The sequence below is a fragment of the Mycobacterium sp. OTB74 genome, assembly GCF_029892685.1.
In the GTDB taxonomy this organism is placed as follows: domain Bacteria; phylum Actinomycetota; class Actinomycetes; order Mycobacteriales; family Mycobacteriaceae; genus Mycobacterium.
The window spans coordinates 1-115,343 of the sequence record NZ_JARXVD010000006.1; the positions used below are offsets into that span (position 1 = coordinate 1).

Sequence of the window (115,343 nt, forward strand, 5' to 3'; positions counted from 1 at the left end):
GACTGTGGCGAAAAGTGCTGATATAAAACAACTTTCGTGGTCAGCGGCATAACCCGATCATAGCACTGGGCAGATTCGAATCCTGCCGGGGGCACCACCTGAACAGCGGCTTTAACGCAACCAGTGCCCGCGTGCAGAATTCGTGCAGAAACGGTGCAAGTCTTCCCAGCTGACGGTGTACGGATCGACTGGAAAGTCAACTAGTACGAGGTCCTGTCACGCCCCGGCAGACAGGCACGCTGAGCCACCCCGGCATGTCCGAAGACTTGCTGTTCTGAGAGCTTCCTAGGCTGCTGGGCTCGGCGTTGAGCGTACTAGGCGACGGTGTTCGCTGCTCGATGCATGACATCGCGTAGGACGGCGGCAAATTCGTCGGGCGTGTCCATGAAGGAGACGTGATGCCCGGGAAATGTTATGAGGTCACAGTCCAGCCGCCTGGCCAGGATCTGTGCGACTTGGGCGTACCAGGCGTTTCTGGTTAGCCCATATTCGCTGACGCCAACAAATGCTGTGGCGTCGCCGCGCTTTAGACCGTCGAAGTCCGGGAGGTAGTTAGTGACGGGCAGCAGTTCGAGCTTGATCAGAACGTCGGTGGCCTGCCTCTCACTTACATAGGGCTCTGTGCTTTTCGTGCGATGTCGGTTCACGTTTTTGGTGGCTTTGATCATTTGCCGGACGGGGAGCTCAACACCGAACATGAACCGAAGTGCCGCCAGCGAAGTCCCGAATCGAAACCCCGTCGCGTACACGTTGGCAAAGAACCGCTGCCACTTGCGGGCCTGCGGGTGCAGCCGCGCCAGTGGAGCTTCATGGGCCACGACCGCTTGCACCGCTCGGCGTTGGGTCCTGGCCATGTCAAGCGCGATCACAGCGCCGCTGCTGTTGCCAAATACCACCGCGGATTGCTCGCCAGCGGCGCGCAGCACCGCCGCGGCGTCACGGCTTTGCTGACTGATCTCGAAATTCTGAGGGTCGTTTATCGTGCTGCGCGCATTGGCGCGCCGGTCGAAGGTGATGACCTTGTATTCGTTGGCGAGAATCTCGGCGACATGGGCGTAGGACCATCCGTCTCCACCGGCGGGCGGAATCATCAACAGTGGGCTGCCCTGGCCCCGTACTTCGTAGTAGAGGTCGTCGCCTTCTGTGGTCACCCTGCCCGCGCGCACGCCCATCGATGTCGTCATTTCGGGTCGATCAACTCCCTTGCACCTGGTGAGTCCGAAGACTTTCTTCTGTCAGGCTCAGCCGGCAGCTGGTCTGTGCTGTTGAGCGTAATGGCCTGGCGCCGAATTGCCCCTGAGTCATACCCTTCTCAGGTACAGCTGGTTAGACGGGCGTCAGTCGCTCCCGGTTCCTTCGAGTTCGTCCAGTACATCAGCCAGCTGAGCGAACACTGCGGAGAATCCCCGGGCGCCAGCAATGACCTCCATAAAGGCCACAAAGGTCGCAGATCGGCCCGTGACCAGCACTCCCGGTGGCGGGCCGATCACTGTGTCGCTCAGCGCCACGACAGACGGTTTCTGAGTGGTTGCTGCCAATCCCGGGAACTGGCGGGCTCTTCAAATTGTGGGCCGGTAAGTTTCGGTCAACAATAACCGTCCTGGGGATCAACAACATGTTCAAGATCGGCGGTGCGGCTACCGCACCCGCAGCGGTCAGCGTAAACACGATCGTCAAAGCAGCAGCCACTGCCGGCACCAGAAAGGCCACGCCGTGACAGCCATACTCGTCAGCAAGACATAGGCGCCCTTAAGGCACCCGCCATGACTCTCTTCGGCACGAAAACCGACGTTATAGCCCCGAATCTCGACGACCCGACCACCGTGCCTGCTGATTTTATGAACTTCGGGTTCCCCGCCCTCGAGCGCTGCGGCGGCCAGTGACGCTGAGTCGTCCGGGAATCCATCTCCTGGCAAGAGATTTCGTCAAGAATGGCCTTCTGGCAAACGGTCTAATACCGAGCCGGATTCGGGTCATTATCCTTCGACTCACCGGTGCGGAGATCGGACGACGGGCAACCATCGCGCCGATGTGCTTCATCGGGAGCGGACCGTTTGCGCTGGGAGACGGGTCCTACATCAATTATCAGTGCTTTCTCGATACAACAGCCGGTATACACATCGCCACGAACACACGGCTGGGGCCCCGTGTGTCGATAATCACCGCCTCGCACCTGATCGGCGAGACTGAGTCGACACGAACAGAGCGCACCCCGGCGACGCAGCTTAATCTGCCCGTCGTCATCGGAGACAACGTCTGGATCGGCACCGGAGCGATCATCCTTCCCGGTGTGACGGTCGGAAATGGTGTGGTGATCGGTGCCGGCACCGTGGTGTGCGCCGACTGCGAACCCAACACCCTTTACGCCGGAGTCCCCGCCCGGGTGGTCCGGAAACTTCACCCATGAACAGGCGCGAACCCGCCTGACCTTTGCGCGGCATGCCCCTGACGAAGTGCCACGAAATCCTCATGCGTTATCCGCGGGTTCCTGCCACACCCGACGCAATAGAACTCGTCGTAGGCTGATCCCCCGCCCAAGAGCGATACCGCGTCAGCGGGGCGGTAGGACGTGTAGTTAGTCAGCGAATCGAAGTCATCTGGTCCCGGTCCGACCATCGCTTGATGTAGCGGATAGGGGCGGTGCGCTCCCCTGTCCGTGCACAGGAATTGGACCTCGATCCAGTCAGCCCGACTCTGGGGGTGATTCGGCTCTTCAGTCACTGGGCTTCTTCAGCGAGCTGCGATAACGCCTCGGCAACCGCGGCATCACGCCCTGAGACGATCTGCTGGGAATCCCTGTGGCTGCCGAAACGGCGGGCTCAGAGGTGTCGTTAGCGCGGATCTCGGGCACACCGACACCGCTACCGTGTCGATCGCGGTGACCCCGGTCAACGACTCCCCGGCAGCCTACGACGACGCCTCCGCCGGTCGGGACGGATACCCGCACCGGCGGAGGCGTCGTTCTACTGACGCTCGTGACATTCCCGCATTCTCGGCCCGTCAAACTGCGCGTCAACTAGGAGCGATCCGGGCTAGGGAATGCCAAGGCCGTTCAGCCGTGCCATACGAGTTATTGGAAGCTTCTAAGAAGTTGCTGCAACCATCTGCGGCTATGGACTCACCGCGTTCGGGATTCCGCCGGACCGCCGCGACGTCGTGGGCGTTGGCGGGCCTTGGCATCGTCGGGGTCGCTGGCGCGTCCGCGCTCGCCTACGCCGACACGGTCAAGCCGGCGCCCAGCGCGGCGCCTACCGACGTAGTCGAACAGGCACCGGCAGGCGCTGAACCCAGTCCAACTGCTCCGGCGACATCCGCCGTCACGACAACAAACGCCCCGCCACCACCACCGATGACCGCTGCGCCTTCCCCTGCGCCGGAGACAACGGTCGATCAGGCGCCCGTGCGCACTTATACGCCCCAGCGGACTTACGCCCCCCATATACCAGTCCAGCAAGCGCCGGTGACGCATCCGAGCGCGTCGCCGACGGCAACTGCCCCCCGGACCACTCAGCGACGCGCACTCACCCCGACGACGGTGAATTCTCCGAACTTCTCCCCCCACGTCTCGCGGTCGCGCGGGTCATGACCATCGCCGAGCAGATCGGGACGACCGAAACCGCGGCCATGGAGTGGCAGCGGTGGAGCATGAGCATGCAGATCGTCGTCACCGATCCTGATTGCCTTGGTCTGGCCCGGAGTGAAGTCGATGCCGAACTCGACGCCATTGACGTCGCCGCATCGCGATTCCGTTCGGATTCCGAAATCAATGCGCTGGCAATGTCGGCCGGCGAGCCCACCGAGGTCAGTGCTGTGCTTGCCGACCTGCTAGACGCAGCGCTGACAGCGGCATACCTCACCGATGGCGATGTCGATCCCACAGTTGGCGCCGCCTCGATCGCGCTTGGCTACGACGGCGACTACGCCGGCGTTCGTCGGGCCCTCCCCCTGGCAGCGTCGATGACTATTCCGGCGGTGTGGTCGATGGTCAGGTTGGACGGCCGGGTGGCCACCGTGCCGCACGGGATTGTGCTCGACCTCGGAGCGACAGCCAAGGCGGTCGCCGCGGACCGTTGCGCTCAACGCGTTCAAATTGCCAGCGGCAGTGGGGTGCTGATCAATCTGGGGGGCGACATCGCGACGGCTGGAACGGCACCCGCGGGTGGCTGGCAGATCCTGGTCCACGACGACGACGGGGACCCCGCATCGTCGATTGGGCTGCCGGCCGGAGCCGCGTTGGCCACATCGAGCACGGTGCGTCGGCGATGGCGTCGCGGTGCGGATGTGTTCCATCACATTCTCAACCCGCGGACAGGCAGGTCGGCGGATCCGGTGTGGCGAACCGTCAGCGTCGCAGCGCAAACGTGTTTTGCCGCCAACACGGTCAGCACCGCGGCGATCGTCCGCGGGTGGCCGGCGCTGGAATGGATTATGGCCCTGGGCATGCCCGCCCGACTGGTGGACGGCGGTTTGATGGTGCACTCGGTCGGCGGCTGGCCTGCCTCAGAACCGGCAGGCCGGCCATGACCGACGAGGCATTGTGGGCCATTGGCCGCGGCTGTGGAATCACCGCGCTCGCTTTCCTCACCATCTCGGTGTCGTTGGGCGTCGTTTCGCGTTCCGGTCGTTCCCTGTTGGGCTTGCCGAGGTTCGGCGTTGCCGATATTCACCGTTTCGCCGCGCTGGCTGGATCACTGCTTGTCGTGCTGCACATGACACTGCTGTTCTTGGACCCGTACGCCCAACTGCGAGTGGTCAACTTCGTTGTGCCGTTCCTCGGTGCATACCGGCCGCTGTGGCAGGGTTTGGGAACACTTACGTTTGACCTGCTGGTGGTTATCGTCCTCACCAGTCTGTTGCGGCATCGCCTCGGGTTGCGCGCATTTCGGGTCATCCACTGGATCACCTACGTGTTGTGGCCGATCGCGCTGGCTCACGCCGTCGGCAATGGAACCGACGCCCACCACGTGTGGTTTCTTGCGTTCGCCGGGTGCTGTGCGCTGGCGGTGTACAGCGCTGTGGTGTGGCGGTTTCAGGCCAACTTCACCGAATACGCCGGCGCCCGAGCATCCGGACGCACACGATGACGACCCAGCGGCTCCCCCCGCAGCCGAAGCAGGTGCCACGTCTGTTGGCCGCCGGCGGAGCGGCATTAACCGCACACCATCAGCAGTTCGGCGCATTGCCCGAAGTCACTGGCCCCGAGCTGATTTCGTCACTCGATGCCGCCGGACTCTCGGGGCGCGGCGGCGCGGGCTTTCCGGCAGGTCGCAAGATCGCCTCCGTCACAGGCTCCAAGCCCGTGGTGATCGCGAATGGCGCCGAAGGAGAACCGTTGAGCCGCAAGGACGCCATCCTCCTCACCGAAGCACCGCACCTGGTTCTCGACGGACTCGAACTAGCAGCCAAAGCGGTTGGGGCCGAGGATGTTTTCCTGTATCTGTCCACGCATGTCGCGGCCGCGGTGACTCACGCGCTCGATGAGCGACGCGCAGCCGGGATCGACCGGTACAAGCCGAGGGTTATCAAAGCGCCTGATACGTTCGTCGCCGGCGAGGAATCTGCGTTGGTGAGGCGTGTCGAGGGCGGCCCGGCGCTGCCGCGTGACCGTACCGTCGTCACAGCGACATCCGGCGTGCGAGGGCGGCCGACGTTGGTCAACAACGTTGAAACACTGGCCCATATCGCGTTGATCGCGCGATTCGGACCGCAGTGGTTTCGCTCCGTGGGCAGCCGGGATAACCCCGGCAGCATGCTCGTGACATTGTCCGGCGCCGTGACGAAGCGCGGTGTCGTCGAGGTGCCGACGGGTGTTCTGGTGGCCGACCTCATCGGACGCGATGGCGCCACCGATCTCAAGACCGTGCGCGCGGTCCTCGTCGGCGGCTACCACGGCCGGTGGATAGAGGCCAGCGCGTTCGACTCCACACCGCTGTCGGGTGTGGGCATCGTCCACGCGGTGGGAACGCACGAGTGTGGACTCGCTCGCACTGCGGCGATTGCCGACTTCCTGGCCAACGAAAGCGCGCGCCAGTGTGGCCCTTGCCGCACTGGACTGCCCCAATTGGCACATCTGCTCGACGAACTCGCCCATGACCGGGTGGACAACACCTGCGTCAGGGAGATCCGCCGGTTGGTCAGCCTCGTCGACGGCCGCGGAGCCTGCCGGCATCCCGACGGAACCGCGCGCATGGTCCGCAGTGCACTCGACACTTTCGCCGACGACATCGAGCACCACCGGCACCGACGCTGCGCTGCTGACAATGATCACCTCGCCACCCAACCGGGGGCAACGTGAACGCCGCCGGGGAGTCGCAGTCGCGATTGCACATCGACTGGACGCGGTGCGACGGACGTGGCCTGTGCACTGAACTTCTCCCTGGGATACTCCGCCGTGACACTTGGGGCTACCCGCTTGCCCGCGACGGGGAGCGCGAGCCTGCTATACCCGCGGAAGTACTGCGTGATGCCCGGGCTGCGGTCGGTCGATGCCCGCGACTCGCGCTGTCCGTCGTCACGTCCACACCGAAAACCATTGAACGGCAGGTAAAACCAACCGGCCGCCATGCGCGTTGAGAAATATTGGCGACCCTGGTAGCTCGTCGGGTGAGATCGCGCCTTAAATGCCGCAGTCACACTGTGGGGGCGCATTGCGGCTTTGTCGGCGGTGGGTGGCATCGCCGTGGCACTCTCGCTACGTGACGTCCGCAAACCCGTCCACACTCCTGGTGGTGGAGGACGACCGCACGCTGAGCGCGATGCTGACCGAACTGTTCACCAATCAGGGATACCGGGTGGACGTGGCCTATGACGGCCAACAGGGCATGCACCGCGGTCTACTCGGCACCTACGACGCTTTGATTGTCGACCGCGGGTTACCCGTGATGGACGGCGCGCAGCTGGTGGCCATTTTGCGGTCTCGCGGGGTCACGACACCGGCGTTGATTCTCACCGCCCGCGGCGCGGTCGAGGATCGCGTCGACGGGCTTGATGCCGGCGCGCAGGATTACCTGGTCAAACCGTTCGAAATCCCCGAACTGCTGGCTCGAATCCGAGCTCTGCTGCGCCGGAATGACACCGCGGCCGCCGTTGTGCAAGCCGGTGGCCTGCGGCTCGACCGGGTCACCCGCCGGGTGACGAGCATGACCGACAGCGGCGTCGACGTCGAGCTCTCCGAGCGCGAGGCATCACTGCTGTGCACCCTGATGGCAGCACCCAAGCGGGTGTTCACCAGAGCTCAGCTTCTCGAGTCGGTGTTCGGCGGGGCCGAGTCCACCGGCGCGGTCGATCTTTACGTGCACTATCTGCGTCGCAAGCTCGGCAAGCAGGCGGTGCGTACCGCGCACCGAACCGGATATCAATTCGGATTGGAGTGAGTGATGCGTTTTCGTCACGGGCGTGCGAATTCGTCAGCCACGAACAGCGACCTGAGCGTCATCAAGGGGGCTGGGCGGATCGCCGCGGTGCAGGCCTCGCTCGCTCTCGCTGTGGTCTTGCTGATAGTCGGCGGCGCGGTCTTCGCCGTGTACGCCCGCGTACAGAGTCGCCAAATTGATGCTGAACTTCGGACGGTGGCCACGACGGCCGATGACGCGAACGATCCGCCGCCGGATATGGAATTGGCGATGCGCACCAACGCCGGCCAGACCACTACGAGCGACGGCGGTCAGCCGGGTGTGGCTCTCCTCAACGGTCCGGCGGGGTACACCGACATCCGTGCCGACGGGCGCCGGTACCGCGCACTGGTTGTGAACCGTCCGGACGCCAGAGTGGCGGCGATGATAGACATGGCCCCACACCAGGCCGGCCGCGATCGGTTGCTGATAGCACTTGGCGTTGCGGAACTGGCCGGAATCGCCGCGTCGATCGCTGTCGTCGTGCTGTTCACCCGTCGCTCGGTAGGTCCGCTGGCTATGGCGCTCGCGCTGCAGCGCCGGTTTGTGGCCGACGCCTCCCATGAGCTGCGGGCACCACTGACGGTGTTACATACCCGAGCGCAGATGTTGGCCCACAAGGCCAGCATCGCTGATCGGGAGGAAGTGCAAAATGACGCCGACGCACTGGTCGCCGATGCGCGAGTGCTGAACGACATCGTCGACGACTTGCTCGCCTCTGCGACGATCACACGAGGCAAGCCTGCCGGACAACGGGTCGACCTGTCTGCAGTAGCCAAAGCAGTGCGCGACAGCATGACGCCCTACGCAAGTTCGCTCGGTGTAACGGTGCGATATCACGAAAACACCGATAGTTCAGGGGGATTCGCGGTCATCGGATCCGAGGCCGCGCTACGCCGGGCGCTGACCTCGCTAATCGACAACGCTCTTGGGCATGAACACCAAGGGGGGACAATCGAATTGCGTGTGCGCCGCGACGGGTCGCAAGTCATCGTCGCGGTCACCGATGACGGCACAGGCATCGATCCGCAGACGATGGCGACGTTGTTCACGCGGTTCTCGCATGGCCGCGAGCACACAATGCGGCAGGGTCAAAAGCCGTACGGCATTGGCCTGGCGCTGGTGCGCGAGATCGCGCAAGCTCATGGCGGAGACATCACGGCAGAATCGGTGCAGAGCAAGGGCGCAACGTTCACGATGACTCTGCCGGCAGCGACATGAGACACTCGTGCCATCCGCTTAACAGATCACGGTGTCTGGTGTCAGCTTCCGTCAATCACGGGAGCGACCATCACAGCAGGTAGCGAAGGATTCTCCGCATGTGAGAGCCATGTAGACAACCAGGAGGGCGGCTAATTCGAATCCTGCCCGGGGCACCTTGCACGATTCATGCAGGTCGCCGCGGCGTCAGGCGCGCCCGCTCGACAGAAACTCACACCGTTACACCCTCGTCGTACGACCATGGGGCAATCGCTCAATGATGTCCGCCGGGGAGTCCACTGCTATTGAACCCTGGTTGGGCCAGCTCCCCTGGGGTGAGCTGGTAGGGAGGCGGTGCGATGACTTCAGGGGAGTACTTATTGCCCCCTGTTGGAGATTGCTCGTTGCCCGCTGGTGGAGCTTCCTCGGTAGATGGTTCGTTGACGATCTGGGTGGACCCGCCTGAGGTGTTCCCGGTGGACTGGTCTGCGGTGTCTGGGGGGCCACCAGGTACGCCACCTTCGGGGGCGCCGGGCACCCAAACCAGAAGGTCCTGAACACCGTCGCTGTAGACGACGCTGTTCGGCGGGTCACCGACGACGTCGAAGTAAATCCTGCCGGTCGTGGTCCCACCAGGCGGCGCTGGGGGCACGTCTCCGCCGATGATCCGGTAGTTCGCCCCGCTCTCAGCTCGGGCGTTGAAGAACGGGGTGAATGGGTTGGCCCAGCCTCCGAGCCCTTCAACTTTCACATTCGCTGCGTACAGCTGGCCGTTGTGGGGCACAGGGTCCGAACTCGGAGCGAGGCCCTTGACCGTGTAGCCGATGCCGTTCAGCGCCTCCTGCTGACCGAACGGCTTGATGTTGTTGGCCGCCGAGGCGGGACTCGCCGTAGCGGCAGCGATGCCGACCACGCTCACGGCGATGCCAACGGGCGCCACAAGCTTGTTGATCTTCACCGGTACTCCCCTTCCTATGGCCAGGCTGTGTACAACGCGGAGGTTACCTCGCCGCACCACTATTCAAATGCAACTTGCCGCAACACGAGTGCGGGATTTCCTCTCAGTGGTTTCTCACATTGATTAGCTAATCTCGATGAAGTGCTGACCGGCCCTTTGACGCAGGTGCGCGAACCGGTCGCCCGGCTCGTCCACGCTAACCCTCCCACCTCCTCGCGCCCGCGACAGTCGTCGCTGACCGGCCTTCGTGGCCTGGCCGCGCTATTGGTGATCGGCACCCATGCCGCGTTCGCCACCGGCAAGCTGACGCCCGATTACCTCGGGGCGCTGTATGGGCGACTTGAGATCGGCGTTCCGATCTTCTTCGCCCTGTCGGGCTTTCTCCTGTTCGAACCATGGGTCAAAGCCGCCGCAACCGACTCGGCCCCGCCATCGGTACGTCGCTACACCTGGCAGCGCGTCCGGCGCATCATGCCGGCCTACGTGATCACCGTGCTGCTTGTCTACGCGCTGTACACCGTGTTCCAGCCGGGTCCCAATCCCGGCCAGACCTGGGCCGGGCTGGTCCGTCACCTCACTTTGACCCAGATCTACACCGACAACTTTCTGCTGACCTATCTGCATCCGGGCTTGTCACAGATGTGGAGCCTGGCCGTGGAGGCCTCGTTCTACGCCGTACTACCGCTACTGGCCCATGTCCTGCTGACCGTTATCGGCGGCCGCCGGTGGCGGCCCGGCGTGGTGTTGCTCGGCCTGGCTGCGCTGGCCGCCATCGGCCCACTGTGGGTGATGGTGGTACGCGACACCCACTGGCTGCCGAATTCGGCCGGTATGTGGTTGCCGGCGCAGATCGGCGCATTCGCCGGCGGCATGGCACTTGCGGTGTTGGCACGCAACAGGTTTCGGCTGCGTCCGACCGCACCACTGATGGTGGCTGTTGTGGCCTATCTCGCGGCCGCTTCGTCCGTGGGCGATGACGCGCCGACCAGAACGGTGTTGTACGCGGTCATCGCCGTGTCGGTGCTGGCACCGTTGACGCTGGGTGACCGCGGATGGTGGTCGCAACTGTTGAGCAGCCGACCGATGGTGTGGATCGGCGGCATCTCCTTTGAGATCTTCCTGGTGCATGTGGCCGTCATGGCCGTCTCAATGAACGTAGTACTGCGATGGCCGCTGTTCACCGGCTCGCTGATCGGGCTCGGTGCGGTCACCCTGGCGGCGACGGTGCCACTGGCCCGGCTGCTGCACCGGGTCACCGCAGCGAGCACCGGGCCACAGCGGGTGCCGGTCATGTCGGCCGGTGCCGCCATGGTGTCGAATCTGCGCTGACCAACCGGCCGTCGCCCCGGCGGCGGCCGGCATTTTCGTGTGGACCCCGGTCCCCGAACCCAGTCCGACCTTCCTTATCCACCGGGTGACAACCGCCTTCCAACTCTATAGAATATTTTCCATAGAGTTTGAGGAAGGAACCCGCAGTGATCACCTTGTCCGCCGAAGAGCAGGCCATCGTCAAAACCGTCCACGACTTCGTCGACAAGCAGGTCCGACCCGTGGTCCGCGAACTCGAGCACGCGAACACCTACCCCGAAGATCTCATCGAGGCCATGAAGGAGATGGGCATCTTCGGCCTCGCGATCCCGGAACCGTATGGCTTCGCGGCAGTTTCGATGCCGTGCTATGCCCAGGTCACCGAGGAGCTCGCCCGCGGCTGGATGAGCCTGGCCGGCGCGATGGGCGGACACACCGTGGTATCCAAACTGCTGCTGCAGTTCGGCACCGAGGAACAGAAGCAGAAGTACCTGCCCCGCATGGCCACCGGTGAGCTGCGCGCCACCATGGCCCTCACCGAACCCGGCGGCGGCTCCGACCTGCAGGCGATGCGCACCGTCGCGAGCAAAGACGAATCCGGCTATGTGATCAACGGGTCGAAGACCTGGATCAGCAACGCCCGCAAAGCCGGCCTCGTTGCGCTGCTGTGCAAGACCGACCCCAGTGCCTCCCCCGCACACAAGGGTGTGTCAATTCTGTTGGTGGAGAAGGTTCCCGGCTTCACGGTGTCCAAAGACCTGCCGAAGCTCGGCTACAAGGGCGTCGAGAGCTGCGAGATCAATTTTGTTGACTGCCGGGTGGATTCGGATGCGGTACTAGGTGGCGTCGAAGGACGCGGATTCGCTCAGATGATGAAGGGGCTCGAGGTCGGCCGAATCCAGGTCGCCGCAAGGGCAACCGGCGTGGCCCGCGCCGCCTTCGATGACGCGCTGCAGTACGCGCAGGACCGCGAGAGCTTCGGGGTGCCGATCTGGCAGCACCAGTCCGTCGGAAACATGTTGGCCGACATGGGTACCAAGCTCTACGCGGCGCGCAGCCTGCTGCTCGATGCGGCGGAGCGGATCGACGCCGGCGGCCGCTGCGACATGGAGGCCGGCATGGCCAAGCTGTTCGCCTCCGAGACCGCGATGGAGATTGCCCTCAATGCGGTGCGCATCCACGGCGGCTACGGCTACTCCACCGAGTACGACGTCGAGCGCTACTTCCGGGACGCTCCGCTGATGATCGTCGGTGAGGGCACCAACGAAATCCAGCGGGGCGTGATCGCCAAGCAGTTGGTTAAGCGCGGCGGCCTCGATATCTGACGCCGCCTGGCATATGACTGCCAGATCGGCAGCAGCACAAGGCACAGCACTGGCCGCCGACTGCAGATCCGTTCATGACACGATCGAACAACTGCTGCAGGCCGGCGCCTGCAGATATTCCTGACCGCCGCCTCCATCGACAGGACACCCGCATGAGCGACACCCAATTGACCGACCACATTGCGGGCTGGGAACCCTCGCCCACAACAGAATTCGATGCACTTGACCCGGCCCAGGCCAACCGCCTGGCAGCAACGTTGGACCTCGATGCCCACGACCGGTCAGACGGTGCCGTCCTGCCCCTGCCGTGGCACTGGGTCTATTTCCCGGCGTGGCCCGCCACTTCCCACCTAGGGCCCGACGGCCACCCCGAGCACGGCCACTTCCTGCCACCGATACCGCACCGCAGGCGGATGTTCGCCGGATCGAAGATGCGGGTGCATAACCCACTGCTTCTCGGTGTTCCCACCGAGAAGCGGTCCGAGGTGGCGGGCATGGAGATCAAACACGGCCGTACCGGCGAGATGCTGTTCGTCACGGTCCGCAGCACTTACACCCAGCGCGACGCGACGGCACTGGTCGAGGACCAAGTGCTCGTGTACCGCAGCGATCAGAGCACTGCCCGCCCGTTCGACCGTGCCGGCACCGAACTAGCGCCCAGCAATGCCACGTGGTCATCGGAGCCCGCGCCAAATCCCATGTCGCTGTTCCGGTTCTCCGCGCTGACCTCGAACGCACACCGTATTCACTACGACCGCCCTTATGCCGCGCAGATCGAGGGATATCCCGACCTGGTTGTCCACGGGCCGTTGCTGGCGGTCTACATGGCCGCGCTGGCCGAGGATGCAACGCAGAAGGCCCTGTGCAACTTTGAATTTCGCTTGCAGCGCCCAGTCTTTCTCGGTGACCGGTTCCGTGTTGAAGCCGATCCTGCCGACGGAGATGCCGTGACCATGCGGGTCATTTCCGGCCGCGACACTACGCACGCTACAGCCACCGGCGTGTTCCGCTGATCGCCCGCCACACGCTGCGCGCCGCAAGGACATTCAGGTCTTCTACGACGAAAAGCGCTAAGACATGCGAAGGCCTGCACCTCCGATAGCTCAATACAAAATAGAATATGTTCCCAATATGACCGGGGCCTCGAAACGACGTACGCCGATGCGATTGTCAGACGTCGCCTCGGCCCACGTCCGCGAGCTCATCGTGTCCGGGCAACTGCATGCCGGCGAGTTCATTCGACCCGAGACGGTGGCCGAGGATCTCGGAATCAGTGCCACACCGGCACGCGAGGGCCTGCTGCAACTGCAGACCGAGGGTTTTCTGTCCGTCGAACCGCGGCGTGGCTTCATGGTGACCGGCCTGTCCAGCGACGACATCCGCGATATCTACGATGCCCAGGCGCTGTTGGGTGGCGAGTTGACCGCCCGCACCGCCGCGTCGATCACCCCCGCGTCGGTGGCCGAACTCGAGCGGATCCAAGAGGCGCTCGAACGGGCCGCTGCCGCAAACGATTTCGATGAAGAGGAACGCCTCAACCATCAGTTCCACGCATTGATCTACCGACTCAGCGGGTCACGGAAGATTCGGTGGCTGATCAAGACGACGCTGGCATACGCGCCCCGCAAGTTCTTCGCGGCGGTGGAGGGCTGGCCGGAGGCTTCAGCACAGGATCACCACGCCATCATCGAGCACCTGCGCGCCAACGACCCGGACCAGGCCCGCGCCGCGATGGCCCAGCACATTCGCAATGCCGGCGCACTGCTTGCCGAACATCTATCGCAGGACGGTCAGGCCACCTGACCCGTCGCCCGGTGGGTCCGATGCATTGTCGCCGTGTACACGGCACCGCCGGGAACGTTGTCACCCGTCACATTGCCCCGCGCCGGGGCCGCCGAGAAGAATTGTCGCCACGTGATGCACATCACAGGTGACCGCATGATGCCCGCTGATGCTGCCACGCACCAATAACCGGCAGGTGGCAGACGACGGGAATGCGCAATGTCCATTGATCCGATCCTGATGCCGACGGCCGCCTCACCACTGCGGGAAAAAGTGGTGACAGCGCAGGAAGCAGTCCGGCTGATCCGCAACGAGGACTACCTCGTCGTCGAGGGATTCGCCGGACAGGGATACGCAGAGGACCTGGTGCTGGCCCTAGAGGAACGATTCCTGACCAGTGGCGCCCCGCACGACCTATCGCTCATTTTCACTGTGGCGCAAGGCAATCGGGGTGACCGAGGTCTGCTGCACCTGTGTCACGAGGGCCTGCTCAAGCGGTCGATGGGCGGCCACTACGGCATGGCCCCGGCACTGCAGAAGCTTGCCGTCGAAGGCGCGATCGAGGCGTACAACCTCCCGCAGGGCGTCATCGCGCAACTGCTCCGCGACACCGGGGCCGGCAAGCCGGGACTGCTCACGCACGTCGGCCTCGGCACCTTCGCCGACCCTCGGCAAGGCGGCGGCAAGGTCAACGACCACACCACCGCCGATCGAGTCCGGGTCATGGAGATCGAAGGCCGCGAGTACCTGTTCTACAAGGCGTTCGAGCGTCTCGACGTGGCATTCCTGCGCGGCACCACCGCGGATCCCGGCGGCAACGTGAGCATGGAGAAGGAGGCGCTCACGCTCGAAGCCCTCGAAACGGCCATCGCCGTACACAACTCCGGCGGCCTGGTGGTCGTGCAGGTTGAACGCCTTGCCGAACGTGGATCGTTGCACCCCAAGGACGTCAAGATCCCGGGCGTTCTGGTCGACTGCGTGGTGGTGGCGACCTCGCCCGAGCGGCACACCCAGTCGTGGGGTTCGCAGTACAACCCGGCCATGAGCGGCGAGTTGCGCCAGCCGATGAGCTGGATCGCCCCGATGAAGCTCGACCCGCGCAAGGTCATCGCGCGTCGGGCCGCACTGGAGCTGCGGCCCAACGCAGTGGTCAACCTCGGGATCGGCGTACCCGAGGGCGTCGCGGCAGTGGCCGCTGAGGAAAGCATCCTGGAGTACCTCACGCTCACCGCCGAGCCCGGTGTTATCGGCGGAATGCCTGCGGGTGGACTGGATTTCGGGTCCGCGGTCAACCCCGACGCGATCCTCGCGCAGCCGTCGCAATTCGACTTCTACGACGGGGGCGGCCTGGATGCCGCTTTCCTCGGCATGGCCCAGGCCGACGGCAACGGCAATGTCAACGTCAGCCGGTTCGGGCCGCGGCTCGCGGGTGCGGGTGGCTTCATCAACATCAGCCAGAACTCCAAGGCGGTGTATTTCCTCGGCACGTTCCTGGCGCCGGCTCGCACCCAGGTCACTGACGGCGTAATCGTCACGTCCGATGGTCCCGCCGCCGCCAAGTTCCTGGCCGAGGTGGACCAGCGCACCTTCTCCGGCGAGTACGCGCTGCGGACCGGCCAACCCGTCATGTACATCACCGAACGCTGTGTATTCGTGCTGACTGAGCGCGGGATGAAGCTGACCGAGATCGCGCCCGGCGTCAATCTGCAGCGCGACATCCTGGACTTCATCGGCTTCGAACCGATCATGGACCAACCCCCGACCACGATGGATCCGCGGATCTTTCGGGATGAACCGATGGGTTTGCGCGACGACCTGTTGGCGGTGCCGCTCGAAGCCCGGTTCAGCTACGACGAGGGCCGGAATCTGTTCTTCCTCAACCTCGAAGGTGTGGCGGTGCGCACCGAGGCCGAAGCCGGACAGGTTGTCTCAGAAATCGAGCGGCGACTGGTTGCGATCGGGCGTGTGGTGAACATGGTGATCAACTACGACAATTTTGTGCTGCCGCCCGAGCTCGCAGATTACTTTGCGACGGCGGTACGCAGCCTGAGCCGCCACTACGAATCGGTGACCAGATACACGACGTCGGCCTTCCTGCGGCTGAAGTTGGCAGACCACCTCGCCGACCGCGGGCTCGCCCCACATCTCTACGAAAGCCGCAGTGAGGCAATGGCATCCGCGGCGGTCAAGAAAGTAGTCCAGGAACCCGGAAAGGCCTCCCGATGACCGACCGCACGACCGCCGCCCTGTCCGACGGCATCGCCCATTCGCGCGAGACCGACTACCTGCACATGGAAGCGCTTCTCACGGCCGATGAGGCCGCGCTGCTCCACAAGGTCAGGGACTTCGGCGAAAGCGAGCTGCTGCCGATCGTCAACGACTACTGGGAACGGGCCGAATTCCCCTTCGAGGTCCTGCCAAAGCTCCGTGACCTGAAAATCGTCGGCGACACTATGGAGGGGTATGGCATCACCCCGATGACCGCCATGGGCCAGGGCCTGGTGTCCTACGAACTCAGCCGGATCGACGGCAGTATCGGCACCTTCATGGGTGTGCACGTAGGGCTTGCGATGCAGTCCATCTATATCCTCGGCTCCGAGGAACAGCGCCAGCGCTGGCTCCCTGCGATGGCCGAGCTCGAACGGATCGGCGCATTCGCGCTCACCGAGCCCGACCACGGATCTGATGCTGTCGCACTGGAATCCACTGCCACCCGCGATGGCGACCACTGGATCATCAACGGCGCCAAGCGATGGCCCGGGAACGCCGTCTGGTGCGACATCATTGTCGTCTTCGCCCGCGACACCGCCGACGGCAAGGTCAAGGCCTTCGTCGTGGAGAAGGACGACCCCGGCTACAGCGCCACCAAGATCACCGGCAAGGTGTCCCTGCGGATGGTGCAGAACGCCGACATCGTCCTGGACAATGTTCGCATTCCCGACGACCGCCGCCTGGTCAACTGCAACGGGTTCCCCGACGTGTCCAAGGTGCTGATGGGCACCCGCAACATGGTCGCCTGGGCCTCGACCGGACATGCCGTCGCGGCCTACGAAATCGCACTCACTTACGCCCAGAAGCGAATTCAGTTCAAGATGCCGATCGCCGCCACGCAGATAATCCAGTCCCGGCTGGTGGAGATGCTCGGTGAGGTGACCGCCATGCAGCTCTACTGTGTCCGGATGGCACAGCTCCTGGACGCCGGCGAGATCACCGACACCATGGCGGCCCTGGCCAAATATTTCTGCAGCGTCAAGGCCCGGCACGTCTGTCGGCTCGCGCGAGATGTGCTGGGCGGCAACGGCATCACGCTGGACTTCCATGTGATGCGGCACCTGTGCGACATGGAGGCGCTGGTCACCTACGAGGGAACGGCCGAGATCCAGTCCCTGATTGTCGGGCGCGAGATCACCGGGAACAGCGCGTTCACCTAATCCGGTTCTCGCCCAGCACAGTTCGCCCTACAACCAGGCCAGCGCAGCCACCACCAGCGCCTCGGTACCGGTGTCCAATGTCGGCTGGATAACCGGGGCAAAGGTCGGTGAGTGATTCACCGGGATGTCCTGGCTGATCCGGCCGGCTTCAGCCGCCCGCGTGAAGGTGTCGGGGTCGATACCGCCGAACATCCAGTAGGTGTACGGCACCCCGAGCGCCTTCGGGATGTCACCGAAGTCCTCACTGGCCGCCGCCGGCGGGATGCTCAGCACCCGGTCGCCGAAGTGCTCGACGAACGCCGCGTGCGCCTTATCGGTGACCGATTCATCGTTGACCGTCAGCGGAAACTGGTCGTAGAACTCGAATTCCGGCTCCTTCGGCGAATCGGAGGCCTGGCATTCGGCGATCACGATGCGCTTGATGGCGGCGATCACCGCGGTGCGCACGGCGTCGTCGTCAGTGCGGATGTTCAGTTCCAGCACCGCGTGGTCACCGATCACGTTGCTCTTGGTGCCCGAGTTGATGCTGCCCACGGTCACGACGGTGGTCTCGTTGGGCGCGACCTCGCGCGACACGATGGTCTGCAGGCGGATGACGATCATCGCGGCCAGCACGATCGGGTCGACGGTCGCGTTCGGCATCGAGCCGTGACCGCCGCGGCCATACACGGTGACGCGGATGCTGTCGGCGGCGGCGAGAATGGGGCCACTGCAGGTGCCGACGAAGCCGGCCGGACCGGGCCCGACATGCTGGGCCAATGCCACGTCGACCTTGCCCACGATGTCTGCCAGTCCGCCCTTGACCATCGCGGCGGCACCATTGCCGAATTCCTCGGCCGGCTGGAACAGCGCAATGGCGGTCCCACTCCAGTGCTCGGTACTGCCGGCCAGCAGCGCGGCCGCCCCCATCAGGCAGGTCACATGGGTGTCGTGTCCGCAGGCATGCATGACAGGCACATCCTTGCCTGCGGCATCGGCTCCACGGACAGTGCTCGCGTAGGGCAGCCCGGTGGCCTCGGCCACCGGCAGTGCGTCCATGTCGGCGCGCATCAGCACCGACGCGCCATTACCGTTGCGCAGGATGCCCACCACACCGGTGCCGCCGACGCCTTCGGTCACTTGAAACCCGAGTTCTTGCAGCTTGTCGGCCACCAGCTTTGCGGTGCGGTGCTCCTGAAACGACAACTCCGGGTGCCGATGCAGATCCCGGTAGAGGTCCTCCTGCCAATTCCGCACGCCGGGCAATCCGGCCAGCACCGCCGTATCGCGACTCATGACGCGGACTCCCCGGTGAAATCCCTTACCACATCAGCCACCCTTCTGAGTTGATCGATATCGGAACTGGTCGGAATGAGGTGCACTTCGTCGGTCCCAATGTCATCGAATTTCTGTAGTACGTCCAGCAATTCGTCCTCGGTGCCGGCCCAGCCGGTAGTCGGGGCCATGGCATCGACCAACTCGGCGGGTAGCCAGTTCATGTAGCGACGCAGGTGCCGATGCACCTGGTCCCGAGGCTCGTCGCCGTCGCCGAGTGCGAACCAGAACGACGTGGCCAAGTGCGGCTTGGGCCTTCCGGCATCAGCCCATGCCTTGCGGGCCACGTCGAACAGCTCACTTTCCCGCTGGACATTGAGATCTAGAGTGATGCCGGCCAGTCCGTCCGCCCAATTCGCCGCGCTGCGAATGGTTTTGGGGCCAACCGTGCCGACCAGTAGCTGCGGCCCACCGGCCTGCACGGGCTCGGGGCCAACCGGTAGCACGGACTCGGTGAGCTTCTCCCCCGCCCACACCCGCTTCATCAAAGCCACCCGCTCAGCCATGCCGCGCATGGTCTGGGTCTTGGAGTCGACACCGACCGCGTGATAGTCCTCGTGACGGCCGCCGACCCCGATGCCGACGGTCAACCGTCCGCCGCTGAGCACGTCTCCAGTGGCCAGAGCTTTGGCGAGCATGACGGGATCGTGAAGTTGCGGCACGATCACCGTGGTGACCAGACGCACCCGGTCAGTCCAGGCCGCCAACGCACCGAGCAGGGTCAACGAGTCCGGGTTGTCGAACGCGATGCGCTCACCCCAGCACAATGACGAGAACGGCCCGCCATCGATGACCCGGGCCCACGCGGTGAGCGTGGCCCGGTCGAGGTTGGATTCCATGACCGGCATCGTCATCCCAATCTGCACAAGGGCGATTCTGGCACGCGCACCAAACGAAATCCGCAGTACGGGAAGGCGACGAAGTAGCGGCCATCGTCGCGCATCGGAGCTAAGCCCCGGTGAACGGTCCGACGTGCAGGGTGGAATACGCCTCGCTGGCACACGCGGTGTCCGCATGTCCGATGATCATCGAATCCGGCTGATTGGGCAGGTTGACCTGCAATCCGCTGACCGGGACGGCATCGCAGTCGGCCGGGAAGTTGCCTGCGTTGACGATGCCCAGGTTCGCCGACGTGGCCTGACCCGGGTCGATCACCACGGTACCGACCGTCTCAGGATCCTGCCGTGCGGCAACACCCACCGGATGGTTGTCCGACCCCGCGATGAACGACACTGCCGGATACCCCGCCATGCTACAGGCGGCGCTACCGGCATTCTGCATGATCACCGGGTAGAAGGTGGTCCCAGCGGCGCCTTCGGGTGGTCCCAGGCTGGGCGTCAGTTGTGCTGCCGCGCATGTTGGCACCGGGTCTGCGTGGGCGACACCCATCGGCACCGGGCTGGCAACCAAAACCGTTGCTACCCAAACATATCGCCGCATACCGCCTCCTTCGAAGTTGGTCGCCTCACACCAGCGCCGCGATGATGTCGACAGCCGAGCCGGATCGAATCTCTCGAAAACCCTTGCCCGCCCACACATTTGTACCGTCGGGATCGCCGGCCCGCACTGCGGCGGCGCGCACCGGACCGGTCAAGTAGTGCACTTCCGGGTAGCCCAGCGGCGCCTGCGATTCGTGCTCGTTGACGAACCGGTTACGCAGGCCGCGCGCGTAGCGCCCGGAAAAGGCTTTGGTGACCACGGTTTCGGTGAATCGTGGATCGGTCAGGGCGGCCCGGTGAACCGGACTGCTGCCGGCTTCGTCGGCAAGCAGGAACGCGGTGCCCAATTGCGCGGCAACGGCGCCGGCGTCGAGGATTTGCGCGACGTCGTCGGCCGTGACCAGCCCGCCCGCGGCGGCCACCGGAACATGCACTGCGGCAAGCACATCAGCCAGCAGTTCTGCCAACGGTTGGGTGGCCGGGTTTGCCGTCGGATCGTAGGTGCCGCGGTGCCCGCCGGCCTCGGGCCCCTGTACGGCCAGACCGTCGACCCCTGCCGCAACGGCCAGGTTCGCCTCGGCGAGGGTGGTGACCGTCGCGATGGTGGTGATCCCGCCCTCGCGCAGTCGCGCGCATTCATCGGCGTGTGGGGCACCGAAGGTGAACGACACCACCTCAGGTTTCAGTTCCGCCACCACGTCGAGTTTGGCGGCCCACTGATCGTCGTTGAAGCGCGGTTCGCCGAGCGTCGCGCCATACCGGGTCGCCTCCTCGGCAAGCTCGTGCGCATAGCGTTCGACCTCGTCGGTCAGCGCGGTACTCGGCTGTGGCGCAAAGAGATTCACCCCGAGCGGGCCCGTGGTCAAGGCACGTGCCGCGGAAATGCGGTCGGCGAGCGCTTCAGCGGTCAGATAGCCCGCGGCCAGGAATCCCAGACCGCCGGCGTTCGATCCGGCGGCCGCCAGCTCGGGTGTCGTCGGGCCCCCGGCCATGGGAGCAACGATCACCGGTATCGCCAGCTCACGAAGATCAAATCCGGCCATGTGCCCAATCATGTCAGGCACAGGCGCGCCTGGCAGGTGGCGACGCGGGCGGGTACAAAAAAGGTATGGCGATCACGTTCAACCACACCATCGTCTATTCCGCCGACCGTGATGCTGCGGCCGCATTCTTCACCGAGTTGTTCGGCCTGCCACCTGCCAAGGATTTCGGACGGTTCCGGGCCGTCGAACTCAACCACGGTGTCAGCCTGGACTTCGGCCAGGCGGCCGACGTCGAGCAGATCTCCCCGCAGCACTATGCATTTCTGGTGTCCGAAGACGAATTCACTGCGATCTACGGGCGAATCCGCGAACGGGGACTCCCGCACTGGGCCGATCCGCAGCGCCAGCGCCCCGACGAAATCAACCACCACGACGGCGGGCGCGGCGTCTATTTCGCCGACCCCAGTGGGCACTACCTGGAGATCATCACCCGGCCGTACGGCTCAGGCGGTTGAGCAGGCAGCTCAGGTGGCGTGGCCGCGACGAGCTTCCTGGGCCATGTAGTCACCGGCCAGGGCCGCGACGTGCTTGGGCAGCTTTCCTGCCGCCACGTCGGCCAGGCTGGTCTCCTCCAGTACTGAACGCATGCTGGCGCGCAGCGCGCGCCACACGTCGGTCAGCGCCGCGGTCGGGCCCGAGTACGGCAGATCGCCCAGACCCATGTCGCGCACGCTGGCCAACGGACCATCGATGCAACGCAGAACGTCGGCGATGCTGATGTCCGCAGCCGGGCGGGCCAGCGCATATCCGCCATCGCGGCCGCGGTGGCTACGAACCAGCCGGTCGGTCCGCAGATTGGTCAGGATGTCGACCAGGAACTGGGCGGGGATGCCCTGAGCGTGGGCCAGGTCCTCGGTTTTCACCAGTTCACCGGCCTCCACTGTGGCCAGTTCGACCATGGCCCGGACGGCATACTCCGCCTTGGCCGACATCCGCATAGCGCGAATTGTGCCAGGTTGGTTCGCTATTGCTTGGCTTGACGCGGGTCGGCGGCCCGCTGCGCCAAGATCGCGCCGCCCAACCAGCGGGTGAGGAATGCCCGCAACTCGTCGGCGGAGCGGTGGTCGGCATTGGGCGCCACGAAGTAGGACAGCATGACTCGCAGGGTGAATTCGACCAGGTCGCGTAGCGCGGCCTCGTCGTATCCGTAGCTGTCCCAGTTCACGTCAAACCGGGTGATCATCCGCATGCCGATGTCCTGGGCCGCCTCGGAAGCGATGTCGCCGGAGTGCTCGGTGGAGTAGGGGGAGGAGATCAAGATGCCCAGGTGCGGGGTTCTGGCCACCGCATCCAAGCTGTACAGCATCCCTTCGGTCATCGCATCAGCCGGATCGTGGATACCGCGCACCGCTTCGGTCAGCTGATCGAGGAAGTCGTCGACCGACGCAATGGCCGCGGCCCGCATCAACTCGTCGGCGGTCGGGAAGTACCGGTAGACCGTCTGCCGGATGACGCCCAGCGATTCCGCGACATCGGCGATGCTGATCGCCTTCCCGGTGCTGGACAACAGTTCCACGGCAGTCGCGACGATGCGCTCAGCCGCCTCGGCGTCGGATGCGGGCGGCTCACCGCCCCAGCCGCGACGTTTACGTGCCATCCGCCGGACGGTACACGCCCATCCGAATATGCCCCCGTAAGTCGCGGCATTGACGGATTTCCACCTACGCTGTAATCATACATTGCGTCGAGTTTTTGTATGATTACCAACGAGGTGCCCAGTGACCGATCTCCAGGTCCGCAAGATGCGGTTCGCCTTCGCCGACTACCCGGTACCGTTCGTCTGGAACGAGACCAACGCGGCGTTCTCCGCAATGGCAAATGCGGTGTCCTTCTTGGCAATTGCGTTCGAGAAGATGATTGTCAGCACCATGGCAGAGGCCAAGCCCCTGCTGACCGATCCGGTGATCGCCGAGGAGGCCGACGCTTTCGTACGGCAGGAGGGTCAGCATTCGATGGCCCACCGCGCGCATGCGCGTGGGCTGATCAAGGCCTACCCCGCACTCAAGGAAACGCTCGATGAGGTGATCGCCTCGTTCGACGACCTGGTCGTCAACAAGCCACTCAAATACCGACTGGCCTACACCGCCGACCTTGAGGCGACCTTCACGCCGGTGTTCAAGCTGATGCTCGACCACGACGACACGCTGTTCGCCCCGGGCGACGACCGCGTCGCCTCACTGTTCCTGTGGCACTTCGTCGAAGAGGTCGAGCACCGCAGTTCGGCCCTGATCATCTACGAAGGGCTGGTCAACGACCCCTGGTACCGAATGCGCGTGGCGCCGTCAATTTTCAGACACGTGCTGAAGGCGGTGCGAATGGCGTGTAACGGCTTCAACAAACATCTCTCACTGGAGGTCCGCAAGGTCGACGCGCTGTCGGCGTTCGCGCTGGAACGCCGGAAGAACGAGATCCTGAAACGCCTCGGTCGGATTCCCGATTACGGCCCGTTCGAGAACGCGTTCACCGGCCTGCCGGTCGGCGAGTCACTGACCGCCCTGTCAGGCATCGTGCGCAGCCAGATCCCCGGGCACAATCCCGCCCACGAAAAGCTGCCGGCGCTGGCCGCCGAATGGTTTGATCGCTACGACGCCGGTTACGACGTCACCCACTGGTACACCGCGGGAAAGCAGAGCACCAATGTCTGACCTATGTACGTCCACGTTCGCTGATCTTGCTGGGCGCCTTGGGTTTTCCTGCGACACCGCGGGCGGCCTGATCAAGGTGCGCAATCCGCTGCAGCTGGAGAACTGGACGCTGCCGGTACTGGAACTGACGGTGGTCATCGGAGCGATCCTGGCCTTGGTGTACGCCATCAATCGACTGCGCCGCCACGGCGACGCCACCAACATCGCCGTGTGGTTCGGTGCGGTCGCCTACCTGTTGATCATCGAACCGCCGCTGTACTTCCCCGGCGCCTTCGGCATTGCCGATCACGTCGACACCATGTTCGCGCACAACGTGTTCACCGTCGATTTCCTCTGGGGCAGGCTGCCGCTGTACATCGTCGCGATCTATCCGATGATGGCCACCGTCGCCTTTGAAATCGTCCGTAGCCTAGGGGTTTTCCGACGCTACGGCACCGTGGTCGGCGCGGTCTGCGTCGGATTCGTACACCACGCGTTCTACGAGATCTTCGACCACCTCGGGCCTCAGCTGCGGTGGTGGGAATGGTCGGTGCACAACCCGATGAACCAACCGATGTTCGACTCGGTGCCACTGCCCAGCGTGGTGGTCTTCGCGGCGCTGTGGCCGATGTCGCTGGCATTGTGCGTGCAGTTCTTCGTCGGTCGGCACGCCGATCGCGGACAACGGTTCAACGCGGGCCAGATCGTCTGGCGCACCGTGGTCGCCGGCGTACTGGCATCGCTGGGCACCGCGATCCTGCCGCTACCGGCGACGGTGATCGGTGGACTGACCGGCAGTTCAACCGCGGGCGGCGTGGCCTACGCGCTTGAGCTGATCATCATCTTCGCCGTCGCCGCGCCGGTACTTTTCCAGCAATGGCGACGCCTGCGCACCACTCCGCCCAGCCCGACCGAGCCGCGATACGTCACCGCACCGCTGCTGATCGGTTACAGCGCAGCCTATTTGGCGGTCATGGCGGTGCTGTGGGTGACTGCGCTGCCGGCATACCTCGGGGCCGTCAACGGCGTCACCGCGCACGGCGACCCAACCGGCAGCCTGTGGTACGCGCTGGTCTGCTTCGTCATCGCCGGTGCGTGCATCGCCGCGGTGCGTACCTCGGCACCGGCCAAAACTCCTGCGCCACAACCGGTGGCGGCCGCCAACTGAGCTATCGAGAAAGCCGAAATGGCTGTCGGAACTTCCGTTCCCACAGCCATTTCGTATGTTTCGGCCGTTACGACGCGGAGGTGATCGCCAGGACCCGCTCGGCCAACTCCGGCCGGCACACCACCAGGTCCGGCAGCTTGGGGTCCTTGTGGTTGTAGGTCAACGGCGAGCCGTCGATGCGCGAGGTGTGCAGACCCGCAGCGCGGGCCACCGCGACAGGCGCCGCGGAGTCCCATTCGTACTGCCCTCCGGCATGCACGTAGACATCGGCGCGTCCCTGGACCACAGCCGCGACTTTGGCTCCCGCCGAGCCCATTTCGACCAGGACACCGTCCAGTGCGTCGCGTACCGCCAAGGCGACCGCAGGTGGACGGGTCCGGGACACCACGATCCGCGGCGGCCCGTCGACCGCGCGGGGCGCAGCAACGTCAGGGGTATACAGCGTGGTGTTCTGCGCCGGCAACGCGACAGCACCGGCCACCAGCTCACCTGATTCCCACAACGCCACGTGCACGGCCCAGTCGTCACGATCGAGTTCGGAGAACTCGCGAGTGCCGTCGAGCGGGTCGATGATCCACACCCGAGCGGACGTCAGCCGGGCGTTGTTGGCCTTCTCCTCCTCGGTCGCCTCCTCTGACAGCACCGCGTCGTCCGGCCGCAGCCGGGCCAACTCGGTCATCAGGAATTCGTGGGATCGCTTGTCCCCCGCGTCTTTCCGCTCCTGGGCGGTGGCGGTGGCGAACTCGGCCCGCACGTCGAGCAGCAGCTCACCGGCGCGGGTAGCCAGGCGCTCGGCGACCTCGTGATCGATCATCGCTCGGCCACCAACATGTCGACCACGCGCTGGGCCTGCGCCACCAGATCATCCGGAATCAGCCTCAGGTCAGGGTCCTTCGGCCGCTGATACGGGCTGTCGATACCGGTGAAATGGGTGATCTCACCGGCGCGCGCCTTGGCATAGAGGCCCTTGGGGTCGCGTGCCTCGCAGTCTGCCAGCGGGGTGTCCATGAACACCTCGAAGAACTCGAATCCCTGATCGGTGTGTACCTTTCGAGCCAACTCGCGATGCTCTTCGAGCGGGCTGATCGCCGGCACCAGCACGATCTGACCGGAATCAGCGAGCAAGGTGGCGATGTGGGCGAGCCGGCGCAGGTTCTCCGACCGGTCGGCCATGGAGAAGCCGAGGTCCGCGTTCAGGCCGTGGCGCAGGTTGTCACCGTCCAGAACGTATGCCGGACGGCCCATTTCGAGCAGCTTGCGTTCCACCAGCATGGCCACCGACGACTTGCCCGAACCGGACAGGCCGGTGAACCACACCGTGCTGCCCTTGGACAAACGGTCTTCAGTGGTGACCAGATTGGCGTGCCGCACCGCGTTCGGACTGGCGGAGCGGGCTGCGGCCGGAGTGGTGTCGCGGACCATGCCGGCGGCCACGGTGCCGTTGGTGTCCGGGTCGATCAGGATGAACGATCCGGTGACCGAATTGCGTGCGTACTCGTCGAGCAGCAGCGGGGCCTGGGTGCGCAGGGTGACGCGGCCGAGCTCGTTGAGCTTCAAAGCCGTTGCGCTCTTGTCCCGGTGCAGGGTGTTGACGTCCAGCCGGTAATCGAGCGCCTCCACCCGCGCCCGGGTGGTCCGAGTGGTGTGCTTGATGACGTAGTCGCGGCCAGGTTCCAGCGAGGCATCGTCGGCCATCCAGCACACGGTGGCGTCGAATTCCTGCGTGACGTAAGGCTGGTTGTTGGCCCGGGCGATCATGTCGCCTCGGCTGATGTCAATGTCGTCGGCCAGACTCACCGACACCGCCATGGGCGCGAAGGCCTCCGCAAGCGGACCGGTAGGTCCGTCGATCGCGGTGATGGTGCTGGTCTTTCCCGTTGGGAGAACGATTATTTCGTCGCCCGGGCGCATCACACCGCTGGCGATGGTGCCGGCGTAACTGCGGTGGTCGGCATGCTCGTGGGTCTGGGGCCGGATGACGAACTGCACCGGGAAACGCACGTCCATCAGGTTGCGGTCACCGGCGATGTACACCTCTTCAAGGTGGCTCAGCAGTGCCGGCCCCTCGTACCACGGCGTCTTGTCCGATTTGGTCACCACGTTGTCGCCGGTCAGCGCGGACAGCGGAATGGTGGTGACGTCCTGGATGTCCAGGCGGGCGACGAACTCATGGAAGTCGTCGCGAATCTTCTCGAAACGCTCACGGTCCCAATCGATCAGGTCCATCTTGTTGACCGCCAGCACGATGTGCTGAATACCCAGCAGCGAGGCGAGGAACGCGTGCCGGCGGGACTGCTCGAGCAGACCGTGCCGGGCGTCGACCAGCACGATGGCCAGCTGCGCAGTCGAGGTGCCGGTGACCATGTTCCGGGTGTACTGAATGTGGCCCGGGGTGTCAGCGATGATGAATTTGCGCTTGGCCGTGGCGAAATAGCGGTAGGCGACGTCGATGGTGATGCCCTGCTCCCGCTCCGCGCGGAGGCCGTCGGTGACCAGAGCCAGGTCGGTGTACTCGTGACCGCGTTCCTTGGAGGTGCGCTCGACGGCGGCCAGCTGGTCCTCCATGACCGCCTTGCTGTCGTAGAGCAGCCGGCCGATCAGCGTGGACTTACCGTCATCCACCGAACCGGCAGTGGCGATGCGAAGCAACGTTGCCATATCAGCTGTGCCCTCTCTTCTTCGCGCAAGCGCTCATCAGAAATAGCCTTCCCGCTTGCGGTCTTCCATGCCGGCCTCGGAGATTCGGTCATCTGCGCGAGTGGCCCCGCGCTCGGTCAGTCGCGACACCGCGGTCTCGGCGATGACTTCGTCAACCGTCGAAGCCTCCGACTCGACACAACCGGTGCAGGTGACGTCGCCGACGGTGCGGAACCGCACGGTCTTGGTGATCACCGGTTCGTCCTCGCGCGGCTGCAAGTATTTGTGTACGGCGAGCAGCATGCCGTCGCGCTCGAAAACCTGACGCTGGTGCGCGTAGTAGATGCTCGGCAGCTCGATCTTCTCGGCGCCGATGTAGGCCCAGATGTCGTACTCGGTCCAGTTCGAGAGCGGGAAAACCCGGATGTGCTCGCCCTTGCGGTGTCGGCCGTTGTACAGGTTCCACAACTCGGGGCGCTGGTTCTTCGGGTCCCACTGACCGAACTCGTCGCGGAAGCTGAAAACCCGCTCCTTGGCGCGGGCCTTCTCCTCGTCGCGCCGGGCGCCACCGAATGCGGCGTCGAACTTGTTCTCGCGGATACCGCGCAATAGCGACACGGTCTGCAGCGGATTGCGCGACGGGCCGTTGTCGACGACGCGTCCGGCGTCGATGTCCTCTTGAACGCTGGCGACAACAAGGCGCAGGTTGTGCTGGGCCACCAGGGCGTCGCGGGTGGCGATCACCTCTTCGAAGTTGTGGCCGGTGTCGACGTGCATCACCGGGAACGGCAGCCGGCCCGGCGCGAACGCCTTGATGGCCAGATGCAGCATGACGATGGAGTCCTTGCCACCGGAAAACAGCAGCACAGGGCGTTCAAACTCGGCGGCGACCTCGCGGATGATGTGGATGGCCTCGGCCTCAAGCGAGCGCAGGTGCGTCAGCTCATATTTGGCCACGTGCTGGTCGGCCTCAGATGCGGCTGTCATCATTTCCCCGTAAAGTTGGTTGATTTGGTCAACATTAGAACTATAACCGCAATTTACGGGCGGTAGCTGTTGATGTCAACGTCGGTTGCTCGACGGCGTCACCTGCACGCGATTTGTGCCCGTTTTCCGGCGGTCAGCGCCGGAAAACGTGCACAAATCACCGATAGGTCTGCAGGTCGTAAACCGTGGCACCACCGACGTCGAGCTTGGTGAAGTGCGCGGTCACCCACGCCGTGATATCGGCGGCGCTACCCGAATCGTGCTTGACCGGCCGTTTGTGATCGCTGGCGATGAAATAGCGCACCGCCCCGTCGCCGACGTACTGCCGGAATTGCGCCAGAGTCGGCGAGTTGTCGCCGCCGGAGAACCCACCGATCGCCATCAGCGACTTGCCGGTGCTCAGCTCCAGGTCGCTCACCTGCCATGAGCCGATAGCCGCTGCAGCCCAACGGCTATCGGTTTTGCGGACCAGATTCTGCAGCGCCACATTGGGGCCGTCGGATCCGGGACCACCATGGCCGGAGCCGCCGTCTCCCCCGGGCCGCGGCGGGCCAGACATGGAACTCGGCCCGTTGGTGTGCCCGTGCGCCACGTTATAGATCGCAAACGACGCCGAACCTGCCAGCGCGGTCAGCACGGCGGCGCCGGCCACCATTGCGGTCAACCGGCCGGGACGTCGAACGCCGACGGCGACCATCGCTGCCACCACGAGGGCAAGCACCAGAATGATCCCGTGCAACGCGGGCATCCACTCCGGCGTGCGCCCCAGCAGGCTCCAAGCCCAGATGCCCGTCGCCGCGAGCATTCCCGCAAGTACGAGCCGGGCCGGCAACGTCGCCCGGCGCTGCCACAGTTCCGCCACAGACATACCGAGCAGCGCTGCGACGGCGGGTGCCAGTGCGACGTTGTAGTACGGATGCACGGTGCCGTCCATGAAGCTGAACACCGCGCCGGTCACCACAAGCCAACCGCCCCAGAGCAGTACCCCCGCACGCGACGAATCGGTGCATGGCGCAGCGAGGGTCAGCCACAGCAGGACCACCAATCCGATCAGCGCAGCCGGCAACAGCCAGGACACCTCGACGCCCATCGACGGCCCGAACAGTCGGGTAGCGCCAGCCTGACCACCGAAGAACAAGCTGCCGTGGCCGGGCCCACCGTCGCCGCCGGTGATCCGTTCGATCCCGTTGTAGCCCAACGCCAATTGCAACAGACTGTTGTCGGTTGATCCGGCGATGTAGGGCCGGGCGTCCACCGGCCAGAGGGCGACCAGCGCCAGGTACCAGCCGGCCGAGGCCAGCACGGCCACACCGGAAATCAACAGAGGGCCGATTCGCCGGCCCAGACCGAACGGTGCCGCCACCAGAAATGCCAGCGCCAGGCCGGGGACGGGCAGGAAGGCCTGCAGCATTTTGGTCAAGAAGGCGAAGCCGATCAGCACACCGGTCAGCGTCATCCAGCCCACCGAGGACAGGAAGTCACGCTGCTCGATGGCCCGCACCGTGCAGTAGGCCGCGGTGATCAGCAACAGCACCAGCAGCGCGTCCGGGTTGTTGAACCGGAACATCAGCGCCGCAACGGGAGTCAGTGCCAGGACAAGGCCGGCGAGCAGTCCGGCGGCCGCACCGCTGGTGCGTCGAACCGTGGCATACAGCATGCCGACCGCCGCGACCCCCATAAGCGCCTGCGGCAGGAGCATGGTGAACGCATTGAATCCGAACAGCCGTCCGGACAGGCCCATGAACCACATGGCCGCGGGCGGCTTGTCCACGGTGATGGCATTGCCGGCGTCCAGCGAGCCGAACAGCAGAGCCTTCCAATTCTGGGTGCCGGCCTGGGCGGCCGCGGCGTAGTACGAGTTGGCCCACCCGGATGAGCCGAGCCCCCACAGATACAGCACCGCCGTGCCGATCAGCAGCGCAGCCAGCGCGCCCAGCTCCCAGCGGGGACGGGTCCACAACGACCGGATCCGCTAACCGGCCGGCGGGTAGTCCCGCAGGCCGGCTGGTTCTTGTCCGGCGGTTGAGTCCGACACGGCGGTCATGCTGACCAGCTTTCAGCTGGCCCGGCGGGGATGGAAGACCCAACCACGCAACAGGACGAATCGCACCGCGGTGGCGACCAGGTTCGCGACCACGAGCACCGAGAGTTCGACCAGATGGTGGGCGTGCGGGACCAACAGATGCAGGCCGGCCAGCGCGCCACTGGTGATCGCCAGCGCGACACCGAAGACGATCAACCCCTCGAACTGATGCCTGGCCGCACTGGAGGCACCGCCACCGCTGACCCCGAAGGTGAAGCGCCGATTAGCTGCGGTGTTGGCGATGGCGGTCAGCAGCAGCGCCACAAAGTTGGCGATCTGGGCACCGAATGGAGCCTGCATCAACGAGAACAGCAGCAGGTAGGCCAGCGTGGAGGCGACACCGACGGCGCCGAACCGCACCACCTGCCGCAGCAGCGATTTGGGGGCAGCGGCCTTGGTGGACGAACTCAGTTGGGCAGCAATAGTATTCACAGGGATGGTGCCGTTGGCAAAACCACGTAGCAGTCGGCCCACACCCTTGAGATCGTCGGTAGCGGTGGCGATGATGTCCACTCGGCTGTCGGGGTCGTCGACCCAGTCGACCGGCACTTCGTGGATACGCAGTCCGGTGCGCTCGGCCAGTACCAGCAGCTCGGTGTCGAAGAACCAGCCGGTGTCCTCGACCAACGGCAACAGGTGCTGCGCGATGTCGGCGCGGATGGCCTTGAAACCGCACTGGGCATCGGAGAACTTGGCCGACAGCGTGGACCGCAGGATCAGGTTGTAGCAGCGAGAGATGAATTCGCGCTTGGGTCCGCGCACCACCCGGGAGTCGCGGGCCAGCCGGGTCCCGATGGCCAGGTCCGAGTGGCCGGAGATGAGCGGGGCCACCAGCGGGTCGAGCGCAGCCAGGTCGGTCGACAGGTCGACATCCATGTATGCCAGTACCGGCGAGGGCGATGCCGACCACACATGGTGCAGGGCGCGTCCGCGGCCTTTGAGCTCGAGGCGCACCACCCGGACGTTGTCGAGCTCGGCGGCCAACTCGGCAGCGACCCGCGGGGTGTCGTCGATGCTGGCGTTGTCGGCGATGGTGATCTGCACCGGGTAGGGGAAGTTCTCGGCCAGGTGGCGGTGCAGCCGGCGGATCGAGCCGGGCAGCGCGACCTGCTCGTTGTAGACCGGCACCACGACGTCGAGGACGGGGACGCCCGCGGCCTGAGCGGCGATTGCAGCATTCGGTCGGGTGGTGAAGCGGCGATCGGTGTCGCGCTCAAGCACGTTCGTCATGACACCTATCTTGGGGCGGCTTGTTTGGTCGATCGTGAGTCGAAGCTATGGACAAGCTATGTGTTCTGAGCTGGGAGTTGCGTCTTTAATCTGACCGTTAACACGGCGGCCACGGCGCATTCGTCCGATTGGCCGGTCCCTCGTAGGAGCGACGTCAGGCGAGTGGCACAGTCAGGTCGTAAACCACTGTGTTGTCGACCGTCGTGACCGGGAAATGCTCGCGCACCCAGATCGCGATGTTCTGCGTTTCGTCGCTGCCCGAGCCGCCCTGGCCACCGTGCCGGCCCATCATGATGTTTCCGCGGATGTAGTAGTGAATCTGGTGTTCGGCGACGTACTGCTGGAATTGCGCCAGGGTCGGTGCCGGGTCGGTGCCGTTGAAGCCGCCGATGGCCATCACCGGAGCCCCGGCGGCCAGTTGGTAGCCGGCGGCATTGTTGGAGCCGATCACGGCGGCGGTCCAGCGATACTTCGCGGCGTCGGTGGTCAGCAGGTTGGTCAGTCCGGGGCCGGGCACCGGCGAATCCAGCAGACCACCGATGCCACCCGGCGGCGGGCCGCCAAATGCACCCGGGCCGCCAAACCCGGCCGGCGGTGGGCCGCCGAAACCTCCTGGGCCGTGGCCTGCAGGGCCGACCGACGGGATGGCCCCGGTATGCGAGACCGCGGCGGTGGCAACCGCGTACGTGGTCGGCGCGGCCAGACAGGCCAACACCGCCAGAGCCGCGGCGCCGCGAGCCAGCCGGTCCGGGAGCCTGGGCACCAACAGCACGACCGCGGCACCGATCCCGACGGCTGGGGCCGCGGCACGCAGCCAGCCGAATTCACCGTTGCGGCCAAGCAGCACGGCACCCAGCCATACGGTGACCAGCACGCAACCGGCCATCGCAACGCGGGCTGCCAATACAGATCTGCTGCGCCACAACAGGACCGCACCGATGCCCACGCAAGCCCCGATGGCTGGGGCCAACGCGACCGTGTAATACGAATGCAGGATGCCGTTGGCGTAGCTGAACACCACCGCGGTGAACAGCAGCCAACCACCCCACAGAACCAGCGCTGCCCGCGTGGGGTCCGTCCGAGGTTGACGCCGGGTCAGCACCAACCCGGCGACCAAGCAGATCAGCGCGGCCGGCAGCAGCCAGCCCGCGCAGGTGCCCATGTCACCACCGAGCAACCGAGACCAGCCCACGTCGAAGTTCATGTTGCCCAGGCCACCCGGCTCGTCACCGGTGAGCCGGCCGACGCCGTTGTAGCCCAGTGCCAGCTCGATGATGGAATTATTTTGCGATCCACCGATATACGGGCGCGACGAAGCCGGCCACAGCTCAGCCAACAACAGATACCACCCACCGGCGAGCACCATCGCCAATGAGGCGCCGGTCAATCGCAGCAGTCGGGTGCGCCATTGCGGCGGCCCGGCCACCAGATAAGCAGCAGCGAAAGCCGGTAACACCAGGAATGCTTGCAGCATCTTGGCCAGAAACGCGAAACCGATCGCCGCTCCGGCGAGCGCCAACCACCAACGGCCCGAGTCTTTTTCGCACGCCCGCTGCACGCAATAGGCACCGACGACCAGGAGCAGCACCAGCAGCGCGTCGGGATTGTTGAACCGGAACATCAAGGTGGCCACGGGCGTCAGCGCGAACACCGCACCGGCCAGCAGCGCCGCGGACGGCCCTGCGGCACGGCGCACCGCGGCGTACAGCACCGCCACGGCCGCGACTCCCATCAATGCCTGCGGCAGCAGGATGCTCCACGAGTTGAGCCCGAACAACCGCACCGAGAGATCCATCACCCAAAGCGCGGCCGGAGTCTTGTCCACGGTGATCGCATTGGCGGCATCGCTGGAACCGAACAGCATGGCCGTCCAGTTCGCGGCCCCGGCCTGCGCGGCCGCCGAGTAGAAGCCGTTGGCCCAGCCAGATACCGACAGATTCCACAGGTACAGCACGGCGGTCCCGACGAGCAGCACGCCGTAGGCCACCCACTCCCCTAGTGGGCGCCGCACTGCCGGCACGTCGAGCGGGGTCGATTCTTCGGGCGCCGCAAGAACTTTCGGCGCATCAAACACTACGGGTGTCACCAGATTGATTCTCACAGCGATCGCTAAGCGGTTGTCGAGGCGAGGCTGTGCCCGGGCTGTGTGGCCGGTTCGGTAGGTAGACGCACCGAGAACACCGTGGCACCCGGCTTGCTCTGCATGTCGATGGTTCCGCCGTGCGCCTTCACCACCGCAGCGACGATGGCCAACCCCAGACCGGTGCTGCCGGCCTGTCGTGACCGCGACGAATCACCGCGGGCGAACCGCTGAAACACCTCTGGCTGCAGATCTTTTGGAATACCCGGACCGTCATCGGCGATGGCTATCACCACGGCGTCCGAACCGTCGCGAGACAGTGATGTGGTCACCGACGTGCCGGGCGGGGTGTGGGTGCGGGCATTGACCAGCAGATTCACCAACACCTGGTGCAATCGGGCGGGGTCGCCGACGATCGTCACCGGCTCGTCGGGCAGATCCAGCGACCACTTGTGGTCCTGGCCGGCCACGTGGGCATCGCTGACGGCATCCACCAGCAGGCGGCTCAGGTCTACGTCCTCGGTCTCCAGCGGCCGACCGGCGTCCAGGCGGGCCAGCAGCAGCATGTCTTCGACCAGTCGTGTCATACGAGCGGCCTCGGATTCGACCCGGCTCATCGCGTGGGCGACGTCGGCGGGCACCTCTTCGTGTTTGCGTTGGGCCAGTTCGGTATAGCCACGAATGGCGGCAAGCGGGGTACGCAACTCGTGACTGGCATCGGCAACGAACTGCCGAACCCGGGTCTCACTGGCATGCCGGGCGGCCATTGCCGCAGCAATACGATCCAGCATGCGGTTCAGCGCCGACCCCAGCTGGCCCACCTCGGTGTGCGCGGCGACCGGATCGACGTGCACGATCTCGGTGGGCAGCTGCACTTCGCCTTTGTCCAGCTCCAGGTTGGCCACATTTCGCGCAGCCGCCGAAACCCTTGACAGCGGCGCCAATTGGCGACGAATGATCCACACTCCGACGACCGCCGCCGCCAGCAATGCGAAAAACGCTACGGCGCAGAACATTCCGGCCACCCACAGCAATGTGTTATCGACATGCGCGGTGGGCAGTCCGACCACGATGGTTTCTGGTCCACCGTGCCGAGGGTGCATTCCGATGATCCGATACGACCCCAACCCGTCCAGGTCAACGGTGCGGGTGATGTGGTCGGGCCGCACCTTCGCCAATTGCGCTGCGGCCGTGGGGGTCACCTCGGCGCGCCCACCGTCCAAGGTGATCACCCCGGCGTCGATCTGACCGCGAAACACCACCGCCCCGACGGTGCCCACGGCCTGGCCAGGAGCATTGAGGAATCCGGGACCGGGCCCAGCTTGCGGATCGAATCGGGGCCGGGAGTGCCGATCCATGGGCGGCCGAGCCACCCCGCCGGTCAGCGGGGGCGCCAGCGGCGGAGGCGGCAGCTCGAAGATGGCGGCTGAGCGACGACCGGCTTCGAGCACCTGGTTGTCCAGCTGATGCTGCAAAAAGCGTTGCAGCGCAAACTCGGTCGCCATGCCGATGGCGGCGATGACCAACGCCAGCAGCAGTACCTGGGTCACCAGCAACCTGACCCGCAGCGACCAGCTTCGGGGCTGCCAGATCCGGGCGCGCGGTGCCTCAGCGCGGCGGTCGGAGGACATAACCGGCACCGCGCAGCGTGTGGATCATGGGCTCGCGGTTGGTGTCGATCTTCTTGCGCAGGTACGAGATATAGAGCTCGACGATGTTGGAGCGACCGCCGAAGTCGTAGCTCCACACCCGATCCAGAATCTGGGCCTTGCTCAGCACCCGCTTGGAATTGCGCATCATGAAGCGCAGCAGCTCGAATTCGGTGGCAGTCAAGGTGATGGACTCGCCACCGCGGGTGACTTCATGGCTGTCCTCATCAAGCACCAGGTCACCGACGACGATCTGCGCGCCACCGCTTTCGTTGGCCACCCCGGTGCGCCGCAACAGCGCCCGCAGTCGGAGCACGACCTCTTCGATGCTGAACGGTTTGGTGACGTAGTCGTCGCCGCCGGCGGTCAGCCCGGCGATCCGGTCTTCGACCGAGTCCTTGGCGGTCAACAGCAACAGCGGCAACCCCGGTTGCTGTTCACGCAGTCTGTGCAGCACATCCAGGCCACTCATGTCGGGCAGCATGACGTCGAGCACCACGACATCGGGTGGGTTCTCTTTGGCCAATGCGATGGCAGTGGCGCCGTCACCGGCGGTGGCGATGTCCCACCCCTCGTATCGCAGGGCCATGGACACGAGTTCAGCGAGCACCGGCTCGTCGTCAACCACGAGCACGTTGATCGGCTTGCCATCGGCCCGGCGCATCACGACTCGCGGGGTATCGCTGTCATGAGCGGCGCTGTTTGGGCTTGTCACATCGCCATTATGGGTAACTGTCGTGGGCACTCACTGTGACAAGTCTATGTACAACCTATGAAAATGGCAGTGATCGTTGACGCCAGCGTCGCGCGCACTCACACAGGCATCATTTGCACCACATACAGGGAACGCACATATTGGGCCGTGAAGGTGGTCGCCATGAGTGATACCAGCAAGAAGGCCGAGGCGGATCGCGCTGTCACCCGCTGGCGGCGGCCGGCCGCGGTGGTTGCGGTGGCAGTGGCGATCGGCGGGCTCGGTGGCGCCGCGATCTATGCCGCCACCGATCAACCGAGCGGTCACCATGCCTCGTGGGGCGGCCATCCGCCGGCTGGTCAGCCCGGCCCGCCGCCGGGTGGCTTCGGGCCGGCCAATGCCGATGGCGATGCGGCGGATCAGGCGTTGCACAGCGAATTCGTCACCCGCAACGGCACCGGTTCCCGCACCACCGTGGTGCAGACCGGAACAATCACCGCCGTCGTCAATCCGCCCGTCTCGGGTGGCCCGCAGTCGATCACCGTGCGCAGTGACGATGGCTTCGCCCAGACCTATGCGATCCCAGCCGGGCAGCCGTCAGCATTCGCCCCGGATCAATACGTGAGCGTGCGTGCCACTCGAGATGGTCAGACCGTCACGGTGACACACATCAGTAACGCGACACGGCCGGACGGGGCCGGATTGCACTGAGTCGAGCTATCCCTGGGGGTTCGCGTTGGGGTTTTCACCGGCGAACAGCGGCGCTTTACCGGTGATCGAGGGCACCGCCTGGGTGATGGTCGGCGTGCTCGGCGGAGTGGTCATCGATACCAACGTGGTGTTGGCGGTGGTGGATTCGGACGGATCGGCCAGCACCCCGCCGCATAGCGCGGCAAGTGCCACGACGGCGCTGCCGCCGATGATGCCGACAGCGACCTTGACACTGCTGCCGGACGTCTTTGCTGGGCTCACGTGCGTTCCCCTTTTTCTCGTGCACACTCGGTGCGCGGCGCATCCGCGATGGATCTAGTGAACACAGGCATTCTGTGAAGATGCTGCCGTGCCACTGAAAATTCCCCACCTTCGCCACGACCCGGTAATGACGGTGACATCCCGCCCTATCTCATAACCTGTGCGCATGCGGTTTCCAGTGAGCGCTCCATGACGCGATTCTTGCTCCGCCGCTTCGTCAACTACCTGATCCTGCTGACCCTGGCGGTGTTCCTCACGTTCGCGTTGACTTCGGTGACGTTCCATCCGCTGGACAGCCTGCTGCAGCGCAACCCCCGCCCGCCGCAATCGGTCATCGACGCCAAGGCCCACGACCTGGGCCTGGACCAGCCCTTCCCCCTCCGGTACGGCCACTGGGTCTCCGATGCAGTGCATGGCGACTTCGGTAAAACCATTACCGGACAACCCGTTTCCGCGGAGCTCGGTCGGCGCGTGCTGACCAGCCTGCGACTGGTGGTCATCGGGTCGGTGCTGGGCACCATCGTCGGCGTCATCCTTGGTGCGTGGGGCGCCGTTCGGCAATACCGATTATCCGACCGCGTGATCACAGTGCTGTCGCTGTTGGTCCTCAGTGCCCCCACGTTCGTCATCGCCAACCTGTTGATCCTCGGCGCGCTCGGGGTGAATTCGGTTCTGGGAGTTCAGTTGTTCCAGTACACCGGGGAGACGTCGCCGTTCACCCACGGTGGCTGGAGCGCATTCGTCGACCGACTGCAGCATCTGGTGCTGCCCACCGTGACACTGGCGCTCGGCGCCATCGCGTCCTACAGCCGATATCAGCGCAACGCCATGCTCGACGTATTGGGTCAGGACTTCATTCGCACCGCACGGGCCAAGGGGCTGACGCGGCGTCAGGCGCTGTTCAAACACGGCCTGCGCACCGCCTTGATTCCGATGGCCACGCTGTTCGCCTACGGAATCAGCGGATTGGTCACTGGCGCAGTGTTCGTCGAAAAAATCTTCGGCTGGCACGGGATGGGTGAGTGGATGGTGCAGGCGATCAACAATCAGGATGCGAACATCGTGGCCGCCTTCACCCTGTTCTCCGGGACGACGATCCTGCTGGGCGGGCTGCTCTCCGACGTCATCTATGCCGCACTGGACCCTCGGGTGCGGGTCCGATGACTACTCAATTCGCTTCGCGCCGGACTCTGGTGGCGCGCCGTTTCGTCCGTAACCGGCCCGCGGTGGTGTCGCTTGTGGTGCTGTGCTTGCTCTTCGTTGGTTGTTACGCGCTGCCTCCGCTGCTCCCCTACGGCTATACCGACATGGATTTCCGCGCGTTGTTGCAGCCGCCGGGTGCTGGACATTGGTTCGGCACCAACGCACTTGGCCAGGACCTCTTGGCCCAGACGCTGCGTGGGATGCAGAAGTCACTGCTGATCGGGGTGTGCGTGGCGGTCATCGCGACGGTGATCGCCGCGACGGTCGGATCGATCGCCGGGTACTTCGGTGGTTGGCGCGACCGCGCGCTGATGTGGCTGGTGGACCTGCTGCTGGTGATCCCCGGCTTCATCCTGATCGCGATCATCACGCCCCGGACCCGGCACCAGTCCACCATCGTATGGCTGATCGTGCTGCTTGCCGGCTTCTCCTGGATGGTCAGCTCGCGCATGGTTCGCGGCCTGACCATGAGTCTCCGAGAGCGCGAATTCGTCACGGCCGCAAGGTATATGGGGGTCAGCAACGCCCGGATCATCGCGCGTCACATCGTGCCCAACGTGGCGTCGATCCTGATCATCGACACGACGCTGAACGTGGGTATGGCGATTCTGGCCGAAACGGGTTTGAGCTTCCTGGGATTCGGTGTGCAGCCGCCTGACGTGTCGCTGGGCACGTTGATCGCCGACGGCACGGCCTCGGTTCAGACATTCCCCTGGGTATTCCTGTTCCCGGCCGGTGTGCTGGTGTTGATCGTGTTGTGTGCCAACCTGATCGGCGACGGACTGCGGGACGCGCTCGATCCCTCCACCCGTACGCCTAAACGGGTTCGTCGTCCGGAGGTAACCCGGTGAGCCTAGTCGAGGTCCGGGACCTGACGGTCACCTTCCAGACCGATGCTGCCGATGTTTCGGCGGTGCGGGGCATGAACTTTGAGCTCACACCGGGCGAGGTGCTGGCGCTGGTCGGCGAGTCCGGTGCCGGTAAGTCGGCGACTGCGATGGCGGTGGTGGGCCTGCTGCCCGAGCACGCCCGGGTGACCGGTTCGGTCCGGTTACAGGGCCAGGAGTTGATCGGTCTCGACGACGCTGCCATGTCCCGGGTGCGCGGCCGGGTGATCGGCACGGTGTTCCAGGACCCGATGTCGGCGCTGACGCCGGTGTATACCGTGGGCGACCAGATCGCCGAGGCGCTTCGTGTGCACAAACGCGAAACATCGCGTGCCGCAGCGCGTTCGCGGGCAGTCGAGCTGCTCGACCTGGTCGGGATCAAGCAAGCTGCGGAGCGGGCTCGCGCGTTCCCCCATGAGCTGTCCGGCGGTGAACGCCAGCGGGTGGTCATCGCGATGGCCATCGCCAACGATCCTGATCTGATCATCTGCGACGAACCGACCACCGCGCTCGACGTCACGGTGCAGGCCCAGATATTGGACGTGCTGCGCACCGCGCGCGACGTCACCGGCGCCGGGGTCCTGATCATCACCCACGACCTCGGCGTGGTCGCCGAATTCGCCGACCGGGCAATGGTGATGTACGCCGGCCGCGCGGTAGAGACCGCCCCGGTGGCCGGGCTCTACCGCGAACGCGTCATGCCGTACACCGTCGGATTGCTGGGGTCGGTGCCGCGCCTGGACGCACCCCAGGGCACCCGGCTGGTACCGATCCCCGGCGCACCACCGGCCATGACCGCACTGCCAGTGGGCTGTCCGTTCGCCCCCCGTTGCCCGCTGGCCGACGACGACTGCCTGCGTGCCGAACCCGAGCTACTCGAGGTAGCTCCCGGACACGCCGCGGCCTGTATCCACACCGACCAGGCCGCCGGTCGCAGTGCGGCCAACATCTACGGGGTGGCCACCGAACCCGTTACCCAACAGCCCGATACCGATGCGCCGACCGTGCTCACCGTCACCGACCTGGTCAAGACCTACAAGCTGCGCGGTGGGCTGTTCAGCCGCAAAGTCGGCGAGGTGCGTGCCGTCGATGGCGTCAGCCTTGAACTGCACCGGGGCCGCACCCTGGGCATCGTGGGCGAATCTGGTTGCGGCAAAACCACGACGCTGCATCAGATCCTGGATCTGGCCGCGCCGCAGTCGGGTTCGATCACAGTGCTGGGCCATGACGTGGCAACATTGAGCCGCGACACCCGCCGGGAATTGCGCGGCGAGTTGCAGGTGGTGTTCCAGGACCCCGTCGCTGCGCTGGACCCCAGACTGCCGGTGTTCGACGTGCTGGCCGAACCGTTGCAAGTTGGCGGCCTTGCCAAGAGCGGCATCGATGCCCGGGTAGCCGAACTCCTCGACATCGTCGGCCTGCGGCACGCCGATGCCGCCCGCTACCCTGCGGAATTCTCCGGTGGGCAAAAGCAGCGAATCGGCATCGCGCGAGCGCTGGCCCGGCAACCGAAGATCCTTGCTCTGGACGAACCGGTTTCAGCACTGGACGTCTCGATCCAAGCAGGCATCATCAACCTGCTCCTGGACCTGCAGGAACGTTTCGGACTGTCCTATCTGTTTGTCTCACACGACCTTTCGGTGGTGCGGCACCTGGCCCACACAGTGGCCGTCATGCACAAGGGCAAGGTCGTCGAACAGGGCTCTGCCGCACAGGTTTTCGGTGATCCGCAGGACGATTACACCAAACGGTTGCTGAGTGCGGTCCCGCAACCGGGCGGGGAGGGCTGATGCTGGGTAAACGGTGGGTCGCGGCCCTGGCGGCCGTGCTGACGACCGGCTACGCGGCCGGCTGCTCGGCCCCGCCACCAGAACCCGTCGGCGGGCATGCCGCCACTCTCGGTGCCAGCAGCGACATCAACCCCAAAGACCCTGCCACGCTGCAGGATGGCGGCAACCTCCGACTGGCTCTGGCGGCCTTCCCGGAAAACTTCAACACGCTGCAGATCGATGGCAACACCGGCGACACCGCCGCCGTCATCAGGCCCACCATGCCGCGCGCCTTCATCATCGGCCCGGACGGTTCGGCCACCGTCAACCACGACTATTTCACCGATGTCCAACTGACCGGCACCAACCCGCAGATGGTCACCTACACCATCAACCCGAAGGCGGTCTGGTCCGACGGGACCCCGATCACCTGGGAGGACATCGCTTCACAGGTGAACGCGACCAGGGGTGTCGACCCGGCATTCCAGATCGCGAGCCCGAACGGCAGCGAACGCGTGGCCACCGTGACCCGTGGCGTCGACGACCGCCAGGCCGTCATCACTTTCGCCAAGCCGTACTCCGACTGGCGAGGCATGTTCGCGGGCAACGGCATGCTGCTGCCCAAGAGTTCGACGGCCGCCCCGGAGGTGTTCAACAAGGGCGAACTGACCACGCCCGGACCGTCGGCGGGGCCATTCGTCATTTCCGATGTGGACCGCGGCGCGCAGCGAATCACCTTGAGCCGCAACCCCAAATGGTGGGGTGCCCGGCCCCGGCTGGACGCCATCACCTACACGGTGCTCGACGATTCCGCGCGCATTCCGGCATTGCGCAACAATGCCATCGACGCCACCGGCCTGGGTTCGCTCGATGAGCTGACCCTCGCGCGTCGCACCAAAGGTGTGGACATCCGGCGGGCACCGTCGGTGAATTGGTCGCACCTGACCTTCAATGGCGCTCCCGGTTCAATACTGCACGACCCCGTCCTGCGGCATGCGGTGGCTCAGGGCATCGACCGCCAGACGATCGCCACCGTCACCCAACACGGATTGGTCGACGACCCGGTGCCGTTGAACAACCACATCTATGTCGCGGGCCAGAAGGGCTACCAAGACAACAGTGGCGCAACGACTTTCGACCCTGATGCGGCGCGGCGACAGCTCGACGCGCTGGGTTGGAAGTTGCCGGCCGGCGGTCAGGTCCGAGAAAAGGACGGCAGGCAACTGGTGGTGCGTGACGTGTTCTACGACGCGCCGGCTACCCGGCAGATCGGCCAGATCGCCCAGAAGACGCTGGCCGACATCGGGGTCAAGCTGGATCTGGTGGTCTCCTCCGCCTCAGACCTGTTCAGCCAGTACGTCATTCCCGGCAACTTCGACATTGCCGAATTCGCTTGGCTCGGTGACGCTTTCCCACTCGGTAGTCTGACCCAGATCTACGCGACCGACGGTGAGAGCAACTTCGGCAAAATCGGTACTCCACAGATCGATGCCCAGATCGATGCGACCCTCAACGAGCTGGACCCAGACAAGGCGCGGGTGCTGGCCAACGAACTGGACAAGATGCTGTGGGCTGAGACGTTCAGCCTGCCGCTCACCCAGTCCCCCGGAAACATCGCCGTCCGAGACACTTTGGCCAATTTCGGCGCCGCCGGACTGGCCGACCTGGACTACACTGCGATCGGATTCACCAAGTCTTGAGTTGACGCAGCGTCTGCGGCAGTACGGGCGGAACCATGCCTTCGGCCGCCATCGCGGTCACGATGCCACGCGTCATCAGCCGCAGCGGAAGGTTCGGCATATCCAATTCTGCTGTGCGGGAAGGTAAATCGTCGAGCTGACCGTCGCGCACCGCCCTCGCCACCGCCAGCGCACTGCGTTCGCGTTGATCAAGCACGCTGTGTCCGGCAGTAGGCAGTTCAACCAGCACCGAACGCGGGATCAACTCTGCAATGCGCCGAGCCACCGCAGGTGGAGTGGTGAGATCCCGGCCGCCGGACAGCACCACGGTGGGCCACTCGAAATTCGGCATCTCGGACACCAGATCATACGGTTCGGCGACGAAATCCTTTTCTCCCGTGGCTAATTCACGGTATGCCAAAGCCGGGTCGATCGGTAGGCCGTCCGGCTCAGCGCCGTAGTTCAGCTCGCGATAACCGATGTGCCCGACCAGATCGGGCTCGTGCCGATACGGCGTCTTGCGCTCGAACAACATCTTGGTGCTCTGTCCGATTGCGCCCCACAGCAAGCCACGACCGGTCTGCACCAGGTCCAGCTCCTGTTCCAACACATCGGGGCCCAGCAATCCGTACAGACCGGCGGCCAACTGCAAGGCCCACGGTGTCAACTGCCCGGCCGCCACCATGGTCTGTACCTTCTGGGCCAGCCGCGCAGTGCTGGGCGCGGTGCCGTCCCACAACACCGCCCGGGTGGCAGCTCGTACCTCATCGATATCGTCGGCGCACAGCAGCGGTGAATCCAGCACCATTGCCTGCACCCGTCCGGGATGCCGCACACCCAGCCCGGAGGCCAGGTAGCTGCCGTAAGAAGTGCCGTAAACGACTGCGGTGTCGACCTCTTCGGCGTCAAGTACCGCCGCGATATCGTCTACCGCAGCGTCGATGGTCAGCGCCTCGGCAGGTAGGTCGGCGCCCGCATCGTCGTGGCGGGACATGCCGACCCCACGATGCTCGACCATGATGACGTCGAGCCCGGCCGCGACCGCACTCTTGCGCAGGTTTCGGTAGCTCCCGATGGAGGCCGCCCCTGGTCCGCCGGGCACGAAAATCACCGGTTGGGAGCTCTTGGGGCCGGAACGGACGTAGTACAGGTCGAAATCCTGACCCTGCCGTTCCGGCGCCGCCACGGCTCGCCGCACCGACCGCACCCCGGGCTGCGCTGCCAGCCGGTCGTGCGCGCGGCGGCGTTTGGCGTTCATCGTCATCGCTATCCATTGTGCTCGCGCCTGCAGCTCAGACACGTTCACAGTGGCGAGCATTACCCAACCCGCATAAACCTCTCAGCGGGCTATGCGGTCAACTCGATTCGTTCGGCGCCCTCGACGGATACATACCGGTCCGGACTGCAGGTCAACACGATCACCTGGCCGTCGCCGCCGACCGCGTCGAACACCTGCCCCATTCGCACCAACCGATTGGCGTCGGTGAAACCCAAGGCGTCATCGATGATCACCGGCACGCTGTCTTCCTTGGCCACCAATGCGGCGCCGGCCAACCTCGCCACGATTCCGAGTTGCTCCTTGGCGCCGCCTGACAACGACTCATATGGCACGGTGCGGCCGTCGACCGTGCGACTGCAGATACGCAGGTCGCTGTCTATGTCGACGGTAAAGGTGTCGCCGAAGACGATGCGGCCCAACCGTTCTACCTCCTTGCGAAACGGTTCGACATAGCGTTGGCGAGCCTGCTCACGATGGCGGCCCATCACGGTGCGTAGCATCTCTGCGGCCCGGGCCCGCCGCCCCACGGACGCATGGTCGGACTGCGCGTGCCGCAGGTTGGCCTCAGCGACATCCTTTTGGCTCTGCCGGCCCTGGGTGCCGTACACCTTCAATTGCGCTGTCACGTCTCGTAATTGGCCGTCGATGTCCTGCCGATGGGTCGCCGCGCCGTTCGCCGCAGCAGCGGCCGCGACAAGCTCTGCGTCGACTGCGTCGGGAGTCGTGGCAGCCAGCGCCGCGGCGAGTTCCCGGTGCCGTGTGGTGGCAATGTCGGCCTGCTCGCTGCAGTTGGTCGCCCGGACTGCCAGCGCGGCATCCTGCTCCTGCTCGCGCTGACGGGCCAGTCGTTCGGTTGCATCGGCCAGTGCAGTCAGCGCCGACGCTTGCTTGTCCCGGGCCACTGTGGCGCTGGCCAACGCTTCGGCCACGGCCGTCGAGGACGCTGCCGTCGCATCCCGCAAATCGTCATAATCGGTTACAGCGCAACGTAAACCGGCATCCGCTGCCGCCAATTCAGCACGCGCAGCATCCGGGTCTGAGGGATCGGTACCCGACAACTGCTCGCGCAGCTGCGCCAACCGGCCGGCCAGCGCATCAACAGTGTCATCGCCGAGCAACGTCTGCATCGTGACGTCCAGGCGGTTGCGCCGTGCCTCGAGCTCCCGACGGTGGGCGTCGACTGCGTGAGCCACCCGCACATCGTCGAGCCCGTATGGCTCAAGTGCGGCGGCCAGTGCGGCCCGGGCCGCGTCGAGCGCAGCGGTGGTGTCGGCGGCCGGAGTGCCCGGCAACACCCGGACCCTCAGCAGCCCAGGCACCTCGATGTCGGTCCGGCCACCGACGCTGGTGGTCCATTCGGTCCCCGCCGCCAGGATCACGTCCTGACCGCCGACCTGTACCTGCATATCGGCAACGGCGGTCAATTCGATGCGGGCTGAGGCTAATTCGGCTGCACTAGCGGCCCGCTCGACGGCTGTGACTGCGGCATCGATGTCCCGCAAGGCCGCACCGGTCAACGCGATGCCGGCGAGCTGTTCGTGGACCTGTGCCAGTTCGTCGGCTGCGGCCTGAATCCGGTCCAATTGCCCGGACACTCGGTCCGCCTCCGCGCGCTGAGCTAGCTGGTCGACCACCCGGCGCGAGGACTCGGCGCGGACTCGGGCGGCGTCCAAGACGGTCCGTGCCGCTGTCACCGCGGCATCGGCGGTCTGATGGGTTTGCTGAGCGGCCACGTGAAGTTGCGCAGCACGTTCGGCGGCGGCGGCCAGGTCACCGATGCCGCTCGACCGTGCTTCGACATCGGCCTGCAACCGGCGGCGCTCATCCAGTGCGCTCCGCGCGGCGGTGGCCGTGGCGACCGCAGCCTGTGCCTGAACGCTGGCCTGGGCGAGTTCGTCACGAAGTCGCCCAACAGCCTCAGCCGCTTCGCGCGCCTGAGTCAGCCGTTGCCCAGTGACCATCAATTGTTCAGTGGCCCCGGATAATTCGGTCGTGAGCTCGCCATGGTGCCGAATGGCGTCATCGACCTCGGCGACTGCGTTCGCACACCGGTCGGTTTCGGCCTGGGCATCCTTGAGCGCTTTGATGGCCGCGGCCCATTCGCCGGTGGCCCGTCCGGTCGCGGTGAAGTACTTGCCATATTCGGTGTCTATCCGGTCGACCAGCAGCGGCTCGTTGCCGGACAACGCACCCTCAAGCGCCCCGGCCTGTCCGGCGGCGACATCGAGCGCCCGGGCCAGCGCATCGCAACCGGCCAGATCTACCGGGATGGTGGCGGCCGACTGCAGGATGCGCTGCGCCCGCCACAATTCGGTGTCCACAGTTTCGTCGAGCATGGAGCGGACGCGGTCATGCGCTTCGTCGCCGGTGAGCTGTTCGCGGCGGGGCGCCAGGATGGTCAGACGCGTCTCGGCACGCTTGTGGAACCGCTTGAAGTATTCAAATCGGTAAGGGCCGGTGGAGATTTCGGCCAGCACCTCAGCACCCACGTCGGCATGGGTGGGCTTGACCTGCTTGACCTCTTTCTTCGTGGACCGGTCCTTGGATTCCAGCAGCAGATCCAGCGCCTCGATCATCGAAGACTTGCCGATCTCGTTGGCGCCGGCGACCACCACAACCCCGCGGTCGGGAAACTCGATCTCGCGGTGGGTAATTCCGCGATAGTTGGTCAGGACCAGCCGGTGCAATTTCATGCTGCGGTCCCCCTGTCGACCAGCCGCAGCAGTAGCGCCAGCGCAGCTCGGGCGTCGTCTGCTCCGTCCCCGTCAGTCCGCGCCGTGCCGACGAGCTCGTCCACTGCTGCGGCTGCGAACCCGCCGATGCCCAGATCGTCGAACTCACCGTCAGCCGGCAGCACCGCCAGGTCGGTGTGCCGTTCCCACGTGGTCAGCGCGGCGAACAAGCGAACGTAGCGATCCAGGCAGGCGTCCAGCACCGCCTTGTCGGTGATGGTCAGCGACCCGGTCAGGGCGAGCCGAACCACGGTTCGCTCCTTGTCCGGCAGGCCATCGAGATTGATGTCCAGATCGGCGATGTCCCGGTCGGTATCGACGGTGCGGCGCAGTGTGACGAACCGCCACTGCCCTACCTTGCGGGCGGACACCGTGACGGGTCGATCGGCCGCTTCGAGATCGACATCCACCACCAATACATGACCCGAATCGGCTTCGATGTCGTCGTAATTGGTGACCTCGGGAGCGCCGGAGTACCAGACCCGGCCGGTGGACCCGACCTCGGTGCGAGAGTGCTTGTCCCCCAACGCCACATAGTGCACCGCGCCACGTCGGACCGCGGCTTCTACCTCGTCCAGCCGGATCACCGACGGCTTGTCCGGGTCCGGGTCGAGCACATCGACCCCTCCGTGACCGACCACGATCCGGGTGGTGCCGTCGTCCGCCAGGTGGGCGACGGCACCGCCGGTGAGGTCGGTGGTGGGCGCCTTGGACCGCCACGGGGCACCGATGATCTCGACGCCGGGGCGCAGTTGGTGCACGCCGTCCAGGACGACGACGTTCACGGGGCATTCGGCCAGGAACAGTGCGCTGGTGTACACCGACGATGGGTCCAGCGGATCGTGGTTGCCGGGCAGGAGGAACACGGGCACCTTGATGGACCGCATGGCCTCCAGCGACAGGCTGACCTCGCGCGGGTCGAGTTGGTTGTGTTCGAAGACGTCGCCGGCCACCACCACGAACTCAGCGCCGACCTCCGCACACACCGCACCCAGCCGCGCCACCGCGTCCCGGCGGGCGGCCGAATACCGAGGCTGCGCTTCACCATTGAGAAAATGCCGGGTCATGCCGAGTTGCCAGTCGGCAGTGTGCACGAAACGCATCCCGGCGTCCCCTTTCTCGCTGCGCAGCCGAGCGTTTTCAGCTGCACTGCGAGTCTAAAACCGGGTACCGACAAGTCCGGGGAACCGCGGCGGACGACGAGCCAGGTTTCGTCCGGGGCGTTACCTGGTCCTGACCGGCAACCGTGCCCAGCCCCGTACGCTCGATGTCCGTGCCCGCTCCGCGTTGTCGTAGTCGACTTCCCAGTCGCCCCAACGTTTCAGCACCTCTTCGAAGGCAATCCGGGCCTCTAGCCGGGCCAGGGCCGAGCCGAGGCAGAAGTGAATACCGACACCGAAACTCAGGTGACCGCCCGTTCGGTGGATGTCGTAGCGGTCGGGATCGTCGAAGTGCGTCGCGTCACGATTGGCCGAACCATTGAGCAGCAACATGTATGAGCCCTCCGGCACGACGTGGCCGTACCACTCGGCGTCGTTGGCCACGTAGCGCGCCTGGACCGGCGACGGTGGTTCGTAGCGCAGGGTCTCCTCCACCGCTGCCCCGATAAGCGATGGGTTGGCGCGCAGTTCGTGTCGCTGGTCCTCGTGTTCACCAAGCAATTGACCCATGAAACCGATGAGCCGGGCCGTGGTTTCATTGCCGGCCCCCGCGATCATCGCGGTGTAAGCAAGAACTTCGGTGCGCTCGAGTGCACGGGAGGTTCCGTCCTGCTCTTCGATCCGGGCGTTGAGCAGGTCGGTCATCAGGTCGTCGGACGGGTGCGCCGCGCGCCAGTCGATGTATTCGACGAACATGGCGATGGAATCTTCGAAGATGGTCGGGCTGACCACACCGATCTCGTTACCACCCGGCCCCAGGGTGATGCGTTGCTCGGTCCGATCCCGGATGGCCTGCTGGCTGGACTCCGGGATGCCCAACAGGTAACCGATGGTCCGCATCGCCAAGATGGCACCAAGATTGGTGACGAAGTCGAAGCCATCTGCATCGCGCAGCGAATCCAGTGCCCCACAACAGAAGTCACGCACCTGGTGCTCCACCGCGCCCATCCGCCGAGGTGTGAAAACCCGTGACAACAACCGCCGGTGCAGATCGTGCAGCGGCGGGTCTTCGAAGAGCAGAATCCCTGGTGGCACCTCGATACCGCTGAACAGAATGTCCGCCGTGGTGCCGCGCCCGGACTGATACGTCCGCCAATCCGGCAGCGCGCGAGCGACATCGTCATAGCGACTCAGCGCGTAGAAGTTGTACTTCTCGTTGTAATAGAGCGGACATTCGGCCCGCATGCGCTGCCATACCGGATACGGATCGTCATCAATGTCGTTGTCGAACGGGTCGTAGTACACCGATTCGGCCACCGGCCCCACCTTCGTCATCTGTGCGTCCTATCCGTGCAGCGGCTGATTCGGTACGCCGGGGAACAGCGGTGCGGTTGGTCCGGCGGTCACCCACCCCGCGAGCTTGGTCACCAAATGCGGCGCAAACACCGCTCCGTACAACAGGTTTCCCACCACGATCACCGCGACCAGCGACACCAGAACTGACTGCGAACGGCTCGACGTTTTCTTGTCGGCCCAGGCCTCGATAACGGTGCGTCCCTCGGCGTCGGTGCGCCCCAGCAGGTAGGCGAAGGCCATCACCTGGATACCCATGGCCAACGAGTCGTAGATCGGATACTGGTTCACGGTTCCCTCCCACAGCCCTAGACCCGGTATCACCCGGCCGTAGTGGAAGACGCCGAGTCGAGCGCCGATGATCGCGTTGAACAAGAACGCCCAGCAGAATCCGACGACGAGGCCGGTAGTCAACAAAGTGACCGGCCGGCGCAGCTGGAAGCGAGCGCTCAGCCAACGCCCGATCGCGGCTGCGAGCAGAGCGGGCAGCGCGAAATACGACATGTACCCGACCGGCACCGGCAACGGCAGACCGCCCCAGGTCATGTTGAGGGGCCACCAAGACGGCATGCGCGGGATCGCCGTCGGGAACTGCGCGTACATCGCCCAGTCGTACGGGGCTTCAATCCAGGAGAACGACATGGCAGAGACACACACCAGCAATAACGGGTGAAGCCGGCCGCGCCGAATACTCAGATAAATCCCCGCGCCCAGGAACGCGAGTCCTCCTAAGTAAGCGAACGCGATGGCGGCCGTCGTCAACGGGGTGGGTTCAGTGCTCATTTGCGGGCCTGCCCGCGGCGCTCATCAAGGGCCCCCGCACCTACCTGCATACGGGATTCCGGGTCGAAGTTCAGGACCGCCACGTAAATGATCGTGATCAGTCCGAACAGCGTGCCGAGCATGACTGCTGCACCCATGTGCCGTCCTTACGGAAGAAACTTCAAGTTTGGATAGTGAACACTATCTAAACTGGACGGGTCAAGGGCGGCTATCTTGAAGATCAGCCAGCACCCAAAGCCGGCGCGAGAAGCGAGGGAAAGTGGCCGAGCATCGATCCGCGACAGCCGCCCCGCAACCGGCCACAGTCCGCAGGCCGCGCGGTGAACCGCGTCGACTGCTGCTCGAAGCAGCTCGAAACTTGTTCGCCCGCAAGGACTACCGCAGCACCACCACGCGCGAGATCGCTGAGGCGGCCGGAGTCACTGAGCATCTGCTGTTCCGCCACTTCGGTTCGAAAGCCGGACTGTTCCGGGAAGCTTTGGTGGCACCATTCACCGACTTCGTCGACCGGTTCGCCCACACGTGGCGAACGATCGTGCCCGACCAGACCGACGAGGAAGAGCTGGCACGGCACTTCGTCGGACAGCTCTACGACGTGCTGACCGACCACCGCGGCCTGGTCCTGACGCTCGTCTCGTCAGAAGATCTCGACGCGGATGACACCCGCGATTCCGGCATCACCGACGTCAGGCAGGCATTGACCACGCTCGGCCAGATCAGCACCGAGGGCATCCAGTTGCGCGGGATGCGGTCGGACCAGCCGAGCCTACCGGCGCACTCGACGGTGGCGATGATCGTCGGCATGGTGGCTTTGCGCTCGACCTTCTTCGGCGCCGAATCACCCAGTCGGGACGCCATCGTCGAGGAACTCGTCCAGGCGACTCTGCATGGCTTCCTGCACCGGCCGGCTCCGGGATCTACGGTGAGCGGGTGACGGGAACCCGAACGCTCATCCTGCTGCGGCATGCCAAGTCCGCTTACCCCGACGGAGTCGCAGACCATGACCGCCCGCTGGCCCCGCGCGGCGTCCGGGAAGCAGCCCTGGCCGGCGACTGGATCCGCGAGCAGCTGCCCGCGGTGGACGCGGTGCTGTGTTCGACGGCCACGCGTACCCGACAGACGTTGGCGCGCACCGGAATCACCGCGCCGGTGACCTACGCCGAACGGCTGTACGACGCGACCCCCGGCATCGTCATCTCGGTGATCAACGAAGTTCCGGCCGACATCCAGACGCTGTTGGTCATCGGTCACGAACCGGTCATGTCGTCACTGGTGCTGGGGCTGGCGTCCCACGACAGCGATCGAGAGGCCGCCGATCGCATCGCCACGAAGTTCCCCACGTCGTCTGTTGCGGTCCTGCAGACCGCGCTTGAGTGGAAGCGACTCGAATTGCACAGCGCCACGCTGGCGACGTTTCACGTGCCGCGCTGACACTCACCGGCCAGCCGGTCGCCCGGCTAGGAGTTGGTGGCCAGCGTCATGTCCATCAACTTGGTGGCCATCTCGCAGGCGTCGGCGCCAGGCGCCTGCGGATTGATCCACCAACCGACCACACCGGCCGCGTCGCTGGCCACGCCGCAGGAACCGTTCGGATCGTTGGGCTTCATGATGATGGACCTAACGCCGGCGATCGACTTGTTCGTGATCTGGTACTTGAGGTGCTTGGCAACGGCCACCTCCTGATCGAAGGTGCCACGCTCGAACCAGAACCGGGTGATGTCGATGAGCCCCGTTGACTGGTTCATGGCCTGCCACCGGCAGACCGCGCCGACGAATGTGCTCTGGATGTCGAGCGGGTTGGCCCCGACCGTCTTGGCCAGCACGCTGTTGGTCAGCACGTCGCACTCTTTGAGCAGGTTCGGATACGTCTTTGCCGACGTGCTGCCGCTGCTGCCACCACCTTCGTAAGTGCCCTCTTTCAGCGCATTCCCCTCCACCGACCGTGCGCAGCCCGTCATCCCGGCCACCAGCACCAGCGCCGAAAGCAGCCCAGCGCGCCCGGCCACGAACCGCCGCGTCATTTCGCGCTCGCAATCGACTGGCGGGCCAGTTCCTTGGCTATTTCGCACGGATCCGGGAACGGCTTCTGGGCGAAGCTGACAGACCATTCGATGAAGTCGTCGTCGAACTGGATGCCCACCTCGCAGAGGCTCTTGCCGATCATCAAATCCTCACCGAGTGCAATGAATCCGCTGTGGCCCTGAATGTTGATGTCGTTGACGGTCGCGCGGGTCAGCTCCTCGGTCTTGCGCTCACGACCGATGGGGCTGCCCCGGTACCAAGTGAAGGAGAAATGCGGACCGAGGATGCCGCCGCCGACCAGCCACTGGCAGCCGACCGAGTTCTTCGACGTGTTGACCAAGCCGGTCACCTGGGTCAACTGCGCCATGGTCTGATCACTGACGCCACCGCATTCAGCAAAGAGCGGACCATGTTTGGGCGGGCCCGCGGCCGTCGTGCCGGTCGATCCCGCCTGAGCCGAACCACCGTCCTGACCTGAGCCGGAGCACGCAACCAACGCCGGAATCAGCGCCGCGGCGGCCACGGTCGCGGCAGAGGCGAGCACCAGTCTGGGGGTCACCTCATGCACTGTAGCGGCAGCGAGTGAGAGTGAGCTGAGGCATGCCGATTGACCTGCGCGTTCCCTGACCCGCTCGGGACAGTTCGCGGATATGCCACAGTTACCGAATGCTTTGGCCACTGCTGCGGCAGTACGCGAGGCCGTACCGGCGGCCGCTGACTGTGGTCGCGACGCTGCAGCTAATCAGCACGTTGGCATCGCTGTATCTGCCAACCCTCAACGCGCGAATCATCGATCACGGCGTCGCCCGCGGCGACACCGCCGTCATCACCCGGTTCGGCGCGGTGATGCTGGCGGTCAGTGCACTGCAGGTGGGGTGTTCTGTCGGCGCGGTCTACTTCGGCTCGCGTGCGGGCATGGGCTTCGGGCGGGACCTGCGCTGGGCGGTGTTCAGGCAAGTGCTGGGCTGGTCGGCCACCGAGTCCGCCCGGTTCGGGGCACCAACGCTGATCACCCGGACCACCAATGATGTGCAGCAGATTCAGGTGCTGGTTCAGATGACCTGCACCATGCTGATCACCGCGCCAATCATGAGCGTCGGCGGCATCGCGATGGCCATCCACCAGAACGCCGGGTTGTCGTGGCTGCTGCTGGTGAGCGTGCCGATCATGGCACTGTGCAACTACTGGATCATCTCGCGACTGCTGCCGCTGTTCCGCAGCATGCAACGGTTGATCGACAACATCAATCGGGTGCTGCGTGAACAGCTGACGGGCATCCGGGTAGTCCGGGCGTTCTCCCGGGAAGACGCCGAACGGGACCGGTTCGCCGCGGCCAACCACGCCTTGGCCGACACCGCGCTGACGGTCGGGCGGTGGCAGGCGTTCCTGCTCCCGGTGACCACGCTGGTGGTGAATCTGTCGAGTGTCGCGGTGATCTGGTTTGGCGGCATGCGCATCGACGCGGGGCATATGCAAGTCGGCTCGTTGATCGCTTTCCTGTCGTACTTCATGCAGATCCTGATGTCCGTCCTGATGGTGACGATCGTCCTGGTGATCCTGCCGCGCGCGTCGGTGTGCGCCGAACGCATCGGCGAGGTGCTCGCGACCGAGCCGGCGATCACCGCGCCGGCCGACGCGGTGCACCCGGTGTCGATCCGCGGAGAAATTCGCCTTGCGGCAGCAACGTTCGGTTACCCCGGAGCAGAAAGTCCGGTGCTGCAAGAGGTTTCCTTTACGGCGCAGCCCGGCTGCGTGACGGCGGTGGTCGGCTCGACAGGTTCAGGCAAATCGACGCTGCTGTCCCTGCTGTGCCGCTTGTATGACGTGTCCGACGGCGCGGTTCTGGTCGACGGCGTCGACGTGCGCTCATATGACCCCGAAGACCTATGGGCCGCAATAGGACTGGTGCCCCAGCGCGGGCATCTGTTCTCCGGCACCGTCGCCGACAACCTGCGGTACGGCAAGGCCGATGCCACCGACGTCGAGATGTGGGCCGCACTTGAGGTGGCGTCCGCGGATTTCGTCGCAGCGCACCCCGCCGGGCTGGCGATGCCGGTCGCGCAGGGCGGGATGAACTTCTCCGGCGGGCAGCGGCAGCGGCTGGCCATCGCGCGGGCGGTGATCCGCCGTCCGTCGGTGTATCTGTTCGACGATGCGTTCTCTGCGCTCGATGTGCATACCGATGCCCGGGTGCGGTCGGCACTGGCCTCGGTAGCCGGCTCAGCCACGGTCATCATTGTTTCCCAACGCATTTCGACGGTGACAGAGGCCGACCAGATCGTCGTTCTCGACAGCGGCCAGGTGGTCGGGACCGGCACGCACACCGAGTTGCTCGCCTCGTGCCCGGTGTACCGGGAGTTCGCGGACTCACAGGCCGTGGTCGCGGGGGGAATCCGGTGACCCGGCCACCGTCCGCGGCGATGCTGGCCAGTACCCGGCGGTCGGAGGATTTCCGCGGCTCAGCACTGCGATTGGTGAAGCGCCTGATCCCACAACGCGGCTTGGTGGCCGTGGTGCTGCTGCTGGGCATCGGCGGGATCGCGGTCGGAGTGATCGGCCCGCGCCTCCTGGGACACGCCACCGACCTGTTGTTCACCGGGGTGCTCGGCCGCGAACTACCAGCAGGGATCACCCGCGAGCAGGCGGTTGCGGCCGCACGGGCCCGCGGCGACAACACATTTGCCGATCTGCTCGCCGGCTCGCATGTCATCCCCGGCCAAGGGGTCGACTTCACCGCAGTGGGCCACGTGTTATGCGTGGCGCTGCTGCTGTATCTGGTGTCCGCGGTGATGGTGTGGGCCGAAGCGCGACTGCTGAACACCATCGTGCAACGGACCATGGTCACTCTGCGCGCCGACGTCGAGGACAAGATTCATCGACTGCCGCTGTCCTACTTCGATTCCCGACAACGCGGCGAGGTGCTCAGCCGTGTCACCAACGACATCGACAACGTCCAGACCTCGCTGTCCATCAGCGTCAGCCAGTTGCTGACCTCGGTCCTGACGGTGTTGGCCGTGCTGGGCGCGATGGTGTGGATATCGCCGGCACTCGCTGGGATCACAGTCCTGACAGTGCCGTTGACGTTGCTTGCGACGCGGATCATCACCAAGCGTTCACGGCAGCAGTTCCTGGCCCAGTGGCAGGGCACCGGCCGCCTCAACGCTCACATCGAGGAAACGTACAGCGGTTTCACCGTGGTCAAGACGTTCGGGCACCGGGCATTGGCCGAGGACCGGTTCCGTGAGCTGAATGACGATGTGTACCAGGCGAGTTTCGGCGCTCAGTTCCTGTCCGGGCTGGTATCGCCGATCACCACGTTCGTCGGCAACATCAGCTACGTCGCGGTGGCGGTGGTCGGTGGCATTCAGGTGGCAACCGGGCAGATCAGCCTGGGCAGCATCCAGGCGTTCATCCAGTACGTGCGGCAATTCAACCAACCACTGACCCAGATCGCCTCGATGTACAACACACTGCAGTCCGGGGTCGCCAGCGCGGAAAGGGTTTTCGAGTTCCTGGACGCCCCCGAGGAGAGCACCGGGGGCACCGCCAGGGCAGGTAACACCGCCGGTCGGGTGGAGTTCGACAGGGTGAATTTCAGTTACCGGCCGGGTACCCCGGTGATCGAGGATCTGTCCATGATCGCCGAGCCTGGCAGCACAGTGGCGATCGTCGGGCCGACCGGCGCCGGCAAGACCACCCTGGTGAATCTCTTGATGCGGTTCTACGAACCGGACTCTGGCCGGATTCTGTTGGACGGACAGGATATTTCGACCTTGAGTCGGACAGCATTACGCGCACAGATCGGCATGGTGCTGCAGGACACCTGGCTGCTGGGCGGAACCATCTACGCCAACATCGCCTACGGCCGACCGGATGCCACCGAGGCCGAGGTGATCGAGGCGGCCCGGGCGGCGCGCGTCGACCACTTCGTACACACGCTGCCCAAGGGCTATCAGACGCGGATCGACGAGAACGGCGCCAACATCAGCGCTGGGGAGAAGCAGTTGATCACCATCGCCCGGGCGCTGCTGGTCCGTCCCCTGCTACTGATCCTGGACGAGGCCACCAGTTCCGTGGACAGCCGCACTGAACTATTGATCGCACAGGCCACTGCCGAACTGCGCCGGAACCGGACCAGTTTCATTGTTGCGCACCGGCTTTCGACCATCCGCGACGCCGACATGATCCTGGTGGTGGAAGCCGGTCGGATCGTCGAGCGAGGCTCGCACACCGAGTTGATGGCCCAGCGTGGCGCCTACTGGGCGATGACGCAGGTCTGACTCCCGATGCTGTCGGTGACCACTGGCGCGCCCCAATGCCGCCCAATGCCGCATTGGCAACTTTCGTACCTGGCTGAGGCAGCAGGGCATGATGCCCCATGCCACGGCCGCGGTGACTGGAGCGACCGATGTTAAGGACGCGTCTACCGTGACGTGAGTGGCCGGCCGACCAGGAGAGCTCAGAGTTCTGGTCCCTCGGCACGCAGGTCGTCGACCGCGGTCATGGCGTCGCGCAGTTTGGCCAGCCACTCCTCGGCATGCTCGCCGACAAGCCGCACCGACCACGCCAACGCATCCGACCGCGACCTCGCCACCCCGGCGTCAACCAACGTGTCGAGCACCTGGCGCTCGGGCTGCTTGAGACGGGTCATCACCGGAACCGCCAAGTGCGTGAACAGAATCCGCTGTGAATCGCCGACACTCACACCCCAGGCCACCTTACGGCCGTAACGGGCTTCAGCCTCGTCCGCAATCCGCATGCGCTCGGTCCGCGTCTCCTCCCGGAATCGCGCCACCCGCCCGGACGCCCTGGCCTCCGTTTCGGGATTCTCCGGTTCGGGCAGTCGCCCGATGACGATGATCTCCTCGCGGTCCACGGTGACGCTCGGATCGCCCGTGAACCACTCTTCTGGCAGCCGACCGGCGAACCAATCGACTGCATCGCCCGCATCGGGCTGCCCAGCTTGTTGCCAGCCGCCGCGGCGGTCGTGGCCTGAATGATGTTGCCTCATGTTTACATGATTACACCGTTACAAGTCCCGCGGGACGGCCTTTCACCCGAGGCGAACACGAAATTCGTCAGCGCTTGAGGAGCACTGCGGCACCGCCGGCCAGCGCCAGTGCAACAAGCAGCACAATCGCCCAACCCGGCCCGATCAGCCACCACACGACACCGATCACCAGGAGCCCAGGCGAGGCCAGGAACAGCAGCATGCCGGGGTGTTCCTTGGCGACGGCCAGCGCACTCTTGGCTCGGATCGGGTCGATCTCTTTACCTGCCATGAATCCAGGATGCCACTGTTCAGCAGGAATTCCGCGCGGATGCACCAACCCGGCACGCATACCCCCCACGGGTATATACTCGGAGCCATGAGTGAAGTTTTGAACGTTCAGGGAATGAGCTGCGGCCACTGCGTCTCCGCCATCACCACCGCTGTCGAACCGCTGCCCGGCGTCACCGGGGTCGAAGTGGATCTGAAAGCCGGCACGGTACGGGTGGATGGCGAAGCAGATCGCGCCGCCGTCGCCGCCGCCATCGAGAACGCCGGATACGACGTCGTACAAGCGTCATGACTACCTCGGTCACGCTGTCCGTCGGTGGCATGACATGTGCGTCATGTGCATCCCGGATCGAGAAGCGGCTCAACCGGATTGACGGAGTTCACGCCAACGTGAACTTCGCCACCGAACAGGCTGCCGTCACCTACCCGGACAGCGTGACCACCGATGAGCTGCTGGCCGCCGTGCAGACGACCGGCTACACCGCCAGCGTCGAGAAGCCCCAGGCGGCAGAGCCGTCGTACCTGCCCCGGTTGCTGGTCTCGCTGGCGCTGACCCTGCCCGTGCTGGCGCTCTCGATGGTGCCGGCGCTGCAGTTCGATCACTGGCAGTGGGTTGCTCTCGCGCTCACTACACCGGTGGTGACCTGGGGCGCCTGGCCGCTGCACCACGCCGCCTGGACCAATCTGCGGCACGGTGCGGCCACCATGGACACCCTGGTGTCCATCGGCGTACTGGCGTCCTATCTGTGGTCCATCTGGATGCTCGCGCCGGGTCCAATTGCCGGCTCGGTCGGCGCTGGCGAGCATCTGTACCTCGAAGTCGCAGGCACCGTCACCACTCTGATCCTCGCCGGTCGTTTCTTCGAAAACCGCGCCAAGCGCCAATCCGGTGCCGCCCTGCGCGCGCTTTTGGACCTTGGCGCCAAGGACGTAGCCGTGCTGCGCGATGGCATCGAAACCCGTGTTCCTATCGAACAATTGGCAGTCGGCGACATGTTCGTGGCCCGGCCCGGCGAGAAGATCGCCACCGACGGAGTGATCGTTGCCGGCAGCTCGGCGGTGGACGCCTCTATGCTCACCGGCGAATCGGTTCCGGTGGAGGTCGGTCCGGGCGACACCGTGGCCGGGGCGACGATGAATGCCGGTGGGCGACTGGAGATCCGGGCCACCCGGGTTGGCGCTGACACCCAGCTTGCCCAGATGGCACGGCTGGTTTCCGATGCCCAGAACGGCAAGGCGCAGGTGCAGCGCCTGGCCGACCGCGTTTCAGCGGTGTTCGTGCCGGTGGTGATCGGCCTCGCAATGCTGACGCTGATCGGCTGGCTGTTGGCCGGCGGCTCGATCAGCTCGGCGCTGACCGCCGCTGTGTCCGTATTGATCATCGCCTGCCCGTGCGCATTGGGCCTGGCCACACCGACCGCGCTGCTGGTCGGCACCGGCCGCGGCGCCCAACTGGGCATCCTGATCAAGGGCCCGCAGGTGCTGGAATCGACCCGCAAGATCGACACCGTAGTGCTGGACAAGACCGGCACCGTGACCACCGGAAAGATGTCGGTGGCTGAGGTTCATGCCCTGTCGGACAACACTTTACGTCTGGCCGGCGCTCTGGAACACGCATCGGAACACCCGATCGGCCAGGCTATCGCGGCAGCTGCGGCGCAACACGGCACCCTGCCGGAGGTCACCGACTTCGTCAATCACGACGGGCGCGGGGTCGCCGGTGTGGTCGACGGGCATCGGGTCGCGGTGGGCCGGCGCACCTGGCTGGCCGCGGACTGCCCAGCAGAGCTGCAATCGGCCGCGACGGCCGCCGAGGCCGTCGGCCGCACCCCGGTCTGGGTGGCCGTCGACGACGCCGTCGTTGGCGTCATCGTCGTCGCCGACACTGTCAAAGGCACTGCTGCACAGGCCATCACCGAACTGAAGCAACTGGGTTTGGCGCCGGTCCTACTCACCGGCGACAACGCTCGCGCGGCCCACTCGGTGGCCGCCGAGGTCGGTATCGAAACCGTGATGGCCGAGGTACTACCGGCCGACAAAGTGTGCGCGGTCAAGCAATTACAAACTGAGGGCCGGGTGGTCGCCATGGTCGGCGACGGCGTGAACGACGCGGCGGCTCTGGCGCAGGCCGATCTGGGCCTGGCCATGGGCACTGGGACCGACGTCGCGATCGAGGCCTCTGACCTGACCCTGGTCAGTGGCGATCTGCGGTCCGCCGCTGACGCCATCCGCCTGTCCCGGGCTACCCTGCGGACCATCAAGGGCAACCTGTTCTGGGCCTTCGCCTACAACGTGGCCGCCATCCCGCTGGCGGCAGTGGGTCTGCTGAACCCGATGATCGCCAGTGCCGCAATGGCTTTCAGCTCACTGTTCGTGGTGAGCAACAGCCTGCGGCTGCGCCGTTTCAGTCCCAGCCGGTTCAACTCGAGCCGCTAGCTACCAGACCTTCACCCAGTCGATAAGCATGTCAGCTGGGTACGTGCCGGCACCGGGGTCGCCGCCACCGGACCCGGCCACCGCCAGGTCGATGATCGGGAACAAGGTGTAACCCGGATCGTTGAAATGCCAGTTCGGCACTGACTTGGCCGGCACGTTGAAGTACGGCTGCGCACCGTCGGTGTAGTCCTGCCAGAATCGGATTCCGGCGTCGTCCCACTGGCAGCGCCAGGTGTGCCAGCCGCTGCCGGGCGAGATGCCATGCGAAACGTGTTCGCCACCATTGAGATTGGTGTGCACGGTAGTACCCGAGGCCCAGTTGCCGTTGCCGTACCACTCCATGATGTCGACCTCGCCGCCGACGGCCGGGTCGCTGTTGGCCAGATACCAGGCCGGCCAGCAGCCCGGGGTCAGGCAGTTGAGTTTGATCCGAGCCTCCCAGGTGTGGCCGATGCCGCCGTGGAAGGTCCCGAAGATCTTGCCGCTGTAGAAGGTGTTGCCGTCCTTGGCGGCCCGGATCACCAGGTTCGACTTGCCGTCCAGGAAGAGATTCTTCCGGTCGTTGCGGTACTGGCCGACGTGCTCGGGCAGCTCCCAGTAGGTCGGGTCCTTCATCGATTCCCGTTCCGTCGCGATCTCCCACTTCGAGGTGTCGGGCGACGATCCCGCCGGGCCGTCGAAGTCGTCGACGAAGAGGTATTGGCCCGGCTTGTCGGCCCGGGCCTCGGGTAATGGCAGCGCGGAGGCCAGCAGGCCCATCCCGGCCATCGACATCATGCTGCGACGATCAATCTCAGGCATGAGTACCCATGAAAGCCTGGCCCCAGGCCGGGTGCAAATCCGCGCTAGTCCACGGCGCGTCGCGCCCGATACAACGGCACCTCTTCGCGGATACCCTTCAGCTTCCTGGCCCCAGCAAACGACCAGGTGAAACCGGGCGCGTCGGCTACCGCATCGCGTGCTGACTCAGCGAGTAAAACGGCACCGGGCCTGGCCACGCCGGTCACCCGACTGGCCTGATTCACCGGGCTACCGAACCAGTCCCCGGCTCGGCTGACCGCCATGCCGGTGGCCATGCCGGCCTTGAGCCGGGGTAGTGCCTCGTCCGCGTCGGCGGCCTCCACGAGCTGTAACAGCACCTGCAGCAGTGGCACCGGCTCGGGACTGACCAGCATGACCGCGTCACCGATGGTCTTGACGAACCGCACCGGGGGCGCGGCAAGCTCACGGGCCAGCTCGGCCAGCCGGTACGACATCCGCTCCAACTCCTCGGGCGGCAATTCCTCGCCGAGGCTGGTAAAGCCGACCAGGTCAGCGAACCCGATCGATACCTGCCCGGACCCCGGCAGTGGCCGACCCGCCAGTCGCTCGGTGGCGCTCACCTCCTCGTCCTGCATGGCATGCAGGAGTTGGGCACGCAGCATGTCCTGGATCAGCGGGCCGAGCAGCGGGGCGACCTGAGCGGTGATCGCACCGGACGCCTTGGCGGCATCCAACTCGGTGGCGCCTGGCCGCGTCGTCACCTCCAGCACAGCGTGACGCATCACCTCGACCGTGCGGGCCAGTCCATCCACCATCACCTGCACCACCGCAACGATCTGGTCCTCACCGAGCCCAACCGCCAGAGCCTGCTGCGCGTACTCGACTAACCGGGCGTCCACCGGCAGATACAGCGCGGCGTCCGGGTCTTCAGAACGGGGGCGCCCGGCCGCGTGCAGAAGTCGTTGCAGCACCTCGATATCCACACGCGTCTGTTCGCTGATCTGCCGCGCCGACAGCAGAGTTCCGTCGTCCCCCAGCGCCCGGCGCGCCGGCAACAGCATCGGCGCGAACGACTCTTTGATCTGCTGCTCGGTGAATCCCTCGGCCAGCAACCAGTCAACGAGTTCGGCACGGTCGGCGTCGTCACTCACCCCGCCAATTTATCGTCGCGCCCGTGACCCGGCCGCAGAATAAGCGGGTGACGGAGTTGCTGTTGCGGCACGGATTGGCACCGATCGTCGGTTGTGCCCCGCGGGTGTTGATCCTCGGCTCGTTTCCCAGCGAGAAATCTCTGGACACCGGGCAGTACTACGCCAACGTTCGAAACCAGTTCTGGCGACTGCTGGGCGAGCTGCATGGGTTCGATGCAGCACTGCCTTACCAGCACCGCATCGATGCCGTCACCACGCATGGCGTTGCCGTGTGGGATGTGGTGCACAGCTGCCGGCGGACCGGCAGCCTGGATGCGAAAATTGACCGGAAGACGTTGGTGCTCAACGACTTCGACGCATTCTTGGCCGGCAACCCAAGTATCGAGCGGGTGTTTGCGAACGGCGCGACCGCCCACGATTTATGCGCCCGAACGACGCTGACGCTGCCGACCACCCGCCTACCGTCGAGCAGTAGCGCACTGACCATGTCCTTTGCCGACAAGCTCGCGGCGTGGCGGGCGGTCACCTGACCAATTCTCACGTTCAGGGATTTCACAGCATCGTCGGGGTTCCGTCCTGCGACCGATTCGAGTAGACCTGGATATGTCTGCAGGGAACAGCCACAGGGGGCAACCATGGCGCAGTACCGCAAGAGTTTGCCTAGTGTCGCGAAACTGCTGGGCACAGCCCTGGCGTCGCTGATCGTAGGTGGCCTCATCTCCGCAACGCCGGCCAGCGCGTTCTCACGGCCGGGCCTGCCGGTCGACTACCTGAGCGTGCCGTCTGCGGCAATGGGCCGCAACGTGCGTGTGGAGTACCAGGGCGGCGGGTCGCACGCCCTGTACCTCCTCGACGGCCTGCGCGCACAAGAGGACGTCAACGGCTGGGACATCAACACCCCAGCCTTCGAGTGGTACTACCAGTCAGGCCTGTCGGTAGTGATGCCAGTCGGTGGGCAGTCCAGTTTCTACACCGACTGGTATCAACCGGCCGTCGGCGCGGGCGGCACCCAGACCTACAAATGGGAGACCTTCCTCACCCGCGAACTGCCGGGCTGGCTGGCGTCCAACAAAGGTATCTCGCAGGGCGGTAACGCTGTCGTCGGAGTGTCGATGAGCGGATCGACCGCCTTGATGTTCGCGGCGAACTATCCCGGTCAGTTCCGGTACGCGGGCTCGTTGTCCGGGTTCCTGAATCTGTCCGACCCATTCTGGCCGCCGTTGGTCAAGCTGGCGATGAACGACGCCGGAGGCTTCAACCCGGACCAGATGTGGGGTCCACCGGGAGATCCGGCCTGGGCCGCAAATGATCCGACGGTCAACGTAGGCAAGCTGGTCGGCAGCGGGGCCCGGATCTGGGTGTATTGCGGCAGCGGCACGCCCGACGATCTGGCCGGTGCGACCAGCGGTGTGCCGCAACAGTTCTTGGAGAGCTTCACCCTCAAGTCGAACACCAACTTCCAGAACGCCTACGTAGCGGCCGGCGGTCGCAATGCGACCTTCGTGTTTCCCCCGACCGGCACCCACACCTGGGCCTACTGGGGTCAGCAGCTGCTGCAGATGAAGCCGGACATGCAGCGCACCCTGGGCGCGCGATAACCCGCAACAACAGCCGTGGCCTACGGTGGAGCGATGGCATGTGTGTTCTGTGACATCGTCGCCGGGAAAGCGCCCGCGATACGTATCTACGAGGATGACGACTACCTGGCGTTCCTGGACATCCGCCCGTTCAGCCCTGGTCACACCCTGGTGATTCCCAAGCAGCATTTCGAGAATCTCACCGACACCCCGGCCGATGTCGTGGCCGCTCTGGCCACCCTCGGGCAACGCATCGGGCAAGGTGCACGCGAATCGGGCCTGCATGCCGCCGGCAACAACATCGTGATCAACGATGGCAAGGCAGCGTTCCAGTCGGTGTTCCACATTCACCTGCACGTGGTGCCGCGCCAGGCCGGCGACAAACTGGCATTCGCCAAAGGCATGCTGCTACGCCGCGACCCCGATCGGGAGACCAGCGGCCGGCTGCTGCGAGAGGCGGTGGCACGCCTCGGGGATCCGCAGGCAGACTTGAACACATGAGTATGCCTCTGTGGGAGAAATACCTCGGCCTGCCGATGTTGAAGGTGCACGACCGGATTTACCAGAAGACCGAAGGCCGAGTCGGGCATCGGTTTCCGGGCGTCCCGCCAAGTCTGTTGCTGCACACCGTGGGTGCCAAGTCCGGCCTGGCCCGCACCACCTCGCTGAGCTACGCGCGCGACGGCGACGCCTATCTGATCGTCGCGTCCAAGGGCGGCGAGCCGAAGGCGCCCGACTGGTATTTCAACCTGAAGGCCCACCCTGATGTCGAAATCAACGTCGGCACAAAGCGATTCGCCGTGAGCGCCCGGATCGTCGGGAAGGACGACCCGGACTACCCGCGACTGTGGCAGTTGGTGAACAAGAACAACGCCAACCGCTACGAGGGCTATCAGAAGCGGACCACCCGGGTCATTCCGGTGGTGGTCCTCACCCCGCGCTAGAGCAGTTCGTCGGCCAGCAGTCGCAGAGTGGCCTCCCGGCCCGGCGCGGTCGCCGGGTCGGTACCCCGGTGGGCCGAGGCGACCGGGTTGACCATCACCTCGTCGACGCCGAAATACTGTGCCAGCTTGCGGATTTGGTCAGCCGCTTCGGCGGGCGACCCGACCACGGCCCTGGCCATCCCCGAGGTCACCACGGCGTGCTGTGCCGCGGTGAGCTGCACCGACTCGGAGTCCTCGACCAGGTCCAGCGCCCGCAGCGGCTGACCGGTGCGCAGCCAGGCCATCATCTGCAGGTTGGGCCTGATCAGCTGCTCGGCCTCGGTGCGGGTTGGCGCCACACAGGCGTTGACCGTCATGAATGTCGTTGGCTTGTCAGCGAATTCACTCGGCCGAAACTCGTCACGGTAGGTGGCCAGCGCCTCTTCGGTGCCCTGACCCGAAAAGTGGTGCGCGAACACATAGGGCAGGCCCTTGGCCGCAGCCAGATGCGCCGAATACATCGACGAGCCGAGCAACCACACTGCCGGCGGGGCGAGCGCGGCCGGGGTGGCCTTGAGAATGTAGTTCTGGTCCATCAAGCTTCGGCCTTCGATGGACACCCCGACGCCGCCGGGACTCATCAGCGCGACGATGTCGTCGAGGTATTCCGGGAAACGGCGCACGTCCTCGTCGGTGCGACCGGCGGGCCCGCGCAACGCGATCGAAGTAACCGGATCGGTACCCGGTGCGCGGCCGACGCCCAAGTCGATGCGGCCCGGTGCGGCGGCTTCCAGCAGAGCGAACTGTTCGGCCACCGCCAGCGGAGCGTGGTTGGGCAGCATCACCCCACCGGAGCCGAGCCGGATACGGTTGGTCTGGGCGGCGAGGTAGCCCAGCACCACCGGCGGACTGGTGGCCGCCACCGCGGGCATGTTGTGATGCTCGGCTACCCAATAGCGGGTGTAGCCGAGCTCATCGGCCAGCTGGGCCAGGCGCCGAGTGGCCACCAGCGCGTCGGCAGTGGACTGGTCGCTACGGACCGGGACGAGATCGAGGACGGAAAGCCGCACGAGTCAGTCAACCCTTTCCAGCGGGGCGCGATTCCCTCGCCAATGACGAAGCGGTGGCGAAGATGTCGTCGAGCATGTTCGGGGTGAGCCGTCCGGTGAAGGTGTTCTGCTGGCTCGGGTGGTAGCAACCCAGCAGCTGGGCGCCACCCGGAAGGTCAGCCAGCGCACCGTGGCCGAACTTGGGCAGTGGTCGGCCGGCCCCGGTCAGGTCCAGTGCCGCCTTCCAGGCGAAGCCGCCCAGGGCCACCACCACCCGTACGTCCGCTCCGGTCAAACGCCATTCGGCTTCCAGCCAGGGTGCGCAGGTGTCGCGTTCCTCGGGGGTCGGCGCATTGCCCGGTGGTGCGCACCGGACCGCTGCCACCACCCGAATATCGTTGAGAGTCAATCCATCCGCAGCGTCGGTGCTGTCTGGGCTACTGGCCAGACCCGTGCGATACACACTGGCGAACAGGAAGTCGCCGGACCGGTCGCCGGTGAACACCCGACCGGTCCGGTTGGCACCATGTGCGGCCGGCGCCAGGCCCAGCACCCAGATTCGTGGCCGGGCGACGCCGAAGCCGGGTATCGGCCGACCCCAATATGGTTCGGCCGCATAGGATTTGCGGTTGGCCAGGGTTCTGGTCGCGACGTCTTCGCGCCAGCTGACCAGCCGCCGGCAGGCCCGGCAGATCGAGACCTGGGCATCCAGGTCAGCCACTTCGGTGCACCGTCTGGACCGGGTCCGAACCTGGGCAGCCGTCTGCGCCACCGGAGTCTGATCGGTGGCCGGATCACCCGGCCATCCCGAGCCGGGGTGGACCGGTGAGGCGAATTCCACACCGGTACGGGGATGCGGCAACACCCAGCCATCCTGCCCGGGCACGGTTAGAACGGAACAACCGGCTCGCTGTTGAGGTAGCGCCACAATTTCCGGGCCCAGCGTCGCAGCCGCCCGACCGACAAATGGTCGATCAGCTCGGGATCGTCGGCGACGTAGCCACCCTCGACCCGGAACCACAGCCCGGTCAGGCAGAGTTCGATGGCCGCCATCGTGGTGACCGATCCGGGCGCCATGGCATCAAGGCGCTCGTCGGGGATGAACGATGGGCAGGAACTGCCGATGCCGCGACCTACCGCCCGAACATGAATTTCGAGCGCGAGCCTTGAGACGTTGGCTCCGCGCCGGCTGTACCGGAGCGCTTCAATCTCGGCCGACTTCGCCTTTTGGCGCACCCCGTCAGCGTACAGGTAACACAGCCGTAACGTGCAATTAATACCCGTGGTGCTTGAGGGCGTCGCGATCAGTCGAGTCGCCAGAAACGGCTCCTAGACTTGCCCTGTGCATGACGCGCTGCCGAGCCTGATCACTGACCTTCCTGACGGCACGGTCGTCACCGACCCGGACATTGTGGCGTCGTACCGCCAGGACCGTGCCGCCGACCCGGGTGCCGGAACCCCTATCGCGGTGGTTCGTCCGAGGAGCACCGCGGAGGTGCAGACCGTGATGCGCTGGGCCAGCGCGCACAAGATTCCGGTGGTGCCGCGCGGAGCGGGCACAAGCCTGTCCGGCGGGGCGACCGCCGTGGACGGCGGGATCGTGCTGACCACCGAACGCATGCGCGACATCACCGTCGACACCGCGACCCGCACGGCGGTGACCCAGCCCGGACTGTTCAACGCCGAGGTGAAGAAAGCCGTTGCCGCCCACGGGCTCTGGTATCCACCCGACCCGTCGTCGTTCGAGATCTGCAGCATCGGTGGCAATATCGCGACCAATGCCGGCGGCCTGTGTTGCGTGAAGTACGGCGTGACCACCGACTACGTGCTGGGCCTGCAGGTGGTGCTGGCCGACGGCACTGCGGTGCGACTGGGCGGCCCACGGCTCAAAGACGTTGCCGGACTGAGCCTGACCAAACTATTCGTCGGCAGCGAGGGCACCCTGGGCGTGGTCACCGAGGTGACACTGCGACTGCTGCCACCGCAGCACCGTGGGTGCACCGTGGTCGCGTCGTTCGATTCGGTGCGCGCCGCGGCAGACTCGGTGGTCACCATAACCGCCAAGATTCGGCCGTCGATGCTGGAGTTCATGGACGATGTCGCGATCAATGCGGTCGAGGACAAACTCAAGATGGGCCTGAACCGCAGCGCCAAGGCCATGCTGGTGGCCGCTTCCGACGACCGCGGTGCCGCCGGCGCCCAGGACGTCGAATTCATGGCACAGGCATTCACCGAAGCCGGTGCAACAGAAGTCTTTTCCACCGACGACCCCGATGAGGGCGAGGCGTTCGTCGCGGCCCGCAGGTTCGCCATCCCCGCGGTTGAGGCCAAGGGCCCGCTGCTGCTGGAAGACGTAGGAGTGCCATTGCCGGCTCTGGCCGATCTGGTCGCCGGAGTAGAGCAGATCGCAGCGAAACACGACCTGATGATCTCGGTGATCGCGCATGCCGGCGACGGCAATACCCACCCGTTGATCGTGCATGATCCGACCGACCCCGACAACACCCGTCGGGCCAACATTGCTTTCGGCGAAATCATGGATCTGGCAGTGCAATTGGGTGGCACCATCACCGGCGAGCACGGAGTCGGACGGCTCAAGCGCCCATGGTTGGCCGGCTACCTGGGGCCGGATGCGATGGACCTGAACCGTCGGATCAAGACGGCGCTGGACCCCGACAACATCCTCAACCCGGGCGCCGGAATCTGACATTAAATTTTCACGGCACTATCAACGAAGACATCCGGGACTCCGGACGACACCGTGGTGGGCTTGCGATTGTTGGGGCTGGACGGCACGCGGCGGGTGTCGGCGGGCCGCAGTCGTTGCGCGATTCCGCAGCCCTCAGACGCGTTGACACCAGCGGCCCCGTGTCGTACACATAAGACATGATGGCAACTTTGTCTCAGGGCAGTCAGGGTTCCCCGGCGACGTTCCAGCTCGCCGACACGACGGGCTGGGTCAACCCGTGGCCCATGTACCAGGCCCTGCGTGATCACGACCCGGTGCACCACGTGGTCGATCCACAACACCCTGGCGCCGACTACTACGTGCTGTCCCGGCACGCCGACATCTGGGCGGCGGCCCGTGATCACGAGACGTTCTCCTCGGCACAGGGTCTGACCGTCAACTACGGCGAGCTGGAACTCATTGGCCTGCAAGACAACCCACCGATGGTGATGACCGACCCGCCGGTGCACACCGAATTCCGCAAGCTGGTGTCGCGGGGCTTCACCCCCCGTCAGGTCGAGGCCGTCGAACCCAAGGTGCGCGAGTTCGTCGTAGAACGGCTGGAGAAACTCAAGGCAAACGGCGGCGGCGACATCGTCGCCGAGTTGTTCAAGCCGCTGCCGTCCATGGTGGTCGCGCACTACCTGGGCGTCCCGGAGGAGGACCGCGACCAGTTCGACGGCTGGACCGAAGCCATCGTCGCGGCCAACACCGCCGAGGGTGGCCTCGGCGGTGCGCTCGAGACACTCGGCAGCGCCCTGGGCGACATGATGGGTTACTTCACGGCGCTGATCGAACGCCGCCGCAAGGAACCCGAGGACGACACCGTCTCGCACCTGGTCGCCGCGGGTATCGGCGCCGACGGTGACATCGCCGGGGTGCTGTCCATCCTGGCTTTCACGTTCACCATGGTCACCGGCGGAAACGACACCACAACAGGCATGCTCGGTGGCTCGGTGCAACTGCTGCACCAGCGCCCCGACCAACGCCGCGTGCTGGTCGAAAACCCTGACCTGATAACAGATTCGGTGGATGAGTTCCTTCGTCTGACCTCACCAGTACAGGGCCTGGCCCGGACCACCACCCGCGATGTCACCATTGGTGCGGACACCATTCCCGAGGGCCGCAAGGTGCTGTTCCTCTACGGTTCGGGCAATCGGGACGAGCGGCAATATGGATCGAGCGCAGGCGAATTGGAAGTGACGCGCAAGCCGCGCAACATCCTGACCTTCAGCCACGGCGCCCACCACTGCCTCGGCGCCGCTGCGGCCCGCATGCAGTCGCGGGTGGCACTGACCGAATTACTTTCGCGGATACCTGATTTCGAGGTGGACGAGAGCGGCATCGTGTGGGCCGGCGGCAGCTACGTACGACGGCCGTTGTCCGTACCGTTCAGAGTCCGCTGATGGCCGGTGACTGGCTGTCTGTCAAGCGGACCGAGGTGGGCGCCGAGGTCATCTTGGACGCCGCGGACCGACTGTTCGCCAAACACGACGCGGCGAGCGTTGGCATGAGCGAAATCGCGAGGGCCGCAGGCTGTTCCCGTGCCACGCTGTATCGATACTATGAGAACCGCGAGGCGCTGCACTTGGCCTACGTGCACCGCGTGACCTTCCGACTGTTCGCCGCGGTCGGCGACCGTATCGCGCACATCACCGACCCACGGGCACGACTGCTGGAGGCTTTCGTGATCGCGGTGCGCAGCGTGCGCGAAAACCCCGCGCTGTCATCATGGTTCGCCACCTCGGCACCGGCCATCGGCGGCGAGGTCGCCGCGCAGTCCGAGGTCATCACCGGACTGGCAACCTCGTTCTTGTCATCACTTGGGATCGAGGACCCGCAGCGGCGGGCCGGCTGGCTGATCCGCATCATGGTCTCGCTGCTGATGTTCCCCGGAGCCGACGAGGCTGACGAGCGCGCGATGCTCGAGGAATTCGTTGTCGCGCAACTGGTTCCGACGCCCACTCAGGCCTCCCAGTAGCCCCGCGCCTTGATCGACTTGCGCGGAATGTTGTAGGCCTCGCGCAGCACCTTGACCACCTCCCGGGTAGTGCGGCTGTCGCATGCCACCCAGCCGAAATGCTCGGACGCGTCGAACGCCGCCGACCGCACCGCCTCGATCAGCGCCTCCCCCGCGTTCTTGCGATCAATCCAGGTCACTGCAACATCATTGGTGATCGGCAACTCACGATCGTCGTCATGTGCGGTCTCCAGGAATACCCGTGCCGGACTGTCCCCGATGGCTGCCAGCAGCGAGTTGATCGCCGGCAATGACGCGGTGTCACCGACCAGAACATAACCGGCCGGCGCGGGTTCGGGCAGCGTGAAGTTGCTGCCCAACACCGTCACCTCCAGGGTGTCGCCCGGGCTGGCAACCCGGGCCCAGTTGGTGGCCAGCCCGTCGTGCAGGGCGAAATCGATGTCGACAGTGCCAGTTTCGGGGTCTGGGTTGACCAGGGTGTAGCCACGCTGGTGCGACTTGGCGCCATCAGGGAACCAACCGCGAACCCACATGGTGGGGTGGATCGATTGCTCCGACAACAGATCGGGTGCGGTGAAATGCAGCCGAAGATAGTTCGATGTGATCTCGCTGCGGCCGGTGACTGTCATCCGATAGTCCCCACCTCGCCACAGTTTGACCAGCGCACCCTGCAGCCCGCGCGATGTCTTCTGCTCGGTCATCCGCCACCCTAAAAATAGATTCGGTCGATTTTTAGGGCAGCATAACCTAATTTCGATGCCCGCCGTCGTCCACGATTACGAACATCCGACTGCAGGGTCAGCGGCGCCGCGAGTAGCGCAGGTAGGGGTACATGCCGGCTACGCGGCCGTACAGCCAGTGCTCGGTGCTCGGGCGACGACCGGGGATTGAACTAGCTGCGAACCCGGGTCACCCGATGCAGCAACCACGCCACCGGGATGGTCACCAACAGCGTCAAGGTGAACAAGGTCAACGTGGACCCGGTATAGACCGGCTTGCGCATGATCTCGGTCATGACCAATTCCATGGTCATCAGATGCACGAGGAAGATTTCGTAGGAGATCTCTCCGAGGAAGACCATCGGCCGACTGGCCAGCACCCGGTCATACCAGCCACGGTCCCCCAGAGCCAACGGTGCCACCGCCAACGTGGCGATCGCCGCGTACAGCACCACCTTGGACAGGCTCTCCCGCAGCTCAGCAGGCGATGTGGTCGGCGCCCCGGCTATGGGCGTCGAGACGATCAGAAAACACACCAATGCCAGTGGGATGCAAAGGAAGCCGTAGGCGCGCAGGCCCAACGCGGCCAGCACGGACAACAGCATGCCGCCGAGGAACCAGAGCAGATAGGTCGGTAGCCACAGCCGGGCTCCTTCGGGCAGGAAATGCGTGGTGTGCACCAACGTCAGCCAGACCGGGCTTATCACCGCCAGGCCGGCCAATCCGGCCAGCAGCAGCCCGGGCCGCCAGCGCCGCCGGCACAGCACCACCATCAACAGGTAGGCCAGCAGCGGAAGTGCAACGTAGAAAGCAACTTCCACCGCCAGACTCCACATCTGGGTCAGACCCTGATGCAGCCAGGAGAACAGATAGTTGTCGGTATAGATGGTCGTCAACGTCAGGTTCCGGAGCAGCCCCATCCAGGTGTGGCCGGGGTTGGGCCCGGCCTGCCGGAAGTGGTACAGGGTAAACGCCGCCAGCACCGTGATGACGTACGCCGGCATGATCCGTCGAATCCGGTGCCAGGTGTACCGCTTGATTCGCGGCGACTCATACGAGCCCGAGCCACCCGCGGCCAGCGCCCGCACCCACGGGGTGAACAGCAGGAACCCCGACAGCACGAAGAAGATCGCAACACCGATCTCCGTTCGCGAATACATCAGCCCGACATACGTTTCGGAGTACTTACCGGTGGTGTACGCCGCATGGGTCAATAGCACCAGCAGCGCTGCTACAGCGCGAACCCCGGTGAGTGAGGCAACCCGGGTCACTTGTGCTTGCGCTTGCCCGGGTCTCGATCACCCCGGCCACGCCGGTCGTCGTCACGGCCCTTACCGTGGCGCGGGGCCCGGTCTTGGTATGAGCCCCGGTCCTGATACGAACCGCGGTCCCCACGACCACCCCGGTCCAGCTCGAGGTGGATAAGCTGGCCCGAAATCCGGGTGTTTTCAAGGGCTTTGAGCGTCTGCTTGCTCAATTTGGCGGGCAACTCGACCAGCGAGTGGTCAACCCGGATGCTGATGTGCCCGAAGTCGCTGCGGTTCAGCCCGCCCTCGTTGGCGATGGCGCCGACGATGGCCCCCGGAATGACCTTGTGCCGCTTGCCCACTGCGATCCGATAGGTGGCCAGGTCGTCGCGCACGGCGCGGGGTTTGCGATCGCCGCGGTCAGCGCGGTCGGCGCGATCCCGGTCTGAACGACGCTTCCCCGAGTCCCAGTCGCTCCTCGCGTGCGCGGGCGACGGCTCCTTCATCAGGAACTCTTCGCCACCCTGGGTCTTCACCGCCAGCGCGGCTGCAATGTCGGCCAGTGGCACATTGTTATCGCGCTCGAAGTCTTCGATCAGCCGGCGGAACAGCTCGATACCCGGCGCGCTGAGCGCGTCAGTGATGGCATCGCGGAACTTCTCCACCCGCTGGGCATTGACGTCGTCAACCGAAGGCAGTTGGGACTCAACGAGTTTCTTGCGGGTGACCCGCTCGATGGAGTTGAGCAGATGGCGTTCCCGCGGCGTGACGAACAGCAGCGCGGTACCGGAGCGACCGGCCCGGCCAGTGCGTCCGATGCGGTGCACGTACGACTCCGGGTCGTGCGGGATATCGTAGTTCAGCACGTGCGAGATACGTTCGACGTCAAGGCCGCGAGCCGCCACGTCGGTGGCGATCAGGATGTCGATGGAACCATCCTTGAGTGCGGTGATGGTGCGCTCACGCACCGCCTGCGGGATATCACCGTTGATCGCAGCGGCGGAAAACCCACGGGCCCTGAGCTTTTCGGCAACTTCCTCGGTGGCCTGCTTGGTCCGGACGAAGACGATCATGGCCTCGAACGGTTCGACCTCGAGCAGCCGGGTGATGGCGTCCATCTTCCGCGGACCGGCCACCTGGATGTAGCGCTGGGTGATGTTCTCGGCGGTCTGGGCTTTCGCCTTGATGGTCACTTCGACCGGGTCGTGCAGGTACTTGCTGGTGATCTTCTTGATGGCCGGTGGCATGGTGGCCGAGAACAGCGCCACCTGCTTGTACTCCGGGGTGTCGGCCAGGATGCGTTCGACGTCCTCCGCGAATCCCATCTGCAGCATCTCGTCGGCCTCGTCGAGCACCAGGTAATCCAGGTGCGAGAGGTCCAGGCTGCCCTTCTCCAGATGGTCGATGACCCGGCCCGGGGTACCCACCACGACCTGGGCACCGCGCTTGAGCCCAGCCAACTGCGGGGTGTACGACGACCCGCCGTAGACGGGCAGCACATTCACGTTCAGGTGCGCGCCGTACTTACCGAACGCCTCGGCCACCTGCAGCGCGAGTTCACGGGTCGGTGCCAGCACCAGGCACTGAGTATTGCGGCTGGTGGGGTCGATCTTGGACAGCACCGGCACTGCGAACGCGGCGGTCTTACCGGTGCCGGTCTGGGCCAGGCCGACGACGTCGGAGCCGTTGAGCATCGCCGGAATGGTCGCGGCCTGAATGGGCGACGGCGATTCATAGCCGACATCTACCAGCGCCCGTAGCACCTCGGGGTGGATATGCAGGTCGGCAAATGTGATGCCAGCCTCGCTGTCGGTACTGTCTGCGGCGGGGTCTGCAGCGATGTCGCGGCCGCCCGGATCCGGGTCGGTCTCGGGCGAAGGCGTCGTCATTATGCGAGAAGTCTACGGCTTTATCACACCGATACGCCCGCATGCCTGCCATAACTCGGCCCACCACCCTTATAGGGTGGCCGGGTGCGTTGTGCCGAACCGAAATTGATAGCGATCGTGGCGGCCGCACTGACTGCGGCAAGTGTGTCCGGCTGCGGATCGGGTGACTCCACAGCTTCCAAAACCCCGGGCCCTGCGGCGCCCGCCGCGGCGCCGAAACCAGCGAGCGTCGCCCCGACGGTCGCAGCCGGCCCGAAGACCTCCGCCTCACCCGCCGACCCGTGCGCGGTGAGCCTGGCCGCCCCCGACATCGCCAAGGCGGTATCCCGGCTGCCCCCAGACCCGCGCAGTAAGCAGGGCTGGAGCCCCGAACCGCTGGCCGGCAACTACAACCAGTGCGCGCCGTTGTCGGTGGTGATCGTCAAGGCAAACACCAATGCCGAGAATCCGAACACCCGCGCGGTGATGTTCCACCTGGGCCAGTTCATCCCGACCGGAGTGCCGGATACCTACGGGTTCAACGGAATCGATCCGTCGGCGAGCACCGGTGACACCGTCGCTCTGAGCTACACCAACCCGGGCAGCAATCTCAAGAGTGTGGTCCGGTTCCACTGGAACGGCAACGGCGTCGAGCTGGTTGGAAACGCCGGCTAACCAGCCGTGACATCGATTCCGCGATGATTTGGTTTGCGCGGGCCCGGGGCCCAGCCATGATCACCCGAGCAACAGCCGCATTTTCCCGATATTCGCGGTGTAAGCGGCGCTACCATGTCGTCAATTTTCCGCGTTGCGTTCCACCCGAACCGGCGAAGGGAACGGCTATGGGTTGCTCACGGTATATCGGACGAGTCGGTGCGTTGGCTGTGTTCCTCGGGGTCGGAGTGTCGGTGGCCACCGGGACCGCCTACGCCGAGCCCTCCTCCGCTGCGTCTGGGACAACGTCAACGAGCTCAGCCAGTTCGTCGATCAGCGGGTCGCCGGCCGATAAACACCCGTCCCTCAACGGCTTAGGGAAACTGGCACCCGCTCCCAAAAACAAGACGAACACCGCGACGCCGGAATCGAAGACCACCGCAACGACGACCGATGCCCCGAACCCGGCACAAAGTGACCTGACACGTTCCGTTGCCGCTGCGTCCGCGGCCCACGGTTCAAAGCGTTCATCGGGCGTCGGGGGGACATCGACCCAAGCCGCCGCCAAGGTGATCCAGGCATTAACAAGGATCAGCCCGCCGCTGCCGGCTGTCAGTGCCGGATCCAACCACGCCATTGTGCGTCCGACGGCAACCACCGTGTCGACGGCGGCCGTCTCACCAAAGCCTGTGTCGGCCGCGGCGGCTGTATCGGCATCTGCGACAACTGCTACGTCGACCGTCCCCGCTCCGTCCACACCACCCACGGTCCAGACAATCCTGAGCACCGTCGTCACCGCGGCGAAGGAATTCCTCCAGACGGCCCTGGCACCGCTGGTATCCACGTTGCCGTCGAACGTGCCCGCGGGGTCGCCCGTGATGTGGACCATGCTGGCCTGGGTGCGTAAGCAGTTCGAGACGAATCTCTTTCCATCCCAAGCAGTTTCGGCAATTACCACGTCGCAGGTGACCAGCCCCAACCTTCTGGTCAATCCCAGCGCAGAATCCGGGGACCCGTCGCTGTCGGGCAACAGCGCGGTGACTATACCCGGCTGGACCGTGACCGGTACGCCAACTGTCATCAAATACGGCACCTCGTACCGACTCCCCCAGGGTCTTTCGTTCCCGGGGCCGGTGCTCGGCACGTTCCCCAACGATCCGCCCACCGCCGGAGACACGCAGTTCTTCGGCGGCGGCAATGTCGCCACCTCGACGCTGTCGCAAACGGTCGATCTGAGCGGCGCCGCATCGGCCATCGATGCGGGTTCGGTGCCATACAACCTGAGCGGATGGCTCGGTGGCGCTGGTTTCGATCCCTCAGCAGCCTCAGTCACCGTCCGCTTCCTGGGCGCCAACGGGGCCCAGCTGGGCGTCGGACAAATCGCCCCCGTCACTCCATTCGACCGCTGGTTCCAGAGCGGACTGCTCGAGCGCGACACCTCGGGCACCGTGCCCGTCGGCACCCGCTCGGCACAGGTTGTGGTGACCCTCAATGACGCCACGGGCGGCTATAACGAGGCGTATGCCGACGATCTGTCATTCACCGTCGGAGCCACCCTGCCCGCGCCGCCGGCACCAACTCCCCCGGCCTCGACGGTCGGCCAACTCGACCACGTCTTCATGGTCTACATGGAGAACAAGGGCTACAACGACATTGTCGGCAGCCCGAACGCGCCGTACCTCAACAGCCTGATCAACACCTACGGCGTCGAAACCGACTACTACGCGCTGACCCACCCGAGCGACCCCAACTACTACCCAATCCTTGGTGGCACCGACTTCGGCCTCAGCTACAACTGCGCGACCAACTGCTTCGACGCACAGAATCTTGCCGACAACATCGAAGCGGCCGGCAAGACGTGGGCTGGCTACGCACAAGGCATGTCCGCGGCCGGACCGTATGTCTCAACCAGCGACTATTCACCCGACCAACTGCCGTTCATGGCATTCAGCGACATCTACAACAACCCGGGCCGCGCTGTTGCGCACCTCTTCCCGCTGACAAAGTTGGCCACAGACCTGTCCTCAAACGCCACCGCACCCAACTTCGCCTGGTTCGCAGCCAATGAGGCCAACAACATGGAAGGTCCCATCGACACCGTGTCGGGCATTCTGAGTTACCTCGGGGGCCTGCTCACCACCCATCAATACAACATCGCGGCGGGTGATCAGTTCCTGCAGAGCACCATTCCGACCATCATCAACTCGGAGGTCTGGAATGACCCGACGCAGAAGAGCGCCATCTTCATCACCTTCGACGAGGACTCCAACAATCTTTCGACCGGCTTGGCCAACGAGGGCAACCACGTGGTGACCATCGTCATCCCGTCACCGGGAGCTATTGCCGCCGGAATGCGCTCGGGCAACTTCACCGACAACGAGTACGCCACCCACTACAGCCTGCTGCGCACCATCGAAGACTCGCTCGGGCTTCCGTCGTTGACCACCAATGACGAATACGCCGATCCTCTGAACGGCTTCTGGTCATCGTCGGTCGCCGCGGCGATGTAGTTGCGGCTCACATCGCCGACAGGCCAGGCGCATTGAGGCCGTCTGTCGGTCGGCTGTCTTAGGGTGGCGAGGTGTTCCTGAGCCCCGCCGATCAGATTGTTTACAGCGCCTCCGATCTCGCCGCCGCGGCGCGGTGCGAGTACGCGCTGCTGCGCCGGTTCGACGGGTTACTCGGATGGGGACCGAAGGCGACCATCGAAGACGATCTGCTGGCTCGCACCGCCGAACTCGGCGACGCCCATGAGCGTCGTCACCTGGAACAGTTGCGTGAGCAGTACGACGACAACATCGCGGTGATCGGCCGACCCCGGCCCTACACCACGGCCGGGCTGATCGCCTCGGCGGAGGCCACCCGCGCGGCCGTCGACCGGCGCGCGCCGGTGATCTACCAGGCCGCTATGTTCGACGGCCGGTTCCTGGGGTTCGCCGACTTCCTGATCCTGACCGATGACGGCTACCGACTGCGGGACACCAAACTGGCCCGCTCGGTGAAAGTCGAAGCACTGCTACAGCTGGCGGCCTACGCCGACGCGTTGACCACTGCCGGGGTACCGGTCGCGCCGGAGGTCGACCTGGTGCTGGGTGACGGGACCATTGCCAGCTACCCGGTGGCCGAACTGCTGCCGGTGTACCTACCCCGGCGCGCAGAGCTTCAGCGGCTGCTCGACGAACATCAGGCCGGTGGCGCCCCGGTGTCCTGGGAGACTCCGGGGCTGCGGGCATGTCACAGCTGCGACGACTGCATGGTGCAGGTACGTGAACACGACGATCTGCTGCTGGTGGCGGGTATGCGGGTGAGTCAACGGGCCCGGCTGATCGACGCCGGCATCACCACGATGCACGAACTGGCCGAGCACACCGGTGCGGTGCCGGGACTGTCATCGCGCACCACCGCGAATCTGATCGGTCAGGCCGGGCTGCAGGTCGCGCCGCCAATCGACGACAAACCCCAGTTCGAGGTGATCGACGTCCAGCCGCTGACCGGCCTGCCCGAACCAGATCGGGGCGACCTGTTCTTCGACTACGAGGGCGACCCACTGTGGACCGAGAACGGAATCGACTGGGGACTGGAGTATCTGTGGGGCACGTTGACCGCGACCGGGGAATTCCATCCGCTCTGGGCGCATGACCGAGCCAGTGAACGGCAGGCGCTGATCGATTTCCTGGCGTTGGTGCGCAAGCAGCGCAAGCGTTACCCGAACATGCACATCTACCACTACGCGGCGTACGAGAAGAGCACCCTGCTGCGGCTGTCCGGGCGTTACGGCATCGGCGAGGCCGAGGTGGACGATCTGTTGCGCAACGGCGTACTGGTCGACCTGCTTCCGTTGGTACGCAAGAGTATTCGGGTCGGCACCGAGAGCTACAGCATCAAGTACCTGGAGCCGCTGTACATGGGTGGCGAGTTGCGCAGCGGTGAGGTGACCAAAGCCACCGACTCGATCACGCAGTACGCGCGCTACACCGAACTGCAGGCCACTGACAGGCACGAGAAAGCCGCAGCGGTACTCAAGGAGATCGAGGACTACAACCGCTACGACTGCCGCTCCACACTGCGGCTGCGCGAGTGGCTGCTAGGCGTGGCGTGGGCCGCAGGCATCGGTCCGCGTGGGCCGGTCACCGGTGGGTTGCCGGAACCTGAGGCCGCTGAGGTCGCCGACGACACAGCTCAGCGCGCGCTGATGAAGTACGCGGGTGACGGTACCACCGCACGCACCGCCGAGCAGCAGGCCGTCGCCATGGTGGCCGCTGCCCGCGGATACCACCAGCGCGAGGAAAAGCCGTTCTGGTGGGCACATTTCGACCGGATCAACAACCCGGTCGACGAATGGGCCGACAGCACAGACGTTTTCGTGACCACCGAACCCGCCGAGGTCGTCGTCGACTGGCACACACCGCCGCGGGCACGCAAGCCGCAACGTCAGGTTCTGTTGCATGGCGAGGTCGCGGCCGGCTCGATTGGTGGCGAGGTCTTTGCCTTGTACGAACCACCCTCTCCGGCAGGACTTTCCGACGATCCTGACCGCCGGGCCTCGGGCTCAGCGTCGGTGCTGGACAGCAACGAGGACGGCACCGAAGTCCTGATCATGCACCGGCCCGCCAAAGACGGCGAACTCTTTTCACAGCTGCCGTTCGCGTTGACCCCGGGTGCACCGCCGAACACCAAGCCGCTGCGCAACTCGATCGACGCGACCGCCGGTGCGGTGGCGGCAGGGTTGCCTTCCTTGCCGCCCAACGCGGCGATGGACATCCTGCTGCGGTCCGCTCCGCGCACCGTGTCCGGTGGGCCGCTCCCCCGCACCGGTGACACGGGCGCCGATATCGTTGCCTCCCTTCAGGATTTGGACTCGTCGTATCTCGCGGTGCACGGCCCGCCCGGGACCGGCAAGACTCATACCGCGTCCAAGGCCATAGTCGATCTGGCCAACCGGTACCACTGGCGCATCGGCGTGGTGGCCCAGGCGCATGCCGTGGTCGAGAACGTGCTCACCAGTGTGGTGAAGGCCGGGGTCGATGGTCAGTTGGTCGGCAAGAAGGGTGCACCAGATGACGCGCTGTTCACCAGGGTCCCGGAAAACCACTACGCCAGTTTCATCGAGGGCGGGCGGGGCTGCGTAATCGGTGGCACCGCATGGGATTTCGCCAACGACGGACGGGTGCCGCCGGGCAGCCTGGATCTGCTGGTCATCGAGGAGGCGGGCCAGTTCAGCCTGGCCAACACCATTGCCGTCGCGCCGGCTGCCCGAAATCTGTTGCTGCTGGGCGATCCGCAGCAACTGCCACAGGTCAGCCAGGGCACGCACCCCGAACCGGTAAACGACTCCGCACTGAGCTGGCTGGTCGAAGGGCGGCACACGCTGCCCACCGAGCGCGGCTACTTCCTGGATCTGTCTTACCGGATGCACCCTGCGGTATGTGCGCCGGTGTCGGCGCTGTCATACGACAACCGGCTGCAGTCCGCTGAGCATGTCACCGCGGGCCGCCGACTGACCGGAGTCGAGCCGGGCGTGCACCTGATGGCCGTCGACCATGAAGGCAACGCGACCGAGAGCCCACAGGAGGCCGAGGCGATCATCGCGGCTGTCGGCGAGCTGCTCGGCCGAACGTGGTCCGACGAAGACGGCACCAAAACCCTTGGGCCCGAAGATGTTCTGGTGGTCGCGCCGTACAACGCGCAAGTAGTGCTGCTGCGCGAGCAGCTGAACACGGCCGGCTACGGCGATATCCTGGTCGGCACCGTCGACAAGTTCCAGGGGCGCCAGGCGCCGGTGGTGTTCATCTCGATGACGGCGTCCTCGATCGGTGAGGTACCGCGCGGCATGGGTTTCCTGCTCAACCGCAACCGCCTTAATGTGGCGGTCAGCCGCGCCAAATACGCGGCATACCTGGTGCGCTCGCGCTACCTGACCGACTACCTGCCGTCCACCCCGGACGGGTTGACCGAACTCGGAGCGTTCCTGGCGCTGACCACACCGGCCGTGGCATTGACTACTGCCGGATGTGGTACAGACATCCGGTGACCGAAACGCTCCTTGAGCGACTGGCCGCCGTCGTCGGCAAGGGCTATGTCAGCACCGATCCCGACGTCCTGGCCGGCCGCACCGTCGACCACACCGGCCGCTATCGCGGCCAAGCGTGTGCACTGGTTCGGCCCGGCACCGACGAGGAAGTGGCCGCGGTACTGCGGATATGTCGCGATGCCGGGGCCTACGTCACCGTGCAGGGTGGGCGGACCTCGCTGGTGGCCGGCACTGTGCCCGAGCACGACGACGTGCTGCTGTCCACCGAGCGACTGTCCGCAATCGGCGAGGTGGACACCGTCGAACGCCGGGTGCGCGTCGGCGCCGGAGCCACCTGCGCTGCGGTACAGAAGGCCGCGGTGGCAGCCGGACTGGTGTTCGGGGTGGACCTGGCCGCGCGTGATTCGGCGACCGTCGGCGGCATGGCGTCCACCAACGCCGGCGGGCTGCGCACTGTGCGTTACGGCAACATGGGCGAGCAGATCCTGGGCCTGGACGTCGCCCTGCCCGACGGCACGGTGTTGCGCCGGCACAGCCAGGTGCGCAGCGACAACACCGGCTACGACCTGGGCGCGATGTTCGTCGGCGCCGAGGGCACCCTCGGCGTGATCACCAGCCTGGACCTGCGCCTGCATCCAACACCGGCGCACCGGGTGACCGCGGTGGCCGGGTTCGACAACCTTGACGCGCTGATCGCAACCGGCCGCCGCTTCCGGGACGCCGACGGTATCGCGGCGCTGGAACTGATCGACTCGCGGGCCAGCGCGTTGACCGCCGAACACTTGGGCGTGCCCGCGCCGGTCGGCGGCGCCTGGCAACTGCTGATCGAAATGGCCGGCGACATCGACCTCACCGAGATGCTGGCTGAGGCACTGGAGGATGCCGAACTGGCCGGCGAACCGGCGGTGGGTATGGACGTCAGTGCGTCTCAGCGGCTCTGGCAGGTGCGCGAGTCGATCGCCGAGGTCCTGGGCTGGTACGGGCCACCGCTGAAATTCGATGTGTCGCTACCGCTTTCGAATATATCCTTGTTCGCCGACCGCGCGACGGAGCTGGTTGCCGCACATGCGCCCGCGGCCATTCCGGTGTTATTCGGGCACATCGGCGAGGGCAATCTGCACCTGAACTTGTTGCGCTGCAACGTTTCTGACGACGTCGAGCATAGCCTGTATTCAGCCATGATGGCGCTGATCGCGGACTGCGGCGGCAATGTCAGTTCGGAGCACGGGGTGGGCACCCGCAAGCGCGACTACCTGACCATGTCGCGTACCGACGCCGACATCGCGGCCATGCGCACGGTGAAGGCTGCGTTTGATCCGACCGGTTATCTCAACCCGGCAGTGCTGTTGCGTTGACCCACGAGTGACGCCGAGATCGACGAAATGGCCGGTTCTACTCGAACTTTGCGGCCCGTTCGTCCGTTTCGGCGGGGTATTCGTCGTCCGCATACTCGTCCGGGTCGTCCGGCTGGGCATTGAGCTCATCCCAGTCCACGACGTACTCGACGTAGTCGTCATCATCGGGAAAGTAATTGGGCTCCAAGGCTTCCCGCGCAGCGAGCCGTGAAGAGACCGGCGGCTGCAACGGGACCACCCCACCCCGAAGGAACAGCGCGGCGATGATCCCGAACAAGGCTACAAACGCGGGCAGCAACAACGACTGCGACATAGCCGTAGCGAACGGTTCGTGCAGGAACGGCGGCAGCGTTTGGACGGCGCCCTCGCCGCTCGGCGGCCGCTGACCGCCCCCGGGCATCTCATGGCTGATCCTGGCGGTCATGAACGCGGCCATGCCGGCGCTGCCCAGCACCGAACCGACCAGCCGGGTCGCGTTGTACACACCCGACCCGGCCCCGGCCAGCTGCGGCGGCAGGTTGCGGGTCGCGGTCGCCGCCAGCGGCGACCAGATGAACGCCATGCCCACACCCATTGCAATGAAAGGCGGCATCAGTCGCCACGCCGGGGTCGTCGGCGTCAAATCGAACGACAGCCAGGTCAACCCGATCGCCAGCGCCGAAAAGCCGAACCCGACGATCGGCTGCGGCGAATAACGGTCGATCATCTTGCCGACCACTGGGGCCAGCAAGCCGGACACCACCGCCATGGGCGCGGTCAGCAGCGCCGCCCGCGTCGCGCTGAATCCGAGCACCGCCTGGGCGTGGAACATCACCGGCAGGATCATCGCGGTGACGCAGAAACCGATGGTCGCCACGGCCACGTTGGCCATGCTGAAATCGTTGTCGCGGAAAACCGTCAACGGAATCAGCGGCTCATCCGGATTGACCGACTGCCAGTAAACGAAAGCGGCCATGAGGCACACGCCGCCGGCGATCAACAGCCAGATCCACCAAACCCAGTGGTGCGCCTGCCCCTCCTGCAGCCCGAACACGATGCAGAACATGCCCAGCCCGGACAACAACACACCCACCAGGTCGAACCGGTGCCGCTCCGTCGGCAGCTGCGGCACCAAAACCCAGGCAAGCACCAGACCGATCACACCGATCGGCACGTTGACGAAGAAAATCCACTGCCAGCCGAGGTGGTCCACCAACACACCACCGGCCAGCGGTCCGACCAGCGTCGCCACCCCGGCCGTGGCACCCCACACGCTCATCGCGACGCCGCGGCGGTCCTGCGGGAAAATCCGGGTGATCGTCGACAGGGTCTGCGGTGTCAGCAGCCCCGCGCCCAGGCCCTGCACCACCCGGGCGGCAATCAACATCCCGATGCTCCCGGCCAGGCCACACCACAGCGAAGCGAGCGTGAAGACCGCCAAACCTGCCAGGTACAGATTGCGCGGCCCGAAGCGGTCACCGAGGCGTCCGGCCACCAGCAGCGGCACCGCGTAGGCCAGCAGGTAAGCGCTGGTCACCCAGATGACGCCGTCGTAGTCGGTGTTCAGCTTCTGCATGATGGTCACGTTGGCGACCGCCACGATGGTGGAGTCCACCAAGATCATGAAAAAGCCGACCATCATCGCCCAGAGGGCATTCCACGGACGGCTGACCTGAATGGGAGCGCTCACCGGGCGGCCCCGTCGGAAATCAACTTATGCATGGCGTGGGTATCGACTCCGGTTATCGGCACGCGTGCCGAGTTTCCGCCCCGACGCTACGGATCGCTGAGGGTCCGAACAAGTCTGCGGCGTGTTGGCCGCTAGCGGCGGAGGTGGTGGCGACCGGTGGTGGCCGGGCCGTCAGCCGGCCACCCGCTCGTGGCCGGACGCTCCGACGCCACCGACCGCCAGGAGCGCGAACAGGGCGATCACCACACCCGTCGTCATCACCACGGCGAGCGCCGGTTCACCGTTGCCCAGCGCCCCGACCAACGGGGCCACCGCAGCACCGACGCCGAATTGCGCAGCACCCAATGCCGCGGCTGCCGTGCCGGCGGCATCGGGATGACGGGCGAGCGCCACCGCCGGAGTATTCGGAATCACCAGGCCCATAGCCGCCAGGATCGCCCAGACCGGGATGAGGAAGGCCGCCAATCCGCCGGCGTGCGAAACCGCCAGCGCGACGAAAACCAGGCCGAACACCGATGCCGCGCTCAGCGCTGCCACCGCGATGGTCTGCGGGGAGAACCGGCGCAACAGCACCACGTTGAACTGTGTGGAGCCGATCAGCGCCACCGCGCCGGCCGCGAACACCAGCGCGAAAGTTTGCTGGTTCAGGCCGTAATGCCCCTGCAGTACAAACGACGCACCCGCGATGTAGGCGAACAGACCCGACATGCCCAGTGCCCCGACCAGGACCAGCATCACGAAGCTCACATCCGAGAGCACCTCGCCGTAAGTGCGCAGGATGGCTCGCAACTGCAGTGGACGTCGGTGTTCGACCGGCAGCGTATCCGGCAAGGCCAGGATCGCGACGGTCAAGAGCGCCCCGCCCAGCACCGCCAGCGCGGCGAACACCCAGTGCCACGAGCCGTGTAGCAGGACCGCGGCCCCCAGCGACGGCGCGAGCACCGGCGCCACTCCGAGCACCAGCATCAGCCTGGACATGACGGTGGCTGCCACCGATTCGTCGAACAGATCGCCCACCACCGCGATGGCGACCACCGATGCCGCTGCCGCACCAACCCCCTGCAGGGCACGGGCGGCACCCAGAGTGGTGATGTTCGGCGCCAGCAGGCACATCACCGAAGCGGCCATGTGCAGCAGAATCCCGGCGATCAGCGGCCGACGGCGGCCTAGCGCGTCCGACAGCGGCCCGACGATCAGCTGGCCCAGAGCCAGCCCGGCCAACGTGCCGGTCAGCGTCAACTGCGCGACCGACGAGGACACGCCCAGCTCCCGAGCAATCCGCGGCAATGCCGGCAGGTACATATCAATGGTCAGCGGGCCCAAGGCGACCAACAAACCGAGAATCACAATCATCCGAGCCCGGCCCGGCTGTGCGCCGGTGCCGGCCACCGGTTCTACCGCCGTCACATCCACAAGGGGCGATGGTGCCATGAACAGGGTCAGCACCGCATGTCAGTTTTTTCTTCCCGCCATGTTTACTGTCGCTTCCGTCACCAGCGGGCACTGAGTTGCTCCACCATTCGTTGGGTACGCGTTAGCCTGAAAACCCGGGTACCCATATCCGGACCAGCGCACCGAGAGGTCAACCGATGAGCGCTCGCTCCAGCATCAAGGGCACGAAGGGCCAGTTGCCCGCCAAGGTTGGCAGCCCCGACGAGAATCCCGGCGCCGCGGCGCGGGCACTGTCGCACATTCTCGAAAGCGGCTCCCGCGTCCAGGCGCCGGCGGTTCATGCCTATGTCAACCGCCTGCGCGAGCACCATCCCGACGCCACCCCCACCGAGATCATCACCAGGCTGGAGAAGCGCTACCTGGCCGCCGTCATGGCCAGTGGTGCCGCCGTCGGCTCGGCGGCGGCCTTCCCGGGTATCGGCACCATCGCCGCGATGGCCTCCGTCGCCGGGGAGACCGTGGTGTTCCTGGAGGCGACGGCCGTGTTCGCCCTGGCTGTCGCCGACGTGCACGGTATCCCTGTCGAGCAGCGGGAGCGGCGGCGTGCTCTGGTACTGGCCGTGCTGGTCGGTGACGAAGGCAAGCACGCTGTCGCCGACCTGCTCGGCGGCGGCCGCACCAGCGGCGCATGGCTTGCCGACGGGGCCGCCACAGTGCCGTTACCCGCTGTGTCGCAACTGAATTCGCGGATGCTGAGGTACTTCGTCAAGAAATACACGCTCAAGCGGAGCGCTATCGCATTCGGCAAGCTGCTGCCGGTCGGCATCGGTGCCGCCGTCGGCAGCGTGGGCAACCGATTGATGGGCAAGAAGATCGTGGAGAACTCCCACCAAGCGTTCGGCGCCGCGCCCCAGCGGTGGCCGCAGACGCTGCACGTGCTGCCTGCGCCGAAGAATTAGCACAACCACGTCACCACTGGGTGGCCTTCCCGCGTTCGCCCGACGCGGTTAAGGGTTAGCCTTAGGCGGCACGGGGGCGACCAGCCGCCGACACATAACATTGCGGGCAGAGATCGGGTACCGGTCCCGCGCTCGCCGAGGCAGACGGAAACGAGGCGAATAGCGGCCGTGAGCACTTCACCTTCACCATTCGGACAGAACGAGTGGCTGGTCGAAGAGATGTACCGCAAGTTCCGCGAGGACCCGTCCTCGGTGGACCCCAGCTGGCACGAGTTCCTCGCTGATTACTCTCCCGAACCGATAACCGAGACAACGGTTTCCACGGTTGCCCCGACTCCTGCCGCCGCCCCGTCTCCCGCGGCGCCGGCAAGCAACGGCCAGGCGACCGCAGCCGCCCCAACTGCCACTCCGGCAGCTGCCCCGGCCCCGGCCCCGGCCCCGGCTGCACCGAAGCCGGCAGCTAAGCCCGCGGCCGGACCTGCACCGGCCGACGACTCCGAGGTGCAGGTGCTGCGCGGCGCCTCGGCCGCCGTCGTCAAGAACATGAACGCCTCGCTGGACGTGCCGACCGCCACCAGCGTGCGGGCCATCCCGGCAAAGCTGATGATGGACAACCGCATCGTCATCAACAACCACCTCAAGCGCACCCGCGGCGGCAAGATCAGCTTCACCCACCTGCTGGGCTACGCGATCGTCCAGGCGGTCAAGAAGTTCCCCAACATGAACCGGCACTTCGCCGAGGTGGACGGCAAGCCCAACGTGGTGACCCCGGCCCACACGAACTTGGGTCTGGCCATCGACCTGGCCGGCAAGGACGGCTCGCGCCAGCTCGTCGTCGCAGCAATCAAGCGTTGCGAGACAATGGAATTCGGCCAGTTCATCGCGGCCTATGAAGACATCGTCCGACGCGCGCGCGACGGCAAGCTGACCGCTGAGGACTTCGCCGGCGTCACCATCTCGCTGACCAACCCCGGCACCATCGGCACCGTGCACTCGGTGCCGCGGCTGATGCGCGGCCAGGGCGCGATCATCGGCGCCGGCGCCATGGAGTACCCCGCCGAGTTCCAGGGCGCCAGCGAGGAGCGCATTGCCGAGCTGGGCGTGGGCAAGCTGATGACGCTGACCTCGACCTACGATCACCGGATCATCCAGGGCGCCGAGTCGGGCGACTTCCTGCGCACCATCCATCACCTGCTGCTGGACGACGAGTTCTTCGACGAAATCTTCCGCGAGCTGGGCATTCCCTACGAGCCCGTGCGCTGGCGCATCGACAACCCGGACTCGATCGCTCACAAGAACGCCCGAATCATCGAGCTGATCGCGGCCTACCGCAACCGTGGCCACCTGATGGCCGACATCGATCCGCTGCGCCTGGACAAGACCCGCTTCCGCAGCCACCCCGACCTGGACGTGAACAGCCACGGCCTGACGCTGTGGGACCTCGACCGCGAGTTCCGGGTCGACGGATTTGCCGGCAAGCAGTACTTGAAGCTGCGTGACGTGCTGTCGGTGCTGCGCGACGCCTACTGCCGGCACGTCGGCGTGGAGTACACCCACATCCTCGAACCCGAGCAGCAGAAGTGGCTGCAGGAGCGCACCGAGGTCAAGCACGACAAGCCCACCGTCGGCGAGCAGAAGTACATCCTGTCCAAGCTCAACGCCGCCGAGGCCTTCGAAACCTTCCTGCAGACCAAATATGTTGGGCAGAAACGTTTCTCACTTGAAGGCGCGGAGACCGTCATCCCGATGATGGACGCCGCCATCGACCAGGCCGCCGAGCACAGTCTGGACGAGGTGGTCATCGGCATGCCGCACCGCGGCCGGCTCAACGTGCTGGCCAACATCGTCGGCAAGCCGTACTCGCAGATCTTCAGCGAGTTCGAGGGCAACCTGAACCCATCGCAGGCGCACGGCTCCGGCGACGTCAAGTACCACCTCGGTGCGACCGGGCGCTACCTGCAGATGTTCGGCGACAACGAGATCGACGTCTCACTGGTGGCCAACCCCAGCCACCTGGAAGCCGTCGACCCGGTGCTGGAAGGTCTGGTCCGGGCCAAGCAGGACCTGCTGGCCGGCGAACACGGCGACAGCGACGATCACGGCCGGTTCTCGATCATGCCGATGATGCTGCACGGCGATGCCGCGTTCGCCGGGCAGGGTGTGGTGGCCGAGACGCTGAACCTGGCCCTGCTCAAGGGCTACAGCACCGGCGGCACGCTGCACATCGTGGTGAACAACCAGATCGGGTTCACGACGGCGCCAGCGGATTCGCGCTCCAGCGAGTACTGCACCGACGTGGCCAAGATGATCGGTGCGCCGATCTTCCACGTGAACGGCGACGACCCCGAAGCTTGCGCCTGGGTGGCGCGGCTGGCCGTCGACTTCCGCGAGGCGTTCAAGAAGGACGTCGTCATCGACATGCTGTGCTACCGCCGCCGCGGTCACAACGAGGGCGACGACCCGTCGATGACGCAGCCGTACATGTACGACGTGATCGACACCAAGCGCGGTGTCCGCAAGACCTACACCGAAGCCCTGATCGGTCGTGGCGACATCTCGATGAAGGAGGCCGAGGACGCCCTGCGCGATTACCAGGGCCAATTGGAGCGGGTGTTCAACGAGGTCCGCGAGCTGGAGAAGCACGCCATCGAGCCCAGCGAGTCGGTTGAAGCGGACCAGACCATCCCGCAGCGGCTGCTGACCGCGGTGGACAAATCGCTGCTGGCCCGCATCGGCGATGCCCACCTGGACCTGCCCGAAGGCTTCACCGTGCACCCGCGCGTCAAGCCGGTGCTGGACAGGCGCCGGGAGATGGCCTACGAGGGCAAGATCGACTGGGCGTTCGGCGAACTGCTGGCGCTCGGGTCGATGATCGCCGAGGGCCGGCTGATCCGACTGTCCGGCCAGGACACCCAGCGTGGCACCTTCACCCAGCGGCACGCGGTGATCATCGACCGCAAGACCGGCGAGGAGTTCACCCCGCTGCAACTTCTGGCCACCAACACCGATGGCACCCCCACCGGCGGCAAGCTGCTGGTCTACAACTCGGCACTGTCCGAGTACGCCGCGGTGGGCTTCGAATACGGCTACTCGGTGGGCAATCCGGACGCAATGGTGTTGTGGGAGGCCCAGTTCGGTGACTTCGTCAACGGCGCCCAGTCGATCATCGACGAGTTCATCAGCTCGGGCGAGGCCAAGTGGGGCCAGCTCTCGGATGTGGTGCTGCTGCTGCCGCACGGCCACGAAGGACAGGGCCCGGACCACACCTCGGGCCGTATCGAGCGCTTCCTGCAGGTGTGCGCCGAAGGGTCCATGACGGTCGCCCAACCGTCCACCCCGGCCAACTACTTCCACCTGCTGCGCCGGCACGGCCTGGACGGCATCCAGCGACCGCTGATCGTGTTCACCCCGAAGTCCATGCTGCGCAACAAGGCCGCAGTCAGCGACATCAAGGACTTCACCGAGATCAAATTCCGCTCGGTGCTCGAGGAGCCCACCTACGAGGACGGCATCGGCGACCGGTCCAAGGTCAGCCGGATGCTGCTGTGCAGCGGCAAGCTCTATTACGACCTGGTGGCCCGCAAGGCCAAGGACAACCGTGACGACATCGCGATCGTCCGGATCGAGCAGCTCTACCCACTACCCAAGCGCCGGCTCGACGCCACCCTGGACCAGTACCCGAACATTCAGCAGTACTTCTGGGTGCAGGAGGAGCCGGCCAACCAGGGGCCCTGGCCGACCTTCGGACTGAATTTGCCAGAGTTGTTGCCGGACAAGCTGACCGGCATCAAGCGCATCTCGCGGCGCGCGATGAGTGCGCCGTCGTCTGGTAGCTCGAAGGTGCACGCCATCGAGCAGCAGGCCATCCTGGACGAGGCCTTCGCTCCGTAAACGTCGAACGTGAGCTTGTGTGCGAACTTCCCTTGAATCCGCCCTGCGAAACTCGCACACAAGCTCACACTCGCGCGAAAGACCAGAAACGTGGGCGCTTGGCAGCTGTCCGCGATCGCTTGCGGGCCAACGCTTCCCGCGCCACCGTAATCCGGGCGGCATCGAATTCTGGTGACGGATCAGCCAGTCCGAGCAGCGCCTGCAACAGCTCGTCTTGCGCCTCGGCCAGCGATTGCCGGGTGGCGTCGGACGGCTCAGGCGACAACCCGCTCGGCAATTGGGTCAGCCCGGCCGCCCAGGGGCGGACCGCATCGGCATCTGCCGGTTCCCTGCCGACCGCCGACCTGATGGCCGCCAGCTCGCCGGCCAACTCTCCGGCGGCGGGATACGCGCCGTCCCGTTCCAACATGACCGCGGGCAACGTCGTCCGGCCTGCCAGTTCGGTGAGCAGCTCCAGGACTGGCTCGGGTACCGCGTCGGTGTGGGTGTCGTGCCAGACGCCGCCTCGCATGGCTCCGCCTGCGACGTGGACGTACGCGATCCGTTCCAATGGCAACGTGTCGAGCGCGTCGTGAGGGTCGGCGCCGAAGTTGACGGCAGACGTGTAGAGGTTCGCCACGTCCAGCAGGAGCAGCGCCCCGGTGCGTTCGGCGATCTCGTTGAGGAACTGGGCCTCGGTGAATTCGTCGTCGGGCCAGGCCACCAGAGCCGCGATGTGCTCGAGAGCCAATGGAACATCCAGTGCCTCCTGAGCGATCTGCACGTTGGCGACGATCACATCGAGGGCGGCACGGGTGCGCGGCGCCGGCAGCAGATGCCCGGCCTCCCGGTTGCCCGCCCGCACGAACGCGATGTGTTCGCTCACCAACGGCGCATCCAATGCCGCAGCGCACGCGCCGAGGTGCGCCAGCCTGGCCGGGTCCGGCCGCTGCGCACCGCCCAGGGACAGCGAGACTCCATGCGGCACAACGGGAATCCCGCGGCCGCGGATCGCCTGCAGCGAGGCCGGCACAGCGTCGGGACGAATTCCCTCGGCGATCACCTCCATGAACTCGATGCCGGGCAACCGTTCGATGGTGAGGTCGATCTCCGGGCGCCAGCCGATGCCTACCGCGGTGGCGCCTGTCATCCGCCGCACCCGCCACCACCGCAGCCGCCCCCACCACAGCCACTGCTGCTGCCGTCACTCCCACTGCCGTCGCTCCCGCTGCCGACGCTGCCGCCGGCGTAGCTGATCAGCGAATGGCGCAGCTCCACATCGCTCAGCGCGGTGAAGCCGAGTAGCGCGACACCGGCGAGCTGCGCCGAATGCGGGATACCTGGTGCACGGGACACCCCGAGCGACCGTCCCGCCCCTGCGTCGTACTGATCGCGCATGCTCATCAGCAGCCGCCGCCCATCCGCCGAGGGGCGATGCGCGGCGTTGGTCGCGAATGTGCCCCCGATGAAGACCGTCACGAATGCCGTGACGATCAGCCACGCCACTAGCGCGCCAACGGGGCGATGCAGGACGGCGCCGTTGACCACGCGAGCGAGGCCGATACACCAGACGGCGACCGGCAGGAGCGCGGCGGCACGGAACACCGCCAACCGAGCGCCGTCCAACAGTAGGCCCTGGGCCCGCAACTGGTCACCGACCGCCAGGATCCGGGGATCCTTGCGCAGCCGCCTGGGGGCCTTCCGTTTGCCGCTCAAGTCCACCGCCTCAACCACCGCTGCCTCGACATCGGAGAGCGGAGTGGTGCCCGAGGCCACGGTGAGACTCCCGCCGCGAGAGGCCAGGATCCGGCCGCTCAAGGCGAGCTGCGCGATCGCGGTGTTGACCACCCGCGCAGGTCCGCCTGCGAGATAAGCGGTCTGGTAGAGGTCGAGCCGCGTCTCGGGATTCACGCCACGCGCTCCGGTGCGAAGCAACACCGCCCGGATCCCGGCCATCGCCAGCAGCGAGACCACATAACCCAAAAAGAACAGTGAGAGGAACTGGGGTCCGGTCAGGCCCCAGGGAGTTTCTGTCGTCGGACTGGGCATGACAACTCCTCGACGTGCACTGGGCGGAGGGAGCCGCTCGTGTAGAGCGGTGCGCCAAGCGTCGCTGAAATTCCTGCACGGAGCCACCGCAGACAGCAGATCGGCCACGTTCCTTGCACAATCCGCAGATTGAGGCCGAGCACCTGCGGGTCCGTCGTGACCGACGCCTGCCCACCACGTCACAACGGCTTACCCCAACCCACTCGACACCGCCGGTACCGGCTACTGTCGCAGGCAGGAGTCGGGCAAACACAAGGGAGTGGCCAGATGGATGGGTTCGCCGGGAAAGTCGCTGTCATCACGGGAGCCGGGTCGGGCATCGGCCAGGCGTTGGCCATCGAACTTGCGCGTTCTGGTGCCAAAGTCGCGATCAGCGACGTCGACACCGCAGGATTGGCTCAGACCGAAGAGCGCATCAAGGCCATCGGGGCCCCCGTCAAGGTGGACCGGCTCGACGTCACCGAGCGCGAGGCGTTCGAGGCCTATGCCGAGGATGTCGTGCAGCATTTCGGCACCGTCAACCAGGTTTACAACAACGCCGGCATCGCCTTTACCGGCGATATCGAGCACAGCCAGTTCAAGGACATCGAACGGGTGATGGGCGTCAACTTCTGGGGCGTCGTCAACGGCACCAAGGTGTTCCTGCCGCATCTGATCGCTTCGGGCGACGGCCACATCGTCAACGTCTCGAGTGTGTTCGGCCTGTTCGCAGTGCCGGGCCAAGCTGCCTACAACGCCTCCAAGTTCGCTGTCCGCGGTTTCACCGAGGCGCTGCGCCAGGAGATGAAGCTGGCCGGGCATCCGGTCAAGGTCACCACGGTGCACCCGGGTGGCGTCAAGACCGCCATCGCCCGCAATGCCACCGCAGTCGAGGGCTTGGACCCGGCGAAGCTGGCCAAGACGTTCGACAAGAACCTGGCCAAGACCACCCCCGAGAGGGCCGCCACGATCATTCTGGAAGCCGTCCGCAAGGGCCAGGCGCGGGTGCTGGTCGGCCCCGACGCCAAGCTGTTGGACCTGGTCATCCGGGTCACCGGTTCGGGTGCTTACCAGGAGGTGTTCTCCGCGTTCACCGCACGCGTGATGCCGTCCCGTTCGAATTAACCCCGAAGTACCTAGTGGTCGAGCGGGTGCTGGGCCAGCCAAGCGCCCGCCACCACGGCCGGGTCAGCGCCACGGTTGACCTGGTCCAGCATGTCGGTCAGCGTCGCGGTATCCAGTTCACCGGCAATCCCGTTGAGCGCCAGGACTTGTTGTTCGGTCAGTTCGTTACGCCGGTACAGCGGAACAATGTTCTCGGCGCGGATCAACGCGGTCTTGTCGGTCAGCACCACCAGGTCCTTGGGCACCTCGGGGGCTGCGGTGGAGGTCCAGGCAAGCGTCACCTCGCCTGTCCGCAATGCGGCGAAAAGCGTTGCAACGTCAGGAAATTCACGCGCCGCCGGCAACCCGCAGTCGCCGACCCGGGCCGGGTGCCGGGCCCCGGCGACCACGCCGACAGTCAACCCGATGCAGTGCGCCGGCAGCGCTGCGACGTCCCGGCCGCCCCAACGGTCGGCCGTCGCGGCGGTGACGGCGACGGCCGGTTTGTCCTGGGCAGACGCGGTGTAGTCCCCGGCGCCCACGCCCTCCGGTAGTGCCGAAATCATCGACCGGTACACCTGCTCGTCTGAGCGGGCCACCGGATGCGGGGCGAAGCGGGCCAACAGATCGCCGGTAAACCCGGGCGCCACCGTCACAGCCGCTGAGTCAAGCGCCACAACGGGATCCGGCACCACGGTGATGTGCGTGGCGGTGCCGAAGTAACCCAACGCCGCCGCATACAAGTGGGCCAGCAGGGCCGACTCCGACCCCGGCCCGGCCCCAACTGACACCGGGTGCCCCGGCGGCGGTGCAGCACAACCCGCCAGCGCGACCGTGGTCAGCGCAACCGCGGCCGCCAGGCGCCGCATGACACTCAGGCTTGTGACGCGGCCGCCACTGCCGCGGCCACCGCCGGACCGACCCGCGGGTCCAGCGCACTGGGCACGATGTGGTCGACCGTCAGGTCGTCCCCGACGACAGAGAAGATCGCTTGTGCAGCAGCGACTTTCATATCCTCGGTGATCCGGCGTGCGCCGGCGTCCAGCGCCCCGCGGAACACGCCGGGGAAAGCCAGCACGTTGTTGATCTGGTTCGGGAAGTCGCTGCGACCGGTGGCCACCACTGCCGCGTGCCTACGTGCGGCGTCCGGGTGAATCTCCGGGTCCGGGTTGGACAGCGCGAAGACGATGCCGCCGGGCGCCATGGTTGCGATGATCTCCTCGGGCACCACGCCCGCAGACAGACCCAGGAACATGTCCGCGCCATCCACGGCCTCGGCGATGCCGCCGGTGCAACCGGCCGGGTTGGTCCGTGCGGCCAACTCAGCCTTGAACTCGTTCAGATCACCACGGCCGGTGTGGACGATGCCTTTGCTGTCCAGCACCGTGATGTCCTTGATGCCCGCGGCCAGCAGGATGTTCGAGCAGGCCACGCCCGCGGCCCCGGCACCGGAGATCACCACTCGCAGCGAGTGCATGTCACGGCCCAGCACCTTGGCCGCACCCATCAGCGCAGCCAGCACCACGATCGCAGTGCCATGCTGGTCGTCGTGCATCACCGGGCAGTCCAGTGCCTCGATGACGCGGCGTTCGATCTCGAAACAGCGCGGGGCGGAGATGTCCTCCAGGTTCACCGCGCCGAACGTCGGGCGCAGCCGCACCAGGGTCTCGACGATTTCGTCGGGATCCTTGGTGTCCAGGACGATCGGGATGGAGTCCAGCCCGCCGAAGGTCTTGAACAGGGCGCTCTTGCCCTCCATAACCGGCAGCGACGCGGCCGCTCCGATATCGCCCAGGCCCAGCACGGCGCTGCCGTCGCTGACCACTGCGACCAGGCGATTGGCCCAGGTGTACTTCTTGGCCAGGGTCTTGTCCGCGGCGATGGCGCGGGACACCTGTGCCACACCGGGCGTGTAAGCGATCGACAGGGCACGCTGGGTATCGAGGGGCTCATTGAGCGCCACGGAGAGCTTGCCGCCTTCGTGGGCGGCGAAGATGTCCTCGTCGGTGATGACTACTTGTGGCGTACGCGCTGACGCTGAGGTATCCGGCACCGCGTCAGGTTACTTCACGGCGTTACGAAACGGCTCGGGCGCGTAGCATTTCGTTCTGCCCGACCGAACATGGGGAGCTGAAGCATGCCGTCGTTCCGTTCGCTGCAACCGTCGCTGCTGCGGCAGAGCGTAAAAAAAACAACCAACGGGCCCGAGGCCAGTTCAATCCCAGTGCCAGTCGCCCGCGCGATGGTCGACTGCGGCGTTTACTGCGACGGCACCCGACTGCCCGGCAAATACACCCACGGTGCCGCGCTGGCCAAGGTGCGGGAGTTGGAGGCCGAGGGCCGCGAGGCATTCGTCTGGATCGGCCTGCACGAGCCCGACGCACACCAGATGCAGGCCGTCGCCGACATCTTCGGCCTGCATGAACTGGCAGTCGAGGACGCCGTACACGCGCACCAGCGTCCGAAACTGGAACGCTACGACCAGACCCTGTTCCTGGTGCTCAAGACGGTCAGCTACGTCGCGCACGAATCGATGGCCAAGGCTCGCGAGGTCGTCGAAACCGGCGAGATCATGGTGTTCGTCGGGCCAGACTTCGTGGTCACCGTCCGGCACGGTGACCACACCGGCCTGGCCGGGGTACGCCGCCGCCTGGACGAGTCACCGAGCATCCTGGCGCTTGGCCCCTACGCGGTGCTCCATGCCATCGCCGACCATGTGGTGGATTGCTATCTGGACGTCACTCACCTGGTCGAGACCGACATCGATGCGATCGAGGCGACGGTGTTCTCCCCGAACACCCAGACCGACATCGAGAGCATCTATCTGCTCAAGCGCGAAGTGGTCGAGCTCCGCCATTCGGTGATCCCGCTGACCACTGCGCTGCAGCGTCTGCAGTCGGATCACAACGACCTGATGTCCAAAGAGGTCCGCCGCTACATTCGGGACGTGCACGACCACAACAGCCAGGTCGCCGACCAGATCACGGGCTTCGACGAGATGCTGAGTTCTCTGGTGCAGGCAGCGCTCGGCAAGGTCGGCATGGAACAGAACGTGGACATGCGCAAGATTTCAGCATGGGTGGCCATCGCCGCGGTGCCGACCATGATCGCCGGCATTTACGGCATGAACTTCGAGTTCATCCCCGAATTACACTGGCACTATGGGTATTTCATCACTCTTGCCCTGATGATAACGGTGTGCACACTGTTGTACCGGACGTTCCGGCGCAACCACTGGCTATAAAGCAGATATTCAACCAAAACACGCCACCGAACATCGCAGGTCAGGGATGATTATGTGATGTCCATAGCAGCCAAATCCGTCGCGATGGCGTTCGCCGTCGCGGGCATCGCCGTTGCCGGCGCCGCTGCGCCACCCGCCTTCGCCCATGGGGCAGACTCCGTCGTCAACGATCTACAGGCCGAGGGGTACCTCGTCCAGATCAACTGGACCAACGGGTCCAGCACGCAGCAACTGCCGGACTGCACCGTGGTCAGGGTCAACAATCCGTCATCAAATCCCGAACCGTCACCGGGTGACACGGTCTGGGTTGATGTCTATTGTCCGAACAACCTTTACTAGCGCTGCACCCACTACCACTGGGTGTACAGGCTAACTGGGCTGCGCCGCCCGGCGGTTCGGGTCAACCACGTCGACCCCGTCCTGCAGCCACGCCTCTCGCATCGCATCGGCGCCCTTGAGCCGCACCCACGCCGCCTCGGTCGCGGTGATCGGTGTCGCCGACAGGATGCGCACCAGCTGGTAAGGCTCGGGCAGCGCGACCTCGCCGATGTCGCTGGCACCCAACAGAAAAGCAGTGAACGCAGCGCCCTGCCACACCAGCGCCTGCAGGTCGATCAGCGCGCCCGGTTCCAGGACCAAACCTTCGACGGCCGGGCTCGACGCCAGCACCGCGATCGACCGGGCCAGCCCGGTCGGAGTCGGTCCGCGCAGTGACACCACGGCCTCGGCCCGAGGGCCACTGACCGGGTCGGCCACCATATCCATCGGGTCCATCATCGGATTACGCGAACAGCCAAGAGAGACATAGTGATACACACCATCGCCGGTCGGTCCGAAGCGCAGCACCGTGATGGGGTCGGCGCCCAGAAAGGTGACGCTGGCGCTCACCGGTTCGCCGGTGGCACCGGCCTCTGCGAAATACGTTGTCAGATAGGCCCGAACGGTACCGATGATTTCGGACGCGCCGGTCATGTCGATCGCGACTGGGTGGACAGGTTCCGGCCGGTCTCGGCGTCGAACAGGGTCAGCCTGGAGGTATCCAGGGCAAGTTGAACCCGCCCCCCGGCCGTCGCTTTCGACTTCGCTGAAACCCTTGCCACATAGGTGTTTTCGGCCGGACCGTCGGCCTGGGCGAGCTCGTCGAGCTGTGCGGCCCGGGCCACGTCGCCCGGCATCCGGAAATGCACATACTTGTCGGCGCCGAGGGACTCCACCAGCTCGGCCTCAACCTCGACGGTCAGGGCCTGGATGCGGGCGTAGGCGTCGATGACCGAAGCGTCATCGAACTGCTCGGGCCGCACTCCGGCAATGAGATTGGTCGACGAGCTCTCCAGCATCTCCCGGATCTCGTCAGCCAGGGTGACGTCGCCGAACGGCAGTCGCACGCCCACATCGGTCAGCTGGGCGGGGAAGAAGTTCATCGACGGTGACCCGATAAAGCCTGCGACGAACAGGTTGGCCGGCTCGTTGTACAGCTCGTCGGGCGTGCCGATCTGCTGAGCGACGCCACCAAGCAGCACCACCACCCGGTCACCCAGGGTCATCGCCTCGGTCTGATCGTGCGTCACGTAAACGGTGGTGGTGCCCAGCCGGGCCTGCAGCCGGGCAATCTCGGTGCGCATCTGCACCCGCAGCTTGGCATCCAGATTCGACAGCGGCTCATCCATCAGAAAAGCCTTGGGGCTGCGCACAATCGCCCGCCCCATGGCCACCCGCTGGCGCTGTCCACCGGACAGCTGCGCGGGCTTGCGATCTAGTAATTCCGTGAGGTCGAGAATTTTTGCGGTCTCGTTGACCTTGCTCGCGATCTCAGCCTTGGGCAGCTTGGCCAAGGTGAGCGGGAAAGCGATGTTCTGCCGGACCGTCATGTGCGGATACAGGGCGTAGGACTGGAACACCATGGCGATGTCGCGGTCCCGCGGTGCCTTCTCGTTGACCCGCTCGCCACCGATGCGCAACTCCCCGGAGCTGATGTCCTCCAGCCCGGCGATCATGTTGAGCGTGGTCGACTTTCCACATCCGGACGGGCCGACCAGAATCAGGAACTCGCCGTCGGCGATGGTCAGCGACAGGTCTCGCACCGCCACCGCGCCGTCGGCGTAGCTCTTGGTCACCTGGTCCAACACGATTTCGGCCATGAGCTACCCCTTCACCGCACCGGACGTCAGGCCCGCGACGATCCGTCGTTGGAACATCAGAACAAAGATGATGATGGGCACCGTGATGACCATGGCGCCCGCCGCGATGGACCCGGTGGGCTCCTCGAATTGCGAACTGCCGGTGAAGTTCGCAATGGCCACCGGCGCGGTGATGGATCGCTCGGTCGCAGTCAGCGACAGTGCGAGCAGCAGGTCGTTCCAGGCGAAGATGAACACCAGGATAGCCGCGGTCACGATGCCGGGCGCTGCCAGCGGGGCGATGACCCTGGCGAAAGCCTGGCCGGGGGTGGCGCCGTCCATCTTGGCCGCCTTCTCCAAATCCCAGGGGATTTCCCGGAAGAACGACGACATGGTGTAGATCGCCAGTGGCAGCGCGAAGGTGATGTACGGCAGGATCAGCCCGGGCCAGGTGTCGAACAGCCCGATTCTGCGCTCGATGTTGAACAACGGTGTAACCAGCGAGATCTGGGGAAACATCGAGATCAGCAGCGCCAACCCGACCAGCGACTTCTTACCCGGAAACTCCAGGCGGGCAATCGCATACGCGGCCATGCCACCGATGGTCACGGCGATCACGGTGGTGATCAGGCCGATGCCGATGGAGTTGACCAGCGCCGAGCTGAAACCGCTGCCGGTGAAGATGCCCTTGTAGTTGTCGAAGGTGATCTCCCGCGGAATCAGGTTGCCGTCCTTGACCGTTGAGGTCGGCTTCAGCGACAACGAGAGAATCCACAGCACCGGCAGTAGCGCATAAGCGACCACCAGTACGTTGACCACACCCCAACCGGCGATCCGGTCGCGCGTCACCGGTGCGCCCATCACGACACCTGCGCTTCCGAACCAGGTGCAGCAGCGCCGAAAATCTTGATGTAGATGAACGCGATGATCGCCACCGTCGCAAAGATCAGCACGCTGATGGCCGACCCGAGTCCCAGATTGAACGCCTTGAACAGGTTGTCGTAGCCCAGGATCGACACCGAGCCGGTGTTGTTGGAGCCGCCGGTGAGCACATAGATGTTGTCGAAGATGCGGAACGCGTCCAGAGTGCGGAACAGCAGCGCCACCAAGATGGCCGGTTTCATCAGCGGCAGAATGATTTTGACGAGCCGCTGCCAGCGGCCTGCACCGTCCATCGCCGCGGCGTCGAGCAGGTCCTGCGGCACCTCCACCAGCCCGGCCAGCAACAGCAGCGACATGAACGGCGTGGTCTTCCACACCTCGGCCAGCACCACGATCGCCAGTGAGGGCAGTTGTTGGGTCAGCGGCGCGCTGCCGGTCGGCAGCAGGTTGGCCAGGTATCCGGTGCCCGGCGTCCAGGCGTAATACCAGCTGTACGCCGCCGCGACGGTCACGATGCCGTACGGGACCAGGATGGCCGTGCGCACCACCCCGCTGGCGAAAACGGTCCGGTGCATAACCACCGCCAACGCCATGCCGAGGACGAACTCGATGGCCACCGATACCACCGTGATGCCCAACGTCACCACGAACGCCGTCCACCAGTAATGGTCGGTCAGCACAGTCTGGTAGTTGGCCAGTCCGATGAACTGGGTGTCGTTGGGGGACGCCAGATTGCTGCGCTGCAGGCTCAACCACACCGCGTAGCCGATCGGGTAGGCCGCCACGGCCAGCATCACCAGCACTGCTGGGGCGATCAACCAGTAAGCGAGCCGGCGCTCAGGATCTCCATGTGCTCCTCGCGTGCGCGAATCTCCGTTTGCTCCTCGCGTGCGCGAATCTCCGTTTGCTCCTCGCGTGCGCGGACTGCCGGTCTGGCTCATGGGATCAACCCTTTGCCGTCGATGGCCTGCTGCACCTCGGCGGCCAGGGCCTCGGCGGTGTGCTCCGGGTCGATCGCGGTTATTGGGGCCAGCGTCGCCGAAATCCGGGTCGACACAGCCTGATACGCCGGGGTGGCCGGCCGCACCGCTGCGTTCGAGAGCTGATCCTTGATCACCGCGTATTGCGGGTACCGGACCTGGAATTTCGGATCGTCGTACAGCGACGACCGCACCGCGGGCAACCCGCCTTCCACCGAGGTGTACTCCTGATTCGCCGGGCTGCGCAGGCACCGGATGGCCTCGAACGCTTCGCGCTTGTGCAAACTGTCCTTGCCCACAGCAAGATTCAGCCCGCCGATGGTCACTTTGGCAGGCTCTCCCGGCTGCACACCCGGATAGGTGGCGAATCCGAACACCTTTCGGCTCTCGTCATACGCGGCGGCGAACTGCTCGTCGGTCGGGGCGAAAGTGCCGACGTCGTTGATGGCGCTCTTGAGGCTTTCGCGCTCACGCAGTGGCAGGAACGGCACCCCGCCCTTGACCGCGTTCTCCAGCATCGACGGCAACACGAACGGCCAGTTCACTTCCAGGGCGGCCTTGCCCTGCTCCAGCGCCAGACGGGCCGTGCCCTCGTCGGTTTGAGTGATCGACGGGTCGGCTCCAGGCGCGGTGGCAACGGCCTTGATGATCTGCAGCGCCTTGACCGTCGCGGCGCGATGCTCCGGGGTGTCGGTCAGAGTGACCGTCTTGCCATCGTCGGACAGCACGCTGCCGCCGGCACTGACGAGCAACGTGTTGAACCACACCACCAAGCCCTCGTACTGCTTGCCCTGTACCGCGATCCAGCTGGGTTGCCCGGCCGCATGCAGCCTGGTCGCCTGGGCCACCATGTCATCCCAGGTGGCCGGCGGCTCAGACATCAGATCGGCCCGATACCAAAGCAATTGGGTGTTGGTGGTGATCGGTGCGGCGTACAGCTTGCCGTTCCACTGGGCGGTCCTCAGCGGCCCCGGCAGGGTGTCGCCGATGGCATCGGCCTCGGCCTGACCTGCCGGATCATCGGACAGCGGCACGACCCACCCGGCCTCGGCGAACTCAGCGGTCCACACCACGTCCAGGCCAAGAATGTCCAGGCTCTTGTCGTTGCCGGTCAGTCGGCGAGCGAGTTGTAACCGTTGGTCGTCTGCGCCTTTGGGCAGGCTGATCTGGTTGATGCGGAAGCGATCACCCAACTCGGCATTGCAGCGCTTGGCGACGGCCGCAAACGTCGCTTTCTCGTTTGCCGACGTGTAAAGGTTGACGACGTTGCCACCCTCGCCGGACCCGCACGCGGATACCAGCGACGCCGCTACCAGTGCAGCCAGCATCGTCCTGCCAGCGCGCACCACCAAGCCTCCAGTCCCACGGGTACCTCCCGCGCGCAAAACCGTAGATGCCACCACGCGTGCCATGCAACACTTCGGCCCCGCCGGGCGGGACGGATGCCCGGTCAGAGCGTCAAGCGGGCCAGCATGTCCCGGCCCTGTTCAGCGCACACCGGATCACACAGCACGTCGTAACGCCCGGCCACCAATTGCATGGTCGAACTGAAATCCCTTGTGCCCCGGGCCATCGCGTACTGCACACCTGAGGTGATGAGCCCGAAGAAGATGCCTGCGAGGAGGCCGGTGATCAACGAACCCCAGGCGTTGTTGCTGAAGATTCCCAGCATCAGCCCGATGAACAGACCCAGCCACGCGCCCGTGAGGGCACCGCCGCCGAGCACCCGGGGCCAGGTGAGCCGGCCGGTCACCCGCTCGACCTGCATCAGGTCGACACCGACAATCGTCACGTTCTGCACCGGAAATTGTTGATCCGATAGGTAATCCACCGCACGCTGCGCTTCGGCATAGGTGGTATACGAACCGATGGGCCAGCCTTTGGGTGGAGTCGGCAGCCCTGCGGGGCCTCGCCCGGGTGTCCGGTCGGGTTGCAGCGGATTGGTCATGGTTCTCTCCTGTCGCCGCGATTGTCCTCGTCATACCACGCCACGGAATCTGGCGCCATGCCTCTTAGGCTAGGTTGAATTGCATGACAAGTCCGGACGGCCACGCGGACCAAGATCCGCGGACCGGAGCCGATCGGGCCGCGGACTACCCGGTCTATGACTATCCGGATTTCGATCAGCCGGAGCACTATGCCCCGGCCCAGTCCATGCCCCAGAACACGCCGCCCCAGAACATTCTGCCGCCACCGCAGTGGCCCCCCGCGCCGCCGGCCGCCGGCGCGCCGTTCCCGCCCGTGCCGGCGCCGCCGCCATACCTGCCCTACCCGATGCCGCCGTCAACCAACGGCATGGCCATCGCATCGCTGGTGTGCTCGCTGCTGTCGTTGCCGCTGATCATGTTCTGCGGAATCCCCACGCTGCTGGCCGGCCTCACTGGGGTCGGCCTGGGACTGGGGGCGCTCGTCCAGATCAACAACCGTCCGCAGCCCGGCAAAGGCCTTGCCATCGCAGGCATCGTCGTCGGGGCCGTGGCCATCCTGCTGTGCCTGGTCGGGTTGCTCTGGTTGATCTCCAGCGTCGGCGGCCGCATCCCGGACCAGCGCTGACATCTCGGCCCTGGCCGCCGGACCTCACTGCGGCGGGCTGAACCGCGGTCCGGTGCGAGCCATCCCAGCCGCGCGGCCTTTACCTGCAATCACCAGCGCCATCTTGCGACTGGCCTCATCGATCATCTCGTCACCGAGCAGCGCGGCCCCGCGCGCACCGCCGGCTCCCGAGGTGTGCCACTCGTAGGCCTCCAAGATCAACTCGGCATGGTCATAGTCGGCTTGGCGCGGGCTGAAAATCTCGTTGCCCGCGGCGATCTGATCCGGGTGCAGCACCCACTTTCCGTCGTAGCCCAGCGCCGCGCTCTGCCCCGCAACGCGGGAAAACGCCTCGATGTCACGGACTTTGAAGTAGGGACCGTCGATGGCGTTGATACCGTGCGCGCGAGCGGCAACCAGAATGGTCATCAGCACGTGGTGGTAGGCATCGCCGACGCCGTAACCCTCCGGCTGCTCCCCGACCACCAGCGTGCGCATGTTCAGGCTGGCCATCAGATCCCCCGGCCCGAAGATCAGCGCCTGCACCCGCGGGCCGCCGGCGATGGCATTGGCGTTGGTCAGGCCGCGGGCGTCCTCGATCTGCGCCTCGATACCGATCCCCCCGACCGGCAGCCCGTGGGTCTTCTCCAACTGGGTCAGCAGCAGATCGAGCGCGTGCACGTGCGAGACGTCGCTGACCTTCGGCAACACGATGATGTCCAGCGTGCCCCCGGCCTGGGCTACGCCGCTGACCACGTCGATCACGTCTGCATGTGTCCAAGGGGTGGTCCAGTCGTTGACCCGGACGCCGCGCAGCTGCCCCGCCCAGCCCGGCTCGCACAACGCCTCGGCCACCCGGGCCCGGGCGGCGGCCTTGGCATCCGCGGCGACGGCGTCTTCCAGGTCCAGGAACACCTGATCGGCGGGCAATGCCTTGGCTTTGGCGATCATCTTGTCACTGCTGCCCGGAACTGACAGACAGGTGCGCCGGGGCCGATAGAGATTCTCCACGGCCCCACTCTCTACCCTGTTTAGTCATGGTGGCGGTCAACAGGGTCTACGTGGCCAGGCTCGCCGGGCTCGTGGTGCTTGGCCCCGACGGTGAGTCGGTGGGCCGGGTCCGCGACGTGGTCTTGAGCATGGGAGCATTCCGCCAACAGCCCCGGGTCCTGGGCCTGGTGGTCGAATTGCTTTCGCGTCGAAGGATTTTCGTGCCGATCCTGCGGGTCACCGCCATCGAGCACAACTCGGTCACGCTGACCACCACGAGTGTCTCGCTGCGCCGGTTCGCCCAGCGCCCCGGCGAGGTACTGGCGCTGGGCCAGGTGCTCGACACCAAGGTCCGGGTCAATGACCCGGAGCAGGAACAGCTCACCGACGTCGACGTCGTGGTGGTCGATCTTGCCATCGAGCAGGTTCGCTCCCGCGACTGGATCGTGACCCGGGTGGCCGTGCGAAATCAGCGCCGGCTGGGCCGGCGCACCACGGTGCATGTCGTGGGCTGGCAGAACGTTTCCGGGCTGACCCCGTCGGCGCTGGCCTTGCCCGGCCAAGGGGTGGCCCAACTGCTGGCGCAGTTCGAAGGACAGCGCCCTGTCGAAGTCGCCGACGCGCTGCGCCACCTGCCGGCCAAGCGCCGTCACGAAGTGGTCAAGGCCCTCGACGACGAGCGGCTGGCCGACATCCTGCAGGAGCTCTCCGAGCGCGAACAGGCCGAACTTCTCGACCAGCTCACCACCGACCGGGCTGCCGACGTGCTCGAGGAGATGGACCCGGATGACGCCGCCGACCTGCTCGGCGAACTCGACGCCACCCGTGCGGCGGTCCTGCTGGACCGGATGGATCCCGAGGATTCCGAGCCGGTGCGCCGGTTGCTCACGCACTCCCCCGATACTGCCGGTGGTCTGATGACGCCCAAGCCGGTGGTGCTGACCCCGGACACCACAGTCGCCGAGGCGCTGGCCCGGGTGCGCGACCCTGAGCTGACCCCTGCGTTGGCGTCGCTGACGTTCGTGGTCCGGCCGCCGACATCGACACCGACCGGCCAGTATCTGGGCTGCGTGCACACCCAGCGGCTGCTGCGCGAACCGCCCGCCACCCAGGTCGGCGGCATCATGGACACCGACCTGCCCAACCTGTCACCGGCCAGCGTGCTGGCCGAGGTGACGCGTTACTTCGCGGCATACAACCTGGTTTCAGTGCCGGTGGTCGATGACGAGAATCACCTGCTGGGTGCCGTCACCGTCGACGACCTGCTGGACCATCTACTGCCGGCCAATTGGCGCATCGCCGATGAACCCCACCTGGGAGGTGCCACATGACCGAGCTTCCGGCCCGGCAACGCCTGGACACCCCACGCACCTCGCGCCTGCGGCTGGCGCCGCGGGTCGACGTTGAAGCGGTCGGTCAGTTCAGCGAGTCGATTGCCCGTTTCCTGGGCACCGGCAAATACCTCGCCATCCAGACGGCGATCGTGGTGGTGTGGATCGCCATCAACCTGATCGCGATCGGTCTGCAATTCGACCCGTACCCGTTCATCCTGCTGAACCTGGCGTTCTCGACGCAGGCGGCGTACGCCGCCCCGCTGATCCTGCTGGCGCAGAACCGCCAGGAGAACCGCGACCGGGTGTCGCTCGAAGAAGACCGTCGCCGAGCTGCCCAGACCAAGGCCGACACCGAGTTCCTGGCCAGGGAGCTGGCCGCGCTGCGGCTGGCTGTGGGCGAGGTTGCCACCCGCGACTACCTTCGCCGCGAACTCGAAGAGCTGCGCGCGGTGATCGACCAGCAGAACAGCGGGAAGAACAGTTCCGGCAAGCGCAAATCCGGTAAATCCCGGCAGAACGAGACGCCACTGGACGGAGACGATTCCCACTCAGCTGGAGCATTGCTACAACAACCAACTTCTGAGTAGGTATGGTGACTTGGTTCACAACACGTGTCACCGGAACCACACCGGTACAGCTCTCATCTAGGACGGACTAGTGCACATCGGCCGCAATGCCGCGGAACTGCCCGCGGCGGACACCGCGACCGCGTGCACCGATGTCACCTCAGACTCTGCCACCGATCCCACTACGAGGCCCAGTCGACGCGCCCGAATCGCCCGGGCGCTGCGCCGCCCGGTCGCAGGTGTGGTCGTCATGGCACCGCTGGCGCTGGTGCTGACCGTCGGTGGATCGGCTCCCACCCGGACAGTCGCCGCGTACAACGGTGCCACCCCTGGGATCACCCCGTTGGCCGCGGTCTCGCCGACTCCGCCAACTCCATCAAGCCGCTCCGGGGTGACTGTGGTAGCGGCTGAGCGGCCCCCTCGAGCGGTACATATGGACCCCGCCACCGTGGTGTCGATGCCGCCGGCTTCGCTGGTGATGGCCCCGGGCGGTCTGCAGATTCCGCCAATCGCGCTGAACGCTTACCGCACGGCCGAAAAGCTGATGGCGACCAACATGCCTGACTGCGGTATCAGCTGGAACCTGCTCGCTGGGATCGGGCGCATCGAGTCCGGCCACGCCAACAACGGCGCCACTGACGCCAGGGGCACCGCCCTGTACCCCATTCTGGGACCGGTGCTGGACGGCTCGCTGGCCGGTAACGAGGTCATTGTCCAGAGCATCTCGGCAGGGCGCGTCTACTACGCCCGCGCACTGGGCCCCATGCAGTTCCTCCCTGGTACCTGGGCCCGATACGCCGCCGATGCCGTTGGCGACGGCAGGCCGGACGTGCAGAACGTCTTCGACGCATCCCTGGCGGCGGCCCGCTACCTGTGCAGCGGCGGTCTGAACCTGCGTGATCCCTCGCAGGTGCTGACGGCGATCCTGCGCTACAACAACTCGATGGCCTACGCGCAGAACGTGCTGGGCTGGGCCAAGGCGTACGTCACCGGTATCGCGCCGGTCGACCTGCCGCCCATCGTCGGACCGCCGCCGGCCATCGGCGACCAGCACCTGGACAACCCGGAAGGGCTCGGTCCCGGGCTCCCTCTCAATGCGATGGGTCTGCCGTCTGATGACCCACTGGCGCTGACTCCGGCATTGCAGATGGGCCATACCGGCCCCGTGCCGGGTCCGCCCCAGGCACCCGGTCAGGTTCCGCAGCAGAACTGCGCCGTGTTCTGCCTGCAGTCGACGCCGGTTCCGGGTGCTCCGCTGCCACCGGACGCCGTACATACTCCGGAGGCCCCGGGTGCGCCTTCGAGCCTGCAACCGCTTGGCCCGCAACTGCCCGGTTCGCAACCTTCGGCCCCACAACTGCCGGGGTCACAGCCTTCGGGGCCGCAGCAGCTCGGCCCGGCTCCGCTGGCACCGGCTCCGCTGGCACCTGCAGCGGCCAATCCGGTATCCGCTCCCCCGGTCCTTGCCGGGCCACCGGCGGCCGATCCCCTGGCGCCGCCCCCCGCACTCGGCCCACCGCCCGGTCCGGCCAGCTGAGGACGCTCTGACACGCAGGCATAGACTCGGGGCTGATGTCTGCTGAGCTGAATGCCGCTGTGCGTGCCGCACTGGGCAAAGTTGTCGACCCTGAATTGCGCCGCCCGATCACCGAGGTCGGCATGGTCAAGAGCGTGACAATCGGCGCCGACCATAGTGTCAATGTCGAGATCTACCTGACCACCTCGGCTTGCCCGAAGAAGACCGAGATCACCGATCGCGTCACCGCTGCGGTGTCGGATGTGCCCGGTACCGGCGCGGTCAAGGTGACCTTGGACGTGATGAACGACGAGCAGCGCACCGAACTTCGTAAGCTGTTGCGCGGCGACGCCAAGGAGCCGGTGATCCCGTTCGCTCAGCCAGGCTCGCTGACCCGCGTGTACGCGGTGGCGTCCGGCAAGGGTGGCGTCGGCAAGTCCAGCGTCACGGTCAACCTCGCGGCTGCCTTGGCGGCCAAAGGCCTGTCGGTCGGCCTGCTGGATGCCGACATCTACGGCCACTCGGTGCCCCGCATGATGGGCGTCCAGGACCGGCCCACCCAGGTGGAATCGATGATCCTGCCCCCGGTTTCGCACGATGTGCGGGTCATCTCCATCGCGATGTTCACCCAGGGCAACACCCCGGTGGTGTGGCGCGGACCCATGCTGCACAGGGCACTGCAGCAGTTCCTGGCCGACGTGTACTGGGGCGATCTGGACGTGCTCCTGCTCGACCTGCCTCCCGGCACCGGCGACATCGCCATCTCGGTGGCCCAGTTGATCCCCGGCGCCGAAATTCTGGTGGTGACCACGCCCCAGATTGCTGCCGCCGAGGTGGCCGAGCGTGCCGGCGCCATTGCAGTGCAGACTCGCCAGCGCATCGTCGGCGTGGTCGAAAACATGTCGGGACTGCAGTTGCCCGATGGCACCACCATGCAGTTGTTCGGCGAGGGTGGCGGCGCACAGGTGGCCGAAAGTCTCACGCGCACAGTCGGTGCCGAGGTGCCGCTGCTGGGCCAGGTGCCCATTGACCCACAGCTGGTGTCGGCGGGCGACACGGGTGAGCCGCTGGTCCTGTCGGCACCCGAGTCGGCAGCCGGAAAAGCATTGCGCGCCATCGCCGACAAACTCTCCAGCCGTAGGCGTGGACTGGCCGGTATGTCGCTCGGGCTGGACCCTGCTGGGCGCTGAATCATTCAAGGCTACTTCCAGCGCTACTGAACAAAACCCCGGCCCGTGTTAAAAACATGGGCCGGGGTTTAATCGAAAAACCTGATCAGCCGCGCAATGCCGAGACGAAGATTGCCGGCAACTTGCTCCAGCTCGGACCACCGGCGAAACCTGCCAGCAACCGACCTGTCGTCGCCGCGGTGCGGTTGTTGACGAACCACGGTGGCTTCGGCGAGATGGAGAGTTCACCGCCGAGCAGCGACCGCGGCGACGGACGGAACGGTCCGCGCACTACTGTCCGCTCCGGCTTCTCGATCAGGAAGCCGTTGTGCACCACGCCGATTCCACTCTGCACGTCATTGAGGGCGTGTCCGGGGAAGGCACCCCAGGTGGCATGCGCGGTGAGGTAGCCGACGCCGGTCCAGGCGTTGATCGCGATGGTGCCGTAGCGCAACGCCTCGATCATCGCGTCAAAATCCTGGCCCAGCTCCTTGATGGTGTTGGGAGCCGCAATGATGTTGATGCCCAACGTACCGAGGAACTCGTCGTTGGCCAACCGGGTGGCTTCGCGAGTGAATTCCACGCCGTCGCTGTCCAGATCGATCACGCCATACACCGGGGAGAAGTACTCCGTGTTGAGCAGCGCGGTGCGATCCTCGGGGTCCACAACCAGCACGCGATCGCCAAGCCGCTGCGCCTGCGGGTAGCTCGCCTCCGCACTGGCCATCCGGGAATCGGAACCCGGGTAGTAGGCCTTTCGCTTCGGCGCCGAATCGATCGCTTTGGTCAGCGCCTCCAAGAACTCGTCGCGCTGGTCCCATTTGGACGAGATCACAACCACCTGGGAGGCCACGCAGTTGTACCCGTTGTTGTGCAGGCGTTGCGTCGCAACGTGATTGGCCTGGAATTCGATGTCGGCGCGACTCCACTTACCCGGGAGCACGATGGTCGGTGACACGCCACCGAGCTCGCTGGTGATCTCCTTCTGCAGGATGGGCTCATCCGCGGCCTTGCGCTTGGCGCCCTCGTCGCCGACACCGAACACGATGGCGTCGTGGGTCAGGGCACTGCCGGTCATGTGCACGTGGTCCACCGACGGGTGGTGCACCAGGTATGTGCCGACGTCGGCGCCACCAGTAAGCAGCCGCACCGCGCCTACGTCGATCAGCGGTGCGAGCACTTTCGACAGCACCGGCAGACCGGCGTCGTTGATCGGGTTGATCTTGAGCGCAACCACTCGGTTGTTGGCGATCAGCTCGTAGAGGGTGTCCAGGGGCGCGATAGAGGTGATATTGCCGGCGCCGAGCACCACTCCGATGCCGTTGGTCTTGGCAGGATCTCGCTGGGCCAGGCCCGCTGTGCGTACCGCCTCATCCGCACTGACCCCGGGCTGCAGCCACACCTGGGCGCTGAATCCGGACAGTAGCAGCCGGTCAAATATGTTGAGCGGCAGGACATTTACCGTGGTACGTCCGGCCTCGGTGCCGAAGCTCGCACCGTCCAGCGGACTCTTGCCCGCTTCCAGCTTGGCCAGGCTGGCCGACATGGCAGCCGCTCCGCCGGCCAGCGGGTACGGCCCGGAGATCCACTCCTCCCCCACCAGCGGCGAGACTGGATCGAGCTGCTTGACCTTGGTGGCAGCATCCACCCATTCCTTGGCGTGCTGCACCGCCAACTGCTGCACCTGGTCCAGCAGGTCCCGACGTTGTCCCAAAGTCAGAGCAGCCCAGGCTTTTTCACCTTCAGCGAGTTCTGTCAGCGCTTGATCAACGGTGGCCTGATACGCGGTGTCTGACATGTCGCCAATCTCCTGGTTCTGAAGGGCCAGCCGGTCTAGAACACCTACGTCGCGTCCGTGTCGAAGGGGGTGAAGCCGGGAATAATGGGCGGGGCCGATTGGGGCGGCGGCACAGGCGCGGCCGGTGGTGTCGGTTCGGTCGGCCCGGAAGCGACGTCCGCCACGGCAGACCTGACGTCATTGATCTCGCCCTGCAGGGAGTTCAGCAGCGAATCGTCGCCGTCCAGTAGGTGTTTGGTCAACGCCGCCCGCGGCGACATACCGCGCAGCTTCTGCAGCTCGTTGAGCGGTTGACGCAGATCCTCGAACTCGGGACCCAGATCCTGGCGCAGCTGGCTGGTCGCCCCAGTGAGGTATTCACGGGCCTGCTTGAGCGCGCCGGCTGTCCACCGGATCGCTCCGGGCAACCGCTCCGGACCGAGGATCACCAAACCGGCGATCACCAGTACGAGCATCTCGCCCCAACCGATATTGGCGAACATCAGCGCCTGCTACGAGGCCGGGGTGGCAGCATTGGGAACCACCGTCAGCGTCACGTGCCGGCCGTCGCGCACCACCTCGATCGGAGCCGGCTGCCCGATCTGCATTTGGCGGGTGGCGACCACGAATTCGTCGGCGTCGGCGACATTGCGATTGCCGACCTTGACCACCACGTCGTTCTCCAGGATTCCGGCCTTGTCAGCGGGACCACCGCCGACAACGTTGACCACCTGGGCGCCCGAGGCCACCGAGTTGCTGGCCGACTTGGCGCTGAGCCCCAATGTCGGGTGAGCGATCTTGCCGTCCTTGATAAGCACCTCGACGGTGGCCTTGACCTCGTCCACCGGAATGGCGAAGCCCAGACCACTTGCGCTGTCCGACAACGACTTTCCGGCTGTGTTGATCCCGATGACCTCGGAGGCCATGTTGATCAGCGGGCCACCGGAGTTGCCGTGGTTGATCGAGGCATCGGTCTGCACGCCGTCGATGACGGTGTCGGTGTCGGACCCTTCACCCGACAGCGGCACCGGACGGTGCAGCGCGCTGATGATGCCGTGGGTGACGGTGCTGCGCAGGCCCAGCGGGGCACCCGCGGCAATCACCTCGTCACCGACGTGGAGCTTGTCGGAGTCGCCGAAGCGCGCAACCGCCAGGTTGTCGACGTTGTCGACCTTGAGCACAGCCAGGTCGGTCCGTGGGTCGCGGCCAACCAGGTTGGCGGGGACGGACTTGCCGTCGTTGAAGACCACCGAAATGTGGTACTGGCTGGGGTTCTTCGCGGCATCGGAGATTACGTGGTTGTTGGTCACGATGTAACCGCGGCCGTCCACCACCACGCCGGACCCCTGCGAGCCCTCATTGTCATTCTTGGCCTCGATGGTGACCACTGAATCAGCCACCGCGGCAGCAACCTTCGCAAACCTGCCCTGCGGCAGGTCGCCGTCGTCGCCGGTCCGCAACGTCACCTTGGAAGTGGTGAAGGCCTCGACGACCTCTGCGGTCTTACGCCCGACGACGCCGCCGAGCACCCCGATCACCAGCGCCAGCAGAGCCAGGATGACCAGCGCGGGCACCGACACCTTGCGGCCGAAGACGACGTCGCGCACACCCAGTTTGCCCACCGGAGCCTGGATGTACGCCGGCTGCGGTTTGGCCATGGCGGGAGCACCCAGGGACGGGACCGCGCTCGGGTCCCGCCACGGATCGGCGGCCGATTCATCACCGTTGCGTTCGGCTTCCAGGGCGCCGGCGTCAGCCGGGTGGCGCTGCAGCGAATCGGTCGCGCTCGACGGGCGTCCGAATGCCTCAGCCAGCACCGGATCGGGCGCCTGGTTGGTCGGGGTGAACTCGCCCTGGTCCCGGACCTGATCAGTCCCCAGGAACGAGCCCGTGAACCCTGCTGGCCGACCGAACGCCCGCTGGGACGTCGGATCTACCGGCGGCCGCGATACGGGGCGCGGTTCCAGACGGGGTCGGTCGCCGGACGTGTCCTGATTGGTCACCCGTGTTCACTCTCCATGTACGGCGCACGCCGGCGCTCGGATTGCTCTGACTCCTGCACCAAACCCTACCGGCGCCTGCGGCGATCCCGCGGCATCCGGCTAGCAAAGTCTTGACCCTCCACTGACGCGGCCTGCGCATCAGCCAGCTGGCCAGTTGCGTCCTGCGGGATTTGCGAAAGCGCACCCAGCAACGAATTCGGAGCAAGGATGGGGCTCGAATCGCGCAGTGCGCTGCGGGCCTGCCCCTGGGCATCCACCTCGTCGGCACAATCCTGACATTGCGACAGGTGGTGTGCTGCACGCAGGTGCGCTGACATCCGCAGCTCACCGTCGACGAACGCGGCGATGGCCTCCACCGACAGGTGCTCAGTGGACCCGAAACGACGCGGTCCAACCGGCGCACCACTCTGCGATGCGAACTGGGTAGGCAGCCAGGAGAACGCACGACGGAACAACTGTTCCCGGTCGACCATCACCTGACTCCTCTCCGATCCACGGCACCGTCACTATTGAATGTAGCGCGGCGCCGTGCACCGGATGTACTTCGACGCTCAGGCGGACTTCGCCGTCAGCGCCGCAGCCGTGCCGGTGTAGTCACCCGGGTGGCTGGCCAGGTACTCGCGCAGCGCCTGCCGCCCGCGGTGAATACGGCTGCGTACGGTGCCCAGTTTGATGCCGAGAGTCGCCCCGATCTCCTCGTAGGACAGACCCTCGATATCGCACAACACCACCGCTGCGCGGAACTCAGGAGGCAGCGAGTCCAGCGCAGCCTGCAAATCCGGGCCCAGCCGTGAGTCGTGGTAAATCTGCTCCGGGTTGGGCTCGTCGGCGGCGACCCGCTCGTAGTCCTCGGGCAGCGCCTCCATGCGGATGCGGGTACGACGACGGACCATATCCAGGAACAGGTTCGTGGTGATCCGGTGCAGCCAGCCCTCGAAAGTGCCCGGCTGGTAGTTCTGGACCGAGCGGAACACGCGGATGAAGGTCTCCTGGGTGAGGTCCTCGGCATCCTGCTGATTGCCCGACAGCCGGTAGGCCAGCCGGTAGACGCGGTCGGCGTGCTGGCGGACCAATTCATCCCACGACGGCATGGTGGCCGCGTCGCCGGTTGCATCGAACACCGCTGTGCCCGCCAACTCGTCACTGGGCTCGACCCAGTCGACATTGTCATCTACGACCGGGACATGTGACATGTGGGCCGGGACGGATAACGCGGCGGTGGTCAGCGAGGCGGGCGTGGCAATCTCCAGGTTGGTTGGACAGCCGTCAACGGAAGATGACAGCTCTACAGCAGCAACCGGACTGCTGAGCCCGATATTCCCGACCGCTTTGATCTGCGGGGATCGCCGCCACACGCTTTGGACTGAGCCTTCGTCTGCTCCGTGGTGCATGGCGATTACCGTCTCGCACCCCGTTGAGGGCGGCATATGAGCAATCTGAACTTTTCCTGAGAAACCGGGCGAACCGGGGCCAACCTGCGCATATCATCCCCGCCGAGCCCGGAAGTCATATTCGGGCGCGGGCGTGTCGGGTACTACCGGCAGCAAGTTCCCTTACGCTGCGGGCATGCCCAGCACCGACGAGCCAACCGGCGCAGACCAGGCCGGCACTAGCCAACCCGCGCCATCTGCCCCGGCCCGCGCCAGCACGGCCGAGGCAATCGTTTCGCATGCTGAACGCTCCATCACCGAAGAACCCATCACCGCCGCTGCCCGGGAGCGCGCTGAGGAAAGCGGCGCTAATCCGGTGACGCCTGCGGTTGGTGCGCTGTTGAGCGTGCTGGCCAAGGTTGCGGCCGCCAAATCCGTGGTCGAAGTCGGCACAGGTGCCGGTGTCAGCGGACTGTGGCTGTTGTCCGGCATGCGTGAGGACGGCGTGCTGACCACCATCGACACCGAGCCGGAGCATCAGCGGTTGGCAAAGCAGGCGTTCGTCGCCGCTGGAGTCGGGCCCTCGCGTACCCGACTGATCACCGGCCGGGCTCAGGAAGTGCTGACCCGGCTCGCCGACGAGTCCTACGACCTGGTGTTTGTGGACGGCGAACCGGTCGACCAGCCACAATTCGTCGCCGAAGGCATCCGACTGCTGCGGCCGGGTGGCGTGGTCATCGTTCATCGGGCGGCGCTGGGCGGGCGTGCCGGTGACGCCGGAGCCAACGACCGCGAGGTGACGGCGGTGCGCGAGGCGACCCGGTTGATCGCCGAGGATGAACGCCTGACCCCCGTACTGGTGCCGCTGGGCGATGGACTGCTGGCTGCCGTCCGCGACTGACTTCCCGCTTAGCTTCCTTTTCCCGCGAGCTTGCGTGTCTGCGCGAGACACGCACGCTCGGCGTTTTGGTGACATGGCGTTTTGGTGACGCAGCGCCTGTAGGTAGCGCCTCGGTATGTAGCGCCGGTGTGACGTCTTGGCATCTTTATGAACTTTTGACGCACTAGCCCCTTGACCGCCGACTGAACGCATGTTTAGCGTATTAAACATGCGTTCAGTCGATGATCTGACCGCGGCGGCCAGAATCCGCGACGCGGCCATCGAACAGTTCGGTGAGCACGGCTTCTCGGTGGGCCTGCGCAGCATCGCCAAGGCCGCGGGTGTCAGTGCCGCCCTCGTGATTCACCACTTCGGCTCGAAGGAAGGCCTGCGCCAGGCCTGCGACGAGCACGTCGCCGAAACCATCCGGGCCGCAAAGAGCGAATCCCTCAAAGATGCCAGCCCGGCCGCGTGGCTCGCCCAGATCGCCGAGATCGAGAGCTTTGCGCCGCTGACGGCATATCTGGTCCGCGCCCTGCAGACCGGAGGCGAGCTGGCAAACACGTTGTTGCGCACCATGATCGGCAACGCCGAGGAATACATCGAAGAAGGCGTCCGGGCCGGCACCATCAAGCCGAGCCGCGACCCCAAGGCACGCGCCCGCTTCCTCGCCATGACCGGAGCCGGATCGCTCCTGATCTACCTGCAAATGCACGACAATCCAACGGATTTGCGCAAAGTCCTGCACGACTACGGGCAGGACATGATGCTGCCGTCACTGGAGGTCTACACCCAGGGACTGCTCACCGACCCCGGTATGTACCAGGCATTTCTGGCCGAACACGAGGAGCAATGACAATGAGCGCTGCCATCGAGATCGCTGGTCTGACAAAGAATTTCGGTGCGGTTCGCGCGCTGGACGGGCTCAACCTTGAGGTGAACCAGGGCGAGGTGCACGGATTTCTCGGCCCCAACGGTGCCGGCAAGTCGACCACCATCCGCATCCTGCTCGGCCTTGTCCGCGCCGATTCCGGCAACGTCCGCCTGTTGGGCGGTGACCCCTGGACCGACGCTGTT

General features: G+C 65.5%; 106 protein-coding genes (1 of these 106 running past the window's edge). 51 read left to right on the plus strand and 55 right to left on the minus strand.

Annotation, left to right across the window (positions count from 1 at the left end; genetic code table 11):
• Nucleotides 1-314: 314 nt before the first annotated feature.
• Nucleotides 315-1,184 (minus strand): alpha/beta hydrolase, encoded by an 870-nt coding sequence (locus M2432_RS10380; RefSeq protein ID WP_280826730.1) that lies wholly within the window; start codon nucleotides 1,182-1,184, stop codon nucleotides 315-317.
• Nucleotides 1,185-1,337: 153 nt separating this feature from the next.
• Nucleotides 1,338-1,508, minus strand: coding sequence for a hypothetical protein (locus tag M2432_RS10385; RefSeq protein WP_280826731.1), 171 nt, complete (start codon nucleotides 1,506-1,508; stop codon nucleotides 1,338-1,340).
• A 641-nt stretch (nucleotides 1,509-2,149) separates the two neighbouring features.
• On the opposite strand from M2432_RS10385, the gene M2432_RS10390 reads away from it, so the two are divergent.
• The 7 genes from M2432_RS10390 (at nucleotide 2,150) to M2432_RS10420 (ending at nucleotide 8,612) form a co-directional block, all read left to right on the plus strand.
• Nucleotides 2,150-2,407, plus strand: a complete 258-nt coding sequence (locus tag M2432_RS10390; protein ID WP_280826732.1) for a DapH/DapD/GlmU-related protein — start codon at nucleotides 2,150-2,152, stop codon at nucleotides 2,405-2,407.
• A 1,175-nt stretch (nucleotides 2,408-3,582) separates the two neighbouring features.
• Nucleotides 3,583-4,524: an FAD:protein FMN transferase gene (locus tag M2432_RS10395; protein WP_280826733.1), complete on the plus strand. Its 942-nt coding sequence runs from the start codon at nucleotides 3,583-3,585 to the stop codon at nucleotides 4,522-4,524.
• Nucleotides 4,521-5,084, plus strand: a complete 564-nt coding sequence (locus M2432_RS10400) for a ferric reductase-like transmembrane domain-containing protein (protein ID WP_280826734.1) — start codon at nucleotides 4,521-4,523, stop codon at nucleotides 5,082-5,084. The genes M2432_RS10395 and M2432_RS10400 overlap by 4 nt, the downstream gene beginning before the upstream one ends.
• Nucleotides 5,081-6,295 (plus strand): NADH-ubiquinone oxidoreductase-F iron-sulfur binding region domain-containing protein, encoded by a 1,215-nt coding sequence (locus M2432_RS10405; protein WP_280826735.1) that lies wholly within the window; start codon nucleotides 5,081-5,083, stop codon nucleotides 6,293-6,295. Before M2432_RS10400 ends, M2432_RS10405 begins: the two co-directional genes overlap by 4 nt.
• Nucleotides 6,292-6,573, plus strand: coding sequence for a ferredoxin (locus M2432_RS10410; RefSeq protein ID WP_280826736.1), 282 nt, complete (start codon nucleotides 6,292-6,294; stop codon nucleotides 6,571-6,573). The genes M2432_RS10405 and M2432_RS10410 overlap by 4 nt, the downstream gene beginning before the upstream one ends.
• A gap of 122 nt (nucleotides 6,574-6,695) precedes the next feature.
• Nucleotides 6,696-7,373, plus strand: coding sequence for a response regulator transcription factor (locus M2432_RS10415; RefSeq protein ID WP_280826737.1), 678 nt, complete (start codon nucleotides 6,696-6,698; stop codon nucleotides 7,371-7,373).
• Between the two features lie 3 nt (nucleotides 7,374-7,376).
• Complete coding sequence (locus M2432_RS10420) at nucleotides 7,377-8,612, plus strand: HAMP domain-containing sensor histidine kinase (protein WP_280826738.1); 1,236 nt, start codon at nucleotides 7,377-7,379, stop codon at nucleotides 8,610-8,612.
• A 253-nt stretch (nucleotides 8,613-8,865) separates the two neighbouring features.
• Here M2432_RS10420 and M2432_RS10425 read toward each other — a convergent pair whose 3' ends face one another.
• The gene (locus tag M2432_RS10425) at nucleotides 8,866-9,549 is read right to left on the minus strand and encodes a DUF1942 domain-containing protein (protein WP_280826739.1); all 684 of its coding nucleotides are present in this window, start codon (nucleotides 9,547-9,549) and stop codon (nucleotides 8,866-8,868) included.
• 141 nt (nucleotides 9,550-9,690) lie between these two features.
• Between M2432_RS10425 and M2432_RS10430 the strand changes: the two genes are divergently transcribed.
• The 6 genes from M2432_RS10430 (at nucleotide 9,691) to M2432_RS10455 (ending at nucleotide 17,395) form a co-directional block, all read left to right on the plus strand.
• Nucleotides 9,691-10,878 carry an acyltransferase gene (locus M2432_RS10430; RefSeq protein WP_280826740.1) on the plus strand — a complete coding sequence of 396 codons (1,188 nt, stop codon included), beginning with the start codon at nucleotides 9,691-9,693 and terminating at the stop codon, nucleotides 10,876-10,878.
• Between the two features lie 146 nt (nucleotides 10,879-11,024).
• The gene (locus tag M2432_RS10435) at nucleotides 11,025-12,182 is read left to right on the plus strand and encodes an acyl-CoA dehydrogenase family protein (protein WP_280826741.1); all 1,158 of its coding nucleotides are present in this window, start codon (nucleotides 11,025-11,027) and stop codon (nucleotides 12,180-12,182) included.
• Between the two features lie 152 nt (nucleotides 12,183-12,334).
• Nucleotides 12,335-13,195 carry a MaoC/PaaZ C-terminal domain-containing protein gene (locus M2432_RS10440; protein ID WP_280826742.1) on the plus strand — a complete coding sequence of 287 codons (861 nt, stop codon included), beginning with the start codon at nucleotides 12,335-12,337 and terminating at the stop codon, nucleotides 13,193-13,195.
• Between the two features lie 118 nt (nucleotides 13,196-13,313).
• The gene (locus tag M2432_RS10445) at nucleotides 13,314-13,985 is read left to right on the plus strand and encodes a GntR family transcriptional regulator (RefSeq protein WP_280826743.1); all 672 of its coding nucleotides are present in this window, start codon (nucleotides 13,314-13,316) and stop codon (nucleotides 13,983-13,985) included.
• Between the two features lie 198 nt (nucleotides 13,986-14,183).
• A complete protein-coding gene (locus M2432_RS10450; RefSeq protein WP_280826744.1) occupies nucleotides 14,184-16,190 on the plus strand; it encodes a CoA-transferase in 2,007 nt (668 codons plus the stop codon).
• Complete coding sequence (locus tag M2432_RS10455; RefSeq protein WP_280826745.1) at nucleotides 16,187-17,395, plus strand: acyl-CoA dehydrogenase family protein; 1,209 nt, start codon at nucleotides 16,187-16,189, stop codon at nucleotides 17,393-17,395. The genes M2432_RS10450 and M2432_RS10455 overlap by 4 nt, the downstream gene beginning before the upstream one ends.
• A gap of 27 nt (nucleotides 17,396-17,422) precedes the next feature.
• On the opposite strand, the gene M2432_RS10460 is transcribed toward M2432_RS10455, so the two are convergent.
• From M2432_RS10460 to M2432_RS10475, 4 genes are all read right to left on the minus strand, one after another.
• Nucleotides 17,423-18,670 carry an amidohydrolase gene (locus tag M2432_RS10460; RefSeq protein WP_280826746.1) on the minus strand — a complete coding sequence of 416 codons (1,248 nt, stop codon included), beginning with the start codon at nucleotides 18,668-18,670 and terminating at the stop codon, nucleotides 17,423-17,425.
• Nucleotides 18,667-19,563 carry an LLM class flavin-dependent oxidoreductase gene (locus tag M2432_RS10465; protein WP_280826747.1) on the minus strand — a complete coding sequence of 299 codons (897 nt, stop codon included), beginning with the start codon at nucleotides 19,561-19,563 and terminating at the stop codon, nucleotides 18,667-18,669. The genes M2432_RS10460 and M2432_RS10465 overlap by 4 nt, the downstream gene beginning before the upstream one ends.
• Before the next feature lie 94 nt (nucleotides 19,564-19,657).
• Entirely contained in the window at nucleotides 19,658-20,149 is a 492-nt protein-coding gene (locus tag M2432_RS10470) for a DUF4232 domain-containing protein (protein WP_280826748.1), read from the minus strand.
• Nucleotides 20,150-20,174: 25 nt separating this feature from the next.
• Nucleotides 20,175-21,191 (minus strand): nitronate monooxygenase, encoded by a 1,017-nt coding sequence (locus M2432_RS10475; RefSeq protein ID WP_280826749.1) that lies wholly within the window; start codon nucleotides 21,189-21,191, stop codon nucleotides 20,175-20,177.
• A 65-nt stretch (nucleotides 21,192-21,256) separates the two neighbouring features.
• On the opposite strand from M2432_RS10475, the gene M2432_RS10480 reads away from it, so the two are divergent.
• Nucleotides 21,257-21,646, plus strand: coding sequence for a VOC family protein (locus M2432_RS10480; protein WP_280826750.1), 390 nt, complete (start codon nucleotides 21,257-21,259; stop codon nucleotides 21,644-21,646).
• Nucleotides 21,647-21,655: 9 nt separating this feature from the next.
• Here the strand turns inward: M2432_RS10480 and M2432_RS10485 are convergent, their stop codons facing one another.
• Nucleotides 21,656-22,129, minus strand: a complete 474-nt coding sequence (locus M2432_RS10485) for an RrF2 family transcriptional regulator (protein ID WP_280826751.1) — start codon at nucleotides 22,127-22,129, stop codon at nucleotides 21,656-21,658.
• 26 nt (nucleotides 22,130-22,155) lie between these two features.
• Nucleotides 22,156-22,788 (minus strand): TetR/AcrR family transcriptional regulator, encoded by a 633-nt coding sequence (locus M2432_RS10490; RefSeq protein WP_280826752.1) that lies wholly within the window; start codon nucleotides 22,786-22,788, stop codon nucleotides 22,156-22,158.
• A 121-nt stretch (nucleotides 22,789-22,909) separates the two neighbouring features.
• Between M2432_RS10490 and M2432_RS10495 the strand changes: the two genes are divergently transcribed.
• Both M2432_RS10495 and M2432_RS10500 read left to right on the plus strand, forming a co-directional pair.
• Nucleotides 22,910-23,836 (plus strand): metal-dependent hydrolase, encoded by a 927-nt coding sequence (locus M2432_RS10495; RefSeq protein ID WP_280826753.1) that lies wholly within the window; start codon nucleotides 22,910-22,912, stop codon nucleotides 23,834-23,836.
• Nucleotides 23,829-24,983 carry a hypothetical protein gene (locus M2432_RS10500; RefSeq protein ID WP_280826754.1) on the plus strand — a complete coding sequence of 385 codons (1,155 nt, stop codon included), beginning with the start codon at nucleotides 23,829-23,831 and terminating at the stop codon, nucleotides 24,981-24,983. The genes M2432_RS10495 and M2432_RS10500 overlap by 8 nt, the downstream gene beginning before the upstream one ends.
• A 67-nt stretch (nucleotides 24,984-25,050) precedes the next feature.
• On the opposite strand, the gene M2432_RS10505 is transcribed toward M2432_RS10500, so the two are convergent.
• From M2432_RS10505 to M2432_RS10540, 8 genes are all read right to left on the minus strand, one after another.
• A complete protein-coding gene (locus tag M2432_RS10505; protein ID WP_280826755.1) occupies nucleotides 25,051-25,797 on the minus strand; it encodes a 3'(2'),5'-bisphosphate nucleotidase CysQ in 747 nt (248 codons plus the stop codon).
• Complete coding sequence (gene cysN, locus M2432_RS10510; protein WP_280826756.1) at nucleotides 25,794-27,641, minus strand: sulfate adenylyltransferase subunit CysN; 1,848 nt, start codon at nucleotides 27,639-27,641, stop codon at nucleotides 25,794-25,796. The genes M2432_RS10505 and cysN overlap by 4 nt, the downstream gene beginning before the upstream one ends.
• Nucleotides 27,642-27,677: 36 nt before the next feature.
• Nucleotides 27,678-28,607: a sulfate adenylyltransferase subunit CysD gene (cysD, locus tag M2432_RS10515; RefSeq protein ID WP_280826757.1), complete on the minus strand. Its 930-nt coding sequence runs from the start codon at nucleotides 28,605-28,607 to the stop codon at nucleotides 27,678-27,680.
• A gap of 157 nt (nucleotides 28,608-28,764) precedes the next feature.
• A complete protein-coding gene (locus tag M2432_RS10520) occupies nucleotides 28,765-30,567 on the minus strand; it encodes a glycosyltransferase family 39 protein (RefSeq protein ID WP_280826758.1) in 1,803 nt (600 codons plus the stop codon).
• Between the two features lie 96 nt (nucleotides 30,568-30,663).
• Nucleotides 30,664-31,920, minus strand: coding sequence for a bifunctional glycosyltransferase family 2/GtrA family protein (locus tag M2432_RS10525; RefSeq protein WP_280826759.1), 1,257 nt, complete (start codon nucleotides 31,918-31,920; stop codon nucleotides 30,664-30,666).
• A gap of 154 nt (nucleotides 31,921-32,074) precedes the next feature.
• Nucleotides 32,075-33,940 carry a glycosyltransferase family 39 protein gene (locus tag M2432_RS10530; RefSeq protein WP_280826931.1) on the minus strand — a complete coding sequence of 622 codons (1,866 nt, stop codon included), beginning with the start codon at nucleotides 33,938-33,940 and terminating at the stop codon, nucleotides 32,075-32,077.
• Nucleotides 33,941-34,029: 89 nt separating this feature from the next.
• Nucleotides 34,030-35,631 carry a HAMP domain-containing sensor histidine kinase gene (locus M2432_RS10535; RefSeq protein ID WP_280826760.1) on the minus strand — a complete coding sequence of 534 codons (1,602 nt, stop codon included), beginning with the start codon at nucleotides 35,629-35,631 and terminating at the stop codon, nucleotides 34,030-34,032.
• Nucleotides 35,609-36,313 (minus strand): response regulator transcription factor, encoded by a 705-nt coding sequence (locus tag M2432_RS10540; protein ID WP_280826932.1) that lies wholly within the window; start codon nucleotides 36,311-36,313, stop codon nucleotides 35,609-35,611. The genes M2432_RS10535 and M2432_RS10540 overlap by 23 nt, the downstream gene beginning before the upstream one ends.
• Before the next feature lie 213 nt (nucleotides 36,314-36,526).
• Here M2432_RS10540 and M2432_RS10545 point away from each other — a divergent pair, with 213 nt between their 5' ends.
• Nucleotides 36,527-37,054: a hypothetical protein gene (locus tag M2432_RS10545; protein ID WP_280826761.1), complete on the plus strand. Its 528-nt coding sequence runs from the start codon at nucleotides 36,527-36,529 to the stop codon at nucleotides 37,052-37,054.
• A 6-nt stretch (nucleotides 37,055-37,060) separates the two neighbouring features.
• On the opposite strand, the gene M2432_RS10550 is transcribed toward M2432_RS10545, so the two are convergent.
• Nucleotides 37,061-37,315: a hypothetical protein gene (locus tag M2432_RS10550; protein ID WP_280826762.1), complete on the minus strand. Its 255-nt coding sequence runs from the start codon at nucleotides 37,313-37,315 to the stop codon at nucleotides 37,061-37,063.
• A gap of 189 nt (nucleotides 37,316-37,504) precedes the next feature.
• Between M2432_RS10550 and M2432_RS10555 the strand changes: the two genes are divergently transcribed.
• The 4 genes from M2432_RS10555 to M2432_RS10570 are packed head-to-tail and all read left to right on the plus strand — an operon-like array spanning nucleotide 37,505 to nucleotide 42,874.
• Nucleotides 37,505-38,479 carry an ABC transporter permease gene (locus M2432_RS10555; protein WP_280826763.1) on the plus strand — a complete coding sequence of 325 codons (975 nt, stop codon included), beginning with the start codon at nucleotides 37,505-37,507 and terminating at the stop codon, nucleotides 38,477-38,479.
• The gene (locus tag M2432_RS10560) at nucleotides 38,476-39,369 is read left to right on the plus strand and encodes an ABC transporter permease (RefSeq protein ID WP_280826764.1); all 894 of its coding nucleotides are present in this window, start codon (nucleotides 38,476-38,478) and stop codon (nucleotides 39,367-39,369) included. Before M2432_RS10555 ends, M2432_RS10560 begins: the two co-directional genes overlap by 4 nt.
• A complete protein-coding gene (locus M2432_RS10565; RefSeq protein ID WP_280826765.1) occupies nucleotides 39,366-41,195 on the plus strand; it encodes an ABC transporter ATP-binding protein in 1,830 nt (609 codons plus the stop codon). Before M2432_RS10560 ends, M2432_RS10565 begins: the two co-directional genes overlap by 4 nt.
• Nucleotides 41,195-42,874, plus strand: coding sequence for an ABC transporter family substrate-binding protein (locus M2432_RS10570; RefSeq protein ID WP_348536304.1), 1,680 nt, complete (start codon nucleotides 41,195-41,197; stop codon nucleotides 42,872-42,874). Before M2432_RS10565 ends, M2432_RS10570 begins: the two co-directional genes overlap by 1 nt.
• On the opposite strand, the gene M2432_RS10575 is transcribed toward M2432_RS10570, so the two are convergent.
• The 6 genes from M2432_RS10575 to M2432_RS10600 all read right to left on the minus strand — a co-directional run bounded on the left by M2432_RS10575 (nucleotide 42,861) and on the right by M2432_RS10600 (nucleotide 50,237).
• Entirely contained in the window at nucleotides 42,861-44,117 is a 1,257-nt protein-coding gene (locus tag M2432_RS10575) for an alpha/beta fold hydrolase (protein ID WP_280826766.1), read from the minus strand. The genes M2432_RS10570 and M2432_RS10575 overlap by 14 nt on opposite strands.
• A gap of 83 nt (nucleotides 44,118-44,200) precedes the next feature.
• A complete protein-coding gene (locus tag M2432_RS10580; protein WP_280826767.1) occupies nucleotides 44,201-46,825 on the minus strand; it encodes an AAA family ATPase in 2,625 nt (874 codons plus the stop codon).
• On the minus strand, nucleotides 46,822-47,967 hold the full coding sequence (locus tag M2432_RS10585) for an exonuclease SbcCD subunit D (RefSeq protein WP_280826768.1): 1,146 nt from the start codon (nucleotides 47,965-47,967) through the stop codon (nucleotides 46,822-46,824). Before M2432_RS10585 ends, M2432_RS10580 begins: the two co-directional genes overlap by 4 nt.
• A gap of 120 nt (nucleotides 47,968-48,087) precedes the next feature.
• Nucleotides 48,088-49,299, minus strand: coding sequence for a cytochrome P450 (locus M2432_RS10590; RefSeq protein WP_280826769.1), 1,212 nt, complete (start codon nucleotides 49,297-49,299; stop codon nucleotides 48,088-48,090).
• A 9-nt stretch (nucleotides 49,300-49,308) separates the two neighbouring features.
• Complete coding sequence (locus M2432_RS10595) at nucleotides 49,309-50,100, minus strand: spirocyclase AveC family protein (RefSeq protein ID WP_280826770.1); 792 nt, start codon at nucleotides 50,098-50,100, stop codon at nucleotides 49,309-49,311.
• Complete coding sequence (locus M2432_RS10600; RefSeq protein WP_280826771.1) at nucleotides 50,097-50,237, minus strand: hypothetical protein; 141 nt, start codon at nucleotides 50,235-50,237, stop codon at nucleotides 50,097-50,099. Before M2432_RS10600 ends, M2432_RS10595 begins: the two co-directional genes overlap by 4 nt.
• Before the next feature lie 122 nt (nucleotides 50,238-50,359).
• On the opposite strand from M2432_RS10600, the gene M2432_RS10605 reads away from it, so the two are divergent.
• Complete coding sequence (locus M2432_RS10605) at nucleotides 50,360-51,034, plus strand: helix-turn-helix domain-containing protein (RefSeq protein WP_280826772.1); 675 nt, start codon at nucleotides 50,360-50,362, stop codon at nucleotides 51,032-51,034.
• Nucleotides 51,031-51,531, plus strand: a complete 501-nt coding sequence (locus tag M2432_RS10610) for a histidine phosphatase family protein (protein WP_280826773.1) — start codon at nucleotides 51,031-51,033, stop codon at nucleotides 51,529-51,531. Before M2432_RS10605 ends, M2432_RS10610 begins: the two co-directional genes overlap by 4 nt.
• A gap of 26 nt (nucleotides 51,532-51,557) precedes the next feature.
• Here the strand turns inward: M2432_RS10610 and M2432_RS10615 are convergent, their stop codons facing one another.
• Both M2432_RS10615 and M2432_RS10620 read right to left on the minus strand, forming a co-directional pair.
• The gene (locus M2432_RS10615; RefSeq protein WP_280826774.1) at nucleotides 51,558-52,121 is read right to left on the minus strand and encodes a DUF3558 domain-containing protein; all 564 of its coding nucleotides are present in this window, start codon (nucleotides 52,119-52,121) and stop codon (nucleotides 51,558-51,560) included.
• Nucleotides 52,118-52,681, minus strand: a complete 564-nt coding sequence (locus M2432_RS10620) for a DUF3558 domain-containing protein (protein WP_280826775.1) — start codon at nucleotides 52,679-52,681, stop codon at nucleotides 52,118-52,120. Before M2432_RS10620 ends, M2432_RS10615 begins: the two co-directional genes overlap by 4 nt.
• Nucleotides 52,682-52,788: 107 nt before the next feature.
• Here M2432_RS10620 and M2432_RS10625 point away from each other — a divergent pair, with 107 nt between their 5' ends.
• A complete protein-coding gene (locus M2432_RS10625; RefSeq protein ID WP_280826776.1) occupies nucleotides 52,789-54,522 on the plus strand; it encodes an ABC transporter ATP-binding protein in 1,734 nt (577 codons plus the stop codon).
• Nucleotides 54,523-54,542: 20 nt separating this feature from the next.
• Nucleotides 54,543-56,402 (plus strand): ABC transporter ATP-binding protein, encoded by a 1,860-nt coding sequence (locus M2432_RS10630; protein ID WP_280826933.1) that lies wholly within the window; start codon nucleotides 54,543-54,545, stop codon nucleotides 56,400-56,402.
• 179 nt (nucleotides 56,403-56,581) lie between these two features.
• On the opposite strand, the gene M2432_RS10635 is transcribed toward M2432_RS10630, so the two are convergent.
• The gene (locus M2432_RS10635; RefSeq protein ID WP_280826777.1) at nucleotides 56,582-57,133 is read right to left on the minus strand and encodes a hypothetical protein; all 552 of its coding nucleotides are present in this window, start codon (nucleotides 57,131-57,133) and stop codon (nucleotides 56,582-56,584) included.
• A 67-nt stretch (nucleotides 57,134-57,200) separates the two neighbouring features.
• The gene (locus M2432_RS10640; RefSeq protein ID WP_280826778.1) at nucleotides 57,201-57,404 is read right to left on the minus strand and encodes a hypothetical protein; all 204 of its coding nucleotides are present in this window, start codon (nucleotides 57,402-57,404) and stop codon (nucleotides 57,201-57,203) included.
• Nucleotides 57,405-57,491: 87 nt separating this feature from the next.
• Here M2432_RS10640 and M2432_RS10645 point away from each other — a divergent pair, with 87 nt between their 5' ends.
• Nucleotides 57,492-57,695 (plus strand): cation transporter, encoded by a 204-nt coding sequence (locus M2432_RS10645; RefSeq protein WP_280826779.1) that lies wholly within the window; start codon nucleotides 57,492-57,494, stop codon nucleotides 57,693-57,695.
• A complete protein-coding gene (locus tag M2432_RS10650; protein WP_280826780.1) occupies nucleotides 57,692-59,839 on the plus strand; it encodes a heavy metal translocating P-type ATPase in 2,148 nt (715 codons plus the stop codon). The genes M2432_RS10645 and M2432_RS10650 overlap by 4 nt, the downstream gene beginning before the upstream one ends.
• On the opposite strand, the gene M2432_RS10655 is transcribed toward M2432_RS10650, so the two are convergent.
• Nucleotides 59,840-60,640, minus strand: a complete 801-nt coding sequence (locus tag M2432_RS10655; RefSeq protein ID WP_280826781.1) for a glycoside hydrolase family 16 protein — start codon at nucleotides 60,638-60,640, stop codon at nucleotides 59,840-59,842. It lies immediately after the preceding gene.
• Between the two features lie 44 nt (nucleotides 60,641-60,684).
• Complete coding sequence (locus tag M2432_RS10660; RefSeq protein ID WP_280826782.1) at nucleotides 60,685-61,752, minus strand: adenylate/guanylate cyclase domain-containing protein; 1,068 nt, start codon at nucleotides 61,750-61,752, stop codon at nucleotides 60,685-60,687.
• Between the two features lie 23 nt (nucleotides 61,753-61,775).
• Between M2432_RS10660 and M2432_RS10665 the strand changes: the two genes are divergently transcribed.
• The 4 genes from M2432_RS10665 to M2432_RS10680 all read left to right on the plus strand — a co-directional run bounded on the left by M2432_RS10665 (nucleotide 61,776) and on the right by M2432_RS10680 (nucleotide 64,273).
• Nucleotides 61,776-62,282: a DNA-deoxyinosine glycosylase gene (locus M2432_RS10665; RefSeq protein ID WP_280826783.1), complete on the plus strand. Its 507-nt coding sequence runs from the start codon at nucleotides 61,776-61,778 to the stop codon at nucleotides 62,280-62,282.
• 105 nt (nucleotides 62,283-62,387) lie between these two features.
• Nucleotides 62,388-63,350, plus strand: coding sequence for an alpha/beta hydrolase family protein (locus M2432_RS10670; RefSeq protein WP_280826784.1), 963 nt, complete (start codon nucleotides 62,388-62,390; stop codon nucleotides 63,348-63,350).
• Nucleotides 63,351-63,383: 33 nt separating this feature from the next.
• Complete coding sequence (locus M2432_RS10675; protein WP_280826785.1) at nucleotides 63,384-63,830, plus strand: HIT family protein; 447 nt, start codon at nucleotides 63,384-63,386, stop codon at nucleotides 63,828-63,830.
• Complete coding sequence (locus M2432_RS10680) at nucleotides 63,827-64,273, plus strand: nitroreductase family deazaflavin-dependent oxidoreductase (RefSeq protein ID WP_280826786.1); 447 nt, start codon at nucleotides 63,827-63,829, stop codon at nucleotides 64,271-64,273. Before M2432_RS10675 ends, M2432_RS10680 begins: the two co-directional genes overlap by 4 nt.
• Here the strand turns inward: M2432_RS10680 and M2432_RS10685 are convergent.
• The 3 genes from M2432_RS10685 to M2432_RS10695 are packed head-to-tail and all read right to left on the minus strand — an operon-like array spanning nucleotide 64,270 to nucleotide 66,537.
• Complete coding sequence (locus M2432_RS10685; protein ID WP_280826787.1) at nucleotides 64,270-65,322, minus strand: LLM class flavin-dependent oxidoreductase; 1,053 nt, start codon at nucleotides 65,320-65,322, stop codon at nucleotides 64,270-64,272. The genes M2432_RS10680 and M2432_RS10685 overlap by 4 nt on opposite strands.
• Nucleotides 65,323-65,329: 7 nt before the next feature.
• Nucleotides 65,330-66,187, minus strand: a complete 858-nt coding sequence (locus tag M2432_RS10690; RefSeq protein WP_280826788.1) for a uracil-DNA glycosylase — start codon at nucleotides 66,185-66,187, stop codon at nucleotides 65,330-65,332.
• A 2-nt stretch (nucleotides 66,188-66,189) separates the two neighbouring features.
• On the minus strand, nucleotides 66,190-66,537 hold the full coding sequence (locus tag M2432_RS10695; RefSeq protein ID WP_280826789.1) for a hypothetical protein: 348 nt from the start codon (nucleotides 66,535-66,537) through the stop codon (nucleotides 66,190-66,192).
• A 106-nt stretch (nucleotides 66,538-66,643) separates the two neighbouring features.
• On the opposite strand from M2432_RS10695, the gene M2432_RS10700 reads away from it, so the two are divergent.
• The 3 genes from M2432_RS10700 (at nucleotide 66,644) to M2432_RS10710 (ending at nucleotide 70,010) form a co-directional block, all read left to right on the plus strand.
• A complete protein-coding gene (locus M2432_RS10700; protein WP_280826790.1) occupies nucleotides 66,644-68,008 on the plus strand; it encodes an FAD-linked oxidase C-terminal domain-containing protein in 1,365 nt (454 codons plus the stop codon).
• Nucleotides 68,009-68,274: 266 nt separating this feature from the next.
• On the plus strand, nucleotides 68,275-69,435 hold the full coding sequence (locus M2432_RS10705; RefSeq protein ID WP_280826934.1) for a cytochrome P450: 1,161 nt from the start codon (nucleotides 68,275-68,277) through the stop codon (nucleotides 69,433-69,435).
• Nucleotides 69,435-70,010, plus strand: coding sequence for a TetR/AcrR family transcriptional regulator (locus M2432_RS10710; protein WP_280826791.1), 576 nt, complete (start codon nucleotides 69,435-69,437; stop codon nucleotides 70,008-70,010). The genes M2432_RS10705 and M2432_RS10710 overlap by 1 nt, the downstream gene beginning before the upstream one ends.
• Here the strand turns inward: M2432_RS10710 and M2432_RS10715 are convergent.
• From M2432_RS10715 to M2432_RS10725, 3 genes are all read right to left on the minus strand, one after another.
• Nucleotides 69,995-70,711, minus strand: coding sequence for a siderophore-interacting protein (locus M2432_RS10715; protein WP_280826792.1), 717 nt, complete (start codon nucleotides 70,709-70,711; stop codon nucleotides 69,995-69,997). The two genes, M2432_RS10710 and M2432_RS10715, sit on opposite strands and share 16 nt — an antisense overlap.
• A 191-nt stretch (nucleotides 70,712-70,902) precedes the next feature.
• Nucleotides 70,903-72,000 carry an acyltransferase gene (locus tag M2432_RS10720; protein ID WP_280826793.1) on the minus strand — a complete coding sequence of 366 codons (1,098 nt, stop codon included), beginning with the start codon at nucleotides 71,998-72,000 and terminating at the stop codon, nucleotides 70,903-70,905.
• Complete coding sequence (locus M2432_RS10725) at nucleotides 71,997-73,865, minus strand: DEAD/DEAH box helicase (protein ID WP_280826794.1); 1,869 nt, start codon at nucleotides 73,863-73,865, stop codon at nucleotides 71,997-71,999. The genes M2432_RS10720 and M2432_RS10725 overlap by 4 nt, the downstream gene beginning before the upstream one ends.
• Nucleotides 73,866-73,949: 84 nt before the next feature.
• Here M2432_RS10725 and M2432_RS10730 point away from each other — a divergent pair, with 84 nt between their 5' ends.
• Complete coding sequence (locus M2432_RS10730) at nucleotides 73,950-74,519, plus strand: LppP/LprE family lipoprotein (protein ID WP_280826795.1); 570 nt, start codon at nucleotides 73,950-73,952, stop codon at nucleotides 74,517-74,519.
• Nucleotides 74,520-74,769: 250 nt separating this feature from the next.
• On the opposite strand, the gene M2432_RS10735 is transcribed toward M2432_RS10730, so the two are convergent.
• Nucleotides 74,770-75,387, minus strand: a complete 618-nt coding sequence (locus tag M2432_RS10735) for a hypothetical protein (RefSeq protein WP_280826796.1) — start codon at nucleotides 75,385-75,387, stop codon at nucleotides 74,770-74,772.
• A gap of 76 nt (nucleotides 75,388-75,463) precedes the next feature.
• Between M2432_RS10735 and M2432_RS10740 the strand changes: the two genes are divergently transcribed.
• The 3 genes from M2432_RS10740 (at nucleotide 75,464) to M2432_RS10750 (ending at nucleotide 81,884) form a co-directional block, all read left to right on the plus strand.
• The gene (locus M2432_RS10740; RefSeq protein WP_280826797.1) at nucleotides 75,464-77,008 is read left to right on the plus strand and encodes an alkaline phosphatase family protein; all 1,545 of its coding nucleotides are present in this window, start codon (nucleotides 75,464-75,466) and stop codon (nucleotides 77,006-77,008) included.
• A gap of 71 nt (nucleotides 77,009-77,079) precedes the next feature.
• Nucleotides 77,080-80,529, plus strand: coding sequence for a TM0106 family RecB-like putative nuclease (locus tag M2432_RS10745; protein WP_280826798.1), 3,450 nt, complete (start codon nucleotides 77,080-77,082; stop codon nucleotides 80,527-80,529).
• Nucleotides 80,526-81,884 carry an FAD-binding oxidoreductase gene (locus M2432_RS10750; protein WP_280826799.1) on the plus strand — a complete coding sequence of 453 codons (1,359 nt, stop codon included), beginning with the start codon at nucleotides 80,526-80,528 and terminating at the stop codon, nucleotides 81,882-81,884. Before M2432_RS10745 ends, M2432_RS10750 begins: the two co-directional genes overlap by 4 nt.
• A gap of 37 nt (nucleotides 81,885-81,921) precedes the next feature.
• Here the strand turns inward: M2432_RS10750 and M2432_RS10755 are convergent, their stop codons facing one another.
• Both M2432_RS10755 and M2432_RS10760 read right to left on the minus strand, forming a co-directional pair.
• Nucleotides 81,922-83,505 carry an MFS transporter gene (locus M2432_RS10755; protein WP_280826935.1) on the minus strand — a complete coding sequence of 528 codons (1,584 nt, stop codon included), beginning with the start codon at nucleotides 83,503-83,505 and terminating at the stop codon, nucleotides 81,922-81,924.
• Nucleotides 83,506-83,724: 219 nt separating this feature from the next.
• Nucleotides 83,725-84,984 carry a multidrug effflux MFS transporter gene (locus M2432_RS10760; protein WP_280826936.1) on the minus strand — a complete coding sequence of 420 codons (1,260 nt, stop codon included), beginning with the start codon at nucleotides 84,982-84,984 and terminating at the stop codon, nucleotides 83,725-83,727.
• Between the two features lie 158 nt (nucleotides 84,985-85,142).
• On the opposite strand from M2432_RS10760, the gene M2432_RS10765 reads away from it, so the two are divergent.
• A complete protein-coding gene (locus M2432_RS10765) occupies nucleotides 85,143-85,904 on the plus strand; it encodes a hypothetical protein (RefSeq protein ID WP_280826800.1) in 762 nt (253 codons plus the stop codon).
• Between the two features lie 168 nt (nucleotides 85,905-86,072).
• Nucleotides 86,073-89,795: a multifunctional oxoglutarate decarboxylase/oxoglutarate dehydrogenase thiamine pyrophosphate-binding subunit/dihydrolipoyllysine-residue succinyltransferase subunit gene (locus tag M2432_RS10770; RefSeq protein WP_280826801.1), complete on the plus strand. Its 3,723-nt coding sequence runs from the start codon at nucleotides 86,073-86,075 to the stop codon at nucleotides 89,793-89,795.
• A gap of 64 nt (nucleotides 89,796-89,859) precedes the next feature.
• Here the strand turns inward: M2432_RS10770 and M2432_RS10775 are convergent, their stop codons facing one another.
• Both M2432_RS10775 and M2432_RS10780 read right to left on the minus strand, forming a co-directional pair.
• Nucleotides 89,860-90,924 carry a DUF692 domain-containing protein gene (locus M2432_RS10775; RefSeq protein ID WP_348536305.1) on the minus strand — a complete coding sequence of 355 codons (1,065 nt, stop codon included), beginning with the start codon at nucleotides 90,922-90,924 and terminating at the stop codon, nucleotides 89,860-89,862.
• Nucleotides 90,921-91,823: a TIGR04222 domain-containing membrane protein gene (locus tag M2432_RS10780; protein ID WP_280826802.1), complete on the minus strand. Its 903-nt coding sequence runs from the start codon at nucleotides 91,821-91,823 to the stop codon at nucleotides 90,921-90,923. The genes M2432_RS10775 and M2432_RS10780 overlap by 4 nt, the downstream gene beginning before the upstream one ends.
• Nucleotides 91,824-92,090: 267 nt before the next feature.
• On the opposite strand from M2432_RS10780, the gene M2432_RS10785 reads away from it, so the two are divergent.
• Nucleotides 92,091-92,927, plus strand: a complete 837-nt coding sequence (locus M2432_RS10785; RefSeq protein ID WP_280826803.1) for an SDR family NAD(P)-dependent oxidoreductase — start codon at nucleotides 92,091-92,093, stop codon at nucleotides 92,925-92,927.
• A gap of 11 nt (nucleotides 92,928-92,938) precedes the next feature.
• On the opposite strand, the gene M2432_RS10790 is transcribed toward M2432_RS10785, so the two are convergent.
• Together M2432_RS10790 and M2432_RS10795 are read right to left on the minus strand one after the other, a co-directional pair.
• Entirely contained in the window at nucleotides 92,939-93,775 is an 837-nt protein-coding gene (locus tag M2432_RS10790; protein WP_280826804.1) for a glycine betaine ABC transporter substrate-binding protein, read from the minus strand.
• A 5-nt stretch (nucleotides 93,776-93,780) separates the two neighbouring features.
• A complete protein-coding gene (locus M2432_RS10795; RefSeq protein WP_280826805.1) occupies nucleotides 93,781-94,959 on the minus strand; it encodes an NADP-dependent malic enzyme in 1,179 nt (392 codons plus the stop codon).
• A gap of 84 nt (nucleotides 94,960-95,043) precedes the next feature.
• Between M2432_RS10795 and corA the strand changes: the two genes are divergently transcribed.
• Both corA and M2432_RS10805 read left to right on the plus strand, forming a co-directional pair.
• The gene (corA, locus tag M2432_RS10800) at nucleotides 95,044-96,150 is read left to right on the plus strand and encodes a magnesium/cobalt transporter CorA (protein ID WP_280826806.1); all 1,107 of its coding nucleotides are present in this window, start codon (nucleotides 95,044-95,046) and stop codon (nucleotides 96,148-96,150) included.
• A 57-nt stretch (nucleotides 96,151-96,207) separates the two neighbouring features.
• A complete protein-coding gene (locus M2432_RS10805) occupies nucleotides 96,208-96,489 on the plus strand; it encodes a hypothetical protein (RefSeq protein ID WP_280826807.1) in 282 nt (93 codons plus the stop codon).
• A 30-nt stretch (nucleotides 96,490-96,519) separates the two neighbouring features.
• Here the strand turns inward: M2432_RS10805 and M2432_RS10810 are convergent, their stop codons facing one another.
• The 6 genes from M2432_RS10810 to M2432_RS10835 form a co-directional block, all read right to left on the minus strand.
• Entirely contained in the window at nucleotides 96,520-97,122 is a 603-nt protein-coding gene (locus M2432_RS10810) for a suppressor of fused domain protein (protein WP_280826808.1), read from the minus strand.
• Complete coding sequence (gene ugpC / locus M2432_RS10815) at nucleotides 97,119-98,288, minus strand: sn-glycerol-3-phosphate ABC transporter ATP-binding protein UgpC (protein ID WP_280826809.1); 1,170 nt, start codon at nucleotides 98,286-98,288, stop codon at nucleotides 97,119-97,121. The genes M2432_RS10810 and ugpC overlap by 4 nt, the downstream gene beginning before the upstream one ends.
• 3 nt (nucleotides 98,289-98,291) lie before the next feature.
• A complete protein-coding gene (locus M2432_RS10820; RefSeq protein WP_280826810.1) occupies nucleotides 98,292-99,128 on the minus strand; it encodes a carbohydrate ABC transporter permease in 837 nt (278 codons plus the stop codon).
• Nucleotides 99,128-99,967 carry a sugar ABC transporter permease gene (locus tag M2432_RS10825; protein WP_280826811.1) on the minus strand — a complete coding sequence of 280 codons (840 nt, stop codon included), beginning with the start codon at nucleotides 99,965-99,967 and terminating at the stop codon, nucleotides 99,128-99,130. Before M2432_RS10825 ends, M2432_RS10820 begins: the two co-directional genes overlap by 1 nt.
• A gap of 119 nt (nucleotides 99,968-100,086) precedes the next feature.
• Nucleotides 100,087-101,457: an ABC transporter substrate-binding protein gene (locus M2432_RS10830; protein WP_280826937.1), complete on the minus strand. Its 1,371-nt coding sequence runs from the start codon at nucleotides 101,455-101,457 to the stop codon at nucleotides 100,087-100,089.
• Between the two features lie 122 nt (nucleotides 101,458-101,579).
• Nucleotides 101,580-102,077: a general stress protein gene (locus M2432_RS10835; RefSeq protein WP_280826812.1), complete on the minus strand. Its 498-nt coding sequence runs from the start codon at nucleotides 102,075-102,077 to the stop codon at nucleotides 101,580-101,582.
• A gap of 83 nt (nucleotides 102,078-102,160) precedes the next feature.
• On the opposite strand from M2432_RS10835, the gene M2432_RS10840 reads away from it, so the two are divergent.
• Entirely contained in the window at nucleotides 102,161-102,682 is a 522-nt protein-coding gene (locus tag M2432_RS10840) for a DUF4190 domain-containing protein (RefSeq protein WP_280826813.1), read from the plus strand.
• A gap of 24 nt (nucleotides 102,683-102,706) precedes the next feature.
• On the opposite strand, the gene M2432_RS10845 is transcribed toward M2432_RS10840, so the two are convergent.
• On the minus strand, nucleotides 102,707-103,672 hold the full coding sequence (locus M2432_RS10845) for a CoA ester lyase (RefSeq protein ID WP_280826814.1): 966 nt from the start codon (nucleotides 103,670-103,672) through the stop codon (nucleotides 102,707-102,709).
• Between the two features lie 26 nt (nucleotides 103,673-103,698).
• Here M2432_RS10845 and M2432_RS10850 point away from each other — a divergent pair, with 26 nt between their 5' ends.
• The 4 genes from M2432_RS10850 (at nucleotide 103,699) to M2432_RS10865 (ending at nucleotide 108,257) form a co-directional block, all read left to right on the plus strand.
• Nucleotides 103,699-104,982, plus strand: coding sequence for a CBS domain-containing protein (locus M2432_RS10850; protein WP_280826815.1), 1,284 nt, complete (start codon nucleotides 103,699-103,701; stop codon nucleotides 104,980-104,982).
• Complete coding sequence (locus M2432_RS10855; RefSeq protein ID WP_280826816.1) at nucleotides 104,979-105,572, plus strand: DUF1003 domain-containing protein; 594 nt, start codon at nucleotides 104,979-104,981, stop codon at nucleotides 105,570-105,572. Before M2432_RS10850 ends, M2432_RS10855 begins: the two co-directional genes overlap by 4 nt.
• A gap of 70 nt (nucleotides 105,573-105,642) precedes the next feature.
• Nucleotides 105,643-107,088: a lytic murein transglycosylase gene (locus M2432_RS10860; protein WP_280826817.1), complete on the plus strand. Its 1,446-nt coding sequence runs from the start codon at nucleotides 105,643-105,645 to the stop codon at nucleotides 107,086-107,088.
• A gap of 35 nt (nucleotides 107,089-107,123) precedes the next feature.
• Nucleotides 107,124-108,257 (plus strand): P-loop NTPase, encoded by a 1,134-nt coding sequence (locus M2432_RS10865; protein ID WP_280826818.1) that lies wholly within the window; start codon nucleotides 107,124-107,126, stop codon nucleotides 108,255-108,257.
• A gap of 85 nt (nucleotides 108,258-108,342) precedes the next feature.
• Here M2432_RS10865 and M2432_RS10870 read toward each other — a convergent pair whose 3' ends face one another.
• The 5 genes from M2432_RS10870 to sigE all read right to left on the minus strand — a co-directional run bounded on the left by M2432_RS10870 (nucleotide 108,343) and on the right by sigE (nucleotide 113,407).
• A complete protein-coding gene (locus M2432_RS10870; RefSeq protein WP_280826819.1) occupies nucleotides 108,343-110,034 on the minus strand; it encodes an aldehyde dehydrogenase family protein in 1,692 nt (563 codons plus the stop codon).
• A 44-nt stretch (nucleotides 110,035-110,078) separates the two neighbouring features.
• Nucleotides 110,079-110,516 (minus strand): Sec-independent protein translocase protein TatB, encoded by a 438-nt coding sequence (tatB, locus tag M2432_RS27965; protein WP_348536306.1) that lies wholly within the window; start codon nucleotides 110,514-110,516, stop codon nucleotides 110,079-110,081.
• A 9-nt stretch (nucleotides 110,517-110,525) separates the two neighbouring features.
• A complete protein-coding gene (locus tag M2432_RS10880) occupies nucleotides 110,526-112,016 on the minus strand; it encodes a trypsin-like peptidase domain-containing protein (protein ID WP_280826820.1) in 1,491 nt (496 codons plus the stop codon).
• Between the two features lie 65 nt (nucleotides 112,017-112,081).
• Nucleotides 112,082-112,489 carry an anti-sigma E factor RseA gene (rseA, locus tag M2432_RS10885; protein WP_280826821.1) on the minus strand — a complete coding sequence of 136 codons (408 nt, stop codon included), beginning with the start codon at nucleotides 112,487-112,489 and terminating at the stop codon, nucleotides 112,082-112,084.
• A gap of 78 nt (nucleotides 112,490-112,567) precedes the next feature.
• Nucleotides 112,568-113,407, minus strand: coding sequence for an RNA polymerase sigma factor SigE (sigE, locus tag M2432_RS10890; protein ID WP_348536307.1), 840 nt, complete (start codon nucleotides 113,405-113,407; stop codon nucleotides 112,568-112,570).
• Nucleotides 113,408-113,582: 175 nt separating this feature from the next.
• Here sigE and M2432_RS10895 point away from each other — a divergent pair, with 175 nt between their 5' ends.
• The 3 genes from M2432_RS10895 to M2432_RS10905 all read left to right on the plus strand — a co-directional run.
• Complete coding sequence (locus tag M2432_RS10895) at nucleotides 113,583-114,287, plus strand: O-methyltransferase (protein ID WP_280826822.1); 705 nt, start codon at nucleotides 113,583-113,585, stop codon at nucleotides 114,285-114,287.
• 208 nt (nucleotides 114,288-114,495) lie between these two features.
• The gene (locus M2432_RS10900) at nucleotides 114,496-115,122 is read left to right on the plus strand and encodes a TetR family transcriptional regulator (RefSeq protein ID WP_280826823.1); all 627 of its coding nucleotides are present in this window, start codon (nucleotides 114,496-114,498) and stop codon (nucleotides 115,120-115,122) included.
• A protein-coding gene (locus M2432_RS10905) for an ABC transporter ATP-binding protein (protein WP_280826824.1) crosses the window boundary here: on the plus strand, nucleotides 115,119-115,343 show its start. It continues 699 nt past the right edge of the window; only the first 225 of its 924 coding nucleotides appear in the window; it begins with the start codon at nucleotides 115,119-115,121; its stop codon lies beyond the right edge, outside the window. Before M2432_RS10900 ends, M2432_RS10905 begins: the two co-directional genes overlap by 4 nt.

Coding starts and splice junctions, on each gene's coding strand:
- M2432_RS10595 (WP_280826770.1), bottom strand. CDS start 50,100: ATGAGCACTGAACCCACCCCGTTGACGACGGCCGCCATCGCGTTCGCT.
- M2432_RS10790 (WP_280826804.1), bottom strand. CDS start 93,775: ATGCGGCGCCTGGCGGCCGCGGTTGCGCTGACCACGGTCGCGCTGGCG.
- ugpC (WP_280826809.1), bottom strand. CDS start 98,288: ATGGCCGAAATCGTGTTGGACCAGGTGACCAAGAGCTACGCCGACGGC.
- corA (WP_280826806.1), top strand. CDS start 95,044: ATGCCGTCGTTCCGTTCGCTGCAACCGTCGCTGCTGCGGCAGAGCGTA.
- M2432_RS10760 (WP_280826936.1), bottom strand. CDS start 84,984: ATGGCACCATCGCCCCTTGTGGATGTGACGGCGGTAGAACCGGTGGCC.
- M2432_RS10465 (WP_280826747.1), bottom strand. CDS start 19,563: ATGACGATGCCGGTCATGGAATCCAACCTCGACCGGGCCACGCTCACC.
- M2432_RS10755 (WP_280826935.1), bottom strand. CDS start 83,505: ATGATGGTCGGCTTTTTCATGATCTTGGTGGACTCCACCATCGTGGCG.
- M2432_RS10590 (WP_280826769.1), bottom strand. CDS start 49,299: ATGACGAAGGTGGGGCCGGTGGCCGAATCGGTGTACTACGACCCGTTC.
- M2432_RS10840 (WP_280826813.1), top strand. CDS start 102,161: ATGACAAGTCCGGACGGCCACGCGGACCAAGATCCGCGGACCGGAGCC.
- M2432_RS10820 (WP_280826810.1), bottom strand. CDS start 99,128: ATGGGCGCACCGGTGACGCGCGACCGGATCGCCGGTTGGGGTGTGGTC.
- M2432_RS10485 (WP_280826751.1), bottom strand. CDS start 22,129: ATGCGGATGTCGGCCAAGGCGGAGTATGCCGTCCGGGCCATGGTCGAA.
- M2432_RS10400 (WP_280826734.1), top strand. CDS start 4,521: ATGACCGACGAGGCATTGTGGGCCATTGGCCGCGGCTGTGGAATCACC.
- M2432_RS10640 (WP_280826778.1), bottom strand. CDS start 57,404: ATGGCAGGTAAAGAGATCGACCCGATCCGAGCCAAGAGTGCGCTGGCC.
- sigE (WP_348536307.1), bottom strand. CDS start 113,407: ATGCACCACGGAGCAGACGAAGGCTCAGTCCAAAGCGTGTGGCGGCGA.
- M2432_RS10480 (WP_280826750.1), top strand. CDS start 21,257: ATGGCGATCACGTTCAACCACACCATCGTCTATTCCGCCGACCGTGAT.
- M2432_RS10725 (WP_280826794.1), bottom strand. CDS start 73,865: ATGACGACGCCTTCGCCCGAGACCGACCCGGATCCGGGCGGCCGCGAC.
- M2432_RS10475 (WP_280826749.1), bottom strand. CDS start 21,191: ATGGCCGGATTTGATCTTCGTGAGCTGGCGATACCGGTGATCGTTGCT.
- M2432_RS10785 (WP_280826803.1), top strand. CDS start 92,091: ATGGATGGGTTCGCCGGGAAAGTCGCTGTCATCACGGGAGCCGGGTCG.
- M2432_RS10460 (WP_280826746.1), bottom strand. CDS start 18,670: ATGAGTCGCGATACGGCGGTGCTGGCCGGATTGCCCGGCGTGCGGAAT.
- M2432_RS10445 (WP_280826743.1), top strand. CDS start 13,314: ATGACCGGGGCCTCGAAACGACGTACGCCGATGCGATTGTCAGACGTC.
- M2432_RS10395 (WP_280826733.1), top strand. CDS start 3,583: ATGACCATCGCCGAGCAGATCGGGACGACCGAAACCGCGGCCATGGAG.
- M2432_RS10855 (WP_280826816.1), top strand. CDS start 104,979: ATGACCGAGCTTCCGGCCCGGCAACGCCTGGACACCCCACGCACCTCG.
- M2432_RS10555 (WP_280826763.1), top strand. CDS start 37,505: ATGACGCGATTCTTGCTCCGCCGCTTCGTCAACTACCTGATCCTGCTG.
- M2432_RS10710 (WP_280826791.1), top strand. CDS start 69,435: ATGGCCGGTGACTGGCTGTCTGTCAAGCGGACCGAGGTGGGCGCCGAG.
- M2432_RS10535 (WP_280826760.1), bottom strand. CDS start 35,631: ATGTCCTCCGACCGCCGCGCTGAGGCACCGCGCGCCCGGATCTGGCAG.
- M2432_RS10500 (WP_280826754.1), top strand. CDS start 23,829: ATGTCTGACCTATGTACGTCCACGTTCGCTGATCTTGCTGGGCGCCTT.
- M2432_RS10810 (WP_280826808.1), bottom strand. CDS start 97,122: ATGACCGGCGCGTCCGAAATCATCGGTACCGTTCGGGCCTATCTGACA.
- M2432_RS10585 (WP_280826768.1), bottom strand. CDS start 47,967: ATGCGTTTCGTGCACACTGCCGACTGGCAACTCGGCATGACCCGGCAT.
- M2432_RS10715 (WP_280826792.1), bottom strand. CDS start 70,711: ATGACCGAGCAGAAGACATCGCGCGGGCTGCAGGGTGCGCTGGTCAAA.
- cysD (WP_280826757.1), bottom strand. CDS start 28,607: ATGACAGCCGCATCTGAGGCCGACCAGCACGTGGCCAAATATGAGCTG.
- cysN (WP_280826756.1), bottom strand. CDS start 27,641: ATGGCAACGTTGCTTCGCATCGCCACTGCCGGTTCGGTGGATGACGGT.
- M2432_RS10600 (WP_280826771.1), bottom strand. CDS start 50,237: ATGGGTGCAGCAGTCATGCTCGGCACGCTGTTCGGACTGATCACGATC.
- M2432_RS10805 (WP_280826807.1), top strand. CDS start 96,208: ATGTCCATAGCAGCCAAATCCGTCGCGATGGCGTTCGCCGTCGCGGGC.
- M2432_RS10525 (WP_280826759.1), bottom strand. CDS start 31,920: ATGACGAACGTGCTTGAGCGCGACACCGATCGCCGCTTCACCACCCGA.
- M2432_RS10505 (WP_280826755.1), bottom strand. CDS start 25,797: ATGATCGATCACGAGGTCGCCGAGCGCCTGGCTACCCGCGCCGGTGAG.
- M2432_RS10670 (WP_280826784.1), top strand. CDS start 62,388: ATGGCGCAGTACCGCAAGAGTTTGCCTAGTGTCGCGAAACTGCTGGGC.
- M2432_RS10570 (WP_348536304.1), top strand. CDS start 41,195: ATGCTGGGTAAACGGTGGGTCGCGGCCCTGGCGGCCGTGCTGACGACC.
- rseA (WP_280826821.1), bottom strand. CDS start 112,489: ATGGTCGACCGGGAACAGTTGTTCCGTCGTGCGTTCTCCTGGCTGCCT.
- M2432_RS10635 (WP_280826777.1), bottom strand. CDS start 57,133: ATGAGGCAACATCATTCAGGCCACGACCGCCGCGGCGGCTGGCAACAA.
- M2432_RS10675 (WP_280826785.1), top strand. CDS start 63,384: ATGGCATGTGTGTTCTGTGACATCGTCGCCGGGAAAGCGCCCGCGATA.
- M2432_RS10870 (WP_280826819.1), bottom strand. CDS start 110,034: ATGTCAGACACCGCGTATCAGGCCACCGTTGATCAAGCGCTGACAGAA.
- M2432_RS10705 (WP_280826934.1), top strand. CDS start 68,275: ATGTACCAGGCCCTGCGTGATCACGACCCGGTGCACCACGTGGTCGAT.
- M2432_RS10615 (WP_280826774.1), bottom strand. CDS start 52,121: ATGACGCGGCGGTTCGTGGCCGGGCGCGCTGGGCTGCTTTCGGCGCTG.
- tatB (WP_348536306.1), bottom strand. CDS start 110,516: ATGTTCGCCAATATCGGTTGGGGCGAGATGCTCGTACTGGTGATCGCC.
- M2432_RS10575 (WP_280826766.1), bottom strand. CDS start 44,117: ATGACGATGAACGCCAAACGCCGCCGCGCGCACGACCGGCTGGCAGCG.
- M2432_RS10735 (WP_280826796.1), bottom strand. CDS start 75,387: ATGGTCCACATCACGGGCGACCCCGCGGGCACGTTCGACGGCAACGTG.
- M2432_RS10630 (WP_280826933.1), top strand. CDS start 54,543: ATGCTGGCCAGTACCCGGCGGTCGGAGGATTTCCGCGGCTCAGCACTG.
- M2432_RS10490 (WP_280826752.1), bottom strand. CDS start 22,788: ATGGCACGTAAACGTCGCGGCTGGGGCGGTGAGCCGCCCGCATCCGAC.
- M2432_RS10540 (WP_280826932.1), bottom strand. CDS start 36,313: ATGCGCCGGGCCGATGGCAAGCCGATCAACGTGCTCGTGGTTGACGAC.
- M2432_RS10655 (WP_280826781.1), bottom strand. CDS start 60,640: ATGCCTGAGATTGATCGTCGCAGCATGATGTCGATGGCCGGGATGGGC.
- M2432_RS10680 (WP_280826786.1), top strand. CDS start 63,827: ATGAGTATGCCTCTGTGGGAGAAATACCTCGGCCTGCCGATGTTGAAG.
- M2432_RS10405 (WP_280826735.1), top strand. CDS start 5,081: ATGACGACCCAGCGGCTCCCCCCGCAGCCGAAGCAGGTGCCACGTCTG.
- M2432_RS10650 (WP_280826780.1), top strand. CDS start 57,692: ATGACTACCTCGGTCACGCTGTCCGTCGGTGGCATGACATGTGCGTCA.
- M2432_RS10625 (WP_280826776.1), top strand. CDS start 52,789: ATGCTTTGGCCACTGCTGCGGCAGTACGCGAGGCCGTACCGGCGGCCG.
- M2432_RS10765 (WP_280826800.1), top strand. CDS start 85,143: ATGAGCGCTCGCTCCAGCATCAAGGGCACGAAGGGCCAGTTGCCCGCC.
- M2432_RS10580 (WP_280826767.1), bottom strand. CDS start 46,825: ATGAAATTGCACCGGCTGGTCCTGACCAACTATCGCGGAATTACCCAC.
- M2432_RS10900 (WP_280826823.1), top strand. CDS start 114,496: ATGCGTTCAGTCGATGATCTGACCGCGGCGGCCAGAATCCGCGACGCG.
- M2432_RS10545 (WP_280826761.1), top strand. CDS start 36,527: ATGAGTGATACCAGCAAGAAGGCCGAGGCGGATCGCGCTGTCACCCGC.
- M2432_RS10455 (WP_280826745.1), top strand. CDS start 16,187: ATGACCGACCGCACGACCGCCGCCCTGTCCGACGGCATCGCCCATTCG.
- M2432_RS10645 (WP_280826779.1), top strand. CDS start 57,492: ATGAGTGAAGTTTTGAACGTTCAGGGAATGAGCTGCGGCCACTGCGTC.
- M2432_RS10895 (WP_280826822.1), top strand. CDS start 113,583: ATGCCCAGCACCGACGAGCCAACCGGCGCAGACCAGGCCGGCACTAGC.
- M2432_RS10470 (WP_280826748.1), bottom strand. CDS start 20,149: ATGCGGCGATATGTTTGGGTAGCAACGGTTTTGGTTGCCAGCCCGGTG.
- M2432_RS10775 (WP_348536305.1), bottom strand. CDS start 90,924: ATGACAGGCGCCACCGCGGTAGGCATCGGCTGGCGCCCGGAGATCGAC.
- M2432_RS10420 (WP_280826738.1), top strand. CDS start 7,377: ATGCGTTTTCGTCACGGGCGTGCGAATTCGTCAGCCACGAACAGCGAC.
- M2432_RS10835 (WP_280826812.1), bottom strand. CDS start 102,077: ATGACCAATCCGCTGCAACCCGACCGGACACCCGGGCGAGGCCCCGCA.
- M2432_RS10830 (WP_280826937.1), bottom strand. CDS start 101,457: ATGCTGGCTGCACTGGTAGCGGCGTCGCTGGTATCCGCGTGCGGGTCC.
- M2432_RS10380 (WP_280826730.1), bottom strand. CDS start 1,184: ATGACGACATCGATGGGCGTGCGCGCGGGCAGGGTGACCACAGAAGGC.
- M2432_RS10850 (WP_280826815.1), top strand. CDS start 103,699: ATGGTGGCGGTCAACAGGGTCTACGTGGCCAGGCTCGCCGGGCTCGTG.
- M2432_RS10865 (WP_280826818.1), top strand. CDS start 107,124: ATGTCTGCTGAGCTGAATGCCGCTGTGCGTGCCGCACTGGGCAAAGTT.
- M2432_RS10440 (WP_280826742.1), top strand. CDS start 12,335: ATGAGCGACACCCAATTGACCGACCACATTGCGGGCTGGGAACCCTCG.
- M2432_RS10450 (WP_280826744.1), top strand. CDS start 14,184: ATGTCCATTGATCCGATCCTGATGCCGACGGCCGCCTCACCACTGCGG.
- M2432_RS10560 (WP_280826764.1), top strand. CDS start 38,476: ATGACTACTCAATTCGCTTCGCGCCGGACTCTGGTGGCGCGCCGTTTC.
- M2432_RS10780 (WP_280826802.1), bottom strand. CDS start 91,823: ATGCCCAGTCCGACGACAGAAACTCCCTGGGGCCTGACCGGACCCCAG.